Origin of the sequence: Azospira sp. (assembly GCF_030247495.1) — a bacterium.
Lineage (GTDB): Bacteria > Pseudomonadota > Gammaproteobacteria > Burkholderiales > Rhodocyclaceae > Azospira > Azospira oryzae.
On record NZ_JAOTRW010000003.1, the window covers coordinates 281861 to 393486 of the forward strand.

101 protein-coding genes, 4 tRNA genes and 1 pseudogene (2 of these 106 running past the window's edge) are annotated in these 111626 nt (G+C 66.6%); 44 read left to right on the forward strand and 62 right to left on the reverse strand.

Annotation, left to right across the window (positions count from 1 at the left end; all coding sequences use genetic code 11):
- Together OEL49_RS04740 and OEL49_RS04745 are read right to left on the reverse strand one after the other, a co-directional pair.
- Positions 1 to 159 carry the beginning of an ABC transporter ATP-binding protein/permease gene (locus tag OEL49_RS04740; RefSeq protein WP_014237116.1) on the reverse strand. It extends 1545 nt beyond the left edge of the window, so only the first 159 of its 1704 coding nucleotides appear in the window; its start codon is at positions 157 to 159; the stop codon falls past the left edge of the window.
- Positions 160 to 218: 59 nt separating this feature from the next.
- On the reverse strand, positions 219 to 593 hold the full coding sequence (locus tag OEL49_RS04745; RefSeq protein ID WP_287874102.1) for a hypothetical protein: 375 nt from the start codon (positions 591 to 593) through the stop codon (positions 219 to 221).
- A 270-nt stretch (positions 594 to 863) separates the two neighbouring features.
- Here OEL49_RS04745 and OEL49_RS04750 point away from each other — a divergent pair, with 270 nt between their 5' ends.
- The gene (locus OEL49_RS04750) at positions 864 to 1034 is read left to right on the forward strand and encodes a hypothetical protein (protein WP_014237118.1); all 171 of its coding nucleotides are present in this window, start codon (positions 864 to 866) and stop codon (positions 1032 to 1034) included.
- Here OEL49_RS04750 and OEL49_RS04755 read toward each other — a convergent pair.
- The 12 genes from OEL49_RS04755 to OEL49_RS04810 all read right to left on the reverse strand — a co-directional run bounded on the left by OEL49_RS04755 (position 1031) and on the right by OEL49_RS04810 (position 9335).
- Positions 1031 to 1228: a hypothetical protein gene (locus tag OEL49_RS04755; protein WP_014237119.1), complete on the reverse strand. Its 198-nt coding sequence runs from the start codon at positions 1226 to 1228 to the stop codon at positions 1031 to 1033. The genes OEL49_RS04750 and OEL49_RS04755 overlap by 4 nt on opposite strands.
- A gap of 137 nt (positions 1229 to 1365) precedes the next feature.
- Positions 1366 to 1746 (reverse strand): YajD family HNH nuclease, encoded by a 381-nt coding sequence (locus OEL49_RS04760; protein WP_014237120.1) that lies wholly within the window; start codon positions 1744 to 1746, stop codon positions 1366 to 1368.
- A gap of 16 nt (positions 1747 to 1762) precedes the next feature.
- On the reverse strand, positions 1763 to 2131 hold the full coding sequence (locus OEL49_RS04765) for an HdeA/HdeB family chaperone (protein WP_014237121.1): 369 nt from the start codon (positions 2129 to 2131) through the stop codon (positions 1763 to 1765).
- 194 nt (positions 2132 to 2325) lie between these two features.
- Complete coding sequence (locus OEL49_RS04770) at positions 2326 to 3129, reverse strand: methyltransferase domain-containing protein (protein ID WP_014237122.1); 804 nt, start codon at positions 3127 to 3129, stop codon at positions 2326 to 2328.
- Positions 3130 to 3432: 303 nt separating this feature from the next.
- Complete coding sequence (locus tag OEL49_RS04775) at positions 3433 to 3702, reverse strand: hypothetical protein (protein WP_043798045.1); 270 nt, start codon at positions 3700 to 3702, stop codon at positions 3433 to 3435.
- Positions 3703 to 3803: 101 nt separating this feature from the next.
- Entirely contained in the window at positions 3804 to 4331 is a 528-nt protein-coding gene (locus OEL49_RS04780) for an HNH endonuclease (RefSeq protein WP_287874103.1), read from the reverse strand.
- A gap of 7 nt (positions 4332 to 4338) precedes the next feature.
- Positions 4339 to 4485 (reverse strand): hypothetical protein, encoded by a 147-nt coding sequence (locus tag OEL49_RS04785; protein WP_162097134.1) that lies wholly within the window; start codon positions 4483 to 4485, stop codon positions 4339 to 4341.
- A gap of 371 nt (positions 4486 to 4856) precedes the next feature.
- The gene (locus tag OEL49_RS04790; protein ID WP_014237124.1) at positions 4857 to 5570 is read right to left on the reverse strand and encodes an ABC transporter ATP-binding protein; all 714 of its coding nucleotides are present in this window, start codon (positions 5568 to 5570) and stop codon (positions 4857 to 4859) included.
- Positions 5570 to 6352: an ABC transporter ATP-binding protein gene (locus OEL49_RS04795; protein WP_287874104.1), complete on the reverse strand. Its 783-nt coding sequence runs from the start codon at positions 6350 to 6352 to the stop codon at positions 5570 to 5572. Before OEL49_RS04795 ends, OEL49_RS04790 begins: the two co-directional genes overlap by 1 nt.
- Positions 6349 to 7212 (reverse strand): branched-chain amino acid ABC transporter permease, encoded by an 864-nt coding sequence (locus OEL49_RS04800; RefSeq protein ID WP_287874105.1) that lies wholly within the window; start codon positions 7210 to 7212, stop codon positions 6349 to 6351. The genes OEL49_RS04795 and OEL49_RS04800 overlap by 4 nt, the downstream gene beginning before the upstream one ends.
- Positions 7212 to 8093 carry a branched-chain amino acid ABC transporter permease gene (locus OEL49_RS04805; RefSeq protein WP_014237127.1) on the reverse strand — a complete coding sequence of 294 codons (882 nt, stop codon included), beginning with the start codon at positions 8091 to 8093 and terminating at the stop codon, positions 7212 to 7214. Before OEL49_RS04805 ends, OEL49_RS04800 begins: the two co-directional genes overlap by 1 nt.
- A gap of 87 nt (positions 8094 to 8180) precedes the next feature.
- Positions 8181 to 9335 carry an ABC transporter substrate-binding protein gene (locus tag OEL49_RS04810; protein WP_014237128.1) on the reverse strand — a complete coding sequence of 385 codons (1155 nt, stop codon included), beginning with the start codon at positions 9333 to 9335 and terminating at the stop codon, positions 8181 to 8183.
- A 504-nt stretch (positions 9336 to 9839) separates the two neighbouring features.
- Here OEL49_RS04810 and OEL49_RS04815 point away from each other — a divergent pair.
- Entirely contained in the window at positions 9840 to 10247 is a 408-nt protein-coding gene (locus tag OEL49_RS04815; RefSeq protein WP_014237129.1) for an FKBP-type peptidyl-prolyl cis-trans isomerase, read from the forward strand.
- A 91-nt stretch (positions 10248 to 10338) separates the two neighbouring features.
- Here OEL49_RS04815 and arfB read toward each other — a convergent pair whose 3' ends face one another.
- From arfB to OEL49_RS04855, 8 genes are all read right to left on the reverse strand, one after another.
- On the reverse strand, positions 10339 to 10737 hold the full coding sequence (gene arfB / locus OEL49_RS04820; protein WP_014237130.1) for an alternative ribosome rescue aminoacyl-tRNA hydrolase ArfB: 399 nt from the start codon (positions 10735 to 10737) through the stop codon (positions 10339 to 10341).
- A gap of 135 nt (positions 10738 to 10872) precedes the next feature.
- Positions 10873 to 11682, reverse strand: coding sequence for a MetQ/NlpA family ABC transporter substrate-binding protein (locus OEL49_RS04825; RefSeq protein ID WP_014237131.1), 810 nt, complete (start codon positions 11680 to 11682; stop codon positions 10873 to 10875).
- A gap of 46 nt (positions 11683 to 11728) precedes the next feature.
- The gene (locus OEL49_RS04830; protein ID WP_014237132.1) at positions 11729 to 12304 is read right to left on the reverse strand and encodes a cupin domain-containing protein; all 576 of its coding nucleotides are present in this window, start codon (positions 12302 to 12304) and stop codon (positions 11729 to 11731) included.
- 256 nt (positions 12305 to 12560) lie between these two features.
- Entirely contained in the window at positions 12561 to 13364 is an 804-nt protein-coding gene (locus OEL49_RS04835) for a MetQ/NlpA family ABC transporter substrate-binding protein (protein ID WP_014237133.1), read from the reverse strand.
- A 250-nt stretch (positions 13365 to 13614) separates the two neighbouring features.
- Positions 13615 to 14313, reverse strand: coding sequence for a methionine ABC transporter permease (locus OEL49_RS04840; RefSeq protein WP_014237134.1), 699 nt, complete (start codon positions 14311 to 14313; stop codon positions 13615 to 13617).
- Entirely contained in the window at positions 14306 to 15142 is an 837-nt protein-coding gene (locus OEL49_RS04845; RefSeq protein WP_287874106.1) for a methionine ABC transporter ATP-binding protein, read from the reverse strand. Before OEL49_RS04845 ends, OEL49_RS04840 begins: the two co-directional genes overlap by 8 nt.
- Positions 15143 to 15436: 294 nt before the next feature.
- The gene (locus OEL49_RS04850; RefSeq protein WP_287874107.1) at positions 15437 to 17026 is read right to left on the reverse strand and encodes a fatty acid--CoA ligase; all 1590 of its coding nucleotides are present in this window, start codon (positions 17024 to 17026) and stop codon (positions 15437 to 15439) included.
- A 130-nt stretch (positions 17027 to 17156) separates the two neighbouring features.
- Positions 17157 to 18098: a LysR family transcriptional regulator gene (locus OEL49_RS04855; RefSeq protein ID WP_014237137.1), complete on the reverse strand. Its 942-nt coding sequence runs from the start codon at positions 18096 to 18098 to the stop codon at positions 17157 to 17159.
- A gap of 164 nt (positions 18099 to 18262) precedes the next feature.
- Between OEL49_RS04855 and OEL49_RS04860 the strand changes: the two genes are divergently transcribed.
- From OEL49_RS04860 to OEL49_RS04870, 3 genes are all read left to right on the forward strand, one after another.
- On the forward strand, positions 18263 to 18862 hold the full coding sequence (locus tag OEL49_RS04860; protein WP_014237138.1) for an FMN-dependent NADH-azoreductase: 600 nt from the start codon (positions 18263 to 18265) through the stop codon (positions 18860 to 18862).
- A gap of 134 nt (positions 18863 to 18996) precedes the next feature.
- Positions 18997 to 19914 carry a pirin family protein gene (locus OEL49_RS04865; protein WP_014237139.1) on the forward strand — a complete coding sequence of 306 codons (918 nt, stop codon included), beginning with the start codon at positions 18997 to 18999 and terminating at the stop codon, positions 19912 to 19914.
- Between the two features lie 153 nt (positions 19915 to 20067).
- Positions 20068 to 20574, forward strand: a complete 507-nt coding sequence (locus tag OEL49_RS04870) for a DUF2242 domain-containing protein (protein WP_287874108.1) — start codon at positions 20068 to 20070, stop codon at positions 20572 to 20574.
- A gap of 147 nt (positions 20575 to 20721) precedes the next feature.
- Here the strand turns inward: OEL49_RS04870 and OEL49_RS04875 are convergent, their stop codons facing one another.
- The gene (locus OEL49_RS04875) at positions 20722 to 21117 is read right to left on the reverse strand and encodes a phasin family protein (protein ID WP_014237141.1); all 396 of its coding nucleotides are present in this window, start codon (positions 21115 to 21117) and stop codon (positions 20722 to 20724) included.
- Positions 21118 to 21800: 683 nt separating this feature from the next.
- On the opposite strand from OEL49_RS04875, the gene dinB reads away from it, so the two are divergent.
- The 6 genes from dinB (at position 21801) to OEL49_RS04905 (ending at position 29568) form a co-directional block, all read left to right on the forward strand.
- Complete coding sequence (gene dinB / locus OEL49_RS04880; protein WP_287874109.1) at positions 21801 to 22964, forward strand: DNA polymerase IV; 1164 nt, start codon at positions 21801 to 21803, stop codon at positions 22962 to 22964.
- Positions 22965 to 23185: 221 nt separating this feature from the next.
- A complete protein-coding gene (locus OEL49_RS04885) occupies positions 23186 to 24916 on the forward strand; it encodes a nitrite reductase (RefSeq protein ID WP_287874110.1) in 1731 nt (576 codons plus the stop codon).
- A 96-nt stretch (positions 24917 to 25012) separates the two neighbouring features.
- The gene (locus OEL49_RS04890) at positions 25013 to 26494 is read left to right on the forward strand and encodes a type IV pili methyl-accepting chemotaxis transducer N-terminal domain-containing protein (RefSeq protein WP_287874111.1); all 1482 of its coding nucleotides are present in this window, start codon (positions 25013 to 25015) and stop codon (positions 26492 to 26494) included.
- Positions 26495 to 26647: 153 nt separating this feature from the next.
- Positions 26648 to 26956 (forward strand): c-type cytochrome, encoded by a 309-nt coding sequence (locus OEL49_RS04895; RefSeq protein WP_130458235.1) that lies wholly within the window; start codon positions 26648 to 26650, stop codon positions 26954 to 26956.
- A 135-nt stretch (positions 26957 to 27091) separates the two neighbouring features.
- Positions 27092 to 28927: a sensor histidine kinase gene (locus OEL49_RS04900; protein ID WP_287874112.1), complete on the forward strand. Its 1836-nt coding sequence runs from the start codon at positions 27092 to 27094 to the stop codon at positions 28925 to 28927.
- Positions 28924 to 29568, forward strand: a complete 645-nt coding sequence (locus tag OEL49_RS04905) for a response regulator transcription factor (RefSeq protein ID WP_287874113.1) — start codon at positions 28924 to 28926, stop codon at positions 29566 to 29568. The genes OEL49_RS04900 and OEL49_RS04905 overlap by 4 nt, the downstream gene beginning before the upstream one ends.
- Before the next feature lie 6 nt (positions 29569 to 29574).
- Here OEL49_RS04905 and OEL49_RS04910 read toward each other — a convergent pair whose 3' ends face one another.
- On the reverse strand, positions 29575 to 31143 hold the full coding sequence (locus tag OEL49_RS04910; protein WP_287874114.1) for a PLP-dependent aminotransferase family protein: 1569 nt from the start codon (positions 31141 to 31143) through the stop codon (positions 29575 to 29577).
- A 116-nt stretch (positions 31144 to 31259) separates the two neighbouring features.
- Between OEL49_RS04910 and OEL49_RS04915 the strand changes: the two genes are divergently transcribed.
- Positions 31260 to 31700, forward strand: coding sequence for a carboxymuconolactone decarboxylase family protein (locus tag OEL49_RS04915; protein WP_287874115.1), 441 nt, complete (start codon positions 31260 to 31262; stop codon positions 31698 to 31700).
- A 236-nt stretch (positions 31701 to 31936) separates the two neighbouring features.
- On the opposite strand, the gene OEL49_RS04920 is transcribed toward OEL49_RS04915, so the two are convergent.
- Positions 31937 to 34849 carry a DNA methyltransferase gene (locus OEL49_RS04920; protein WP_287874116.1) on the reverse strand — a complete coding sequence of 971 codons (2913 nt, stop codon included), beginning with the start codon at positions 34847 to 34849 and terminating at the stop codon, positions 31937 to 31939.
- 290 nt (positions 34850 to 35139) lie between these two features.
- Positions 35140 to 36543, reverse strand: a complete 1404-nt coding sequence (locus OEL49_RS04925; protein WP_287874117.1) for an NAD(P)H-dependent oxidoreductase — start codon at positions 36541 to 36543, stop codon at positions 35140 to 35142.
- A gap of 199 nt (positions 36544 to 36742) precedes the next feature.
- Here OEL49_RS04925 and OEL49_RS04930 point away from each other — a divergent pair, with 199 nt between their 5' ends.
- The 3 genes from OEL49_RS04930 to OEL49_RS04940 all read left to right on the forward strand — a co-directional run bounded on the left by OEL49_RS04930 (position 36743) and on the right by OEL49_RS04940 (position 40761).
- Positions 36743 to 38833, forward strand: coding sequence for a c-type cytochrome (locus OEL49_RS04930; RefSeq protein ID WP_287874118.1), 2091 nt, complete (start codon positions 36743 to 36745; stop codon positions 38831 to 38833).
- Positions 38834 to 39036: 203 nt separating this feature from the next.
- Complete coding sequence (locus OEL49_RS04935; protein ID WP_287874119.1) at positions 39037 to 39771, forward strand: c-type cytochrome; 735 nt, start codon at positions 39037 to 39039, stop codon at positions 39769 to 39771.
- Between the two features lie 36 nt (positions 39772 to 39807).
- The gene (locus OEL49_RS04940; protein WP_287874120.1) at positions 39808 to 40761 is read left to right on the forward strand and encodes a c-type cytochrome; all 954 of its coding nucleotides are present in this window, start codon (positions 39808 to 39810) and stop codon (positions 40759 to 40761) included.
- A 102-nt stretch (positions 40762 to 40863) separates the two neighbouring features.
- On the opposite strand, the gene OEL49_RS04945 is transcribed toward OEL49_RS04940, so the two are convergent.
- A complete protein-coding gene (locus OEL49_RS04945) occupies positions 40864 to 41619 on the reverse strand; it encodes an SDR family NAD(P)-dependent oxidoreductase (protein WP_287874121.1) in 756 nt (251 codons plus the stop codon).
- A gap of 133 nt (positions 41620 to 41752) precedes the next feature.
- On the opposite strand from OEL49_RS04945, the gene OEL49_RS04950 reads away from it, so the two are divergent.
- Positions 41753 to 42670, forward strand: a complete 918-nt coding sequence (locus OEL49_RS04950; protein WP_287874122.1) for a LysR family transcriptional regulator — start codon at positions 41753 to 41755, stop codon at positions 42668 to 42670.
- Between the two features lie 12 nt (positions 42671 to 42682).
- Here OEL49_RS04950 and OEL49_RS04955 read toward each other — a convergent pair whose 3' ends face one another.
- The 3 genes from OEL49_RS04955 to OEL49_RS04965 form a co-directional block, all read right to left on the reverse strand.
- Positions 42683 to 43405, reverse strand: coding sequence for an MgtC/SapB family protein (locus OEL49_RS04955; RefSeq protein WP_287874123.1), 723 nt, complete (start codon positions 43403 to 43405; stop codon positions 42683 to 42685).
- Between the two features lie 564 nt (positions 43406 to 43969).
- Positions 43970 to 44959, reverse strand: a complete 990-nt coding sequence (locus OEL49_RS04960; protein ID WP_287874124.1) for a TraB/GumN family protein — start codon at positions 44957 to 44959, stop codon at positions 43970 to 43972.
- A gap of 133 nt (positions 44960 to 45092) precedes the next feature.
- Positions 45093 to 45947, reverse strand: a complete 855-nt coding sequence (locus OEL49_RS04965; protein ID WP_287874125.1) for an alpha/beta hydrolase — start codon at positions 45945 to 45947, stop codon at positions 45093 to 45095.
- Positions 45948 to 46209: 262 nt separating this feature from the next.
- Between OEL49_RS04965 and OEL49_RS04970 the strand changes: the two genes are divergently transcribed.
- Positions 46210 to 46896: a class I SAM-dependent methyltransferase gene (locus OEL49_RS04970; RefSeq protein ID WP_287874126.1), complete on the forward strand. Its 687-nt coding sequence runs from the start codon at positions 46210 to 46212 to the stop codon at positions 46894 to 46896.
- Positions 46897 to 47021: 125 nt separating this feature from the next.
- On the opposite strand, the gene OEL49_RS04975 is transcribed toward OEL49_RS04970, so the two are convergent.
- The 5 genes from OEL49_RS04975 to OEL49_RS04995 all read right to left on the reverse strand — a co-directional run bounded on the left by OEL49_RS04975 (position 47022) and on the right by OEL49_RS04995 (position 50229).
- The gene (locus tag OEL49_RS04975) at positions 47022 to 48215 is read right to left on the reverse strand and encodes a metallophosphoesterase (protein WP_287874127.1); all 1194 of its coding nucleotides are present in this window, start codon (positions 48213 to 48215) and stop codon (positions 47022 to 47024) included.
- A gap of 84 nt (positions 48216 to 48299) precedes the next feature.
- A complete protein-coding gene (locus OEL49_RS04980) occupies positions 48300 to 48686 on the reverse strand; it encodes a hypothetical protein (RefSeq protein ID WP_287874128.1) in 387 nt (128 codons plus the stop codon).
- A 13-nt stretch (positions 48687 to 48699) separates the two neighbouring features.
- Complete coding sequence (locus OEL49_RS04985; RefSeq protein ID WP_287874129.1) at positions 48700 to 49293, reverse strand: RNA polymerase sigma factor; 594 nt, start codon at positions 49291 to 49293, stop codon at positions 48700 to 48702.
- Between the two features lie 293 nt (positions 49294 to 49586).
- Positions 49587 to 49991 carry a hypothetical protein gene (locus OEL49_RS04990; RefSeq protein WP_130458256.1) on the reverse strand — a complete coding sequence of 135 codons (405 nt, stop codon included), beginning with the start codon at positions 49989 to 49991 and terminating at the stop codon, positions 49587 to 49589.
- A 4-nt stretch (positions 49992 to 49995) separates the two neighbouring features.
- Positions 49996 to 50229, reverse strand: a complete 234-nt coding sequence (locus tag OEL49_RS04995; RefSeq protein ID WP_130458257.1) for a hypothetical protein — start codon at positions 50227 to 50229, stop codon at positions 49996 to 49998.
- 146 nt (positions 50230 to 50375) lie between these two features.
- Here OEL49_RS04995 and OEL49_RS05000 point away from each other — a divergent pair, with 146 nt between their 5' ends.
- The 5 genes from OEL49_RS05000 (at position 50376) to OEL49_RS05020 (ending at position 56872) form a co-directional block, all read left to right on the forward strand.
- Positions 50376 to 50642 carry a hypothetical protein gene (locus OEL49_RS05000; protein ID WP_197739064.1) on the forward strand — a complete coding sequence of 89 codons (267 nt, stop codon included), beginning with the start codon at positions 50376 to 50378 and terminating at the stop codon, positions 50640 to 50642.
- Positions 50643 to 51291: 649 nt separating this feature from the next.
- On the forward strand, positions 51292 to 53361 hold the full coding sequence (locus tag OEL49_RS05005; protein ID WP_414635383.1) for a DEAD/DEAH box helicase family protein: 2070 nt from the start codon (positions 51292 to 51294) through the stop codon (positions 53359 to 53361).
- A gap of 61 nt (positions 53362 to 53422) precedes the next feature.
- On the forward strand, positions 53423 to 54031 hold the full coding sequence (locus OEL49_RS05010) for a nucleotidyltransferase domain-containing protein (protein WP_207222136.1): 609 nt from the start codon (positions 53423 to 53425) through the stop codon (positions 54029 to 54031).
- Positions 53985 to 54437 carry a DNA-binding protein gene (locus tag OEL49_RS05015; RefSeq protein WP_130458260.1) on the forward strand — a complete coding sequence of 151 codons (453 nt, stop codon included), beginning with the start codon at positions 53985 to 53987 and terminating at the stop codon, positions 54435 to 54437. The genes OEL49_RS05010 and OEL49_RS05015 overlap by 47 nt, the downstream gene beginning before the upstream one ends.
- A gap of 5 nt (positions 54438 to 54442) precedes the next feature.
- Positions 54443 to 56872, forward strand: a complete 2430-nt coding sequence (locus OEL49_RS05020; protein ID WP_287874131.1) for an N-6 DNA methylase — start codon at positions 54443 to 54445, stop codon at positions 56870 to 56872.
- A gap of 155 nt (positions 56873 to 57027) precedes the next feature.
- On the opposite strand, the gene OEL49_RS05025 is transcribed toward OEL49_RS05020, so the two are convergent.
- From OEL49_RS05025 to OEL49_RS05045, 5 genes are all read right to left on the reverse strand, one after another.
- Positions 57028 to 58932 carry a family 2A encapsulin nanocompartment cargo protein cysteine desulfurase gene (locus OEL49_RS05025; protein ID WP_287874132.1) on the reverse strand — a complete coding sequence of 635 codons (1905 nt, stop codon included), beginning with the start codon at positions 58930 to 58932 and terminating at the stop codon, positions 57028 to 57030.
- Entirely contained in the window at positions 58907 to 59842 is a 936-nt protein-coding gene (locus OEL49_RS05030; protein ID WP_014237176.1) for a family 2A encapsulin nanocompartment shell protein, read from the reverse strand. The genes OEL49_RS05025 and OEL49_RS05030 overlap by 26 nt, the downstream gene beginning before the upstream one ends.
- Before the next feature lie 52 nt (positions 59843 to 59894).
- Positions 59895 to 60893 carry a serine O-acetyltransferase EpsC gene (epsC, locus tag OEL49_RS05035; RefSeq protein ID WP_287874133.1) on the reverse strand — a complete coding sequence of 333 codons (999 nt, stop codon included), beginning with the start codon at positions 60891 to 60893 and terminating at the stop codon, positions 59895 to 59897.
- A 2-nt stretch (positions 60894 to 60895) separates the two neighbouring features.
- Positions 60896 to 61438, reverse strand: a complete 543-nt coding sequence (locus tag OEL49_RS05040) for a rhodanese-like domain-containing protein (RefSeq protein ID WP_287874134.1) — start codon at positions 61436 to 61438, stop codon at positions 60896 to 60898.
- A 292-nt stretch (positions 61439 to 61730) separates the two neighbouring features.
- Positions 61731 to 62684, reverse strand: coding sequence for a LysR family transcriptional regulator (locus OEL49_RS05045; RefSeq protein WP_287874135.1), 954 nt, complete (start codon positions 62682 to 62684; stop codon positions 61731 to 61733).
- A gap of 139 nt (positions 62685 to 62823) precedes the next feature.
- Between OEL49_RS05045 and OEL49_RS05050 the strand changes: the two genes are divergently transcribed.
- Positions 62824 to 63972 carry an iron-containing alcohol dehydrogenase gene (locus tag OEL49_RS05050; RefSeq protein ID WP_287874136.1) on the forward strand — a complete coding sequence of 383 codons (1149 nt, stop codon included), beginning with the start codon at positions 62824 to 62826 and terminating at the stop codon, positions 63970 to 63972.
- A 160-nt stretch (positions 63973 to 64132) separates the two neighbouring features.
- Here OEL49_RS05050 and OEL49_RS05055 read toward each other — a convergent pair whose 3' ends face one another.
- The 7 genes from OEL49_RS05055 to OEL49_RS05085 form a co-directional block, all read right to left on the reverse strand.
- Positions 64133 to 64993: a CoA-transferase subunit beta gene (locus tag OEL49_RS05055; protein WP_207222142.1), complete on the reverse strand. Its 861-nt coding sequence runs from the start codon at positions 64991 to 64993 to the stop codon at positions 64133 to 64135.
- 97 nt (positions 64994 to 65090) lie between these two features.
- Entirely contained in the window at positions 65091 to 66098 is a 1008-nt protein-coding gene (locus tag OEL49_RS05060; RefSeq protein ID WP_152089431.1) for a CoA transferase subunit A, read from the reverse strand.
- Entirely contained in the window at positions 66088 to 67218 is a 1131-nt protein-coding gene (locus OEL49_RS05065) for an SCO family protein (RefSeq protein ID WP_287874137.1), read from the reverse strand. The genes OEL49_RS05060 and OEL49_RS05065 overlap by 11 nt, the downstream gene beginning before the upstream one ends.
- An 11-nt stretch (positions 67219 to 67229) precedes the next feature.
- Complete coding sequence (locus tag OEL49_RS05070; protein WP_287874138.1) at positions 67230 to 68084, reverse strand: ABC transporter permease; 855 nt, start codon at positions 68082 to 68084, stop codon at positions 67230 to 67232.
- 35 nt (positions 68085 to 68119) lie between these two features.
- The gene (locus OEL49_RS05075) at positions 68120 to 68929 is read right to left on the reverse strand and encodes an ABC transporter ATP-binding protein (RefSeq protein WP_014237185.1); all 810 of its coding nucleotides are present in this window, start codon (positions 68927 to 68929) and stop codon (positions 68120 to 68122) included.
- Positions 68926 to 69972 (reverse strand): ABC transporter substrate-binding protein, encoded by a 1047-nt coding sequence (locus OEL49_RS05080; RefSeq protein ID WP_014237186.1) that lies wholly within the window; start codon positions 69970 to 69972, stop codon positions 68926 to 68928. Before OEL49_RS05080 ends, OEL49_RS05075 begins: the two co-directional genes overlap by 4 nt.
- 135 nt (positions 69973 to 70107) lie before the next feature.
- Positions 70108 to 71055: an EAL domain-containing protein gene (locus OEL49_RS05085; RefSeq protein WP_014237187.1), complete on the reverse strand. Its 948-nt coding sequence runs from the start codon at positions 71053 to 71055 to the stop codon at positions 70108 to 70110.
- Between the two features lie 326 nt (positions 71056 to 71381).
- Here OEL49_RS05085 and OEL49_RS05090 point away from each other — a divergent pair, with 326 nt between their 5' ends.
- On the forward strand, positions 71382 to 72485 hold the full coding sequence (locus OEL49_RS05090) for a methyl-accepting chemotaxis protein (protein ID WP_287874139.1): 1104 nt from the start codon (positions 71382 to 71384) through the stop codon (positions 72483 to 72485).
- A gap of 17 nt (positions 72486 to 72502) precedes the next feature.
- On the opposite strand, the gene OEL49_RS05095 is transcribed toward OEL49_RS05090, so the two are convergent.
- From OEL49_RS05095 to OEL49_RS05105, 3 genes are all read right to left on the reverse strand, one after another.
- The gene (locus tag OEL49_RS05095) at positions 72503 to 75487 is read right to left on the reverse strand and encodes an ATP-binding protein (protein ID WP_287874140.1); all 2985 of its coding nucleotides are present in this window, start codon (positions 75485 to 75487) and stop codon (positions 72503 to 72505) included.
- 198 nt (positions 75488 to 75685) lie between these two features.
- Positions 75686 to 76777 (reverse strand): alanine dehydrogenase, encoded by a 1092-nt coding sequence (gene ald, locus OEL49_RS05100; protein ID WP_014237190.1) that lies wholly within the window; start codon positions 76775 to 76777, stop codon positions 75686 to 75688.
- A 67-nt stretch (positions 76778 to 76844) separates the two neighbouring features.
- A complete protein-coding gene (locus OEL49_RS05105) occupies positions 76845 to 77633 on the reverse strand; it encodes a ferredoxin--NADP reductase (RefSeq protein WP_287874141.1) in 789 nt (262 codons plus the stop codon).
- Between the two features lie 143 nt (positions 77634 to 77776).
- Here OEL49_RS05105 and OEL49_RS05110 point away from each other — a divergent pair, with 143 nt between their 5' ends.
- A complete protein-coding gene (locus OEL49_RS05110; RefSeq protein WP_287874142.1) occupies positions 77777 to 80998 on the forward strand; it encodes a DUF748 domain-containing protein in 3222 nt (1073 codons plus the stop codon).
- Between the two features lie 82 nt (positions 80999 to 81080).
- Here OEL49_RS05110 and OEL49_RS05115 read toward each other — a convergent pair whose 3' ends face one another.
- The 6 genes from OEL49_RS05115 to OEL49_RS05140 form a co-directional block, all read right to left on the reverse strand.
- Positions 81081 to 81365: an HU family DNA-binding protein gene (locus OEL49_RS05115; RefSeq protein ID WP_014237193.1), complete on the reverse strand. Its 285-nt coding sequence runs from the start codon at positions 81363 to 81365 to the stop codon at positions 81081 to 81083.
- 299 nt (positions 81366 to 81664) lie between these two features.
- Positions 81665 to 83914: a TonB-dependent receptor plug domain-containing protein gene (locus OEL49_RS05120; RefSeq protein WP_205230734.1), complete on the reverse strand. Its 2250-nt coding sequence runs from the start codon at positions 83912 to 83914 to the stop codon at positions 81665 to 81667.
- Between the two features lie 352 nt (positions 83915 to 84266).
- Positions 84267 to 84343, reverse strand: a tRNA-Arg gene (locus OEL49_RS05125).
- Between the two features lie 150 nt (positions 84344 to 84493).
- A tRNA-Arg gene (locus tag OEL49_RS05130) sits at positions 84494 to 84570 on the reverse strand.
- Positions 84571 to 84675: 105 nt separating this feature from the next.
- Positions 84676 to 84769 (reverse strand) — tRNA-Ser (locus OEL49_RS05135).
- Positions 84770 to 84851: 82 nt separating this feature from the next.
- The gene (locus tag OEL49_RS05140; RefSeq protein WP_014237195.1) at positions 84852 to 86075 is read right to left on the reverse strand and encodes an aspartate kinase; all 1224 of its coding nucleotides are present in this window, start codon (positions 86073 to 86075) and stop codon (positions 84852 to 84854) included.
- A 273-nt stretch (positions 86076 to 86348) separates the two neighbouring features.
- On the opposite strand from OEL49_RS05140, the gene OEL49_RS05145 reads away from it, so the two are divergent.
- Complete coding sequence (locus OEL49_RS05145; RefSeq protein WP_014237196.1) at positions 86349 to 86654, forward strand: helix-turn-helix domain-containing protein; 306 nt, start codon at positions 86349 to 86351, stop codon at positions 86652 to 86654.
- 77 nt (positions 86655 to 86731) lie between these two features.
- Here OEL49_RS05145 and OEL49_RS05150 read toward each other — a convergent pair whose 3' ends face one another.
- On the reverse strand, positions 86732 to 87583 hold the full coding sequence (locus OEL49_RS05150; RefSeq protein ID WP_014237197.1) for a radical SAM protein: 852 nt from the start codon (positions 87581 to 87583) through the stop codon (positions 86732 to 86734).
- A gap of 132 nt (positions 87584 to 87715) precedes the next feature.
- On the opposite strand from OEL49_RS05150, the gene queD reads away from it, so the two are divergent.
- The 7 genes from queD to OEL49_RS05185 all read left to right on the forward strand — a co-directional run bounded on the left by queD (position 87716) and on the right by OEL49_RS05185 (position 94057).
- A complete protein-coding gene (gene queD / locus OEL49_RS05155) occupies positions 87716 to 88162 on the forward strand; it encodes a 6-carboxytetrahydropterin synthase QueD (RefSeq protein WP_014237198.1) in 447 nt (148 codons plus the stop codon).
- A 35-nt stretch (positions 88163 to 88197) separates the two neighbouring features.
- Complete coding sequence (locus OEL49_RS05160; RefSeq protein WP_014237199.1) at positions 88198 to 88866, forward strand: alpha/beta hydrolase; 669 nt, start codon at positions 88198 to 88200, stop codon at positions 88864 to 88866.
- Between the two features lie 103 nt (positions 88867 to 88969).
- Positions 88970 to 89731 carry a DUF3348 domain-containing protein gene (locus tag OEL49_RS05165; protein ID WP_043798068.1) on the forward strand — a complete coding sequence of 254 codons (762 nt, stop codon included), beginning with the start codon at positions 88970 to 88972 and terminating at the stop codon, positions 89729 to 89731.
- The gene (locus OEL49_RS05170) at positions 89728 to 91818 is read left to right on the forward strand and encodes a membrane protein (protein WP_014237201.1); all 2091 of its coding nucleotides are present in this window, start codon (positions 89728 to 89730) and stop codon (positions 91816 to 91818) included. The genes OEL49_RS05165 and OEL49_RS05170 overlap by 4 nt, the downstream gene beginning before the upstream one ends.
- Complete coding sequence (locus OEL49_RS05175) at positions 91818 to 92462, forward strand: OmpA family protein (protein ID WP_014237202.1); 645 nt, start codon at positions 91818 to 91820, stop codon at positions 92460 to 92462. Before OEL49_RS05170 ends, OEL49_RS05175 begins: the two co-directional genes overlap by 1 nt.
- A complete protein-coding gene (locus OEL49_RS05180; protein ID WP_050804295.1) occupies positions 92455 to 93312 on the forward strand; it encodes a DUF2894 domain-containing protein in 858 nt (285 codons plus the stop codon). Before OEL49_RS05175 ends, OEL49_RS05180 begins: the two co-directional genes overlap by 8 nt.
- 238 nt (positions 93313 to 93550) lie before the next feature.
- Positions 93551 to 94057, forward strand: a complete 507-nt coding sequence (locus tag OEL49_RS05185; protein ID WP_152089417.1) for a DUF4189 domain-containing protein — start codon at positions 93551 to 93553, stop codon at positions 94055 to 94057.
- A 254-nt stretch (positions 94058 to 94311) separates the two neighbouring features.
- Here OEL49_RS05185 and OEL49_RS05190 read toward each other — a convergent pair.
- A tRNA-Ser gene (locus tag OEL49_RS05190) sits at positions 94312 to 94399 on the reverse strand.
- 213 nt (positions 94400 to 94612) lie between these two features.
- Here OEL49_RS05190 and OEL49_RS05195 point away from each other — a divergent pair.
- Entirely contained in the window at positions 94613 to 95305 is a 693-nt protein-coding gene (locus tag OEL49_RS05195; RefSeq protein WP_014237205.1) for a Bax inhibitor-1/YccA family protein, read from the forward strand.
- A 109-nt stretch (positions 95306 to 95414) separates the two neighbouring features.
- On the opposite strand, the gene OEL49_RS05200 is transcribed toward OEL49_RS05195, so the two are convergent.
- From OEL49_RS05200 to OEL49_RS05210, 3 genes are all read right to left on the reverse strand, one after another.
- Positions 95415 to 95738 carry an integration host factor subunit beta gene (locus OEL49_RS05200; RefSeq protein WP_014237206.1) on the reverse strand — a complete coding sequence of 108 codons (324 nt, stop codon included), beginning with the start codon at positions 95736 to 95738 and terminating at the stop codon, positions 95415 to 95417.
- A 61-nt stretch (positions 95739 to 95799) separates the two neighbouring features.
- Positions 95800 to 96702, reverse strand: a complete 903-nt coding sequence (locus OEL49_RS05205) for a recombination-associated protein RdgC (RefSeq protein WP_014237207.1) — start codon at positions 96700 to 96702, stop codon at positions 95800 to 95802.
- 220 nt (positions 96703 to 96922) lie between these two features.
- On the reverse strand, positions 96923 to 99802 hold the full coding sequence (locus OEL49_RS05210; protein ID WP_014237208.1) for a bifunctional diguanylate cyclase/phosphodiesterase: 2880 nt from the start codon (positions 99800 to 99802) through the stop codon (positions 96923 to 96925).
- A gap of 201 nt (positions 99803 to 100003) precedes the next feature.
- Between OEL49_RS05210 and OEL49_RS05215 the strand changes: the two genes are divergently transcribed.
- The 7 genes from OEL49_RS05215 (at position 100004) to OEL49_RS05245 (ending at position 106999) form a co-directional block, all read left to right on the forward strand.
- A complete protein-coding gene (locus tag OEL49_RS05215; protein ID WP_130458284.1) occupies positions 100004 to 101956 on the forward strand; it encodes an ATP-dependent DNA helicase in 1953 nt (650 codons plus the stop codon).
- Between the two features lie 4 nt (positions 101957 to 101960).
- Positions 101961 to 103313, forward strand: coding sequence for a hypothetical protein (locus OEL49_RS05220; protein ID WP_287874143.1), 1353 nt, complete (start codon positions 101961 to 101963; stop codon positions 103311 to 103313).
- Positions 103313 to 103834 (forward strand): molybdopterin-guanine dinucleotide biosynthesis protein B, encoded by a 522-nt coding sequence (gene mobB / locus OEL49_RS05225; protein ID WP_287874144.1) that lies wholly within the window; start codon positions 103313 to 103315, stop codon positions 103832 to 103834. Before OEL49_RS05220 ends, mobB begins: the two co-directional genes overlap by 1 nt.
- Positions 103835 to 103864: 30 nt before the next feature.
- Entirely contained in the window at positions 103865 to 105091 is a 1227-nt protein-coding gene (gene glp, locus OEL49_RS05230; protein ID WP_014237212.1) for a gephyrin-like molybdotransferase Glp, read from the forward strand.
- Between the two features lie 9 nt (positions 105092 to 105100).
- Positions 105101 to 105352 carry a molybdopterin converting factor subunit 1 gene (moaD, locus tag OEL49_RS05235; RefSeq protein ID WP_014237213.1) on the forward strand — a complete coding sequence of 84 codons (252 nt, stop codon included), beginning with the start codon at positions 105101 to 105103 and terminating at the stop codon, positions 105350 to 105352.
- Between the two features lie 27 nt (positions 105353 to 105379).
- Positions 105380 to 105841, forward strand: coding sequence for a molybdopterin synthase catalytic subunit MoaE (gene moaE, locus OEL49_RS05240; RefSeq protein WP_014237214.1), 462 nt, complete (start codon positions 105380 to 105382; stop codon positions 105839 to 105841).
- Between the two features lie 267 nt (positions 105842 to 106108).
- Positions 106109 to 106999, forward strand: coding sequence for a hypothetical protein (locus OEL49_RS05245; protein ID WP_287874145.1), 891 nt, complete (start codon positions 106109 to 106111; stop codon positions 106997 to 106999).
- Between the two features lie 202 nt (positions 107000 to 107201).
- On the opposite strand, the gene OEL49_RS05250 is transcribed toward OEL49_RS05245, so the two are convergent.
- Positions 107202 to 108842 (reverse strand): methyl-accepting chemotaxis protein, encoded by a 1641-nt coding sequence (locus OEL49_RS05250; protein WP_287874146.1) that lies wholly within the window; start codon positions 108840 to 108842, stop codon positions 107202 to 107204.
- A 581-nt stretch (positions 108843 to 109423) separates the two neighbouring features.
- Here OEL49_RS05250 and OEL49_RS05255 point away from each other — a divergent pair.
- The 3 genes and pseudogenes from OEL49_RS05255 to OEL49_RS05260 all read left to right on the forward strand — a co-directional run.
- The gene (locus OEL49_RS05255) at positions 109424 to 110611 is read left to right on the forward strand and encodes a PAS domain-containing protein (RefSeq protein ID WP_287874147.1); all 1188 of its coding nucleotides are present in this window, start codon (positions 109424 to 109426) and stop codon (positions 110609 to 110611) included.
- Positions 110612 to 110806: 195 nt separating this feature from the next.
- Positions 110807 to 110926: pseudogene (locus OEL49_RS17390) on the forward strand (hypothetical protein); the annotation flags it as partial.
- 58 nt (positions 110927 to 110984) lie between these two features.
- Positions 110985 to 111626: the 5' portion of a sensor histidine kinase gene (locus tag OEL49_RS05260; protein WP_287874148.1), read on the forward strand. 162 nt of this gene lie beyond the right edge of the window; only the first 642 of its 804 coding nucleotides appear in the window; the start codon lies at positions 110985 to 110987; its stop codon lies beyond the right edge, outside the window.

The window sequence follows — 111626 nt, forward strand, 5'->3', positions numbered from 1 at the left end:
GGTCTGCTCGTTGAAGAGCACGGCGAAGCGGGTCTGACCCAGGAGCAGCAGCACCAGCAGCACCAGCAGTCCCCAGGCCTTCCATTTCTCCTCGCTGCGCCAGTAGGGCGCGGCAATGCCGGTGAAGCGTTGCCACAGGTGTCGGTCGACGGATTTCATGGTTGTTCTTGTCGTTGCGGGCGAAGCGCCCGGGGGCTGGCCCCGGGCAGGGGGGCGGCTCAGGGCGCCGGTTCGCTGTCGAGCAGGCGCTCACATTCGGCCATGAGGGTCTGGGCCATGTCGGAATGATAGTTCGGATCGAGGGACTCGAGCATTTCATGGGCCGTGTACAGGCCCGCCTCCCGGGACAGGGAGGCGGCGATGTCCCGGGCCAGGCGGTCGCTGAGGCCGGCCAGATGGCGGCGCTCAGCCAGGGCCATGGTCTGCTTGGAGCGGGCCAGCCAGTCGGCGGCCAGGGGGGCGCCCTGGGCCTCGGTGAGCCACTGGCCGTGTTCGTAATAGAGGGACAGGCGTTCGGCCGCCAGGGCGAAGATGAGGGCGGCCCGCAGGCCGCGTTCCGAGGTGAAGGTCTGCGGGGTGTTCTCCCAGGCCATGGGCGGGGCTCCGTGTTGAGTGCAGGGCGGAACATAGCACTCCCGGGCCCGGCGGCCCAGCGCCCTGTGGAGAAGGCCGTCCCTATTGGCTTCCGTGGCAGCTGCCAGGCCCGGCGGACGGCCCTTGCAGCGGCCTCGTCCCGGGCGCGGGGAAGCCGAATATCCGACTACTGTACATTTATACAGTAGTCGGATATTCTTGCATCCAAGGACGGCATTTCGAACCGTACCGAACCTTGCAATCCATCCGACATCGAGGAGCCAGTCGCCATGAACCGCCTTCAGAAATGGTTTGAACACATCGCCGGCGTCACCCAGGAAGAACGGGAGCGCCGGGCTTTCGCCCAGGCCCTGTTCGGCAGCAAGCCGGTGGATACGCTGGCCTTGCAGACGCCCGCCTGCTGGCGGCGCAAGGCCCGCCACAGCGGCATCCGCCGCTAGGCCCGGGGGCCGCTCTTGGCCAGGAAGTACTGGCACTCCAGGCCCGAAGCGTCCTGCACTTCAAGAATGGGCGGGCGCCGGCTCTTGAAGTCCAGGGCCCGGCAGCCGTAGGGAAAGCTCACGTCGTGGGTGATGTAGTAGTGGGCGCAGCGGGTGCACAGGGGCGCCTGGGGGCGTGCCGGTCGGGAATCCATGCAACGGGTGTCTGGCTGGTGAAGGAAGAGGGCCGGTCCCAGAGGCCGGCGCGATCAGGAAAGTCCTGGGGAAAAGCGGGGCGGCCGGGCCGGTGCGGACCTGGGCCCCGGCTGTCACTGTTGATGCCGCAGCGGGCCTAGTCCGAACCTTCGCCCTTGCCCAGGAGGGCCTTCAGGTTGGCGAAGGGGGAATGGCTGGCGCCGCCGCCAAAGCCGTTGGTGGCCCGGTTGCCCTGGTCGAACTCGATCTGCTTCTGGTGTTCGTTGTCGTGGCAGTAGAGGCACAGCAACTCCCAGTTGCTGCCGTCCACGGGATTATTGTCGTGGTTGTGGTCCCGGTGGTGCACCGTCAGCTCCCGCAGGTTGCTGTGGGTGAACTCCCGGCCGCAGCGGCCGCAGATCCACGGATAAATCTTCAGGGCCCGTTCCCGGTAGCCCTTTTCCCGTTCGTCCCGGGCCTGGCGGGCTGCCAGTACCACCTGGTCCAGGCGTTGGTGGTCGATGCTCTTCTTGCTCATGGACAGGCTCCGCCGATTATTTGGTGAGGATCGCGTTGCGGCCGGAGAACTGGTCGGAAAGGCGCAGGATGGCGTCGCCGAAATCCCCCGTGGGCTTTTCGCTGCAATAGCGATTGACGTAGTTCTCGATGGTGCCGCTGGAAATGGCGGAAACCTGCTGGCTCTGCCGGGCGTAGTTGTGGCCGGTGAGGACGCCGCGCATCCAGGCCAGGTAGAGGGCCCGCTGCTCCGCCTCGTCCCGGGAGCGGACCCAGGCCTGGCAGCTCATGTCGTCGAAACCGAGCACCTTCAGCGGCGCCGCTGCCGCCGGCGCCACCGGGGCGGCGAGACAGGCGAGGGACAGCAGGACAAGGGCCAGACGGGCGGGGTGTTTCCGGGGCGGCATGCCAGACTCCAGGTGAAGGTCGCAGCCGCCATTCTAGGGCTTTCCCCCCGGCGGCCACCATGCCCCGACCATAACCGCTGATGCGGCCCCTGGGCAAATCCCTGACGTGGCGGCCGCGACGCAGCGTGGCGCCGGTGGCCGACGTCTATGCCGTCACCGGCATCGACGCCCGCCAGGGCAGGGGCGCCCGGCGGCTAGAGGCGCTCGGCGATGAGGCTGGTGTAGCCGATGTGGCCGAAGAACTGATGGGCCTCCGCCCGGCGCCGGGCTTCGGCCTTGAGGGCCTCCGCCAGGGGGCGGCCGATGCGGCCTTCTTCCGCCAAGGCATCGGCGCCCCGGTCCACCACCGTGTAGAGATAGCTGGGAGCGCTGCTCTCGGTGTAGCCGTGGCTGTGGAAGGCATCCACCCGGAAGCCGGCTTGACGCGCCAGCAGGGGCGTGCGGCGGGCGATCCAGCTGTCGTCGATGAAATGCTCGCGGAAGGCGTGGGCGCAGATTTCCAGGGGGTCCAGGTCGCCGGTGCCGAAGGTGGTGGAGGCGTAATCGCCGTCGAACACCGCCAGGCGGCCGCCGGGACGCAGCACCCGGTGGGCCTCCTGCAGCGCGTCCAGGGGCTGGGAGAGGTGGCACAGGGTGGTGTGGAAGATGACCACGTCGAAGTGGCCGTCGGCAAAGGGCAGGCCGTGGGCGCCGCCTTCGCGGAAGGAAAGGTGGGGCAGGTGGGCGCCCAGTTCCCGGGCCTTGGCGAGGAAGATGGGGGAAGGGTCCAGGCCCACCACTTCCACCACCCCGGGCCAGGCGGCCAGACGGCGGGCGACGGCGCCGGTGCCGCAGCCCACTTCCAGGACCCGGGCGTCGGCAGGGAAGGGAATCTCCGCCAGATAGGTTTCCAGCATGCGTCTCTGCTGGGGTTCGGCGGCACGGATTTCCAGCACCTCGGCGATGCGGGCGGTAACCTCGGCGGCAGCCTCGGTGATGGTGTTGTAGATGTCGGGCATGGTCGGCTCACGGTGATCGTTGTGCCGGCCACTGTAGGGCCCGCCCGGCCCCGGGCGGAAATAGCCGTTTTGTCTTTTCTTATGCGCCGCGCCGGGCATGCCCACGAATGCAGCCATTCCGGTGCATCGGGAGGCATCTACCCAGTGGACTTCCAGCCTTGCCACTCAGTGACTCGAGGGCAGCCCGCGGGCTCTTAGCCGGGTCATCGGTTGCCGTGGTGTGCCCAATGAAAAATGGCCGGTTCTGCTTGCAGACCGGCCATTGCTTTACGGCGGCTTCCGATCCAGAGCGGTAATTGCCTGCTAGAGATAGCCGACAACTTTTGCAATGGCGAGGAGTGCGATCACTGCAACAGCTACAAGAAACCCTAGAGGTGAAGCAAACCGAGGGACGACCACGGCCATGAACTCTCGATTTTCGGGACTCAAAGCATCCCCGAATATGTCCTGTTCTTGCTGTATCAATTCCTTCTGAGATTGAATCGAAACGTACCGCCACATGGTTACGAGCACCCAAACGGCGATCACCGCAATGGCGATCAGGAGCAACAGGTCCGTGTCGATGCTAGCCATGCGACGCCCAAGGTAGAGCTAACCGGCGCTGCGTGGCTTTATCGCGCAGCGTCCAGCGACCAAAAGGAGCGAGGTTGAGCGCCGGGCGAGAAGCTGGTGATTCAAAGCGCATAAGTCACCTTGTTCTCTTTGACGATGACCTTGCCTGTTGATTGCAATTGCTGAAGCAATGAAGCCAACTCTGTTTTGGACACACCTTTGGGGTAAAGCGAGGCAATAGTGCTTGTAAGCGTCTTGAGGGTGCGCGGCTTGGAATTGCCGCGCTGTTTCAGATTGGCGACAACAAAAGCCAGCTTGTCATCTTTGGTTTTGACGACGGCTGCTACCTTGGGTGGAGTTTTAGGTTTTGCTTGAGGCGTGACGGCAGGCGGAGCCTTCGATGGAGTAGCAGTTTTGACAGAACCCGTACCGTTCGGGCACTTGAACTGCCCTTTTTGATTGAGAACAACCTGAAATTTCTCTTTGAGTGACATGCTGCCGAGCAGTGCGTTGACTGACTTGCAGCATGCGACGCAGTTTTCGTCGTTGTTGCTCCCACCGTTGGAACTGGCGAACAAGTGCTCAACGCTTGCCTCAGCCTTCGGCAACGGTTGCTTGCAGAAGAAGCACAGCCCTCCTTGGACAAACATCAAGCGGTCAAGTGGTTTTGTAGGCATAAGCTTCTAACGTGAAGTAGACGGCAAAACTGCCGTATAAGCCAGAAAACGCGGCAGCCTGGGGCGCTCCCCAATAGAGGCTTCCGCTAGATTGGCGGCAATATTTGTGGGGATCGATGGCGGTCATGCGCGGCATGCGTGACTGGTTCAATGTGGCGCTGATTTTGCCAGTCGGCCAGCCAAATGTCATGTCTCCAGTTTTTTGCGCACGGTTGCATCGGGACTATTCCCACCACATTCGTTCCTGGCGGAAAGCCGGTGCAACCCGAGCTTCGATAACCCCGGAGGAACAAGATGTCGGCCTGCTATGCCGGCAGGTGGCAATTTTGTATCGCCCCTGGGCGGCCGCTTTGATGGGAAGGCTATGGGGCCCGTCACTGTACAGATAGGGCCGCTGAAATGCAGAAGGGACGCCATTCCTGGCCCGGTGTGCCGGGAGAATGGCGTCCCTTCTTGTTTGTGGGGCAGTGGCCTGTCGGCCACTCCCGCTCGGGCGTGTCAGCCGCCCAGGTAGGCTTCTTCCACCTTGGGGTTGGCCAGCAGGTTGGCGCCGGAATCGGCCAGCACGATCTTGCCGGTCTCGATGACGTAGCCGTGCTTGGCGATCTTCAGGGCCTGGCGCACGTTCTGCTCCACCAGCAGGATGGTGAGGCCGCGGCGGTTGATCTCCACCAGGATGCGGAAGATTTCCTGCACCACGATGGGAGCCAGACCCATGGAGGGCTCATCCAGCAGCAGGAGCTTGGGCTTGGCCATGAGGGCCCGGCCGATGGCCAGCATCTGCTGCTCGCCGCCGGAGAGGTTGCCGGCGAACTGCTGGGAGCGTTCCTTGAGGCGGGGGAAGAGCTGGTACACCTCTTCCATGGAGGCGGGGATGCCCTCCTTGTCCTGCCGGGTGTAGGCGCCCAGCTGCAGGTTTTCTTCCACCGTCAGGGTGGTGAGGATGGCCCGGCCTTCGGCTACCTGCACCAGGCCCCGCTCGACGATCTGGTGGGCGGGCAGGCGGGAGATGTCTTCGCCCTGGAACTCGATCTTGCCCCGGGTGGGCTTGATGAGGCCGGAGAGGGCCAGCAGGGTGGTGCTCTTGCCGGCGCCGTTGGCCCCCACCAGGGCGGTGATCTCGCCCTCGTTGAGGTGGAAGTCCAGGCCCTTGACGGCCTCGATGTGGCCGTAGGCCACGGCCAGGTCGTGTACGCGCAGAAGTACGCTCATTACTCGTCCTCCTTGCCCAGGTAGGCCTCGATCACATCCGGGTTGTTGCGCACTTCGTCCGGCGTGCCTTCGGCGATGATGCGGCCGAAGTTGAGCACGGCGATGCGGTCGCACAGGCCCATGACGAAGCGCATGTCGTGCTCGATCATGAAGACGCCGTAGCCCCGGTTGCGGATGTTGTTGATCTCTTCCATGAGAATGGTCTTTTCCGACGGGTTCATGCCGGCCACCGGCTCGTCCAGCAGCAGCAGCTTGGGTTCCGTCGCCAGGGCCCGGGCGAATTCCAGCTTGCGCTGGTCGCCGTAGGAAAGGTTGTCGGCCAGCATGTCGGCCTTGTGATCCAGACCCACCCAGGAGAGCAGCTCCAGGGCCCGTTCCCGGGCCTTCTTCTCGGCCGCGCGGCAGGCCGGGCTGTTGAGGAAAATGCCGAAACCGCCGTAGTTGAGGTGGTCGTGCATGCCCACCATGACGTTTTCCAGCAGGTCCATTTCCTTGAAGATGCGGATGTTCTGGAAGGTGCGGGCGATGCCCTGGTGGGTGATGCGGTGGGGCTCCAGGCCGATCAGGGACTGGCCCTGGAAGTCGATCTGGCCGGCGCTGGGGGTGAGCAGGCCGGTGATGAGGTTGAACACCGTGGTCTTGCCGGCGCCGTTGGGGCCGATGAGGCCGTAGATGCTGCCGGCGGGCACTTCGAAGCTGACGTCCTGCAGCACGTGCAGGCCGCCGAAATGCTTGCCGACGTTACGGATGGAGAGCAGATTGGGTTGCTGGGGGGCGTTCATGCCTGACCTCCCTTGAGACGCTTGAAGAAGGCACGGATGCGGCGGGATTCCCACAGGCCCTTGGGCAGGAACAGTACCACCAGCACCAGCACGGCGCCGTTCACCAGGGAACGGAAATCCTGCAGGGAGCGCAGCAGTTCCGGCAGCAGGGTCAGGATGGAGGAGCCGAGCATGGGGCCGATGAGGCTGGAGGTGCCGCCCAGCACCGCCATGGTGAGGATGTCCACGGCGTTCTCGAAGCCGTATTCCCGGGGGCTGATGAAGAAGGTGAAGTGGGCGTTGAGGGCTCCGGCTACACCGGCGATGAAGGCACCGAGGGAGAAGGCCAGCAGCTTGTAGCGGTCCACGTTGATGCCCATCAGGCGGGCGGCCACCTCGTCTTCCTTGATGGCCTCGAAAGCGCGTCCCACCTTGGAGCGGCGCAGCCGGGCCAGGCCATAGACGGTGACGGCCAGGATCAGGGCGATGTGCCAGCCTTCGGTGGCCAGGGGAATGCCGTTGAGGCCTTCGGGGCCGCCGGTGATCTCCAGGTTGAGCACGGTGATGCGCACCACCTCGCCGAAGGCCAGGGTGGCCATGGCCAGGTAGACGCCGGAGAGCCGCAGCACCGGGGCGCCGATGATCAGGGCCACCAGGGTCGGGGCAATGCCGCCGGTCAGCAGCACGCTGCCGAAGGACCACTCCAGATGCAGGGTGAGCAGGGCCGAGACGTAGGCGCCGACGCCCATGAAGGCGGCGTTGGCCAGGGACAGGAGGCCGCAGGAAAGGGTCAGCCAGATGGAGAGGGCCAACAGGGCGTGGACGCCCACCGAGAACACCAGGGTGCTGTAGGTGGACCAGAAGTCATTGAACCATTCCATCACGCTTTCCTTTCCAGCTTGCGCCCGAACAGCCCGGAAGGCCGCACCAGCAGGATCAGGAAGAGCAGGCCGAAGGCCACCGCGTCGCCCATCTGGCTCGACAGGTAGGCCTTGCTGATGACCTCGGCGAAGCCCAGGAAGAGGCCGCCGATGAGGGCGCCGCGGATGTCGCCCATGCCGCCGAGGATGATCACGGCGATGCCCTTGTGCAGCATGGGCTGGCCCATGAAGGGGGTGATGGCGTTGAAGTTGAGGCCGATCAGCACCCCGGCGATGCCGCCCAGGGCGGCGGCAACGAAGGAGGTGATGTGGAACAGGCCTTCCACGTTGATGCCCAGCAGGTAGGCCGCCTTGGGGGATTCGGCGATGGCCCGCAGGGCGCGGCCCAGCTGGGTGCGCTTCAAGATGGTGAACAGCACGGCCATGAGCAGGAAGGCGATGGCGACGATGGCGATTTCCAGGGCCCGCACATGGACGTCGCCGACCATGAATTCGCCGGCCGGCATGACGTCCTCGGGGAAGCGCAGCACCTCGGCGCCGAACAGGCCCTGGGCAGCGCTGGTGAGCATGATGCCGACACCGATGGTGGCGATCATGGGAATCAGGTGGGGGGCGTTGCGGGCGCGCAGGGGCTTCAGCACCAGCACGTCCACCAGCAGGCCGATGGTGCCGCTGACCACCATGGCGCCGAGCATGGCCACCCACAGGGGGGCGTTGAGGTGGCTGACCATGGCCAGGGCGGCGTAGCTGCCGACCATGAACACCGCTCCGTGGGAGAGGTTGATCACCGCCAGCACGCCGAACACCAGGGTGAAACCCAGGGCGAACAGCGCGTAGACGCTGCCGAGCGTCAGGGCGTTGAGGAGTTGTTGTTCAAGCATGGGGAAATTCCAGTTGCAAATGCAATGCGGGGCAGACTTTCATCGGCCCCGCATTGGTGGGTAAGACAGGCTTACGCGGACAGTCGCTTACTTGCCGTCGAAGGCGGTGAACTTGCCACCCTTGACCACGTAGATGAAGGGCTTCTGATCCGCATCCCAGCCGCCCGGCTTGCCGGACTTGGTGACGGCGGGACGGAACTTGAAGGGGCCGGTGGCGCCGTTGATGGTGGCCTTGGGCAGGGCGTTCTTCAGGGCTTCCCGGTCGGCGGCGATGTCGCCGGAGAGCTTCACTTCCTGCAGGGCGGCGGCGGCCACGTGCAGGGCGTCGAAGGCCTGGGCGGCGAACTGGTTGGGCTCGGCGTTGTACTTCTTCACGTAGGCAGCGACGAAGGCCTTGTTGGCGGGCGCCGGGTTGGTGTTGGACCAGGGGCTGCCGACGAAGGTGCCTTCACCAGCCAGCTTGGAGATCTCGAACAGCTTGGGGGAATTGAAGCCGTTGCCGCCGATGAAGGGCACCTTGATGCCCAGGCCCCGGGCCTGCAGCATGATGTTGGCGGCTTCTTCGGCCAGACAGGAACAGATCACCGCATCCGGGTTGGAGGCCTTGATCTTGGTCAGCTGGGCCTTGAAGTCCACGTCGCCCTTGACGTAGGTCTCGGTGGTGGTGACGGGCAGCTTCTGGTCTTCCAGCACCTTCTTGAAGACGTCGTAGCCGCTCTTGGTGAAGGCGTCGTCGTTACCGTAGATGACGGCGACCTGCTTCAGCTTGTAGTGCTTGGTGGCGGTGGCCACGGTCACCGGCAGCACGTCCGATTCCATGACGGAGTTGCGGAAGACGTAGGGGCCGATGTCGGTGATGCCGTTGGCGGTGACGGAGGTACCGAAGACCACGGTCTTGGCGCCGTTGGCCACGGGGCCGGCGGCGAACATGGAGTTGGACAGGGTGGGGCCGAAGACCATCAGCACCTTGTCCTGGAAAATCAGCTTCTTGAAGACGTTGATGCCTTCTTCCTTCTTGCCCTGCTCGTCCTCGACGACCAGCTGGATCTTGTTGCCGTTCACACCGCCCTTGGCGTTGATTTCATCGGCAGCCAGCTGGAAGCCGTTGCGGATGGCGACGCCGTACTGGGCGGCACCGCCGGTGAGGGCGGCGGCCACGCCGATCTTGATGTCGGCGGCCTGGGCCAGGCCGGCGGCGGCGAGGGCGCCAACCAGAACGAGGGATTTGGGCAGGAAGCGCATAGTTTCTCCAGTGAATTCTGTTTTTGATTCGTACCAATGCGTCGGGCCGGGCCGGCGGGCCCGGGCGGAACGCCTGTCGATATCGGCGCCGGTGCGGCAATGCCCGCCTTTTGGGCGCGGCGCTTGCCTGGCCGGCACAGGTTTCTCGTAACCTGCGCCCAGGCCCGGGCTGGGAAGCTTGTGGTTCCAGCCTGTCCTGGTTTGACCGGGTTCCCCGTTGGGTGGGCGGCGGCGGGACGAATCCCGGGCAGCCCATGCGAAATGGGGAGGAAACCGTCAATTATACCGGCTCCGGGCCCTCCGGCGTCAGTACGTGGAAACCCGCAGGGGCGAACGGTGCCGGAATCCGCAAGTGCCCGGCTCATGGCCGAGTGCTCCGGACTGGCGCCGCATGGCGGCTGGCGGCCTATAATCGGGCGCTGCATACCGCTTCCGGCCCCGCCTGAATGCTGCTCGGCCGGCCCGGTATGCATTCGGCCTTTCGCTCAAACTGATGGAGAAATCATGCAACTGTGGCAAAAACTCATGCTGACCGCCGTGGCGGCCCTGGCTGCCGCCGGCGTCCAGGCGGGCGCCCCGGAAAAGACCCCTTCCGGCCTGGTCTATGAATCCCTCAAGGACGGCAGCGGCGAAAAGGCTGCCCCCGAACTGACGGTGCAGGTGCACTACCGGGGCACCCTGGCCAACGGCAGCGAGTTCGACAGCTCCTACAAGCGGGGCCAGCCCGCCACCTTCCCCCTCAACCGGGTCATTCCCTGCTGGACCGAGGGCGTCTCCAAGATGCGCGAAGGCGGCAAGGCCCGCCTCACCTGCCCGCCGGAAATCGCCTATGGCTCCCGCGGCGCCGGCAGCGCCGTGCCGCCCAACGCCACCCTGACCTTCGAGGTGGAACTGCTCAAGGTGATCCGCTAATCCTTGGCGGATGCGGGACCCGGGCGCCACACAGCGCGCCCCGGCCCGGGGCGTCCGCCCCGCGCGGACTTTCCCTGTTTTCCCCTTTTCCCTACTCGCTGACCCGGCCCCGTTGCAGTTTCACCAGGCCCCGCTTGACCTTGCTGTCCACCCGCTTGCGCTGGGAGCTGCGGCTGGGTTTGGTGGGACGGCGCTGGGCGGGGACGAAGGCCGCGGCGGCGATCATTTCCCGCAGCCGCACCAGGGCGTCTTCCCGGTTGCGTTCCAGGCTGCGGTGCTTCTGGGCCTTGATGACGATGACGCCGTCGCTGCTGAGGCGCTGGTCGCGCCGGGCCAGCAGCCTGGCCTTGATCTCTTCGGGCAGGGACGAGGCGCCCACGTCGAAGCGCAGGTGCACCGCGTTGGAGACCTTGTTCACATTCTGGCCGCCGGCGCCCTGGGCGCGGATGGCGACGATTTCCACTTCGCTTTCGTTGAGGGTGATGCTCACAGCTGAATCCTTGGGGCGGGGGGCAGGTCGGCATTTTCCCCCATTCTGCGCCAATCCGCCGCCAGCCCGTTGCCGGGCCGCCATGAAAAAGGGCCACCCCGGGGTGGCCCTTTGCTTTGGCGCGGGGCGCCGGCCTCACTGCAGGTAGGCGGGGCGGGCGTAGCCCTGGAAGTGCTTGTCCAGCACGGCCTTGTATTCGGGGGACTTGAAGGCGGCGACGATGTCCTGGGTCCAGGGCTTGTGCTGGTCTTCCGCCTTCACCGCCACCACGTTGAGATAGTGGTCGGGGGTATTTTCCAGGGCGATGGCTTCGCTCAGCTTGAGGCCGGAGGCGATGGCAAAGTTGCCGTTGATGACGACGAAGGCGGCATCGTCCAGGGTGCGGGGCAGCTGGGCGGCCTCGATGGGGGTCAGCTTCAGCTTGTGGGGGTTCTCCGCCACGTCCTTCTCGGTGGCCTTGAGGGGATCGGTGCCCGGCTTCACCTTGAGCAGGCCGTTCTGTTCCAGGAACACCAGGGCCCGGGCCAGGTTGGAAGGATCGTTGGGCAGGGTGATGCGGTCGCCGTCCTTCAGTTCCTTGAGGCTGGCGCGCTTCTTGGAATAGAGGCCGAGGGGGGCGATCGGGGCCTTGATCACGTCCACCAGGTTGAGGCCCTTGTCGGCGGCGAATTTCTTCAGGTAGATGACGTGCTGGAACAGGTTGGCGTCCAGGGAGCCCTGGGCCAGGGCCAGGTTGGGCTGCACGTAGTCGTTGAATTCCACCAGCTTCACGCTGTAGCCCTTCTTTTCCAGGATGGGCTTGATGCCCAGCTTCAGCTGGTCGAAGTTGGGGCCGGCGGTGGCGCCGAGGGTCAGGTTTTTCTTCTCCTGGGCCAGGGCGCCCGGGGCGGCGGCGGCCAGGCCCAGGGAGAGGGCGGCGGCCAGCAGGGTGTGGATGATTTTCATGGCAATGGCTCCGGTGGGGATGGTTGGGGTTGTTTTCTACGTTGGCTCAGTGGCTGTCGGTGCCGGCCTGCAGCAGGCCCAGCAGGGCGGGGTCGGCCTGGCGCCCGGTGTAGTCGGCGACCCACTGCTTCTCCCGGGAAAAGAGGCGCAGGGCCTTGAGCCCAGGGTCAGGGCCGAGGGCGAACCAGTGTTCGGTGCCGGCGGGGACTTCCAGGTAATCGCCGGGGCCCGCTTCCAGCAGCACCTGGCTGCCATCCGCCCGGACCACGCCGAAGTAGCCGGTGCCGGCCAGGATGTAGCGCACCTCGTGGTCCGTATGGGTATGGACCTGGGCGAACTGCTGGCGCAGGCGGGGCAGCTCGGGCAGGTCGGCGTGGAAGGCCACCAGGTCCCGGCCGGCGCCGACGGGGGCCTGCACGGCCTGGCCCAGGCTGGCATCGAGGTATTGCAGCAGCTGGGCCTGTTGCGCCGGGTCCAGTTCGGGCCGGGCCAGCAGGGCGGCGGTTTGCGGGTCCCGGGGCAGGGGCAGGTGGCGCAGGGTCAGGCCCAGGCTGCGGGCGAGGGCGTTGACGGTGGCCGGGTCGGCTTCGTACTTGCCATCGGGGGTGAACAGGCGTGCCATGCCGGGGCTCCAGTGGTTGCGGGCGGGGGCCGATCGCGGCGATCGGGCCCCACGCCGGAAGTGAGGATGGGAGCCACTTTAGGGAATCGCCGGCACCGGCGGAAATACCGATTGGTGGGGTCGATATGCGGCGGCGGAATATGGGGCAGGGGACGCGCCCGACCAGAGGGGCGGCGGATGGCGACGGCCAAGAAAAAGGCCGCCCGGAGGCGGCCTGTGGCGGGGCAGTTAGGCCGGCTTGGGGCCGGCTGTCCGCTTACTGCCAGTAGTTGGGGCGGGCGTAGCCCTGGAAGTGCTTGTCCAGCACGGCCTTGAATTCGGCGGACTTGAAGGCGGCGACGATGTCCTGGGCCCAGGCCTTGTTCTGGTCTTCGGTCTTCACCGCCACCACGTTGAGGTAGTGGTCCGGGGTCTTTTCCAGGGAGATGGCTTCGCTCAGCTTGAGGCCGGAGGCGATGGCGAAGTTGCCGGGCACCACCACCAGACCGGCGTCGTCCAGGGTGCGGGGCAGCTGGGCGGCTTCGATGGGGGTCAGCTGCAGCTTGCGCGGGTTCTCCGCCACGTCCTTCTCGGTGGCCTTGAGGGCGTCGATGCCGGCCTTGACCTTGATCAGGCCGTTCTGCTCCAGGAAGTGCAGGGCCCGGGCCAGGTTGGAGGGATCGTTGGGCAGGGTGACGCGGTCGCCGTCCTTGACGTCCTTGAGGCTCTTGGCCTTCTTGGAGTAGAGGCCCATGGGGGCCACCGGCACCTTGACCACGTCGGTCAGGTTGAGGCCCTTGTCGGCGGAAAACTTCTTCAGGTAGATGACGTGCTGGAAGACGTTGGCGTCCAGGGAACCCTGGGCCAGGGCCAGGTTGGGCTGCACGTAGTCGTTGAATTCCACCAGCTTCACGCTGTAGCCCTTCTTTTCCAGGATGGGCTTGATGCCCAGCTTGACCTGGTCGAAGTTGGGGCCGGCGGTGGCGCCGATGGTCAGGTTCTTCTTCTCCTGCGCGAAGGCGGGAGCCGCCGCCAAGCCCAGGGCCAGACCGGCAACGAGGAGGGAACGGATCAGTTTCATGTGTTTGGACTCCGTAGTTGGGGGTGAATCAAAAGGCGTTGCCACAGAGGACACAGAGATCACAGAGGGTGTTCGTCCTCCGCTTTGCAGCCTGGACTGAACTTGAAAGGGCGGCTGATCTGGCAGCCAATAGAGACGGACTTCTCAGCCGTTCCATCGTGGAAAATGGCGTCCCTATTGCCTCCCAAGCCTATCGCCTTTTGCCTTTTCTCTGTGCTCTCTGTGTCCTCTGTGGCTTAGGTTTTAAGGTCTAGCGCTTATCCACTCGCCGCGCCAGCCATTGGCCGAAGAACTGGATGCCCTGTACCAGCACCACCAGCAGGACGATGGTGATCAGCATCACGTCGGTCTGGAAGCGGTAGTAGCCGTAGCGGATGGCCAGGTCGCCGATGCCGCCGCCGCCCACCACGCCGGCCACGGCGGAGTAGGAGAGGAAGCTGACGGCGGTGATGGTGACCGCCAGGATCAGGCCGGAACGGGCTTCCACCAGCAGCACCTGGGTGACGATCTGCAGGGGCGAGGCGCCCATGGCCTCGGCCGCCTCGATGACGCCCCGGGGCACGTCGCGCAGGGTCTGCTCGATGATGCGGGCGAAATAGAAAATGGCGGCCAGGGATAAAGGCACGCTGGCGGCCAGGGGGCCGATGGAGGTGCCGACGATGTGCCGGGTGAAGGGCGACACCGCCACCAGCAGGATGATGAAGGGGAAGGAGCGGAAGACGTTGATGAAGCCGTTGGCCACCAGGTTGAAGCGGCGGTAACGGCCCAGCACCTGGCCGGGGGAGGTGAGGAAGACCAGGATGCCGAGGGCGCCGCCGACGATGACGGCGGCGGTGAGGCAGATCAGCATCATCAGGCCGGTCTCGCCGGCGGCCTTGCCGATTTCCGGCAGCAGTTCGATGAAGGTGTCGAGGATGGTGGGCACGGGGGCCAGGGTTTCATCAGCCATGGGCGGCCTCGCTCAGCAGGTGTTGGGGGGTGGGCTCGGCGGCGGCTTCCTCGGCGTCGCCTTCGGCATCGCCGTATTCGCGCAGCCACTGGGCCAGCTGGGAATCGGGCGGGATGCGGCCGTTGGCGATGGTCAGGCGCTCCACGATTTGCCCCGCTTCCATGACGGAAACCCGGTGGCAGAGGCGGCGGATGACGCCCATCTCGTGGCTCACCAGCAGGATGGTGACGCCCAGGCGGCGGTTCACGTCGGCCAGCACTTCCAGCAGGGACTGGGTGGTGCGGGGGTCCAGGGCCGAGGTGGGCTCGTCCGCCAGCAGCACGTGGGGCTCCGGGGCCAGGGCCCGGGCGATGGCGACGCGCTGCTTCTGGCCGCCGGAAAGCTGGGCCGGATAGACCCCGGCCTTCTCGGAAAGGCCGACGAATTCCAGGCAGGTCTTCACCCGCTCGTTGATGCGGGCCTCGTCGGCCCCGGCGATGCGCAGGGGGAAGGCCACGTTGTCGGCCACGGTGCGGTTATGCAGCAGGTTGAAGTGCTGGAAGATCATGCCGATGCGCTGGCGGGCGGTGCGCAGGTCGGCGGGGGAGAGGGTCATCAGGTCCTGGCCGTGCACCACCACCTGGCCGGCGTCGGGGCGCTCCAGCAGGTTGGCCAGGCGCAGCAGGGTGGACTTGCCGGCGCCAGAGAAGCCGATGATGCCGTGGATTTCTCCCGGGGCCACGTCCAGGTCGGTGGGGTGCACGCCCACCTGCTGGCCGTCCGGGGTGCGGAAGCTTTTGCTGACTCCCCGCAGCGCCAGGGCGGGGGAATCGGTGTTTTGAGTTGTCATTATGGGAAAACGCTGTTCTGGATGGTTCGGGTCGTCGTCGGGCACCTTGGGACAGTCAGGCTCGCCGAAAGTGCCGCGGGCGCCGGCTGGCGGGGACTTGCGCCGGGCCGGGGGCCGGGCGGGAAGCGCGGCGCCAGGGAGGGGAAAACCGCAAAGGCGGAACTTTAGCCCTCGAACCGGGGGCTGACAAGCCGCTGAATGCTATGGATTTCCCGTAGCTGCCGTGTTTTTTCCCCTTTTCCGGTGCCGGGTTCCGGGGGGAAAGGCGCCTTGCCCATCCCCGCCGGTCCCCACTTACCCCGCCTGACGCAGCAGGTGTTTCTGGATCTTGCCGCTGGTGGTCTTGGGCAGGGCCTCGATGAAGTGGTAGCGCCGGGGCCGCTTGTAGTGGGCCAGCCGGTCCCCCTCCAGGAGGAAGTGGTCCAGGGCCTCCTGGGTCAGGGTGGCGCCGGGCTTGGCCACCACGTGGGCGGCCACCACCTGGCCCCAGGTGTCGTCCGGCTCGCCCACCACCGCCACTTCCAGCACGCCGGGGTGTTCCACCAGGGCGTCTTCCACCTCCCGGGGATAGACGTTCTCGGCGCCGGAATTGATCATGTGGTCGATGCGGTCGCGGATCCACAGATAGCCTTCCTTATCCAGGCTGCCCAGGTCGCCGGTGTGGTACCAGCCGAAGGCCAGGGCGCGGGCGTTGGCCTCCGGGCGGTTGAGGTAGCCGCCCATCATGCAGGGGCCCCGCACCAGGATTTCGCCCACCTCGTCCGGCGCCGCCAGGTCGGCAGGGTCCGAAGGACTGCCGTCGGCCTTGACCCGGGCCACCAGCAGATCGTGGTTGAGGGAGGGCAGGCCGGCGGAACCGGCGTGGGAAAGCTGTTCGTGGGGATAGAGCACGGACATGCAGGGCCCCATTTCCGTGGTGCCGTAGATCTGCACCAGGCCGGCGCCCACCTTCTTGTCCCATTCCCGGATCAGGTGGGGCGCCATGGAGGCGCCGCCGTATTCCACCAGGCGCAGGCTGGAAAGGTCCCGGCTGGCCACGTCCGGGTGATGCAGGAGCAGGGTGACCATGGTGGGGGCGGCGAAGAAATGGGTCACCTTCTCCACCTCGGTCAGGCGCCAGGCCTCGCCGGCGTCGAAGCGGCGCAGCAGCACCTGGGTGGCCCCCAGCTGCAGGCGGGGCAGGAAGCTGGTGTGCAGCTCGGCGGTGTGGTTCAGGGGCGCCACCGCCAGGCCCACGTCCTCCCGGGAGAGGGTCATGGCCTGGTGCATCATGGCGTTGTGGGCCAGCTTGCTGCGGTGGGTGTGCAGCACGCCCTTGGGCCGGCCGGTGGTGCCGCTGGTGTACATGAGGATGCAGTTGTCGTTTTCCTCCACGATCACCGGCGGCAGGGTGGCGGGCTGGTGTCGCACCAGCTGGTCCAGCCTGGCGGTGGCGAAGGCGGGGGCTGCGTCAGAGTCGGCGTAGATCCAGTGGGCCGTGGGTACGCCATGCTCTCGCGCCTTTTCCACCACCTCGCTGCCTTCCTTCTCGAACAGCAGCACCTTGGCCTGGCCGTCTGCCAGGATGAAGGCCAGCTCCTGGGCCGCCAGGCGGTAGTTGATGGGATTGAAGACGGCCCCGACCCGGGCGGCGGCCAGCAGGGAAAAGACGAAGGCCGGGGTGTTGTAGAGGAAGGCGGCGACCACGTCGCCCTTCTGCACGCCCAGGGCGAGGAGGGCGTGGGCGTGGCGGTTCACCTCGGCGTTGAGCTGGGCGTAGGTCCACACCCGGCGCTGGGCCGGCGTGTCGTGATCGCCACCCTTCCAGGCAATGAGGGCGGGCTTGTCGGGGAAGTAGCGGGCGGGCCAGGATAGGGTGTCGCCCAGGGTCAGGCCGCGGCTCATGGGCGGACTCCGGCGGGGCGGTGGGACTTGGTGTGCATGGCGATGGGGCCCGCAAGGGGCGCGGCGGCATTGAACAGGCTGCCACTGTAGGTCCCGGCCCGCAGGGCTGTGAAATACCGCTTGTGTCTTTCTATATTCCGCCGCGGCCCGGGATCGGGTTATCCGGCACGTCCAGGGTCAGTCGCAGCATGTCGATGAAGGCGGCGGTGCGGGTGGGCAGCAGGCGGCGTCCCGGAGTGACGCACCAGACGGTGACGCAGGGCAGCTCCCATGCGGGCAGCAGGCGCTGCAGCTGGCCGCTTTCCACATAGGGGCGGGCGAAGCGGTGGGCCAGGCCGACGATGCCCATGCCGTGGGCCGCCAGGGTGCGCTGCATGCCCACCGAGTTGGCCGTCAGGGGGCCCGTGGGCAGGCCCTCCCAGCGCTCGTTGCCGCAGGAGAGGCGCCAGGGCTGGGCCTCGCCGTTGCTGGTGATGAGGCGCAGGCAGATGTGCTGCATCAGCTCGGCCGGGGCCCGGGGGGCGCCGTGGCGCTCGACGTAGGCCGGGCTGGCGTAGAGGCCGGAATGGAACCGGGTCAGGGGCCGGGCCACCAGGCTGGTGTCGTCCGGCAGCTGGCTGGCGACCCGCACCGCCAGGTCGAAGCGTTCCGCCAGCAGGTCCACCCGGCGCGGCGACAGGTCCAGTTCCAGGCGCACCGCCGGGTAGTGGGCGGCGAAGTCGATGAGGGCCGGGGCCAAGTCCAGCTCGCCGAAGTCCGGCGGCATGGAGACCCGCAGCACGCCCTGGGGCGTGGCCTGGCGGTGCAGGGCCAGGGCGGCGGTGGCTTCGGTTTCCTCCAGCAGGCGGCGGGCGTGGTCCAGGATGCCTTCGCCGAATTCGGTGATGGCCAGGCGCCGGGTGCTGCGGGTCAGCAGCCGTTCCCCCAGGGTGGCCTCCAAGGCGGTGATGCGGCGGGAGAGGGTGGACTTGGGCAGGCCTACCCGCTCGGCGGCCTTGGAAAAACTGCCCGCTTCCATGATGCGGGCGAACAGCACCAGGTCGTTGGCGTCCAGCTTGAGGTCGGGGGTCATGGCGGGCTCCGGGCGTAAAGGGTCTGTTGTTGCATTGGTGGAACAATGATATCCATTTGAAGGGCTTCCGGTGCGTTATTGCGGGTAATAAAGTGCACTCAACGGTTCGCCGGAGCAGCATCCGCCAGCCCGGCCCCGCACCCCAACCCCACGGAGAAGCCATCATGAAAATCCTGCAGATCAACGCCAGCGCCCGTTCCGCCGGTGCCAATTCCACCCGCGTCGCCGATTCCATCACCGCCCGCCTGCAGGCCGCCCATCCCGGCACCCTGGTGGAAGTGCGGGACCTGGCCGCCAATCCCCATCCGGTGCTGGACGAGCCGGCCCTCTCCGCCCTGTTCACCCCCGCCGAGCAGCGCAGCCCCGAGCAGGCCGCCCGGGTGGCCCTGGACGACGCCCTCATCGCCCAGGTGCAGTCCGCCGACGCCATCGTGCTGGGTGTGCCCATGTACAACTTCGGCGTGCCGGTGCAGCTGAAGGCCTGGATCGATGCCATCGCCCGTGCCGGCGTCACCTTCCGCTACACCGAGAACGGTCCCCAGGGCCTGATCACCGGCAAGAAGGTGTACGTGGCCCTGGCCCGGGGCGGCCTCTACCGCAACACCCCGGCCGATTCCCAGGTGCCCTACCTGAAGAGCGTGCTGGCCTTCCTCGGCATGACCGACGTGGAATTCATCTACGCCGAGGGCCTGGCCATGGGGCCGGATGCCGCCGCCAAGGGCTTCGCCGAAGCCCAGGCCCAGATCGACGCCATCGCCGCCTGAGCCTGACGCTGCCGGTCCGGTCCCCTGCCTGCGGGCAACGGGCCTGGGCCGGCGCTGTCCACCGTTTAACCTGGGAGGCCCGTCCTCCCCGCCGCCGTCCCGCCCGGGATGCGGCTTCATCAGGAGTCCATGCCATGACCACTCTCCACCGCACTGCGCCGCCGGCCGCACCGGCTGCCGCCAACGCTGCCAATGCCGCCTCCCGGGCCGTGGAACGCCTGGTGCGGGGCATGGCCACTTCCGACGGGGCCGGCGTGCGCCTGACCCGGGTGCTGACCCAGAACCTGCAGCGCCGCCTCGATCCCTTCCTTATGCTCGACGCCTTCCGCAACGAAAACGCGGAGGACTACATCGGCGGCTTTCCCGACCATCCCCACCGGGGCTTCGAGACCGTCACCTACATGATCGCCGGCCGCATGCGCCACCACGACAGCGTCGGCAACGAGGGCCTGCTGGGCCCCGGCGGCGCCCAGTGGATGACCGCCGGCAGCGGCCTCATCCACTCCGAACTGCCGGAGCAGGAGGAGGGCCTGATGGAAGGCTTCCAGTTGTGGCTCAACCTGCCGGCCAGGAACAAGATGGTGGCGCCCTACTACCGGGACATTCCGCCCGCCGCCATTCCCGAATACACCACCGCCGCGGGCGTGCGGGTGCGCATCATCGCCGGCGCCAGCCAGGGCGTGGCCGGGGCCGTGCAGCGCCCGGACACGGAGCCCCTCTACCTGGACATCCACCTGCCTGCCGGCAGCGCCCTGTTCCACGAGATTCCCGCCGGCCACAACGCCTTCACCTACACCTACCGGGGCAGCGTGGAGGTGGGCGGCAATGTGGTGCCCGACCGGCACATGGCCATCCTGGCCAATGACGGCGCCCCCGGCGTGCACCTGGCGGCGGCGGAGGATTCCCGCCTGCTGCTGGTGGCGGGCCGGCCCCTGGGCGAGCCCATCGCCCAGTACGGCCCCTTCGTCATGAACACGGCGGAGGAAATCCAGCAGGCCATGCGCGACTACAGCGCCGGCCATTTCGCCGCCGCCCCGGTGCGGGCCCTGTAGCTTTTCTCCTTCTCCCCTGGCAACGCCGCCGGCCTTGCGCCGGCGGCGTTTTTCTTTGGCGCCGCCATCGCCGGCGGGGCAGGCAAAAGGCATCAAAGCGGCGCAAAATTAGGGGGTGCGGGGCCGCCCGGCCCTGGCGGAAGGGAGAACGACATGAAACGATGCGCCCTCTTGCTGCTGCCCCTGCTGCTGGCCGCCTGCGGCGGTCCCGGCAGCTATGCGGAACGGGAGGATTTCCAGTCCGACCCGCGCCATCGCCGGGATTTCCCCACGGCGGCGGCGCCCCTGTGCGATGCGGCCCGGCGGGTCCTGCTGGGGGACGGTTACGTGGTGCTGCCCGGGCGCGACGCCCTGACCTTCAGCGGTGCCAAGGAATTCCGGGTGGACGACAAGGGTCACGCCCAGCTGCGCCTGCACCTGGCCTGCAGCGAGGCACGGGGCGGCGCCACCCTGTTCGTCACCGCCACGGAAGAGCATTTCGACGTCAAGACCACCCGCCAGAGCACCAGCGTCGGTGTGCCCCTGGTGGCCCCCATTTCCTTCAGCAGCAGCACCGAGGGCGACAACCAGGTCAAGACCCGGGGCGAGACCGTGGCCGCCCGGGATTTCTACGAGCGCTTCTACCGGGCGGTACGGCGGGAACTGGGCGGCCGCGAGTAAGGACGGGCAGGGCAGGGGCGGAGGCCGCAGCGGGTGTCGCGGCCCGGGGCGGGGGCGCCAAAACAAAAGGCCGAATCTCCAGGAGATCCGGCCGTCCTCATGGTCGAGCAAGCGCCGGGCGAGGCCGGCGGGTCCCCCTATTTTTTATTATTTGATCGGCTTGCCCAGGCGGGTGACGGCGGCCACGGCGTGTTCCACCGTGGCGGCGACCTGCTGGCCCATGTCGGTGACCTGCTGCTGCACCCGGGCCTTGTGTTCCTGCTGGCTCATGGTGACGATCTGCTGGGCGTTCTGCAGGTAGGCCAGGGTCTGGCCCAGGACCGGCTGGGTGGCCTTGGTCTGCAGTTCCAGTACTTCCTGGGCCGACTTGGCGCCCATGACGCAGCGGGTGTGCTCGATGCCGTGTTCCAGCAGGGCGCGGGCGGTGTTGAGGTTGAGGTTGGCGAGACGCTCGATGCTGGCGAAGCTGCCGTGGGCCAGGTCCAGGGTGTTTTCCATATTGGTCTTGGTGACGGCCAGCAGATGGTTGTGCAGATTGATCATGTTAGTACCCCTAGCGTTGTCTTATAAGTATCGGTGTCGATGTATCGAGCGGCGCCATCATAGCCACGGCAACCCTGCCTGGGACCCGGGTCGAGTCCCGGGAATGACCCTGGGGTCTCGCCTAGGTGAGAAGCCGGCGGGGATGTGTTAGCCCGGTGCCGCCCGTGCCTGCGGACGGTCCCGGCGCCGGCCGTCGCCCTCTGCGGCAGAGGGCGGGCGGGCCTGGCGGCGGAACCCTTTACCCCCGATGACAAAAGGGGCAAATGCATCTTACGCCCACTCTGGAAGCCAATGAATACGCCACTCTCCAGAGGTCATATGCCAAGAGTCCTACCGTAAGTGGCTTTCCGGGGAGGGGGTCTGTTAATGCTCATGGAATAAGCGCTGCCCGGCAGGTCCGATGAAATCAGGCATCTCCTTGGCGCTATTGGTGTGCTGCGGCATGGGAAAGGGGGCGGAGGCCAGGTGACAGATGAAAGGCGACGTGGGACGGGCGGCGCGCCGGCAGGCCGGGGCAGCCTCTTAACGCCCCGGCCGATGTGCTGTATATTTATACAGCCATGAAGGATGAGCCCTGCCCACTCCCTGACGATTCCCGTGCCCCGGTCCCGCCCGCCGACCTGCCCGCTGCCGCGGCCGGAACAGCGGCCGGATCAGCGGTTGGAACAGCGGTTGGAACAGCGATGCCTGCCGCGGTGCTGCCCGAACGGCGCATCGCCCACCTGGACATGGATGCCTTCTTCGCTTCGGTGGAACTGCTGCACTACCCGGAGCTGCGGGGTCGGCCGGTGGTGGTGGGCGGCCGTGCCGTGGACCGGCCCCGGCGCCAGGCCGACGGCAGCCTGCACTTCGCCCGCCTGCGGGACTACGTGGGGCGCGGCGTCATCACCACCTCCACCTACGAGGCCCGGGCCCTGGGCGTCTTTTCCGGCATGGGGCTGATGAAGGCGGCCCAGCTGGCGCCCGACGCCATCCTGCTGCCGGCCAACTTCGACGCCTACCGGGACTATTCGCGCCGCTTCAAGGCCGCCGTGGCGGCCATCGCGCCCTGTATCGAGGACCGGGGCATCGACGAGATCTACATCGACCTCAGCCACATCGAGGAGGCCACGCTGCCCCTGGCCCGGCGCCTGAAGGCGGCGGTGCTGGCCGCCACCGGCCTTACCTGCTCCATCGGCATCACGCCCAACAAGCTGCTGTCCAAGATCTGCTCCGACCTGGACAAGCCGGACGGCATCACCGTGCTCGGCATGAAGGAGGTGCCGGCGCGCATCTGGCCCCTGGCGGCGAAGAAGATCAACGGCATCGGCCCCAAGGCCAACGAACGCCTGGGCCAGCTGGGCATCCACAGCATCGGCGACCTGGCGGCGGCGCCGCCGGAAATGCTGGTGCAGCACTTCGGCCGCAGCACCGGCGCCTGGCTGCACCGGGCTGCTCACGGCATCGACGAACGGCCCCTGAGCACCTCCCGGGAGCCCAAGTCCATCAGCCGGGAAAGCACCTTCTCCCGGGACCTGCACGCCCGCCACGACCGGGCCGAGCTGTCGGAAATCTTCACCGGCATGTGCCTGCGGGTGGCCGACGACCTGGCGCGCCAGGGCTACGTGGCCCGCACCATCGGCATCAAGCTGCGCTATGCGGACTTCCAGTCGGTGACCCGGGACCTCACCCTGGCCGTGCCCACCGCCGACGGGGCGGCGATCCGCAAGGCCGCCGGCGAATGCCTGAAGCGGGTGCCCCTGCAGCAGCGCCTCCGCCTGCTCGGAGTGCGGGCCAGTTCCCTGCTGCCGGCGGCGGCAGCGGCGGCCCTGCCATCACCCCTGGTCCAGGCCGAACTGCCCCTCTAGGGCCGGGGCGGCGTCCCCGTTTTTCGGGGGGCGGCGATGGCCTTTTTTCGCGCCGCCGGGACCATGCCGGCGGGACAACCTTGACGCGCGTCAAGCCTGCATGGGGCGCGGAACCCAGCTGCCACCGTGACGCCCGATTCTATTGACCCTGATCAAAGTACGTTTTCTGCCGCTGAAGAAATTGGGGCCTCCTCACTCAATTTTTTCAGGAACAGGGAGCCATGAAAACGAAGCGTTTCAACCTACTCAGGCTGGCGGCCATTCCGGCCCTGGCCTTTGCCGTGCAGTTCGCCTTTGCCGGCACGCCGGAATCCCACGGCGACGCCACCATGCGGGACTACCAGGCCGGCGGCGGCTCGCCCCTGGCCAGCGTGCCCATGCACCAGGACATCAATCCCCTGGCACCGAAAATGACCGAGGCCGAGTTCGAGAAGGCCAAACGCATCTTCTTCGAGCGCTGCGCCGGCTGTCACGGCGTGCTGCGCAAGGGCGCCACCGGCAAGGCCCTGACCCCGGACCTGACCATCGCCAAGGGCCTGGAATACCTCAAGGTCTTCATCAAGTACGGCTCTGCCGGCGGCATGCCCAACTGGGGCACTTCCGGCGTGCTCAGCGACGACGAGGTGGACCTCATGGCCCGCTACATCCAGCAGACGCCCCCGGCCCCGCCCGAGTACGGCCTGAAGGAAATGGAAGCCAGCTGGAAGGTGATCGTGCCGGTGGAAAAGCGGCCGAAGAAAAAGCTCAACAACCTCAACCTGGACAACCTCTTCTCCGTCACCCTGCGCGACGCGGGCGAGATCGCCCTGATCGACGGCGACAGCAAGAAGATCGTCAGCATCCTCAACACCGGCTACGCGGTGCATATCTCCCGCATGTCCGCCTCCGGCCGCTACCTGTTCGTCATCGGCCGCGACGCCAAGATCAACCTGATCGACCTGTGGATGGAAAAGCCGGACACCGTGGCCGAGATCAAGGTGGGCATGGAAGCCCGCTCGGTGGAAAGCTCCAAGGCCAAGGGCTTCGAGGACAAGTACGCCATCGCCGGCACCTACTGGCCGCCCCAGTTCGTCATCATGGACGGTGACACCCTCAAGCCGCGCAAGATCGTTTCCACCCGGGGCATGAGCGTGGGCACCCAGGACTACCATCCGGAACCCCGGGTGGCGGCCATCGTCTCCTCCCACTTCAATCCGGAGTTCTTCGTGAACGTGAAGGAAACCGGGATGGTCTACTCGGTGGATTACCGCGATCTCAGCAACCTGAAGATCAAGATGATCGAGGCGGCCCCCTTCCTCCATGACGGCGGTTTCGAATCCACCCACCGCTACTTCATGGATGCGGCCAACGCCTCCAACAAGATCGCCGTGATCGACACCAAGGACGGCAAGCTGGCCAAGCTGGTGGACGTGGGCAAGACGCCGCACCCGGGCCGGGGCGCCAACTTCGTCGATCCCAAGTTCGGTCCCGTGTGGGCCACCGGCCACCTGGGCGACGATTCCATCTCCCTTATCGGCACCGACCCGGTGAAGCACGGCGACAATGCCTGGAAGGTGGTGCGTACCCTGAAGGGCCTGGGCGGCGGTTCCCTGTTCCTCAAGACCCATCCCAAGTCCAAGAACCTGTGGGTGGACACCACCCTCAACCCGGAAGCCAACATCAGCCAGTCCGTGGCGGTGTGGGACGTGAATAACCTGGACAAGGGTTACGAGCTGCTGCCCATCGGCGACTGGTCCGGCATCAAGGAAGGTCCCAAGCGCATCGTCCAGCCCGAGTACAACAAGGCCGGCGACGAAGTGTGGTTCTCCGTGTGGAACGGCAAGGACCAGGAATCGGCCATCGTCGTGGTGGACGACAAGACCCGCAAGCTGAAGGCCGTGATCAAGGACCCCAAGCTGGTGACGCCGACGGGCAAGTTCAACGTTTACAACACCCAGCACGATGTGTACTAATGGGGTCTAGCCTCTCCTGAAGCGGCATCCCAGCAAGACGAGAGAAGGTGATCCTTCTCTCGTCTTTTCATTGGTCACCCCTAGCCGGAATCGCCCATGTTCAGTCCCAAGGAAAGCCGACGCTGCAGCCGGGAGCTGTTGTCGGACATCCCCCTCTTCAACGGCCTGGCCGACAGCGTGACGGACCAGCTGCTGGCCGCCAGCCGGGTCGTCTCCATTCCCGCCCACACCCAGATCTTTTCCGTGCAGAGCCCGGTCAAGGAAGCCTTCGTCCTGGTGCGCGGCACCCTGCGCCGCAGCACCCGCCTGGCCGGCGAGGTGGAGAAGACCCTGGAACTGATCCAGAGCCCCCAGCTCCTGGCCCCCGGCGAAGTGTTCGGCGCCGAGCGCTACACCTCCCAGTGCGAGAGCCTGGGCAGCAGCCTGATCCTGGTCATCGACGCCTGGCGCCTGCGCGCCATCGTGCAGCAGGACCTGCCCCTCAGCGACCGTCTCATCCAGCTCCTGGCCCTGCGCCTGCGCAGCACGGAATGCGACGTCACCAGTTACCACTACGGCCTCTCCGCCACCCAGCGGGTCCTCGACTACCTGCTGGCCCAGGGCGGCGAAGCCCTCAAGTCCGCCGGCGAAACGCCGGTGACCCTGCGCCCGAGCAAGAAAATGATCGCCGCCCGCCTGGGCATCACCCCCGAGTCCTTCTCCCGCTGCCTGCGGGAGCTGATCGACCTGGGCCTGATCGTGGTGGACGGGCGCGTCCTCTACATCCAGAACGCCGCCCTGCGGGATTACGAAAACGGCAACCCGGAGCGGCGCATGAGCTTTTCCCGGCGCGAACGGGCAGAGATCATCCGCCCCCGCAAGAAGCTTTCCGCCGGCGCCCTGGTCAATCTCTGCGGCCGCCTGCGCGTCCTCTCCCAGCGTCTGGCCACCTCCTGGGCCATGATCGCCACCGGCCTGCCGCCGGCCAAGTACCAGGTGCGCCTGCGGGCCCTGGTGGGGGATTTCGAGCGGGTGGACAAGCGCCTCGACGGCCTGGCGCTGGCGCCCCAGGTGGGCGAGCGGCTGCAGGCGGTGCAGGCCATCTGGCCCGCCTACCGGGAAGCCCTGCTGGGCAGCGCCACCCCGGCCGAGGCCGCCGCCGTGCTGGGGCTCAGCGAAAAGATGCTGGAGGCCACCGACGCCATGACCAAGGCCGCCGAACTGTGCGGCGAGACGCCGGACGCCCACTACGTGAACACGGCCGGGCGCAACCGCATGATCTCCCAGCGGGTGTGCAAGCTCTTCCTCTTCTGGGACTGGCCCGGCTGCGAAGACCTGGGGGAGCCGGCCCTGACCGAATCGGTGCGGGAATTCGCGCGCAACCTGGCCGAGCTGCAGCAGAACAGCCACGGCGTGGCCGAGCTGGCGCTGCAGCTGAAGGAGGTGGACGCCCAGTGGCAGGTCTTCATCGCCTCCCTGCTGCCCGACCTGTCCCGGGCCCGGCGCACCCACCACGCCCGGGTCGTGTTCACCGAAGGCGAGCGCCTGCTGCGCCTGATGGACACCACGGTGAAGCTTTACGAGCGGCTGGGCAAATGAGGCCCGCCCGCCGCTCTTGACCGGGATCAAGCCTGTCATTCGCCAACTGACTGGTAACAAAGGATTATTTCCGGGCCGCCGGCCGCAGCGCGAAAAATTTGCCCGGGCCGGCACAGTGCCGCTTTCCAACCACTACACCGAAGGAAGCGTGCCATGAAATCCGCCCACCTCTCCCTGCTGGCCCTCGGCGGCCTGCTCCTGCTGGGCAACGCCCAGGCCGACGAAGCCCTGGCCAAGGCCAAGAACTGCATGTCCTGCCACCAGGTGGCGGTGAAGGTGCTGGGCCCGGCCTACAAGGACGTGGCCGCCAAGTACAAGGGCGACGCCGGCGCCGTCGACAAGCTGGCCGCCAAGATCAAGGCCGGCGGCAAGGGCGTCTGGGGCGAAGTGCCCATGCCCCCCAACAACGTCACCCCCGACGAAGCCAAGAAGCTGGCGACCTGGGTCCTCTCCCTGAAGTAAGCCCTCGGCCTTGTCCGGCGGACCTCGGCGCCCTGCCGTCGCCCGGTCCGCCGTCCCGCCTGCCTGTCCGGCAGGCCGGGCCTCCGCCCGGCCCTGGACGCCCCTTCGGCGCCTGCCCCGGCTACAATCCGGGCCATGCCTGCCTGCCGCCGTACCCCCTTCTCCGCTTTTCTTCCCGCCTCCCTCGCGCCGGCCCTGGGCCGCTGCGGCGCGCTCCTGCTGCTGGGCCTGTGGGCCGCGGCCGCCGGCGCTGCGGACATCCGCCTCGGGGTGCTGGCCTGGCTCGGCTCGGAAGAGGCCGAGGTGCAATGGAAGCCCCTGGTGCAGGAACTGGAGCGGCGCCTGCCGGGCCACCGCATCCAGCTGCGCCAGTACGACCTGGATGAACTGTCCCAAGCCCTACAGGGCGGGGAGGTGGAATTCGTCGTCACCAACCCGGGCCACTACGTCACCCTGGAGGCGGAGCACGGCATCAGCCGCATCGCCACCCAGGTTTCCGCCCCCTCCCAGGACCCGGCCCATGTGGTCGGCTCCGCCGTGGTGGTGCTGGAACGGCGGCGCGACCTGCGCCGCCTGGAAGACCTGCGCGGCGCCACCCTGGCGGCGGTGGCGGAGGATGCCTTCGGCGGCTACCAGCTGATCTGGGCCGAACTGCTCCGCCACGGCCTGGACCCGGAGCAGGGCCAGCCCCGGCCCCTGTTCACCGGCTTCCCCATGCCCCGGGTGGTGGAGGCGGTGCTGCGCGGCGAGGCCGACGCCGGCGTGCTGCGGGCCTGCCTGCTGGAGCGCCTGGAGCGGGAAGGGACAGTGCCGCCCGGCCGCCTGCGGGTGCTATCGCCCCGGGCCGACGTGGGCCATTGCGGCGTCACCTCCGCCCTCTACCCGGGCTGGGCCTTCGCCGCCGCCCGGGGCACCGACCCGGCCCTGTCCCGGGCCGTGCTGCTGGCCCTGCTCTCCCTGCCGGCGGACGAGGGCGGCCAGACCTGGAGCGTGCCCGCCGACTACCATCCGGTGCACGAGCTGTTCCGCGAACTGAAAATCGGCCCCTACGCCTTCCTGCGGGAGACCGGCTGGGATGCCCTGTGGCGCCGCTACTGGCCCTGGGCGGCGGGGCTGGTGCTGCTCCTGCTGGGCGGCGGCCTGTACACCCTGCGGGTGGAGCATCTGGTGCAGCGGCGCACCCGGGAACTGAGCTCGGCCCTGGCCGAGCGGCACCGGCTGGAGGCCACCCTGCGCTCCGGCCAGGAGCAGATGGACCATCTCTCCCGCCTCTCCATCCTGGGGGAGCTGGCCGGCACCCTGGCCCACGAACTGAACCAGCCCCTGGCCGCCATCGGCAACTACGCCCGCAGCCTGCTGCGCCGCCAGCAGGCCGGCAACCTGACGCCCGAGGCCCTGCAGCAGGCGGCGGCGGAGATCGCCAGCGAGTCGGAGCGGGCTGCCGGCATCCTGGGCGGCATCCGGGCCTTCGCCCGCAAGCGCAGCCGGGTGCGGCAGCCCTGCGACCTGGCCCTGCTGGTGCGGGAGAGCGCCGACCTGCTGCGGGGCATCCAGGCGAAGGCCCCGGCCATCGCCCTGGAAGACGCCCTGCCGCCCGGCGGACGCCAGGTGCTGGCGGACCCGCTGCAGCTGCAGCAGGTGCTGCTCAACCTCTTCAAGAACGCCTGGGACGCCCAGGAGGCCGTCGGCAGCGATGCCCCCATCGCCGTCAGCCTCAGCGCCGGGGAAGGGCGCTGCTGCGTCGCCGTGCGGGACCACGGCGGCGGCCTCAGCCCCGAACTGCAGCAGCGCCTGTTCGAACCCTTCTTCACCACCAAGCCCGACGGCCTGGGCCTGGGGCTCTCCATCTGCAAGACCATCATCGAGGCCCACGGCGGCGAACTGGCGGCCGCCGCGCCCGCCGATGGCCCCGGCCTGGTCCTGCACTTTTCCCTGCCCCTGGCCGCTGCCGGCGAAAGCACGCCCCCATGAACACCACTGCCACGCCCCCGGTCATCCACGTGGTGGATGACGAAGCCCCCTTCCGCCGCTCCCTCCTGTTCCTGCTCGAGTCCGTGGGCTGGCAGGCGGTGGGCCACGAATCGGCGGAAGCCTTCCTCGCCGCCGCCCCCGCCTTTCCCGCCGGCGGCGGCTGCCTGGTGCTGGACATCCGCATGCCCCGGGTCAGCGGCCTGGAACTGCAGCGGCGCCTCAAGGCCGGCGATCCGGCCGCCAATCCCTTCCCCATCATTTTCATGACCGGCCACGGCGACGTGGAACTGGCGGTGCAGGCCATGAAGGAGGGGGCCGTGGATTTCCTGCAGAAGCCCTTCAAGGACCAGCAGTTCCTCGACACCGTGGAGCGGGCCGTGCAGCTGAGCCTGGAACGCCACGCCGCCAGCCGCCGCCACCAGGAGGCCCGGGAATGCCTGGAGCGGCTCTCGGCCCGGGAGCGGGAAGTGGCGCGGCTGCTGGCCCTGGGCCAGGCCAACAAGGAAGTGGCGCGGGCACTGGGCATCAGCGAAAACACGGTGCATGTGCACCGCCAGCACGTCATGGAAAAGACCGGCACCGGCAGCGCCGCCGAACTGGCCCGGCTCATCCTGCGGGCCGACCCGGCCGGGCTGGACTGAGAGTCGTCAGACGCTGGCGGTTGTCTGGCCCCTGTTGCCGGCCGCTGCCGCGTTGATGGATTCCAGCACCGGCGCCATGGTGGCCACGCCGCGCCGGATCGCCGCCTCGTTGCAGGCGGAGAAGCCCATCACCAGCCCCGGCGGCGCCGGCTGGCCCATGCCGTAGAAGGAGATGGGGCGGGCTTCCACGCCCCAGGCGCCGAGGGCCGCGGCCACCGCCCGGTCGTCGCTGCCCCGGGGCAGGAGCGCGGTGGCGTCGAGGCCGGTGGTGATGGGCAGCACCGTCAGCAGGCCGTCGAGCTGGGTGGCGCACTCGTGCTGGAAGCAGGCGGCCCGCTCGCCGTAGAGGCGGCGCATCTGGCGCAGGTGGCGGGCGAAGTGGCCTTCGCCGATGAAGGCGGCCAGCACCGCCTGGGGCAGGATCGGGGCGTGGCGCACGGTGAGGGAAATGGCCGAGGCGAAGGGTTCCGCCAGCCATTCGGGCACCACCGCGTAGGCCAGGCGCAGGGCGGGAAAGAGCAGCTTGCTGAAGGTGCCCAGGTAGATCACCCGGTCATGGCGATCCAGGCTTTTCAGGGCCGGCAGGGGCGCCCCGTCGAAGCGGTACTCGCCGTCGTAGTCGTCCTCGATGATGATCCGCCGGCCCGCCTCGGCCCAGGCCAGCAGGGCCAGGCGCCGCTCCAGGGGCAGGGTGCCGCCCAGGGGCGACTGGTGGGCGGCGGTGACGTAGGCCAGCCGGGCATCCGCCGCCATCGGCAGGGCATCGGTGCACAGGCCCAGCCGGTCCACCGGCGCGCCCTGCACCCGGGCGCCGCCCAGCTCGAACAGGCGGGCCGCCCCGGGATAGCCCGGGTCTTCCACCAGGGCCGCATCGCCCGGGTCCAGCAGCAGGCGGGCGCACAGGTCCAGGGCCTGCTGGGCGCTGGACAGGATCATCACCTGGCCTGCATGGCAGTCGATCCGCTGGGAATAGCGCAGGTGCTCGGCGATGGCCCGGCGCAGGGGCAGGTGGCCGGCCCCGTCGCCGTAGCCCATGTCGTCGGGCCGCAGGCCGCGCCCCTGCTGGTGCGTGAGGCGCTGCCAGAGGGCGTGGGGAAAGGCCCCCAGGTCCGGCTGGTTGGGGCTGAAGGGCCGCCCCAGGACCATGCCCTCCCGGGAGAGGAAAGGGCTGTTCGCCAGCAGTTGTCCCTGGCGCGACAGCCGGGGGTGGTTGGCGGCGGCATCGTCCGTTCCTGCCGTGTCGGCGGCGGCAGCGCGGGCAACGCCCGGGGCGGCGCTGGTCCGGGGCTGCGCTGTGCCGGCCGCGGCGATGGGCAGGGCCGCAGCCACCGTGGTGCCGCTGCCGGTGGCGCCGCTGAGATAGCCTTCGGCGATCAGCTGGTCGTAGACGGCCACCACGGTGCCCCGGGAGATGGCCTGCTGGCGGGCGAAGTCCCGGGTGGAAGGCAGGCGGCACCCCGGCGCCAGGCGCCCGGCCAGGATCGCGGCCCGCAGCTCCCCGCACAGCCAGCGTTGCAGGGTCATGCCCTCGGCCCGGGGAGCCAGGGCCAGCTCCAGTTCTGCGGCACGTTTCATGGAAAGTGGACCAATCGAATGGTCGATAAATGGACGTATGCATCGTACCACCGGCCCATTAGGATGGCCCCATCCTGCAGCGCGGGATTCCCCCAACTCTCCCAAGGATGGAAACCATGGAACAACGCTTCGATATCGGCAAACTGATCCCCGACGGCTACAAGGCCATGTTCGGCGTGCACACCTATGTCCAGGGCGCCGGCCTGGACCTGGGCCTGCTCGAACTGGTGCGCCTGCGCGTCTCCCAGATCAACGGCTGCGCCTTCTGCGTCGCCATGCACGTGCCCCTGGCCCGCAAGTACGGCCTCAGCGAAAACCAGATCAACCTCACCGCCACCTGGAAGGAAGCCCCAGTCTTCGACCCCCGCCAGCGCGCCGCCCTGGCCTGGGCCGAAGCCGTCACCGCCCTCAGCGGCCAGGAAGTGCCGGAAGCCATCTACGAAGAGGTCAAAGCCCACTTCAGCCCGGTGGAAATGGCCAACCTGACCCTGTGCGTAGTCGAAATCAACGGCTGGAACCGCCTCATGGTCGCTTCGCGGACACCGCCGTTGCTGTAGGTCGGACTGGGAAAACAAAAAAAGCCAACCCTGGGGTTGGCTTTTTTGTTGGGGCTGATTGTTGCGGGGTGTTGGGTGATTTTAAAGCTGCTATCGACCCAAAGCGGAAGTCCGACCCGCTGCGGCATCAAGACTCATTGTCGGCCATTACAGTCACTCGACCCGTCGCCTTGTCGAGGTCATTCACCGTCGATAGTAGGTGCATAAGGCTCCAGAGGCCCTCCCTAAACGCGAGATTAGACTCCGAAATAGTCACTACTGACGAGCCTTTTAGGCACTGGATAGGCGGGCGGCACGCCGGGGCCACAGACCTCTTTCCCTTCCTCGATTGCCGCCGCGACCTTTTCATTGAGTTCACGAAGTTGGTGCAATATATCCAGTCTTCTATCGAACCCATATGCGGCAAGAACCGCTATGTCGAGTGCTGCATGAGCATCCTTAAGCACGTTCTTGCCTGGCAACTCTAGGGTCCGATAGAGTGCTCGCAGCCCTCCTGGGATGCCCTCGAGCGCCTTTTTTCGAACTGCACGAAGGGTGCAGGCTGCCTCTGCAACGGCTTCTACTTTTGACCGGGATGGGTGTTGTGGCCACGGGAACGTATCGAAGACGGAAGTTGAAGAATATCGAGGATCTTTCTTCATATTGGATCGCTTTGCCAGGAACCATTCGATATGGACTACCGACTGTAGAACCCCAAAGCTGTAATCGTCCTCGAAAGCGAACACTTGGAGAGCATCGCCGGGACGACATTTGCTTGACAGAAAGAAGAAGATTGGTCGCGTTGTCACTCTCGAACAAGCAATAAACCGGCTAAGCGGCTTCAGTGCAGCGACCATGTCCGCCCGGCTCCATGAGAGCTGCCACCAGCGGTCGAGAAATGCTTTGTGGTGGGGGCGCATCTTTCCGGTTTTTGTCTTGCCCTTCTCAGCCGCTTGCTGACGGGCTGGTAGGACCTTTTCCTCCACGTGCGCAATAGAAACTGGGAAAGCTTGAGCACCTAGTATGTCGCGCTGTCCGAAATCGAGAATAAAGCGTTTCGCCGAAACGATTCCGCCGAGAACCTCTTTTCCGACAAAGTAAGGGAATAGCAACTCATCTGCTTTCGGCTCTTTAGCGAGCAGCGCCTTGCGCTGACCCGCGGACAGCACGAAATCCTTGTGGCCTGGTGTGACACCTTGGAAAGATCGTTGTGGTGAGAGATTACAGCTCAACTGGTGAATACTCTTCAAGTCCGTACGATCGGAAAGCGCTGAGTTGATTGAGGGAACCTCGCGCAGATCAAGCTCGTAGCGCTTCGATTCCAACCCCGTGCCACGTGGTCGTTTCGCTTTCTTTCCGGTGGTGGGCTTGACTTGAAACCACAAGCGCTTTTTCTTCGGTACCAGAGTGGGGTCCTGAGTCTTTACCCAGTTAGCGATCGACACATTAACGTTCGCTTCGCCGGACCAAGGCTGGTTATCCACCGCGTCGATAATAGTTCCATCGACCACTACGTGATCCAATCCTCCAACGCGTGATTGGTTGCTTCTCACATTCTGTGTTCCGACCAGACCGGCTCTGCCGGCCAACGGATCCTTCTCTGTACAAACGGCCAATTCGTCATGTGCTCGTCGGAACCAGTACACACAGAAGTCCGCCATGCCCGGTACATCAGGATAGGTTCGGCGAACCGCGGCAATGTAGTCGATATCGAGTTCTTGCGTGATCCGCTTGGCGCCCAAGAACGGAGGATTTCCAACGATTACATCGGCTTTGAACCACTTCGCCTTCGTGCCATCTGCATTAATCAGTGCATCTCCAGCTCTGAAATTTTTATCAAGATTGTCTAGTGGTAGCGCGGGCTCATTGATATGAAGCTCATCAATACTCAACTTGTGCGCTAGCATCATGGTGACCTTCGCTATGTCGACGGCGAAGGGGTTGATATCGATACCGAAGAAATTTCGGGCGCTCACGAATCCGAATGGGCGCTGGTAGGGATCGACGCTTTTGTACTCGCCAGCCATCCGCTCATAGATTCTAGCCTCGAGTCGCTTTAGCTCACGGTAGGCGGTGTAAAGAAAGTTTCCACTGCCACAAGCCGGATCAAGAACTGTGAAGTTCTCGATTCGTGCGAGTAGCTTCTTTAGAGCTCCGAGCGTCTTGGCCGATTCGATGCGCTCACTCCATGGGGCAACGATGGTCGGGCCGATCACCTTCATGATGTCGACCGGACTCGTGAAGTGGGCGCCACTTGCATGTCGAGCTTCTTTCCCGAGCGAGTGCTCGAAGATGGTACCGAAGATCTCAGGCCGCACCGCGGACCAATTGAACCTTGCGGCATCCTTGAGTAGCTCAAGCTCCTCTGCGTTTAGCTCAATGCGAGCTGGGCTGGCAAAAAGTCCTCCATTAAAATACGCGACGCCCTTGTAGCGACCGCCAGTTACTCCGCCCTTCGTGTTCATCGCCTCAAAGAGCCCGCCGAGAATGTCGTACGAGTCTTCTGGCCTCTTACAATCTTCGAGCAGGCGGGTCACAAAGTACTTTTCGAGGAGGTCAATGTCCTCTGCGAAGAGCGCCATCAACATCTGCAGGATGAACCGCTGGGCAAGCGGCTGATCAATGCCTCGTTTCAGCAGCGAGTTAAAGCAGGAGGCGAGCTTATCTGCGGCTTGACGAGTGACTGATTCCTGGTGGTTTCCAAAGATGGGGGCAACATCGCCAGGGAACATGAAGTTCAGCGGACCAAACTTGGCCGGCAGTTCGGTGAGTTTCACCTTGTCCACCGGAGTGTCTAGCTGAGTCTCGAAGTCGTAAACCCAGAACTCATCGAAGTTGCAAAGTACGGCGTAGCGCGGTCGATTCGGTACAAGTCGAGTCCAGTAGTCAAACGCTTGGCGGTAGTGCTTACTCAGGTCGACGCCTCGCTTCTTCATTTCAATGACGACAACCGGCTTCCATACGAGATCGGCGAAAGAGGTACCGCCCGTCGTGTTCTTCACGCGCTCTTCGCACTGTGCCCCAGCCTCCTTTAAGCCCGGCCAACCGAATGCGCGAAAAAGGCGGTCAAGGAATATCTGCGCTTCTCCCTTTTCGTCACCCTTAATGTGGGCGGCTACCCAAGTAGTGAAGTCTTCGAGGCGTGCTGGCTTTTCTGCTGTCGATATCATGTTATTTATTCTCGGTGGTGCCGATTGTTAGCGAGCTTTTTTCGACTTCAAAAAGCTTAGCCAATGTCAATGGTACGGTATGTTTGAATATCCAGGCGGCAATCAGGACCTGACCTCTAGGCCCCGTTTCGATTGGGCGGCAGGTGCAGGTCAGATTGTCACCCCTCACTTGGTGGCAGCTTTCCGTTAGCAGTGGCTGAGTTTCAGCTAATCAGAGTAGTGGGGCTGACAGTCAGGAATTAGCCGAGAGTCGCCCTAGGCTCATTCGAACTCCTCTGCTGCCTGCCAGTTCAGCCTCCATTCTCCAGCGCTTTCTCCTCCCGCTTCAACTCATGGGGCCTGGCTCCCAGGTCGTTCCACGGGGTGCCGTGGCTGCGGGCCTGGGTGAACCAGCGGAGTTTGGCGGCCAGGCGGAACAGCCAGGCGGGGAGGAGGGGGCGGGCCATGGAGGCGCTGGCTTCGGAGGGGATGCCGCGGCCGGCGGCCAGGGCCGGGGCGGCTTGGTGGAGGGCGGCGATCTGCTTGCGGAACATGAAGCCCATGCTGGCCAGGGGTTTGCCGTGCAGCACTTCGCCGGCGCCCATGGCCAGGCCGCCGGCCCAGCCGAGTCCGGCGTTGTGGGCGAAGCGGCGCAGCTGGGCCATGGCGGAGCGGTTGTGGGCCGCTTCCGGGTAGCCGCTGTTGAGCAGGCCGGCGATCCGCTGCAGGCGGCCGGGCTGGGCGGCGATCTGTTCCAGGGCCTTGAGGACCAGGCCCGGCAGGCCGTCCACGTAGAGGGGGGCGGACACCACCAGCAGCTCGGCTTCGCCCAGGGCGGCCAGGGCGGCGTCGGCGCGGCGGCCGGGCTTGATGAAGTCGATGACGTGTACCAGGGTGGCGGCGACGCCCTGCCGTTCCAGGTTTTCCGCCAGGCTCCGGGCCAGGGATTCGGAGGTGCTTTCGCCCTTGGGCCGGGCGCTGCCCACCAGCAGAGCGGCGCGTTGCACCGGCGCCGGCGGCAGGGCCGGGTCCGGCGCGCAGGCCCGGGCCAGGGCGTCCGCCGGCGGGTGGTGGGGGAAGGGTTCGCCGTCGCTGCCGGCCAGGGCCTGGGCGAAGCGGGCGGCCAGGGCTTCCTCCCAGGGGGCGGTGGCGGGGGCCAGCACCAGGGTGTGGAAACGGGGGGCCATGAGGTTGATGGCGTTGCCGCCGGCGAAGGCGGCGAACAGTTCCCGGGCCGCCGCATCGGGCGCGGCTTCCAGGCCGACGAAGAGCATGGCCGGGTAGCGCTCGTAGCGGGGCTGGTGGCGGGTGACGCCGACGGATTCGTGGAAGAAGGGGTGGATCACGCCCAGCAGCCGGTCCAGGGCGCCCTTGAGGGAGGGCCGGTAGCCGCCGTGGAAGAGGGGCGTCACCATCACCGCCAGGTCGGCCTGCTGGAAGGCCTTGGCGATGGCGTTGGCGTCGTCCTGGGTGCGGCACAGGCCGGGGGTCTTGGTCCAGCATTCGAAGTCGCCCAGGCAGGGGGCCAGGCGCACCTCTTCCAGGCGGAAGCAGCTGATCAGGGCGCCGCTGTCGGTGGCCAGGGCGGCCAGCCGGTCGGCCACGCGGCGGTCGGGGCCGTCGTCGTCGGGGGTGGCGTCGAGGATGAGGATGCGGCGGTCGGCGGCGGGTGTGGTGGGCGGCTGCATGGGCGAGTGGAATAATGGAGTTGGCATGATGTTGCCATGATCCCGGGGCCGGGGAAATGGCGATGTGCAGCAGGGAGGGCAGGTCGGGGCGCCCAGGACAAGCGGTTTAGGCAGCCGCCGGCAATAGTCACTTTCGGTTATGGCCCTAACCGGATATCCGAATAGGCGCGGTGGGGCGCCCTCCCTAGACTTGACCCCAAACAAACCAAGTACAGGGAGTACAGCCATGACCCATGTCCCATCCGTGCCTGCAGGGGCGCCGGCCGGCGCCTTGACGCGCCTGTGGCGCAGCGCCGCCGCCACCTTCCTCCTCTCCGCCCTGGCCGCCGCCGGCCTGGGCCGGGCCGAAGCCGCCGATGCCGGCCAGATCGCCCGGGGCGAATACCTGGCCCGCCTGGGCGACTGCGTTGCCTGCCATACCGCCGAAGGCGGCAAGTCCATGGCCGGCGGCCGGGAACTGGCCACGCCCTTCGGCGTGCTCTTCTCCACCAACATCACGCCGGACAAGGAAACGGGCATCGGCAACTACACCTTCGCCCAGTTCGACCGTGCCATGCGCAAGGGCGTGGCGGCGGACGGCCACAATCTCTACCCGGCCATGCCCTATCCCTCCTACGCCAAGATGACCGGCGAGGACATGCAGGCCCTCTATGCCTACCTGATGCAGGGCCTGGCGCCGGTGAAGCAGGCCAACAAGCCCACCGCCATGCGCTGGCCCTTCAACCAGCGCTGGGGCCTTTCCCTGTGGAACTGGGCCTTCCTCGACGCCACGCCCTTCCAGCCCGACGCCGGCAAGGACGCCACCTGGAACCGGGGCGCCTACCTGGTCCAGGGCCTGGGCCACTGCGGCGCCTGCCACACGCCCCGGGGCATCGCCTTCCAGGAGAAGGCCATGAGCGACGCCGGCAGCAAGGGCAAGCACTTCCTCGCCGGGGAGACCGTGGAATCCTGGCGCGCCCTGAGCCTGCGCGGCCTGTGGACGGTGGAGGACACCGCCCTGTTCCTCAAGACCGGGCAGAACCGCTTCGCCACCGCCTCCGGCAACATGGCCGAGGTCATCCACCACAGCACCCAGCACGTGAAGGACGAGGACCTGGTGGCCATCGCCACCTATCTCAAGTCCCTGCCCCCGGGCGAGCATGAACTGCCGGCCCCCAGCGTGCCCCGCAGCGAGGTGGCGGGCAAGGTGCCGGGCAATCTCTTCAGCTCCCGCGGCGGCCTGGCCTACGTGCAGTTCTGCGGCGACTGCCACCGCCAGGACGGCAACGGCGTCAGCAAGATATTCCCGCCCCTGGCCGGCAACCCGGCGGTGACGGCGAAGGACCCGGCCACCCTGCTGCACATCACCCTCACCGGCTGGAAGACCGCCTCTACGGCGGCCCATCCCCGGGTGTTCACCATGCCCGGCTTTGCCCGCCTCAACGACCAGGAACTGGCCGAGCTGATCACCTTCGTCCGCAGCAGCTGGGGCAACGGCGGCGAAGCCGTGACCGCCTCCCAGGTGAAGAAGATGCGGGCCGAAGTGGTGAAGCAGGACCCCAAGGCCATCGACAACAGCAAGTTCGAGACGCCGCGCCTGGCCGACATGCTGGCCAAGCCCAACGCCGAACAGCTGGTGCGCGGCATGCGTCTGCACCTGGAAACCAAGGACCTGCTGCCCAACCATGTGGGTGACCAGCTCAACTGCACCAGCTGCCACCTCAATGCCGGTACCGTGGCCGACGGCTCGCCCTTCGTCGGCGTCTCCGCCTTCTTCCCCAGCTACGCGCCCCGGGCCGGCCGCATCATCACCCTGGAGGACCGCATCAATGGCTGCTTCAAGCGCTCCATGAACGGCAAGCCCCTGCCCGTGGAGTCGGCGGACATGAAGGCCATGGTCGCCTACTTCGACTGGATGAAGGGCGCCACCAAGCCTGAAGACAAGGTGCCCGGCCGCGGCATCGGCAAGATCGACCGTTCCCTGAAGCCCAACAGCGACAACGGCAAGAAGATCTACGCCGAGCAGTGCGCCGTGTGCCACGGCGAGAACGGCGAAGGCCTCAAGTCCGCCGACGGCAAGATGGTCTATCCGCCGCTGTGGGGCGACGAGTCCTTCAACATCGGCGCCGGCATGGCCCGCACCTATACCGCCGCCGCCTTCGTCAAACGCAACATGCCCATCGGCTTCCACGGCAAGTTCCCCCTGGGCCAGGGCGGCCTCTCCGACCAGGAGGCCCTGGACGTGGCCGAGTACTTCAGCCACCAGCCCCGCCCGGACTTCCCCGAGAAGGTGAAGGACTGGCCCAATGGCAAGAAGCCGGAGGACGCCCGCTACTGAGGCCCCCCCCCTTCATCCAGCTTTCCGACCCGCCTTGAGCCTGAGGCTGCCGCCCCCTCCCGGGGCGGCTTTTTTCCTGGGGCCGGATCGGGATTGACGTAACCGAGGAGAAACCCGACCCCCAGCCATCTGCATATGCATTCAGAATAGAGAGCGCCCGACCGCTCCGTCACTCATTCCCGAACTTCGAGAGGAGATACCCCATGAGAAAACTGATTACCCCGCTGCTCTCCGGCCTCCTGTTGCTGCCGGCGCTGCTGCCCCTGTCGGCCCAGGCTGTCGACGGCAGCGACATCATGCAGAAGGGCGGCGCCAATCCGGCGGCCATGCCCTGCATCACCTGTCACGGCACCGACGGCAAGGGCATGACCGCCGCCGGCTTTCCGCGCCTCGCGGGCCTGCCCGAGGCCTACATCGCCAAGCAGCTGGCCGACTTCAAGGCCGGGCGCCGGGAGAATGCGGTGATGCAGCCCATCGCCCAGTCCCTTGCTCCTGAGGAAGTGGCCGCCGTGGCCAAGGCCTACGCCGAGCTGCCCAAGGTCAATATCAAGCCCGGCCCGGTGGAGCGGCCCCAGCCCGGCAGCGGCGCCTGGATCGCCCTGCGCGGCGCCTGGGAGCGCAACATCCCCGAATGCACCCTGTGCCACGGCCCCGCCGGCGTCGGCGTGGGCGACACCTTCCCGCCCCTGGCAGGCCAGTCCGCTCTCTACATCGAGAACCAGCTGAAGGCCTGGCGCGGCACCAAGGCCGTGGCCGCGACCCGCAAAACCAAGGCGGTGGCCGCCGTGCCGCCCAGCCGCCGCAACGACCCCAACGGGCTCATGGCCCACATCGCCGTGGATCTGAGCGAAGCCGAGATCAAGGCCGTGGCCGACTATTTCGCCGGCCTGGGGGAATCCAAGGAAGCCTTCGACGAAAGCCAGCATCGCCTGCGCTGAGACGAACGTTCCCCCTACATCGAAAGGATTCCCGCCATGAAAAACGCCAAGATTCTTGCCGCCCTGCTGGGCAGCATCTGCCTGTTCGCCGGTATCGCCCAGGCAGCCGACACCGCCAACACTCCCCGTAATTCCCGCCTGGACGACCAGACCCAGCTGCCCAAAGCCCCGGCCAAGCCTGTGAGCCAGCAGTACTTCCAGCCCCCGGCCGACACCGACATTCCCAACAACGCCTTCGGCGAGCTGGTGCGCCGGGGCCAGGACCTGTTCATGAACACCAAGGCCCTGGCGCCCGAGTACGTGGGCAACGAGATGAACTGCGTGAACTGCCACATCGACCGGGGCCGCAAGGCCAACTCGGCGCCCCTGTGGGCGGCCTATCCCATGTATCCGGCCTACCGCAAGAAAAACAACAAGGTGAATACCTATGTGGAGCGCATGCAGGGCTGCTTCCAGTTCAGTATGAACGGCAAGCCGCCGGCGGCCGACAGCGAAATCCTCACCGCCCTCACCACCTACGCCTACTGGCTGTCCACCGGCGCCCCAACGGGCAAGGCCCTGCCGGGACGGGGCTTCGACGAGCCGCCGCCGCCCAAGGGCGGCTACGACATCGCCCGGGGCAAGGCGGTCTATGAGAAGCAGTGCCAGCTGTGCCACGGCGAAAACGGCGAGGGCAAAAAGGTGGGCGTCACCTCCGTCTTCCCCGCCCTGTGGGGCAAGGACTCCTACAACTGGGGCGCCGGCATGCATCGCATCAACACCGCCGCCGGCTTCATCCAGCACAACATGCCCCTGGGCCGGGGCGAGACCCTCTCGGACCAGGAGGCCTGGGACGTGGCCGCCTACATCAACTCCCACGAGCGGCCCCAGGACCCGCGCCTGATCAACGGCAGCATCGACGAGACCCGCAAGCGCTACCACGCCGACGACGGCGTCAATCTCTACGGCGTGGTGGTGAACGGCAAGAAGCTGGGGCAGGGCGTGCAGTAGGCCCGGCTGTTTCCCTTATTCCCAACCCCCGGAAAGGGGCCATGACAGCCCCCTTTCCTTTTCGCAGCCGTACCGCTCCAGGGACGGCTGCTTTTTTTTTGCTCAGAGGAACATGCCGCCGGAAGCCTCGATGCGCTGGGCAGTGATCCAGCCCGTCTCTTCCGACAGCAGGGCGGCCACGGCATGGCCGATGTCGTCCGGCTGGCCGACCCGGCCCAGGGCGGTCTGGGCGGCGATGAAGGCGTTGAGCTGGGCATTGTCGCGCACGGCGCCGCCGCCGAAGTCGGTCTCGATGGCGCCGGGGGCCAGCACATTGACGGCGATGCCCCGGGGCCCGAGTTCCTTGGCCAGGTAGCGGGTCAACACCTCGATGCCGCCCTTCATGCTGGCGTAGGCGGCGTAGCCGGGCAGGGCGAAGCGGGCCAGGCCGGTGGAGACGTTGAGGATGCGCCCGCCGTCGTTGAGCAGGGGCAGCAGGGCCTGGGTGAGGAAGAAGGGCCCTTTCAGGTGGGTGTTCATGAGCAGGTCGAACTGGGCCTCCGTGGTCTCGGCGAAAGCGGCGTTGATGCCCATGCCGGCGTTGTTCACCAGGAAGTCGAAACGCTCCCGCTGCCAGGTCCCGGCCAGGGCCTGGCACACCCCCTCGGCGAAGGCGGGGAAGCCGGCGGCTTCATCCATCGCCAGGGGCAGGGCCACGGCGCGGCGGCCCAGGGCCTCGATCTGGGCCACGACGGCAGCGGCCTCGTCGGCCCGGCTGCGGTAGGTGAGGATGATGTCCACGCCGCGGGCGGCGAGCTTGAGGGCGGCGTTGCGGCCCAGGCCCCGGCTGCCGCCGGTGATGAGTGCGATCTTGGTCATGTCTGGCTCCTTGAAGGTGGGGGAGGGCCGGCCCTGGGGCCGACCGTGGAAGCCAGTCTATTGATCGAAAAGTGTCGGATAAATACGCGGTATTTGTTTAGACTGTTCGTCATTCATAGACAATGAGGGCGCCATGGACCAGCTCGACGCCATGCAAATCTTCCTGCGGGTGGCCGAACTGGCCAGCTTCACCCAGGCCGCCGACAGCCTGGGCCTGCCCAAGGCCAGCATTTCCGCTGCCGTGCAACGGCTGGAGAGCCAGCTCGGCGCCCGCCTCCTGCACCGCACCACCCGCCGGGTGCAGCTGACCCAGGACGGCCAGGCCTACTACGAGCGCAGCCGGGACCTGCTGGCGGACATGGAGGAACTGCAGACCATGTTCCGCCGCGACGAAGCCCAGCTCAGCGGCCGCCTGCGGGTGGACATGCCGGCCGGGACGGCGCGCCACGCGGTCATGCCCCGGCTGCCGGAGTTTCTCGAACGGCACCCGGGGCTGGAGGTGGAAGTGAGCAGCACCGACCGCCGCGTGGACCTGGTGCGGGAAGGCTTCGACTGCGTGCTGCGGGTGGGCGCCCTGGGGGATTCCTCCTTGGTGGCCCGGCCCCTGGGCCAGCTGCGCCAGCTCAACCTGGCCAGCCCGGCCTACCTGGAACGGCACGGCACGCCCCATTCCCTGGAAGACCTGGCCGCCCACCGGCTGATCCATTACGTCCCCATCCTGGGGGGCAAATCCCCCGGCTTCGAATACGAGGACGGGGCTGGGGAGTTGCGCCGCATCCCCATGGCCGGGGCGGTGACGGTGAACAATTCGGATGCCTACACCGCCGCCTGCCTGGCCGGCCTGGGCCTGATCCAGGTGCCGCTGGCCGGCATGCAGGCCCTGCTGCAGGCTGGTCTGCTAGTGCCGGTGCTGCCCGAATTCAACGCCCCGCCCATGCCGGTGCACCTGCTCTACGCCAACCGCCGCCACCTGCCGCGCCGGGTGCGGGTCTTCATGGACTGGCTGGTGGAGGTGGTGGCGGATTACGGCCGGGCCGAAATGCCGGCCTAGGCTGCGCCGGCTTCATTCCGTGGTGCTGGGACTCCAGAAGGCCTGGGAGATGAACGGCTGTTCTGCCAGTTGCCGGGTGAGCCGTTCCAGGTGCTCGCCGTCCACCGCATTGGCGGCGAGGACCGCCTCGATTTCCACCGCATCTTCGCCGAAGGCGTGCACCTTCAGGTCCCGGGTGGGCAAGTCGGCAGCCTCCAGGGCGTTTTCCAGCAGATGCAGGGCCTGTTTCTGGTGGCTTTGCCGGGCGATCACATAGACGGTATTGGTCACTTCCACGGCCAGGGTGTCCATGGGCTGACGGTTGATGCGGTCCACCACCGGCCGCAGCAGGGTGTTGGAGGCCAGGACAAAGGTGGCGCCGAGCAGGGCTTCCAGCAGCATGTCGGCGCCGGCGCAGGCGCCCACGGCGGCCGAGCCCCACAGGGTGGCAGCGGTGTTGAGTCCGCGCACATTGCCTTCCTCCCGCATGATGACGCCGGCACCGAGAAAGCCGATGCCCGAGACCACGTAGGAAATGACGCCGATGGCGCCGGCATGGCCGTTAAGGCGGTTGGCCAGATCCACGAAAATGGCCGCGCCCACGGCCACCAGCACATTGGTGCGCAGGCCGGCGGTACGTTGCCGGTACTGCCGTTCCAGGCCGATCAGGCTGCCCAGGATAAAGGCCGTGGTCAGGCTCAGGGTCGAGTCGGCCAGGGAGACCAGGTTGATGTTGTCGATGGCTTGCAGGGTCATGGCGTGCTCCAAAAATGGTGCCCCACGGCAACCCGCGAACGAGGACGGGACCGCCTGCCGCACCCATGGCCGCAGCCTTGTCCTGCCATGGGCCGGCAAGGGCAAGGGGGCGCACGGGCCGGAACCCGTCTGCACGGGCGCGGCTGGCGATAAGGTACGAAAAGGGAGGGGGCAAGCCTGGGAACCGTCAATCAGGCTTGGGTTGCCGCATCCCGCCGGGGCGGGATAAGGGCAGGGGAGGCTGCGCGTTATCCGGCCGAGGCTGCTCCGGTCACGGGGACCGGCGCTGTACTGTCACTCGAACATGGGCCCACAGGGGCGCTCCGCGAAAAAAGAAAACCGGCGGATTCTGGAACGTAACTGTATGAAAGTAAAGTGACAGAAATGTGTTCCGGCCGCGGCGCCCGGCATGCATCAGGGACTGCCGGATGGGCGGGGCTGGCGGGCTCGGCATCGGGCCTGGCTCCACCATGCCGTGGTCGGGGGTGATGGCGTTCCGGTGGCAGAAAAAGGGCCGCCCGATGGGCGGCCTAGGGTAGTGCCATGGTCCTGGCCGCACCGCCTTCAGGGCCGGGCGAAGTCGATCCGTTCCACCGTGTAGCCCTTCTTCTGCATCAGGGCGGGCAGGCCGGTGGGGCCGAACAGGTGCAGGCTGCCGACGCCGGCGAAGACCCGGCTGCCCTGGCGGTGCAGCTGGTCGATGCGTTTGGCCATGTCCGGGTTGCGCTCGTTGAGCAGGCGCTGCATGGCCTTGCGTTCCACCGGCGTTTCCATGCACTCGCACCAGGCGGGATAGTCCGCCATGGTGGTGTAATCCCCTTCCTCCCAGGCCTTGGCCAGGCGCCTGAGGGCGCCCAGGGCCTTCTCCGACTCCAGGGAATTGAGGCTGGCCTCGACGAAGGCCTGGGTTTCCCGGGGCGTCTTCATGTGCAGGGCTTTCATCTGCAGTTCCGGCTCCTCCAGGGAAACCACCGGGCGCTTGGTGCCGTGGCCGAAGCCGGCCAGCATCACGTCCAGGGCGTAGGCCGGGTCCAGCCCTTCCTTCTTCGCCAGCATCACTGTCAGGGTCACCACCTGCAGTTCCGGCGACAGGGCGGCGATGGCGGCGTAGGGCAGGCAGGAGGCCTCTGCCTGGCGACGGATCCGCTTCTGCAACCCGGCCGGCAGTTTTGGCCCCTTGCGGAACAGCATCAGCTGCTGGATGCGGGCGGCGATGGCCGGGTCGAGCACGTCCATCTCCAGGGCCACCGTGTCCGTCTCCGCCATGGCCCGGCGCATCAGGGGGCCCGGGTAGAGCCATTCCTGCTTGCCCACGTGGACCGTGCCGTAGAGGTAAGAAGCACGCCCGTCCTTCTCGATGCGCCAGAGAAAGCCGTGGTCCCGGGCGTTCTTCAGGTATTCCCGGGTCTCCTCCGCCGAGGGCGGCGCGTGCTGGGTGGCGGGGCAGTCCGGCGGCGTCTGGGCCAGGCCCTGAAAGGAGAAAAAAAGGGCGACGGCGGCAAACAGAAGGGTCCGGCAGCGGGCGCGGGGCGACAGGCGTGAGGTATGAGACATGGCGGAAAACATGGCGGGCGTGGCGGTGTTGGCAGATTGCGGCAAAGGGGAATCGGCATTGTCCCCCGACCGGGGGCATTGGCAAGTGCGGTCGGGGCGGCAGGGCGGCTGAGGGCGGCGATGGTGGCCGCTCTCAGGGCAGGGGCTTGCCGTTGCTCCTGGGGCCGAGGGGGAATTCCGGCGTCTGGCGCGGATCGGGCCAGCCCTGGCCGTGGCTGGCCTCGGGCACCAGCTTCAGATTTTCCTGCCGCGGCCCCAGCAGGGCCGCCGGCCAGCGGCGGGCCAGTTCCGCCGGCATCACCGTGTCCCGCCCGCCGATCCAGTGGATCTGGGAGATGGCGGCAAGCCGCTGCGCCTGGTCGGCCGGGTTGAGGGAGGTATCGAGGGGCGTCAGCCGGTGGAAGGTGGTCCATGCCCGGTGGTCCAGATTGCCGGCGATGGTCACCAGGCGGGCCACGTCGCTGCGGCGGGCCGCCAGCAGGGCGGCCACGGCGCCGCCGCCCGAGTAGCCCACCAGCACCAGGGTGCGGGCCTCCTGGCGTGCCTTCAGCTGGTCCAGGGCCCGGTCCATGGCGTCGATCACCTCCGGCGCGAAGCGGCCGTCGGTCCAGTAGCGCTGCGCACAGGGGGCCGCGCCGGGCTCGGCGTACTGGCAGGGCCGGGCCAGGTAGGCCGCCTTGCCTTCCCGCTGGGCCAGGGCCAGTTGCAGCAGCAGGGGCGAGACCGGGGTGGGGTCGGCCGAGGGCTGGCTGGGATTGAGCCAGGCCAGGCCGTCGCCCTCGATATATACCGCCAGGGTGTCCCCCTGGCGGGGCGTCACGGGTTCGTAGGTGCGCAGGGTGAAGGGCGCTGCCGTGAGTGTGCCTTTCTGCCATTGCCTGGCGGCCGCCAGGTTGTCGGCATGGTCCTGCCGTTCGCGGGGTGAGGGCAGGGCGGTGCAGGCGCCCAGGGCCAGGCTGAGGAGGACGAGCACGAATCGGTATTTCACGGACATGGGTATCGGCGCGGAGTGGTCAGGCGAAAGCCCGATGATGGCATGAAAATGTCATTAATGCAGGGCATTGAGAGTGGATGCGGTTAGATGGGCGGTACCTATGATGGAAAATCGGATAGACGGCGAACACCGCCAGGGCTTCAACAACCGCAGCGCCTCCGTCAATCTGCGCTGGGCCTTCTAAGGCCGGCGCAGGGGATTGGCGCTTTTGCTTTCACCGTCAAAAGGCTGAGGGGCGGTATGGGATAATTCGCCCATGCAACCCACACCCCATGCTGCCTTTCAGACTCCCGACGCGGTAGACAAGTACGCCGAAGGGCCCCGGCGCAACGTTCCCGGTTATCTCAGCCTGCTGCCGATGACCCGCCTCCTCATTGAGGAGCGGGTGGCCGGGCAGGGGCGGATTCTTGTGGTGGGTGCCGGCGGCGGGCTGGAACTGGAAGACTATGCCCGAGCCCATCCCGGCTGGCAGTTCGACGGGATCGATCCCAGTGGGCCCATGCTGGAACTGGCGGCCCAACGGCTCAGCCCGTTTTCTTCCCGGATCGCACTACACCAGGGCTATGTTCAGGATGCGCCGCAAGGCCCCTTCGATGCCGCCACCTGCCTGCTGACCTGCCACTTCGTACCCCGAGAGCAGCGCCTGCCGATGTTGCGGGAGATTCGCTGCCGCTTGAAGCCCGGGGCCCCGTTTGTCGTTGCCCATCTCAGTGCCGAGGCCGAGCAGAACAGGCGGGATATCTGGATGTCCCGCTATGCTGCCTTTCTGACCGCATCTGGCAGCAGCCCGGAACAGGCCCAGGCCACCCGGGAAAAGGTGGAGCGGGAGCTGACCATTCTCAGTCCCGAGGAGGACGAAGGCGTCCTGCGCGAGGCCGGTTTCCACGATGTGCAGCTGTTTTACGTCGGCTTTGCCTTCCGCGGCTGGGTGGCCTATGCCTGAAGGCCAACACCGCCAGGGCCACCACAACCACAACGCCGCCGTCAATCTGCGCTGGGCCTTATAGGTATTTCGGTTCGGGGACGCCTGTTGGTGGGGGGCGAGCCCAAAAAGAAAGGTTCGGAACCTTAAGCCCTCACCAGCCGCAGCACGGTAATCTCCGAAGGCGCGCCGAGGCGCTTGGGCGGGCCCCAGTAGCCGGTGCCGCGACTGGTGTAGACCGTCAGCCGGCCCAGCCGGTGCAGGCCGGCGGTGAAGGGCTGTTGCAGGGGCACGAAGAAATTCCAGGGCCAGAACTGGCCGCCGTGGGTGTGGCCGGAAAGCTGCAGGTCGAAGCCGGCGGCAGCGGCAGCCGGCGCCGAGCGGGGCTGGTGGGCCAGCAGGATGCGGGTTAGCCCCGCCGGGCTGCCGGCCAGGGCCGCCGCCGGGTCGCTGGCCTGGGCCGTATCGAAGGCGCCGGCCGAATAATCCGTCACCCCTGCCAGCACCAGGCGGGAGCCATGGTGGGCGATGACGGTGTGGCCGTTGTGCAAGCCCTTGAGGCCGATGCGCTCGAACTCCGCCATCCAGGCCCCAGCGCCCGAATAGTATTCGTGGTTGCCGGTGACGAAATAGCTGCCGTGGCGGCTGCGCAGCTGGCCCAGGGGTGCGGTGTGTTCCCGTAGATGCTCCACGCTGCCATCCACCACGTCGCCGGTGATGGCCACCAGATCCGCCTCCAGCCCATTGACCCGGTCCACGATGGCCTGCACGTAGTCCTGCTTGATGGTGGGCCCCACGTGGATGTCGCTGAGCTGGACGATGGTGAAGCCATCCAGTTCCGGCGGCAGGTCGGCCAGGGGCACCTCCACCCGGACGATGCGGGCCACCCGCCGTGCATTGGCGTAGCCGAACAGGGTGAACAGGCCGGCGGCAGCCACCACCGCCAGGGCCGTGGGCTGCGCCAGGGAAGGCGCGCCGGCCAGCAGCAGGCCCACATCCCGCAGCAGGGTCAGCACCAGCACTGAAGAGAAGAGGCCCATGGCCAGACTGCCCAGCCAGCTGAGCCGGTCCGCCAGGGTTGGGTTGTCGGTGACGAAGCGGCCCAGCAGGCCCAGGGGCACCAGGCAGGCGGAAAGGGCCAGCCCGGCAATGGCCAGGGCCAGGGCGGCGGGATGCAGATCCAGCGACGGCAGCAGGCGCCAGCCGATGTAGGCATGGAGGCCGCCCATGAGCGGCAGCACGCGCCACAGGGCCCGGCGCAGGCGGCCGGGGAGGGCGGGCTGGGCCGCAGCAGCGGGCGGTGTGGCCGGGCGGGGGGAGGTCAGGGAGGCAGGGCGCATGGGGTTTTTCCAGGGAGGCCGGCGTGTGGCCGGCGGCCCCGGGCGGCACGAGGCGCGCCCAGGGCCTGGGGAGGTTTCAGGCCATCAAGCCTGGTCGGCCGGTTTATCCGCGGCCTTGGCCTGGGGTTCGGCGCCTTCCGCCTGGGGCGTGCAGCAGTGACTCCAGCGGCTGTGGAAGCGGCCCTTGAGTTGTGCCCGCTCTTCTTCCGTCAGGCTTTCCCAGTGGGCCCGGCGTTCGCGCCAGTGGTGGAAGCCGCCGCCGCGCATGCCGCCAAAGAGGATGCGGCTCAGCACCAGCACGCCCAGGGCCTGCCAGTAGCCGATGGGGGAAACGCCGGCAAAGAGGTCCGGCAGCAGGCAGTTCCACAACTGCATCACCACCCAGGTAAGGGCGCCGATGCCGACCACGACCATCAGGCCGATCTTGAGGCAGCGCGAGGCGCAGCCGGATTTTCCAGTTCTGCATTTCATATTGGTTTCCTGTTCAGGATTGGGGTTCGTAAAGGGGCCGCAGCCGATGGCGCAGGTGCAGCACCGCCTGCCGCTTCCAGCCGAGCAAGGTGTTCATGGGCACGCCGCTCTCCGCCGCCATCTCCTTGAAGCTGCGGCCGTCGATCTCGTGGGCGATGAAGGTTTCCCGTGGCCCCGGCGCCAGTTCCTCCAGGGCCGTGGCGATGGCATCGAGCCACAGGCGGCGCAGATAGGCCGCCTCCGGCCCGCCGTCATCCGCCGGCAGGGCGGCTTCCAGCCAATGCTCCTCGTCGCCGTCTTCCAGCACGGCCACGGGCAGGGGTTCCTCCCGGCGCTTGCGAAAACGGTCCACGATGCGATGGCGGGCCACCCGGAACAGCCAGGCCCCCACCTGCTCGATGGGCTCCGGCAGGCGCCAGGCCTCCACCAGCTCGAAGAACACGTCCTGCAGAATATCCTCCGCCTCGCCCGGGTCGGGCACGCGCCGGCGAATGAAACTGCCCAGCCGCCCGCTCTCCCGGGCAATGGCTTCAGTCAGGCGTTGGTTCTGCTCGGCCATCAGGCGGGTCTCGTCGCGGGGCAGGGAAAGGGGGAACGATGTGTCCATGCCTGGGTAGACGGATGAAGGGCATGGATATTGTGGGTGGGTGAAAAAATAGTTGGTGGTAACGGGCAGCGGCTGCCGGGCTTGGCCCGGGGGAACTGCCGGAGGCGTCGCCCCATTATCGGCCAGAGTGTCGCCGGTTTGTCGGCGGCCCAGCCGCAAGCCTCAAGGCTACGCCAGTTCCGGCCATGGCAAAAACAAAGCCGCCCGGTTTTCCTGGCGGCTTTCTTGAGCGGCGACGACTATGGTCAGGAGGGCAGGGCCAGGGGATGCAATCCCGGCCCGCTTCCATGCCTTCAGGCGGCAGGATCGGCGGGCACTGCCGGCGGCTTGGCCGCCAGGGGTTGGAAATGGCTGCAATGGCGCAGTCGGTGCATGCTTTGCAGGCTCAGATGCACGGCGCAACTGGCCTCGTCGGCAAAGGTCAGGCTGGGCACGTGGTGGCGACAGTCGGCGCATTTCACTTCCTTGTCACCGGCCAGGGGGACGCCGTTGAGTACGGCCAGGGCTACCTCCCGCATCCGTTGCAGCGTCGCCATGGTATCCAGCGAAGCCACCTGGATCAGCCGCGCCCTTTCCCGCAGGGAAAGGCTGCAACCTTGGACGAAGCCGCCATCGCCCATGGCGTGCAGGCGGGATTGGGCTTGCAGGATCAGCCGGTTCAACTCCGCTTCGTGGGGTGTGATGGTGCGCTTATCCATTGCCTCAGTCCTCCGCTGCCCCGCTCGGATTAGCCGTGTCGTGGCTTTCATCCAGGCACAGGTGATTGAGCTTGGCCAGATTGATGAAGCGGTGCTTGCCGAAACAGATGGAGGGAATATGGTCCCGGTCGCACAGGCCCCGCAGCACACCTTCCTCAATGCCCACCACTTCCGCGAATTTCTTCCAGTGCATGATCGGCACCAGCGCCGGCTGGTTGATTCTTTCTGCGACTGTCATAATCACTTTGCTCCACAATGAAGCACACATAACCACAGTAAGAGTTATATGTGCGAATAAGCAAAATATTTACTAGTTAATATATGACAGAGAGTTACGTGGGTCAAGAGGAAACTTCGGCGATCAGGGCCAGGGTGGCGGCTGTGGTGACAGCCAAGACCGAGCCTCACCGCAAGTTCAAGCACATGGAAGAGCTGACGGGCGTCAAGGCCGCGTCATGGAAGGCGGTGTGCGAAGGACGGCAGCGGGCGAATGAAGAGCACTTTGAGGCGATTGGAGTGGCTTGGCCCGAGTACTCGCTTTGGCTGCTGACGGGGAAGTCTCAGCCTGAGGCTGGGCAGACTAGTCCTGAACTGGAGCAGCTTAAAACCCTTCAGCAGAATCTGGCGAAGGGTTATTTGGACCAAAGCTAAAGTCCCGTGGTAGTAGCCGATATGGCTCCAGTCCATTGCCACCTCGGCAAAAACGTCCGTTGTTGAGACTCTGTCTATAGACTTGCAAGCCTACCGTGCCAGTTCGTACTAATTCTGTTTGCAGAGGGTGCGATGCGACTAAAGAACAACACAGGGAGTACCTAGAATGGCTGCCAAGGAAGCCAAGGCCCGTATCAAGATCAATAAACTGTTAGAGGAGTCTGGTTGGCGCTTCTTCGATGATCTAGCGGGTAAGGCCAACATCGTTCTTGAACCAAAAGTCAAACTGACCAAGGATGCTGTAGATGCCCTTGGTGACAATTTCGAGCAATCAAGCAATGGATTCATTGACTTCCTCTTGCTCGACGATGCAGGTTTTCCTCTCCTTGTTCTTGAAGCCAAGTCGGAAGACAAGAATCCCCTGGTTGGCAAAGAACAAGCGCGCAAATACGCCAAGTCACAAAACTGCCGCTTCGTCATTCTCTCCAACGGCAACCTCCATTATTTCTGGGATCTGGAGCAGGGTAACCCCCACATCATTACCCGTTTCCCCTCACCTGATTCGATCAAGGGCTATCACCGCTTCCAGCCCAATCCGCAGCGCTTGATCACCGAGCCGGTTAGCAAGGACTACATCGCGCTGACGCAGATGCCAGGCTATGCCACCGAGGCGGGCTGGAACAATGCCGGTGAGCGCGATGCCTTCATCCAGAAGAATCGTCTGCGTTTCCTACGCGACTATCAGAAGCGCGCCGTGCAGGCGATTCAGGATGCCGTTGCCGAAGGTCACAGCCGCTTTTTGTTCGAGATGGCCACCGGCACTGGCAAGACGTTGACCGCCGCCGCCGTCATCAAGCTCTTCCTGCGTACCGGCAACGCACGCCGCGTGCTCTTCCTCGTTGACCGGCTGGAACTTGAAGACCAGGCCAACAAGGCGTTCGTCGCCTATCTGAAAAACGATTACACCTCGGTGATCTACAAAGAGCGCCGTGATGAATGGCGCAAGGCCGAGATTGTCGTCACTACCGTGCAATCCCTGCTTTTCAACGACAAATACCGCCGACTGTTCTCGCCCACTGATTTTGACCTGGTGATTTCTGACGAAGCGCATCGCTCCATCGGGGGCAACGCACGTGCCGTGTTCGAGTATTTCGTCGGTTACAAGCTGGGCCTGACTGCGACGCCGCGGGACTACCTGAAGAAATTCGACGCGTCCAAGCCCAGTACCCGCGACCCGCGGGAAGCCGAACGCCGGCTGCTTCTCGACACTTACCGTACTTTTGGCTGCGAGTCCGGTCAGCCGACTTTCCGATATTCCCTGCTCGACGGCGTGCGCGAAGGTTTCTTGATCAACCCCGTGGTTGTCGATGCGCGGACCGACATCACCACGCAATTGCTATCGGATAAAGGTTATGCCGTCGCCAATGGAGGCGAGGGCGGAGAAGAGGGCAGCGAAGACAGCTTTTTCCAGAAGGACTTCGAGAAGAAATTTTTCTCCGAAGCCACCAACCGCATTTTCTGCCAGACCTTTCTCAATAATGGCTTGCGTGATCCGATCAGCCATGAGTTCGGCAAGTCCATCGTTTTCGCGGTCAGCCAGAACCACGCGGCCAAGCTGACCCAACTCCTCAATGAGCTGGCCGATGTCATCTGGCCGGGCAAGTACCAATCCGACTTTGCGGTGCAGGTCACCTCGCTGATCCCCGATGCCCAGCAATACACCATCAACTTCACCAATAACAACCTGCTCGGTTCGGCCAACTTTCTTGAGGCCTACAAAACCAGCAAGGCCCGGGTTTGCGTCACTGTCGGCATGATGACCACCGGCTATGATTGCCCGGATATTCTCAATCTCGCCCTGATGCGACCGGTGTTCTCCCCGTCCGACTTCGTCCAGATCAAGGGCCGCGGCACGCGTAAGCATGGCTTCCTCGAACAGCTGTTCGACAAGCAGCTCAAGGCGCAGATCGGCAGGCAGGAAAAAAGCCAGTTCAAGTTCTTCGACTTCTTTGCCAACTGCGAGTACTTCGAGGAGAAGTTTGATTACGACCAGGTGCTCAAGCTGCCGAGGCTGGGCACCGGTGAAGGCAGTGGAGAGGATGGCGGTACGACCATTGGCCCGAATGGCGAATACATCCACGGCGGTCCCGACAATATCCATCAGGTCCGGGAGGAAGCCGTTGGCCCCCAGGGCATGAAGATCGACCGCATGTTCTTCGAAGGCTTTGAAAACGTGGTCAAGGCTGATCCGATCCTGCAGCGCCAGGTAGATAACGAACAGTGGGACCAGGCCATCGACTACGTCACCACCCACCTGCTCGACAAGCCAGCCGAGTACTACACCCTCGACAAGCTGCGTCGCGCTGCCGGCGTGGATCGGCGGCTGACCCTGCGGGAGATTCTGGAAAAGATCTTCGGCCTCATCCCCTATTTCAAGGGCAAGGATGAACTGCTCGAGGACGAATTCCAGAAGTTCCTGCTCGACCAGCCCCCCGAAGCCCTGAGCCAACATGCCGAGGCCGTTGTTGCCATGAAGTACTTCTTCAAGGCCTACGCTACTGACGGGCACTTGCGGGACATTCTCGAAAAGAAGCGGCTAACCGACCTCAACGTCAACCCAGCCTTCAGCATGGCCGACTTCAAGGCCGTGCCCCAGGAATGGCGTGAGCGCATTCCCGAGTACGTGAAGGATTACGTTTCCCTCAACCAGTTCATGTGAATCGCCAAAACGAAGTAATATCGACTACAATCGAAGCTCTATTGGCTACATTGGCATTCCCGTGCTGCTTGATCTTCTATTTGGCACCTACCGGCAGCGGGCGCTGGCCCAGTTGCTCCTGCATCCCGAGAGCAGCTACCACGTCCGCGAACTGGCCCGCCTGACCGGCACCACACCGGGCACCCTGCACAAGGAATTGGCGCGGCTGGCCGAAGTGGGCCTGTTGCAACGGGAAAAACAAGGCAATCAGGTGCGCTACCAGGCCAACCGGGAGTGCCCGGTTTTCGCCGAGCTGGCGGGCCTGTTCCGCAAGACCAGCGGCCTGGTCGGCGTGCTGGCCGAGGCCCTGAGGCAGCTCCAGCCCCCGCCGCAACTGGCCATGGTCTTCGGTTCCCTAGCCCGGGGCGATGAAAACGCCCGCAGCGACGTCGATCTGCTGCTCATCGCCGACTGCAGTTTTGGCGACGCCATCAAAGCCTTGCACCCCGCCCAGTCCATCCTGCAACGGGAGATCAACCCGGTGCTCTATACCGCCGCCGAGTTTGCCCAGCGCGTCGCAGCCAAGGATGGCTTCGTCTGGAACATTCTCGCCAACCCCAAACTCTTCGTGATCGGCACCGTCCATGACCTTGGAAAATTTGCTGGCGATTCATCGCCTGCAGGCGTTTGAAGCGACGCCGGACGGCGTCCTGCGCCTGCTGGCATCGGCCGAGCGCAACCTGGCCGATGCCCGCCTGAGCAAACTCAGCAACGACAACCGCTTCGACGCCGCCTACAAGACCATCATGCAATGCGCCATGGTCGGCCTGTGGGCCAATGGCTATCGCACCGCCACCAGCCAGCCCGGCCACCATCAGACCGCCCTGCAAGCCCTGCCCAAGACCCTGGGCACGGCTGCAGATACGGTCATCGTTCTCGATGCCCTGCGCAAGCAGCGCAACCTCAACGACTACGAAGGCGACCCCGTCACCGATGCCGCCGTCCGGGAATGCCTGGCCCAGGCCGAAGCGCTGCTCACCCACACCCGGCAATGGCTGCAACGCCATCGCGCCGACCTGCTTAGCGAAAACGAATAAACCCCATGCTCGACAGCAACACCAAACGCCGTATCGATTCCTGCCGCGACATTCTCGTCGGCAAAGTGCCAGACCCCAAATCCCAGGTTGAACAGATCACCATCGCGCTGATCTACAAGTTCATGGACGACATGGACGCCGAGGCCGAAGAACTGGGCGGCAAGCGCAGCTTCTTTGCCGGCGAATACGCCAAATACGGCTGGGCCCGACTGATGGCCCCCAATATGGGCGGTTTCGACGTGCTGGCCCTTTATTCCGAAGCCATCGGCAAGATGAACGAGAACCCCGGCATCCCGGCCCTGTTCCGTGACATCTTCAAGAACGCCTATCTCCCCTACCGGGACCCGGAAACCCTGCGCGCCTTCCTCAAGGAAATCGACGGTTTCACCTACGACCATTCCGAACGTCTGGGCGACGCCTTCGAATACCTGCTCTCCGTGCTTGGCAGCCAGGGCGATGCCGGCCAGTTCCGCACCCCGCGCCACATCATCGACTTCATGGTCGAGATCATCGACCCCAAGAAAAACGAAAGCGTCCTCGACCCCGCCTGCGGCACCGCCGGTTTCCTCATTTCGGCGTGGAAGCACATCCTCAAGCAGAACACCAAAACCCGTGCCGGCGACCTGCTCACGCCGGAAGAGCGGGCCACCCTGGTAGCCAACATCCACGGCTACGACATCTCCCCCGACATGGTGCGCCTGTCCCTGGTCAATCTGTACCTGCACGGCTTCACCGACCCCCACATCGTCGAATACGACACCCTGACCAGCGAAGAACGCTGGAACGAGACGGCCGACATCATCCTGGCCAACCCGCCCTTCATGTCGCCCAAGGGCGGCATCAAGCCCCACAAGCGTTTCTCGGTACAGGCCACCCGCTCGGAAGTGCTGTTCGTGGACTACATCGCCGAGCACCTCAGCCCCCAGGGCCGGGCCGCCATCGTCGTGCCCGAGGGCATCATTTTCCAGAGCGGCACCGCTTACAAGAAGCTGCGCGAAATGCTGGTCAAGACCTCCCTGGTGGCCGTGGTGTCCCTGCCGGCGGGGGTCTTCAACCCCTATTCGGGGGTCAAGACTTCGATATTGATCCTCGACAAGCGCCTGGCGAAAAACTGCGATTCAGTGCTGTTCGTCAAGGTGGAGAACGATGGTTTCAACCTCGGGGCGCAGCGGCGGGCAGTGACTGGGAGCGACTTGCCGGAAGCTGCGCGTGTGCTGCGCGAGTGGATGGGCGGACTATTCGATGAGGAATCGCCAGTGGTGGTGCGGGTCGAGCGGGGACGGATTGGTGAAAGCGCCGACTGGAACCTGAGCGGTGATCGATATGTTGAAACTACCTCCCTCCGTCACCATGCCTATCCTCTTACCTCTATAGGAGAGGTCCTTGATCGCGTTTCTGAGTCCATAGATCCGATGATGGAAACTGGAACGGTTGCATACGTTGGTTTGGAAAATATCGAAACAAACTCAGGGCGACTCGTTGGAGATGTTCAGGCTGACTATTCAGAAATTAGAAGCCTGAAAGCAAAATTTTCTGCTGGCGATGTCTTATATGGAAAACTACGCCCGAACCTCAACAAGGTTTATTTTGCCCAGATGAATGGAATTTGCTCGACGGATATTTTTGTATTCCGTGCAAAGAGCAGTATTGATCCGCGGTTTGTCAGCATTGTTATGCGTTCTCCGCAGTTCAACGACGAGGTACTCAAAGGAATAGGTGGAGCACAACTTCCAAGAGTTGGATTCGAACATCTGAAAAACCTGATGATTCCGCTCCCACCTCTCGCCATCCAGCAAGAAATCGTCGCGGAAATCGAGGGCTACCAGAAGATCATCGACGGCGCCCGGCAGGTAGTGGAGAACTACCGGCCCCGAATCAATGTGCAGCCGGATTGGCCATGTTATGAATTGGGGACTATCGCCAACTTAATCAATGGGCGGGCATATAAGCAGGAGGAGTTACTCAAATCAGGCCCAACGCCTGTGCTACGAGTAGGTAATTTCTTCTCAAATCGTAGTTGGTATTACTCTGATCTTGAATTGACACCCGAAAAATACTGTGAAGCAGGTGATCTCCTGTATGCCTGGTCTGCATCCTTTGGGCCCAGAATTTGGGATGGCCCTAGAGCTATTTTTCACTATCACATCTGGAAAATTATGGTTTCTGATCGTGTAGAGAAAAAGTGGCTATTTCATCTACTCGAAATGGACTCCAAAAACATAAAAGCTGAAGGAAGTGGTATTGCTATGTTGCATGCAACAAAAGGGGGGATGGAGAAAAGGCTATTTCCTGTTCCCGACCTCGAAACCCAACGGGCCATCGTTGCCGAAATCGAAGCCGAGCAAGCCCTGGTCGATGCCAACAAGCAACTGATCGAGCGCTTCGAGGCCAAGATCAAGGCCACTATCAACCGGGTCTGGGGCAGCAGCGCGTAGCCACTGATAAGGCGCTGGGTGGGCCTGTGCGCGACTGAGTGCGCCGCACTCGGTCATTGGCCCATGCTGCCCTCGAGGGGTTTTGCCGGTTCCCCCATGAAAACGCCGCCCCGGCAAGCCGGGGCGGCGTTTTTGTTTTCAGCGGCGCTTGAGCCTCACCCAAACACCGTCGTACTCCTCCCTCCCTTCAACCGCTTCAACGTTGCCACCAGGTGATCCACTTCCTGGCAGGTGTTGTAGAAGGCTAGCGACGGACGCACCGTGGCTTCCAGGCCGAAGCGGCGCAGGATGGGCTGGGCGCAGTGGTGGCCGGAGCGCACGGCGATGCCTTCCTGGTTGAGGGCCTTGCCCACTTCCTCGGTCTTGAAGCCTTCCAGCACGAAGGAGGCGACGCTGGCCTTGTCCCTTGCCGTGCCGATGATGCGCAGGCCGGGCACGGTTTTGAGGCCGTGGGTGGCGTATTCCAGCAGGGCGTGCTCGTAGCGGGCGATGTTTTCCAGGCCGATGCGTTCCACGTAGTCCAGGGCGGCGCCCAGGCCCACGGCGTCGGCGATGTTGCCGGTGCCGGCTTCGAACTTGTTGGGCGCCGGTTGGTATAGCGTCCGCTCGAAGGTGACGTCGGCAATCATGTTGCCGCCGCCTTGCCAGGGCTGGGTGGCCTCCAGGATGGCGCCCTTGCCATAGACCACGCCGATGCCCGTGGGGGCAAAGACCTTGTGGCCGGAGAAAACGAACCAGTCCGCATCCAGGGCCTGCACATTGACCCGCAGGTGGGAGACGGATTGGGCCCCGTCCACCAGCACCTTGGCGCCGGCCCGGTGGGCCAGGTCCACGATTTCCTTGACCGGGGTGATGGTGCCCAGGGCGTTGGAAACCTGGGTGATGGCCACCAGCTTGGTCTTCTCGTTGAGCAGCTTCTGGTACTCGTCGAGGCGGATCTGGCCGTCGTCGTCCACCGGAATAACGCGGATCTTGGCGCCCTTCTCGGCGGCCAGCTGTTGCCAGGGGACGATGTTGGCGTGGTGCTCGAGAATCGAGACCACGATTTCATCGCCGGCGCCGATGTTCTGGCGCCCCCAGCTCTGGGCCACCAGGTTGATGGCTTCGGTGGCGCCGCGCACGAAGATGATTTCGTTGGCGGAGCCGGCGCCGATGAAGCGCGCCACCTTGTTCCGCGCCGACTCGTAGGCATCCGTGGCCCGGGCCGCCAGTTCGTGGGCGGCGCGGTGGATGTTGGAGTTTTCGTGGGCGTAGAACCAGGCCAGCCGGTCGATCACCGCCTGGGGCTTGTGGGTGGTGGCGGCGTTGTCGAACCAGACCAGGGGCTTGCCGTTCACCCGTTCCGCCAGGATCGGGAAGTCGCGGCGGATGGCGTTGACGTCCAGGGGCGGGTGGGCCAGGGGCTGCACCGGGGGCTCGGCCTGGGCCGCATCTGCCCCCACCGGGTCGAGGAAGTAGAAGGAGGAACTGCGGCTGGGCACGGCGGCGGGAATGCTGCCTTTGCTTTCCCGGGGCGTCTTGTTGTCAGCCAGCAGGGCCTTCAGTTCTTCCGCGCCGGGCAGGCCGAAGGACTGGGCCGTGACGCGGTCGTCCCGCGGCACCACGATCTCGTTCTCCTTGGGCAGGTGGGCAGGGTAAGCGCTGCCTTCGCCCAGGAAGTAATAGGGCGTGGCGGGCGCGAACACCGGCGCTGCGGACGAGGCGGACTGGGGCAGGGCGGGGGCATAGGCCTGGGGCACGCCCAGGACGGCGCTCCCAGGCTTGCCTGCCCCGGGAATGGCTTCCACAGCCGAGTCTGGCGCACCGTTCTGGCTGCTTGCCGCCGGCGCCAGGGATGGCGCCCGCTGACCCAGGGCGATCACCGGCTCGTGGGACTGGGATGCCACGTTGCCCACCGGGGCGGGGTTTTGAGTGTTGGCAACCCCAGGGCCCGGATCGCCCGGCAGGGCGGCGAAGAACTCGCTCGCCAGCCGGGCCAGGGTGGCCTCGTTGGGCAGCCCCGCCGGCAGCAGCCCGGCCAGGCCTTCCGGCGGGTTACTTGTAGGTGTCGGGGTAGTCATGGTACTTGCCGATCTCCACGTCATCGAGCACGGCCAGGGCATCTTCGGTCAGCACGGCCAGGGAGCAATAGAGCGAAATCAGGTAGGAGGCGATGGCGTTGCGGTTGATGCCCATGAAGCGCACCGACAGCCCCGGGCTCTGTTCGCCGGCCAGGCCGGGCTGGAACAGGCCGACCACGCCCTGGCGCTTTTCGCCGGTGCGCAGCAGGATGATCTTGGTCTTGCCGTCCTCGATGGGCACCTTGTCGGAGGGGATCAGGGGGATGCCGCGCCAGGTGAGGAACTGGGAGCCGAAGAGGGAAACGGTGGGGGGCGGCACGCCGCGGCGGGTGCATTCGCGGCCGAAGGCGGCGATGGCCAGGGGGTGGGTGAGGAAGAAGGCGGGTTCCTTCCACACCTTGGTCAGCAGGTCGTCCAGGTCGTCCGGGGTGGGGGCGCCGGTGAGGGTGGAGATGCGCTGGGCGTCGTCCACATTGGCCAGCAGGCCGTAGTCCGGGTTGTTGATGAGTTCGGATTCCTGACGTTCCTTGATGGTCTCGATGGTCAGGCGCAGCTGTTCCTTGATCTGGTCGTGGGGGCTGCTGTAGAGGTCGGAAACCCGGGTGTGCACGTCGAGGATGGTGGTGACGGCGTTGAGGAAATATTCCCGGGGCTGGGCGTCGTAATCGACGAAGGTCTGGGGCAGTTCGGATTCATCCCGCTGGGAGCAGGCGACGCGCACGTCCCGGGGGTTGATGACCTTGTTGAGGCGGTAGATGCCGGCTTCCACAGGCAGCCACTGCAGCAGGTGCACCAGCCAGCGCGGGGTGATGGTGGATAGCTGAGGGACGGTCTTGGTGGCATTCGCCAGTTGCCGCGCGGCGTTGTCGCCGAGGGCCTGGGCGCCTTCCGGATGGACGACTTCGGTCATGGATTACTCTCCTTGCTTGAGTTGTGATGGAGCGGTGGTTTGAAAAAAGGAATCAGGCTGCGGCGGCCTTGAGCGGCGTCGGCGGCCGGGGGGAATGTTGCGAATGCTGGGAGTCGGCCTGGGTCACGTGGCTGCCCGGGGGCACGCTGTGGGTGAGCCAGACGTTGCCGCCGATGCTGCTGCCCTTGCCGATGGTGATGCGGCCCAGGATGGTGGCGCCGGCGTAGATCACCACGTCGTCCTCGACGATGGGGTGGCGCGGCTGGCCCTTTTCCAGGTTGCCCGCCTCGTCCGTGGCGAAGCGCTTGGCGCCCAGGGTCACGGCCTGATACAGGCGCACCCGCTGGCCGATGACGGCGGTTTCGCCGATGACCACCCCGGTGCCGTGGTCGATGAAGAAGCCGGCGCCGATGGCAGCCCCCGGGTGGATGTCGATGCCCGTCTCGGCATGGGCCAGCTCGGCCACGATGCGGGCCAGCAGGGGTACGCCCAGGCGATAGAGCTGGTGGGCCAGGCGGTGGTGGATCATGGCCACCACGCCCGGGTAGCAGAGCAGCACCTCATCGACGCTGCGGGCCGCCGGGTCGCCGCTGTAGGCCGCTTCCACATCGGTGTCGAGCAGGGCGCGGACCTGGGGCAGGGCTTCGGCGAAGCTGCGCACGATATGCACGGCCCGCTCTTCCACGGCGCCGTCGGCGGCCGGCTGGTGGCGGGCGGCGTAGCACAGCTCCAGCCGTACCTGGCCGAGCAGGGCTTCCAGGGCCGCGTCCAGGGTGTAGCCGATGTAGTAGTCCTCGGTTTCCTGGTGCAGCTGGGCCGGGCCCAGGCGCATGGGGAAGAGGGCGCCCTGCAGCTGGGTGACGATCTCCTGCAGCACCTCCCGGGAGGGCAGCTCCCGGCCGCCCACGTCCTTGTGGCGCTGCTGGCGTTCGCGCCAGCGCTCCCGCTCGGCCCGCAGTTCGGCGACGATGCGGCCCAGGTCCCACTTGGCGCCCGGGCGCTGGCCCTGGGGGCCCTGGGACTGGCCGCAGCCGTAGGTGGGGGCGGCCATGTTCAGTCCTGCACCCAGGGCAGAGCGGCGTGGCGCCAACCGCCCAGGGCACCGCGCTGCTGCTGCTCGTCCAGGTCGCCCTCGAAGCCTTCGAGGATGTTGTAGACCTGGGTGAAGCCTGCCTTGGCGGCGGCCTCGGCGGCCAGGGCCGAGCGCTTGCCGCTGCGACAGAGCAGCAGCACCGGCTGGTCCTTTTTCACCTTGGCTTCCAGCTCCTTGACGAAGCGGGGGTTGCGGTTGAGCGCCGTGCCGGTGGCCCAGGCCACGTGCAGGGTTTCGGGCACATGGCCGACGAACTTGCGCTCTTCGGCGGTGCGCACATCCACCAGGGCCGCGGCGCCGCTGGAGAACAGCTCCCAGGCTTCCTTGGGCGTGACGCCGCCGGCGTAAGGCGTACCCTGGGCCTGGGCGGTGGCCCGGGCCCGTTCGAGAATGGGGTGGCTGGTGGTGGCGCTGGGGGCGGGGGCGGATGACGCCTGGGCGCCGGCGTGACGGGATGGGGCGGCACCGTTGGCGAAGGCGGTGCTGAGGGCTTGAACTGGCATGGCGCTTTTCCTCCTGGGTGGATGTCCGGCAGACGGCGGGGCGTCGTTGCGGGCGATGGAGGCAAGCCTAGTGGGGGAGTGTTTATTATGAAAAATACTATTTTGAAATGCCTATATTGCAAATTTGAATATATGCAATTGTGCTGACCGGCGGGGCGGGTGGCGGCCCCGGGGATGTGTCGCTGATGACAGGTAAAGCTCGGCGGGCGCCCGTTCAAGGGCGCAGAAAGGACGCAGAAAGAGCTGCAGAAAGGGCCGCTCCAGCCCGGTGAGGTGGCTGGGCTGATTTCGCCTACTGTGCTGCCGCCGCCGCCCGGGCCAGTTCCTCCCGGCTCAGTACGAACTCCCGGCTGTTGGCCAGCCGTTCCACCGCCAGGTCGATGAAGCGCCGCACCCGGGCCGGCTGGGCCCGGCGGCTGCCGTAGTAGATGAACATCTGGTAGCTGTCGGTCATGTGTTCCGGCAGCAGGGGCACCAGGCGTCCGCTGCGGATCAGGGCGGCGCCGGTGGGCACGGCGATCTGGGCGATGATCTCGCCGGCCAGCACGGCGTGCAGTTCCAGTTGTTCGTCGTTGGTGCAGAAGGCCGGGCGCACCGGGTGGTCCTGCTCTCCATCGCCCACCTTGACCCGCCAGGGGATGATGCGGCCGTCTTCGGAGTGGCGGAAGACGCTGCAGCGGTGGGCCTCCAGATCGTTGAGGCTGCGCGGCACACCGTGCCGCTGCAGGTAGCTGGGGGCGGCGCAGATCACCATCTGCATGGGGAAGAGGGGGCGGGCGATGAGGCCTTCCTCCGGTGCCGCGCCCAGGCGAAAGCCCACGTCCACCCGTTCCTCCACCCAGTTGCTGCGCCGGTCGTCGAGCTGGATGTCCGGCTGCACCTCCGGGTAGAGGCGGCAGTATTCCTCGATCACCGGGCCGATGACCGATACGGAAACCGAGCGGGGGCCGACGATGCGCAGGGGCCCGGCCAGGTCTTCCCGGGTCTGCCGGGCACCGCTCAGAGCCTGTTGCAGGCCGAGCAGGGAGGGCCGGGCCGCCTCGAAGAAGCGCTGCCCTTCTTCCGTCAGGGACATGCTGCGGGTGGTGCGGTGAAAGAGCCGCACCCCCAGGTGCTGCTCCAGCTGGCCCAGGGCCTTGCTGGCGGCCTGGGGGGATATCTGCTGGGCCGCCGCGGCCTTGCTCAGGCTGCCCAGTTCCACGGTGTGGATGAAGGTGGCGATGGAGCGCAGTTCGTTGATGGCCATGGGGCTTCCCCGGGTTATTTACATCGAATGGTTGTAAATAATACAAACCATTTGGCGGTAGTTGGATGTTTGTTGCCCCGTTACAGTTCGTCCATCGCGTTTTTCGATGCGTCCCCATTCCCTTCAGGAGGATTCTCAAATGGACAACTTCACTTTCTTCAATCCCACCCAAGTCGAATTCGGCAAGGACAAGGAACAGGCCATCGGTCGCCATCTGGCCGAGCACGGCATCAAGAAGGTGCTGCTCTGCTACGGCAGCGAGCGCATCAAGCGGGACGGCCTCTTCGCCGTGGTCAGCAAGAGCCTGGCGGAGCAGGGCATCGCCTTCGTCGAATGCGGCGGCATCGTCAGCAACCCGGTGATTTCCAAGGTGCGGGAGGCCATCGCCCTGGCCCGCGACCATCAGGTGGGGGCCATCCTCAGCGTCGGCGGCGGTTCCGTGCTGGACAGCTCCAAGGCCATTGCCGCCGGCGTGCCCTACGCCGGCGACGTGTGGGATCTCTTCATCGGCAAGGGCCGCATCGAATCCGCCCTGCCGGTGTTCGACATCCTCACCCTGGCCGCCACCGGCAGCGAGATGAACAACGGCGCCGTGGTCACCAACGAGGCAACCCAGGAAAAGTTCGCCATCACCTCCGTGCATACCTATCCCAAGGTCTCCATCGTCAATCCGGCCCTGATGAAGACCGTCTCCCGGGATTACCTGGTGTATTCGGCGGCGGACGTCATCGCCCACGCCATCGAGGGCTATTTCACCGCCAAGGACGAGCCCCGCTTCCAGTCCCGCCTGGTGGAAGCCATCATCAACACGGTGATCGAAACCACCGAAACCCTGCTGGTCGACCCGGAAAACTACGAAGCCCGGGCCGAGTTCGCCTGGGCCGCCACCCAGGCCCTCAACGGCCTGCTCTACGCGGGGATCTCCGGCTACAGCTACCCCAACCACATGATCGAGCACTCCCTCTCGGCCCTCTTCAACGTGCCCCACGGCGCCGGCCTCTCCGTGGTCATGCCGGCCTGGATGAAGTGGTACCACAGCCGCAACCCGGTCCAGTTCCAGCGTTTCGCCAAGTACGTGTTCGGCGTGGAAACCGCCGAGCAGGGCATTGCCGCCCTGGAGAAGTGGTTCGACAAGATCGGCACCCCCACCCGCCTTTCCCAGCTGGGCATCAGCGAGGCCGACCTGCCCAAGACTATCGACAACGTGCTGGGCAACGCGGTCCATTTCGGCGTGGCCGAGACCTATCCCCGGGAAGTGGTTGCCACCATTCTCAAGAGCGCTCTGTAAGCCTGGGCAGCCTGCCGGGCCTGGTTAGGGATTGCTGAGCCGGGGCCCTGAGTCCTGGCGCGGCAGTAATGAAAAGGCGCTGATTTCCGCGTGGAATCAGCGCCTTTTTTTGTTTCCAGCCCCTTGCCTGCCGGGGGGACTTTGGTTTTCCGCGATGGGCCTACTTCTCCCGCCGCAGCATCCCCGTCACATCCACCCGCCGCAGGGCTTCCACTTCGGCCACGGTGGGCGGGGCGATCATGCGGGCGTGGCGGAAGACTTTCAGGTCCCAGCCGGTCTGGGCCCGCACTTCGTCCACGCTGGAGAAGGGGTAGTAGGCGTCGAGCCAGAATTCCTTGGTTTCCGGATGGGGCCGCAGGATGCCCAGGGTGGTGACGATGGCGGAGGGGCCGCCGCCGACGAAACCGTAGCGGGCCCGGGCGTCGCCGCCTTCGAGATAGCCGGGGGAGGAGATGTAATCCACCTTGTCGACGAAGCGCTTGGCCTCGTGGGTGACCATGATCACCGTTCGCTTGGCGCCGCTGGCGATGTCGTTGGCGCCGCCGGCGCCGGTGAGGCGGGTCTTGGGCGGGGTGTAGGTGTCGCCCAGGCCGTTTCCCTTGCTGCGGTCCCAGATGCCGGTCGTATTGACGTTGCCGAACTTGTCCACCTGGGCGGCGCCGATCAGGCCCACGTCCACCCGGCCGGAGGCGACGAGGAAGCCCAGGGCGTCGAGGCCGCCGGTGAAGCTGGTGGCGTTGGCGGAGAGCCGGTTGCATTCGATGCCCCAGGGCAGGCCGCCGATGGGGGTGGCGCCGTAGATGCCGCCTTCGGTCATGGAGCGGATGTTGGGGCCGTGGTGTTCCTGGGCGAAGTAGCCGGCCAGTAGCGACAGGCCGACACCGAAGATGGCCAGTTCGCCGTCCTTGATTTCCCGGCCGGCGGCGATGGCCATCATCTCCTGGCGGGAGTAGCGCAGGGGCCCCTTGCGTTCGGCGGTCTCCGGGGCGGAGTCGGTGCGGGTGGCGGTTGCGGTGCTCATCAGGCGGCCCTCTCAGTCAGGGGAGTGGTATGCAAAGGGAAGTGGCGTCGTGGGCTGGCCGCCCTCGCGTGGCTCGCAGCTACGCAGGCTCGGTGGCTCATGCGGCCCTCTTCAGAATGTGGTTTTCAGCTTGCAGCTGTTCCACCTTGGCCCGGTCCAGGATCCACTGGCGGTAGGGGTCCAGGAGGAAGCGGGTGGGGCTGTCTTCCAGTTTGGAGATGACGTCCTGGCCGATGAGGTTGAGGTAGGCATCCACGGTCTGGTAGGAAAAGATGTAGCGGTCGATGTAGCGGAAGGTGCCTTCTTCCGTAGCCAGCCATTCGTTCATCAGCTTCATGTGGGCTTCGTCCACGTCATGCACGCCGGGGGAGGCGGCGGGCCAGGCGGAGAAGGGCCACCACACCACGGCGTCCACGATCAGGCCGGGGATGCGTACCAGGTTGGGGTACTGGCGCATGCAGTCCGTGTCCACGATGTGGTCGGCCACCAGCACCAGGCGCTTGGCGGCCCGGGAGAGTTCGAAGCGGCTCCACTCGGAGCCGATCATGATGGCGTTGCCCTCCGGGTCGGCCAGGGTGACGTGGATCACCGCCAAGTCTGGCTTCAGGGGCGAGTAGGCGCCCAGGGTGCGGCCGGAGAAGGGGTCGGCGATCTCGGGAATCTTGCCCGTGGCCGGGTATTCCTCGGGGGCGAAGGCGCTGCGCTGCTGGATGTCGGAGCCGATACAGGTGGTGGCGGGGACGAAGGGCCAGTTGAGGGCGCCGCCGAGAAAGCGCAGGGCCATGGCCAGGTTGGAGTAGTCCTCCAGGGCCAGCTTGCCTTCTTCGACGACGCGGCGCAGGCCGTTGGCAAAGCCGAAGCCCTCCAGGCCGGAGAAGCCCACCTCGGCCTTGTCCACCGTGCCGGCGGCGGCCAGCAGGTTGAGCTGCTGGGTGTTGCAGTGGAACAGGGCGTGCAGGTTGCGCCGGCCCTGGCGCACCAGTTCGCGGCCGAAGGCGATGGCGTCGGCGCCCACCGGCAGGCCGGCGCCGCTGGCGTACTGGATGCCGTCGCCGGCGTAGCGCTGGGCGGCTTCGGCCAGGGGCAGGAGTTTGTTAATGGACATGGCGGGGATTCCCTTGCGTGAGGTGCTGATCGGTGGCGACCTGAATGGTTTTGTCGCTGTGCTTGGGCTCGGCGGCAAGCAGGCCCAGGTCGGCGGCGAGGGCGCCGACTGGCTGGCCGTAGGGCGAGAGGCCGCGCAGGACGCCGGCCTTGTCGAAGAGGAAGACGCCGGCGGTGTGGTCCAGGGTGTAGCCCATGCTCTCGGAGGGCTGGCGTTCGGCCACCAGCTGCAGTTCCCGGATCAGGTCGGCGGTGGCGCTGTCGCCGCCCCACAGGCCGAGGAAGGGGCGGCCGCCCTGGGGAGCGAAGGCGGCCACGTATTCCTTGAGCAGGGCGGCGTGGTCCCGCTCCGGGTCCAGGGTGATGAAGAGCACCTGCACCTGGCGGCGCTGGGCGGCGGGCAGGGCTTCCACCGCGGCCTTCAGTTCGGCCAGGGTGGTGGGGCAGACATCGGGGCACTGGCTGTAGCCCACCGCCAGGGCCACGGCCCGGCCGCGGAAATCGGCCAGGCGGCGCACCTTGCCGGCGGTGTCGGCGAGGCGGAATTCGGGGCGGCGGGGCAGGCCGGCAGCAGGCGCATCGGCCTGCAGCCGGGGCGCGTTGGCCGCCTGGGCGGCCCTGGCGCCGGCGAAGGGGTATTGCTCGTATTCGGCCTTGACCACGTACTGGCCGAGGCGGCTGAAATCGGCGGCGGCCAGGGTGCCGGTATGGCGGTAGAGGAATTCGCCCCGGCCGTCGAAGAAGGCGAAGGAAGGGGTGGCGAAAGCGCCGAGCTGCCGTGCGAAGTCGCCCGCCGAGCCGCGCCGGCCGGCGAGATCGAGGATGGGTTCGCTGCGGGCCAGGTCCACCTTGACGCTGCGGTAATGCCGGCTGAAGCGGGCCGTCACGCCTGGGTCCTGGAAGACCGTGCGTTCCATCTCCCGACAGCCGGGGCAGTCGGGCAGGGTGAAGGCGACGGCCAGCTTCCTGCCCTCGGCCCGGGCGGCCCGGGCCTCGGCCTGCAGGTCCGTGGCTTCCCGGGTGAAGAGTGGGGAGAAGCGGGCTTCCCCGGCGCCCGCCGCAGCGGAGGCCAGGGCAGCGAGGAGGGCCAGCAGGCCCAGGATGCGTGACGGTGACGGCATGGCGGATTTTCTCAGCGCACCCAGAAGAGGGCCTTGTGGCGCAGCTTGTCCAGGCCGGTCATGGCCAGCCAGGTGACGAGGCCGGTGTAGAGGATGCCGGCCACCATGCGCGGGTAGTCGGCGAAGTCGGCGTAGTACTGCACGAAGCGGCCCAGGCCGGCGTTGGCGCCGAACAGCTCGGCCACGGTCAGCAGGATGAAGGAGAAGCCCAGGCCCACGGCGGCGCCGGAGAAGATGTGGGGCAGGCTGGCGGGGAACACCACCTTCACCAGGGTTTCCAGGCGGGAGAAGCCCAGCACCCGGGCGTTGTCCCGGTGCCGGCCTTCCACCGCCAGGGCGCCGGCGGCGGAGTTCTGGAAGACGGGCCAGAAGGCGCCGATGAAGACGACGAAGGTGGCGGAGAGGTGGAAGGTGGGAAGCACGGCGATGGCGTAGGGGATGTACACCGTGGGCGGGATGGGCGCCGCCACCTTGGCGAAGGGGAACAGGCCGCGGCCGACCCCCGGCACGATGCCGGCCACCAGGCCGAGGGCGATCCCGGTGGCGACGGCCAGCAGGTAGCCCGGCGCCAGGATGAAGAAGGAGGAAACGGTGCCCTTCCACAGTTCCGGCAGGGATTCCCACAGGGCCTCGGCGACGATGCGGGGGCCGGGCAGCAGGGGGTTGGCGCTCTGGTCGATGAAGTAGGTGGAACCCTGCCAGGCCAGGAACAGCACGGCCCACAGGGCCACGGCTTCCCAGGCGGGGAGGCGGGAGAGGAGGGCCGGGAAAAGGCCGGAGTGGGGGGCAGAGCGGCCCTGCCGGGGCGTCTTGTCCACCAGGGGCGAGGCCAGGGCCTCGCCTTCCAGGGCTAGGGATTCGGACATGGATTTCTCCTTCACATCAGTTCAGTACGTTGGCCTTACGCCGCCGCCAGGCCGGACAGCACGTCCGCGTCCAGGCGTTCGGCGATGTCCTCGCGCAGGGCGTGGAAGGCCGGGGAGGCGAAGAGGCGGGCCCGGTTGCGGGGACGCTCGAAGGGCACCTCGATCTGGGCCAGGACCCGGCCGGGGGAAGCCCCCAGCACCGCCACCCGGTCTCCCAGGTAGAGGGCCTCGTCCACGTCGTGGGTGACGAAGACGATGGTGCGGCGCGGGCTGGTGCTCTGCCACACTTCCAGCAGCAGGTCCTGCAGCTTGCCCCGGTTGATCGGGTCGAGGGCGCCGAAGGGTTCGTCCATCAGCAGCACCGGCGCTTCCAGGGCCAGGGCCCGGGCGATGGCGGCCCGCTGCTGCATGCCGCCGGAAAGCTGGAAGGGGTACTTGCCGGCGGCGTCCGCCAGGCCCACCCGGCCCAGATAGTCCCGGGCCTTCTCCCGGCGTTCGGCGCGGGAGAGCTTGGGGTGGGCCTTGGCCACGGCCAGGGCCACGTTGTCTTCCACCTTCAGCCAGGGGAATAGGGAGTAGTTCTGGAAGACCACGGCCCGGTCGATGCCGGGGCCGGTGATGGTGGCGCCCTGCCAGGCCAGACGCCCGTCGGTGGGGGCTTCCAGGCCGGCGATGAGGCGCAGCAGGGTGGATTTGCCGGAGCCGGAAGGCCCCAGCAGGGTGAGGAACTGCCCCTCGGGCACTTCCAGGGCGACCCGGCGGAGGATGGTGTCTCCCTCGCCGTAGGCGAAGGAGACGTTATCCACCGCCAGACCGGTGGCGCTGGTCTGGGCGGCGTTGCTCACAGGGTGTCCCTTTCCTTGAATTCCTTGAGGCGGGCCTGGTAGAAGGCGTCCTTGGGATTTTCCCTGGCCAGGGATTCCAGGGCCTTCTGGTAGATGGAGAGTTCGAAGATGGGGGCCAGGGGGCGCTTGCCCTCGATGAACTCGGAACCGATCATGGACAGCCAGAACTTCTCCACGCCCTTCACGTTGGGGTCGCTGCGCTGTTCCAGGTTGGGGGAGTAGTAGCCCTTCTCCAGGATGGCCCGATCCAGCTTGATGTACTTGGCGATGGCGTCGATGGTCTCCTTGCGGTGCTCGGCGGCGTACTTCTCGGCCTGCAGCACGGCGCGCAGGAAGCGTTCCAGGGTGGCGGCGTCCTTCAGCTTGTTGCCGGAGACGATGACGCGGCAGCAGGGGTGGCCGGGGGAGAGGTCGCCGGAGCGCACCACCACCTTGAGGCCCTGCTGTTCGGCGCGCAGGTCATGGGGACCCCACACCAGGCCTGCATCCACCTGGCCGGACTTGACTGCCTCGATGACGGCGGGCGGGTTCTTCAGTTCGAAGATCTGCAGGTCGCTTTTCCAGTTGATCTTGGCGTCCTTGAGGGCGCCGCGCAGCACGGCGTCGCCGGAGGCCAGGCGCACCGTGGCGACCTTCTTGCCCTTGAGGTCGGCGAGGCTGCGGATGGTGCCGGCCAGCTCGGGCTTGACCACCAGGGCCGCGTCCTGGCCCATGATGCCGCCGATGATCTTGATGTCCGAGCCCTTGGAGTAGAACAGCAGGGGCGCGGTGGTGCCGAAGGTGCCCACGTCCAGCTTGCCGGCGATGACGGCGTTGATGCCGTCGGCGGAGTTCTGGAATTCCACCAGTTCCACCTCCAGGCCTTCCTTCTTGAAGAAGCCCTGTTCCTGGGCGACGAAGTACTTGGCATGGCCGGTGACGGGCAGGTGGCCCACCTTGAGGGTCTCGGCCTGGGCGCCGGCTGCAGCGGCAGCCACCGCCAGGGCCGCCAGCAGACGCTGGGGCAGGCGCTTGAGGAAGCGGGAGGTACGGGTATTTTTCATGGAAGCTCCTGGCTCGATTCGTGAATGGACGGTGCCACTATAGGAAAGCTGGCTAATAACCGAAAAATAATGAATTAAGATTTAAATAGTTCGTTTGGCTATATATTGGACAAGCCGACACTCGAGGGGCGGCGTTCAGGCGGCCTGCCGCTGATGTTCCGGCAACGGGTCGAAGCCCGCGTGGGGGCCGGGAGCTGCAGGGGGGCTGCCAGCGGCGGCCGGGAAGGGCGTGGCGATGCCGGTGTCGAGCAGGGCATGGCGGGCGGGCAGGCATTCCCGGGCCGGGCGGGCCAGGTAGTAGCCCTGCAGCTGGTCGGCGCCGGCGTCGATGGCGATGGCCAGCTGGTCCGCCGTCTCGATGCCCTCGAAGACCACCCGGGCCTCCAGGTCGTGCACGATTTCCACCAGGCGGGGCAGCACGCGCCGGGCCTTGGGATTGGTGCCGGCCTCGACGATGAGGCTGCGGTCCAGCTTGACCACGTCCGGCTCCAGTTGCCACAGGCGGTCGAAGTTGGAATGGTGGCGGCCGAAGTCGTCGATGGCGATGCGGTAGCCCCGGGAACGGTAATTGGCCACCGCCTCCTTGATGCGACCGGAGTCGTCGATGGCGCTTTCCAGGATTTCCAGCACCACCCGCTCCGGGGTCAGGCCCAGGCGTTTGAGGATGGCTTCGAAGACCAGGCCGTGGTCGCCGGAAATGGCCAGCAGGTGCCGCGGATGGATGTTCAGGTAGAGGTCGCCGCCGCTGCTTTTGGTCTGCAGCAGGTAGTTGAGGGCGTGCACGGTGCGGGCCAGGCGGTCGAGGAAAACGATTTCCTCCCCGTCCGTGGGCAAAACGAAGACGGCTTCGGGGGCGAGGGGGCTGCCGTCGGCAGCGGTGGCGCGGAGCAGGGCTTCGTGGCCGGAAACCTGGCCGCTGCGGGCGTCGGTGATGGGCTGGAAGGCGCTGTCCAGGGTGAGGCCGGCAAAGCGGCCGGTGACCCGGTTGTGGGCGAGGCTGAGGGAGTCGCCGGGGCTCAGGTGGGGGCCGTACTGGCTGCGGTTACGGTCGTTCAGGTAATGGACGAGATCGGTCAGGGGCATGGTGTTCTCCGGAATCTGGTGATGTGCTTGATGAACTGCGCCATGGGCGGAAGCTGGGTCTGGCGGATGGTGTCGGGCACATTCGACAAGGAGGGCAGGCGTTCCGGCGGGTCATGGTGTTCTCCTGGGTTGGGAGCGGATGGCCGAACTTTAGGTCATCTGCTTAAGCGTTAAAAAGACTTAATAGTCTTTTGTTTATTCTGTATGGGAATAATAAATAGGCGGAGCCGTTTTTAGCCTGGATCAAATGCACGGGGGTATAGCTGAGTAAAATGCTCAACTATTAAATCCCGACAAATTTTGTCGGATATTCTCAGGAGAGCATCATGTTGTGGGGCAAAAAGCAGCGGCGGCTGGCGCAACTGGAGCAGGAAGTGCGGCAGTGGGCGGCGCGGGACGAGCAGGCACGGGCAGAAATCCAACGCCTCCAGGCCGAGGCCGGGCAGTGGCGGCAGCAGGCGGAAAACCTGGAGCAGGAACGCCAGAGCCTGGGCCGGGTGTTCGGCAGCCTGGATGCCTTCGGCGCCTCCCTGACCGGGGTCAGCCAGTCCTTCGTCGGCCTCGCCGGCCACCTCAACCAGGACAAGCTCTCCGCCGCCGAGGCCGCGGGCCAGGCCCTGCATAACCGGGAATCCTTCGCCCGCATCGCCAGCAACCTCACTTCCCTGGTAGAGCACCTGGGCCACTCCTCCCGGCGGGTGGAAGACCTGGCCCGGCGGGCCGGGGAGATCGGCGGCATCGTTCAGCTGATCAAGGAGATCGCCGACCAGACCAATTTGCTGGCCCTCAACGCTGCCATCGAGGCGGCCCGGGCCGGCGAGGCAGGCCGGGGCTTCGCCGTGGTGGCCGACGAGGTGCGCAAGCTGGCGGAGCGCACCACCCGGGCCACGGTGGATATCGGCACTCTGGTCACCACCATCCAGACGGAAACCGGCGCCGCCCACGACGCCATGCAGGCCGGTGCCGGCAATGCGGCCCGCTTCGCCGCCGACAGCGAGGCGGCCATGCGCAGCATGGAAGCCCTGCAGGGTCTCTCCGCCGCCATGGAGGCCAGCGTGGACGGGGCCGCCCTGCTGGCCAATGTGGAACTGGCCAACCTGGAGGAACTGAGCCTCAAGCTGGAGGTGTACAAGGTCTTCCTCGGCATCTCCGGCCTGCGCCCGGAACAGGTGCCGGACGAGACCGAGTGCCGTCTGGGACGCTGGTATTACGATGCGGAGGTGAAGGCCCGCTTTGCCCGCCTGCCCGGCTACAGCGCCCTGGAATCGCCCCACCGGGCGGTGCACCAGCGGGCCCGCCAGGCCCTGGAGCTGCACTACGCCGGCCGCACCGAGGAATCCCTGCAGGCCCTGGCCGCCATGGAAGAGGCCAACCAGACCGTGATGGCGGGCATGGGCCCCATGCTGGGCCACGCCCTCTCCGGCCGCTGAGCTGCCGTGCCGGCGCCTTAGCCGGGGGTCGCTGGAGTCGACGGGGCTGGCGGGGCCGGTTCGTTTTCCGGCAGGGGCAGGGTGAAGCAGAAGCTGGCGCCGTGGCCGGCTTCGCCCCGGGCCTCGATGCTGCCGCCGTGGCGATGCACCACCCGCTGCACCGTGGCCAGGCCGATGCCGATGCCGGGGAATTCATCCTGCCGGTGCAGCCGCTGGAAAGGCTGGAACAGCTTGCCCACCTGGGCCATGTCGAAGCCGGCGCCGTTGTCCGCGATACAGAACTGGATCTGCTTTTCCTGGCGCCGGGCATGCACCCGGATCAGGGGCGCCGCAGTGCGGGCTGTGTATTTCCAGGCATTGCCCAGCAGGTTGCGCAGCACCACCTCGATCATGCGGATGTCGCCCCGGGCGACCAGGCCGTCTTCCACCTGCCAGTCCACCCGGTGCCCGGGCTCGCTGCGCGCCAGTTCCTCCAGGATGCGCCGGGCCAGGGCGGAGAGGTCGATGTCGTCCCGCCGCAGTTCTTCCCGGCTGCTGCGGGAGAGGGTCAGCAGGCCCTCGATCAGGGCGCCCATCTGCTGGCCCGAGGCGATGATGTGGTCGAGGAATTCCCGGGCCTCCGCCGGCAGGGCGGTGCCGTGGTCCTCGATGATGGCCCGGCTGAAGCCGGTGATGGCCCGCAGGGGCGCCCGCAGGTCGTGGGAAACGGCGTGGGCAAAGCTGTCCAGTTCCCGGTTGGCGGCCCGCAGCTCGGCGGTGCGCTCTTCCACCCGCCGCTCCAGGTCGGCGTTGAGACGGTGGATTTCCCCTTCCGCCTCCTTGCGCCGCTGGATGTCCTCCACGGCGGCGATGAAGTACTCCGGGCTGCCGTCCGCCGCCCGCACCAGGGAGACGGTGAGGTTGATCCACACCAGGTGGCCGTCCCGGTGACGGTAGCGCTTTTCCATGGCGTAGCTGTCGATCTCGCCGGCCAGCAGCCGATGCATCTGCTCCAGGTCGCTGTAGAGGTCGTCCGGGTGGGTGATTTCCTGGAAGGTGCGGCCCAGCAGTTCTTCCCGGGCGTAGCCGATAATGTCGCAGAGGCGCTGGTTCACCAGCAGCCAGCGCCCGTCCGGCGCCACATGGGCCATGCCCACGGCGGCCTGGGAAAAGGTGGCGCGGAAGCGCTTTTCGCTCTGCCGCAGCAGGTCCGCCGCCTGCAGCCGTTCGGCGAGGAGGCTGCCCACCCGGGCCAGCAGTTCCTCCACCGAGAAGGGCTTGTTGAGGAAGTCCTGCACGCTGTCCTGCAACAGGCGGATGCGCAGGTCCTCGTCGGCCTTGGCGGTCAGGATCACCACCGGCACCCCGGCCAGGGCCGGCTCCTGGCGCAGGGCCTGGACCATGCGGTCGCCGCTGAGGCGGGGCATCATGACGTCGCTGACGATCAGGTCCGGTGTCTGGCGACAGGCCATTTCCAGGCCTTCCTGACCGTCCCGGGCGGAGGCGACGCGGTAGTGCCGGCCCAGGGCCTCGCAGATGAAGGCGTTCATGTCCGGGTTGTCTTCCACCACCAGTACCAGGGGCAGGGCCGCATCTGCCCGGCCCTGGCGGTGTTCCGGTAGTGCCGGGGGCGGCTGCAGTTCTTCCAGGGCCTGGCGGCTGAGGTCGCCGGGAAGGGCTTCGCCCTGGGCCTGCAACTGGGTGCCGGGAGGCGCCAGCAGGGGCAGTTCCAGGATGAACAGGGCGCCGCCGGAGGGGGCGGCATCGATACGGACGCTGCCGCCATGGAGCTGGGCCAGTTCCCGCACGATGGCCAGGCCCAGGCCGGTGCCGCCGTGGTGGCGGCTGCTGCCGCCCTCCACCTGGCGGAAGGGCTCGAATACCTGCTCCCGCATGGCTTCGGGAATGCCCGGGCCGTTGTCCTCCACCTCGATCCGGGCCTGCCCGCCGGCCGCCGTCAGGCGCAGCTGGATGGCGCCGCCGTCGCCGGCGAACTTGAAGGCGTTGGAAAGAAGGTTGAGCAGGATGCGCTGGTACTTTTCCGCATCCACCTGGGCCGTCAGGTCCGGCGGCGTGGTCACGGCGTAGCGGATGCGACGGCCTTCGGCCAGGGAATCGAAGTGGGAGGCGATGACCCGGGTCAGGTGCGCCAGGTCGCCCTCCGTGTAGTGCATGACCATGCGCCCGGCTTCCAGCTTGGCCACGTCCAGCAGGTCGCTGACGTGCCGGTAGAGCATGCGGGCGTTGCTTTCCACCACCTCCAGGTCCCGCCGCAGGGCGGGCGCCAGGTCCGGGTCGGTCAGGTGCTTGCCGACGGGGCCCAGGATCAGGGTCAGGGGGGTGCGCAGTTCGTGGCTGATGTTGGCGAAGAACTGGGTCTTCAGTTCATCCAGTTCCCGGGTCTTCTCGTAGAGCCGGGCCAGCTCGGCGTTGGCCTGGTGCAGGCGCAGGTTGTTTTCGGCGATGGTCTTGGAGCGGGCGTAGATGGCCGCCTCCATCTTTTCCGCCTGCTGCCGGAGGGAGTCGGTGATGCGGCTCTGCTCCAGCTTCTGTTCCCGCAGCATGACGAACTCGGTGACGTCCTCGGCCTTGTGGATGATGTAGCGCAGCCGTCCCTCGGCATCGAGCACCGGGGTGTTGATGGGCGTCCAGTAACGCACCTCGAAGCCGCCGCCCTGTTCCGGCGGGCGCCGGATATCGTATTTCTGCACCGGCATCAGGTCGGGCTGCCCCGTCTGCAGCACCCGTTCCAGGGAGGCCCGCAGGTTGTGCACGCCGTCGGCGGCAGGATCGTCCGGGTTGTCCGGGAAGATGTCGAACATGTCCCGCCCCAGCATGTCCTCCCGCCGGGTCAAGGTGGCCTCGGTATAGGCGCTGCTGACGGCGATGACCCGCAGTTCCGGGTCCAGGGCCAGGCAGGGGGTGGGGATGCATTCGAAGAGGGCCTGGAAATCAGGGGGGGCAAAGGAGTGCTCCCGGGGCGTCCGGGATGTGGCGCTGCCTGCCTCGGTTGGACTGCTCATGCCGCTACCTCCAGGGGCCCGGTATGCGGGGCCGGGGGCGCCGCCGCACGCTACAGCTCGGGGAGTGATCCGCCGGTTCGGATGGCTTGCATCGCACCGGAGTTGATGGGTTTGACTTTCTCCTTTTCGAGGGGGCGGATCAAGGGCTAGTTCCCCGGGGCTATGACCAGGGTCATAGCCCCTTGGTGAGGGCCGGGCTCAACCCGGATTGCCCTGCAGGGCGGCGGCCACCGCCCCGTGCACGATGCGGCCGGCGTTGACGTTGAGGCCGGCGGCCAGGTGGGGGTCGTCCGCCGTGGCCTGCCGCCAGCCCTTGTCGGCCAGGGCCAGGACGAAGGGCCGGGTGGCGTTGTTGAGGGCCTGGGCCGAGGTGCGGGGCACGGCGCCGGGCATGTTGGCGACGCCGTAGTGGATGACCCCGTCCACGACGTAGGTGGGGTCCGCATGGGTGGTGGGGCGGGAAGTCTCGACGCAGCCGCCCTGGTCGATGGCCACGTCCACGATGACGCTGCCGGCCTTCATCTTGCCGACCAGGTCTCGGTCCACCAGACGCGGCGCGGCGGCGCCGGGCACCAGCACGGCGCCCACCAGGAGGTCGGCGCGGACGGCGTAGGCTTCGATGGTCTCCCGGGTGGCGGCGACGGTGCGCACCCGGCCCGGGTACTCCCGGTCCAGGGCCTCCAGCTTGGACAGGGACAGGTCCAGCACCGTCACTTCGGCCCCCAGGCCCACGGCGACCCGGGTGGCGTGGCTGCCGACGACGCCGGCACCGAGCACCACCACGTGGGCCGCCGGTACCCCGGGCACGCCGCCGAGCAGCACGCCGCGGCCGCCCTGGGCCTTTTCCAGCCAGTGGGCGCCGACCTGTACCGCCATGCGCCCGGCCACCGCCGACATGGGCGCCAGCAGGGGCAGGCCGCCGACGGCGTCGGTGACCGTCTCGTAGGCCAGGGCGGTGCAGCCGGAATCCACCAGGGCCTGGGCCTGGCGCGGGTCCGGGGCCAGGTGCAGGTAGGTGAAGAGGGTCAGTTCCGGGCGCAGGTAGGGGAATTCGGCCGGCTGGGGCTCCTTCACCTTGACCACCAGATCGGCACGCCAGGCAGAAGCCGCATCGGGCACGATGGTGGCACCGGCGGCGGCATAGGCGCCGTCGTCGTAGCCGACACCCTGGCCGGCCCCCTGTTCCACCAGCACCTGATGGCCCCGGGCGGTGAGTTCGCGGACGGTGGCCGGCACCAGGCCGACCCGGTATTCGTGGACCTTGATTTCCTTGGGTACGCCGACCTGCATGGAAGTCTCCTTGGGCAAAGGGCTGCCGTTCAGTGTGCCATAGCCGCCGTGACGACGGCATGACCGCCTAGAAGGAATTTTCCAGGGCCACCTGACCCGGCTGGCCCCGCTTGGAGAGGCGGCAGTCCTTGGCCTCCAGGGCCAGGCGGGTGTCTTCCACCATGGCCGGATTGCCGCACACCATGAGGCGGCTGTGGGCCGGGTCGATCTCCAGGCCGAGGGCCGCTTCCAGGCTGCCGTCGGCCAGCAGGGCCGGGATGCGCCGGCTCAGGGGGCCGGGCGGGGCAGCCCCATCCCGGGTCACCACCGGCTGGTAGCGCAGGCGGCCGGCCAGGTCTCCCACCAGGGGGTGGCCGGGCAGGGCGGCGAGCCAGTCCCGGTAGGTCAGTTCGGCGCCGTCGCGCACGCTGTGCACCAGGGCGATGTGCTGGTACTGCTGCCACACCGCCGGGTCGTTGAGGATGGAGAGGAAGGGCGCCAGGCCGGTGCCGGTGGCCAGCAGCCACAGGTCCCGGCCGCCCTGGAAGCGGTCCGTGGTGAGGTGGCCCCAGGCCTGGCGGTCCACCGCCACCCGGTCGCCGACCCCGAGGCGGGCCAGGCGGGAGGTGAATTCGCCGTCGGGCACGGCGATGGAATAGAACTCCAGATGCTCGTCGTAGGCGGCGGAAACCATGGAGTAGGGGCGCCAGGCCAGGGAGCTGTCGGGGGCTGTGGTGAGGGGCAGGCCGAGGCGTACGAACTGGCCGGGGACGAAACGGAAGGACGGCTGGCGGGTCAGACGGAAGGAGAAGAGCTTGTCCGTCCAGCGTTTGAACCAGGTGATGCGTTCCACCGAATACTTGTCGCCGGCGTCCATGGACGGCCTCCCTTGAGTAGGTTTATTTCCTAGTAAATTAGTCGGGAATTTGGCCGGGCAGTTCCCGGACGTGACCAAGGTCGTACCGGATTTCCCATTCGTCGTAATAAACTGGCGTCACACCATAAGAAAAGAGCATTGCCATGACTGCCTCCGCACCCCGACAGAACAACGATCTCTCCACCCGGCTCCAGGTCGGCCTGCAACACCTGCAACCCCGCCTGCAAGCCTTCGCCCGCCACCGGCGGGTGCGCCAGGGCGCCTGGGGCCTGGGCATCTTCCTGGTGCTGTTCGGCCTCCTTGGCTATTTCTGGCTGCCGGGCTTTGCCAAGGCCAAGCTGGAATCCCTGCTGGCCGAGGAATTCGAGCGGCCGGTGCGCATCGAGCGCATCCAGGTTTCCCCCTACACCCTGTCGGCCACCATCAGCGGCTTTGCCGTGGGGCAGCGGGGCGCCGATGCCAGCGTGCCGGCGGAACAGCGCCTGCTGGGCTTCGACAGCCTGCATGTGAATGTCTCCTCCATGAGCCTGGCCCGGGGCATCCCGGTGGTGAGCGAAGTCAAGCTGGTGGGGCCCTATGTGCACCTGGTGCGGGAGGAGGGCAACCGCTACAACATCTCGGACCTGATCGAGAAATGGACGGAAAAGCCCTCCGAAGGGCCGCCGCCGAAATTCTCCGTGGCCAACATCGCCGTCGAGGGCGGCCGCATCGACTTCGACGACCGGCCGGTGAAGGTCAGCCACCACATCACCGACCTGGCCCTGGGCATTCCTTTCCTGGCCAACACGCCGGGCACCGTGGAATCCTTCGTCGAACCCCATTTCGCCGCCAAACTCAACGGCGCACCCCTGTCCCTCGGCGGCAAGCTGCGTCCCTTCGCCCCGGGCAAGGATGCGGTGGTGGATGTGGAAATCCGGGACTTCGACCTGGCCGGGGTGGATGCCTACATTCCCGCCAACATTCCCCTGACCGTCACGGCCGCCAAGTTGGAAGGCGATCTGGCGGTGACCTTCAGCCAGGCCGAGGGCCAGGCCCCCAGCGTCGGCCTCAGCGGCGACCTGGGCATCAAGGGTGTCGCCGCCAAGGGCAACAAGGTGGGGCTGCAGGTGGGAGCCATCCAGCTGGGCATCCAGCGGGCTACCCTGGATGACGCCAAGGGCGTGGACCTGAAGCTGGCAGTGCGGGATCTGGCCTTCTCCCGGGACGGCGAGAAGCAGCCCTTCCTCGGTTTTTCCGCCCTGACGCTGGATGGGGTGTCGGTCAATCTGGTCAGCCGTCAGGCCAAGGTGGCCGGCATCACCCTGGAAAATCCCCAGGCCGGGGTACGTCGCCTCAAGGGCGGCGAGGTGGATCTGCTGCAGTCCCTGGCCGCCCTGGCACCCACGCCGGCGGCCCCGACCAAGGCAGCACCTGCCAAGGCCCCGGCCAAGGTGGGTGGTACGGCAGGGGCAGCCAAGGTGCCGGCGCCCTGGGGCTGGCAGGTGGCTCAGCTGCGGGTCGGTGGCGGCAAGCTGCGCTACACGGACGACAATCTGGAGAAGGTGCCGCCCCTCAGCGTGGACGGCCTGGACCTCCATGTGGCCGGCCTTTCCTCCGCCGCCGGCAGTCGCAGCCAGATCGGCATCGAGGCCCGCATCAACGAACAGGGACGCTTCAAGGTGGAGGGGGCGGCCGCCCTCGCGCCCCTGGCCGCCGATCTGCAGCTGGATCTGGAACAGGTCAATCTGGTGGCCCTGCAGGGCCTGGCGGCGGAGCAGCTGAATGCCCTGCTGACCAAGGGCGACCTGACGGTGAAGGGCAAGCTTAAGGTGGCGGCTGGGGCCGCTGGAGCCGCTCCCGGCGTGGCCTTCGACGGCGACGTCAATCTCACCGACTTCAACGTGCTGGACAAGCTCAATGCCACCGACCTGTTGCGCTGGCGCAGCCTGCGCCTGACCGGGGTCGAGGCCGGCAGCGTGCCGCCCCGCTTTGCCGTGGGCGAGATCGCCATCACCAGCTTCTACGCCCGGGCCATCCTGTCGCCCGAAGGCCGCCTCAACCTGCAGGACATCGTGCGCCAGGACGAAGGCGCCAAGCCCGCCGCCGCTGCGCCTGCCGCTTCTGCCGCCGCAGTGCCGGCGACGCCGGCTGCAGCTCCTGCCCCCGTCGCAGCCCCGGCCAAGCCCGCCGGGCCGGCACCCCAGATCCGCATCGGCAAGGTGGTGCTGGCCGGTGGCAACATCAACTTCACCGACCGTTTCATCAAGCCCAACTACAGCGCCAACCTGACCGACCTGTCGGGCCGTATCGGCACCCTGGCGGCGGGCAAGCCGGCGGAGCTGCTGATCCGGGGCAAGGTGGACCGTACCGCACCCCTGGATATCTCCGGCAAGATCGATCCCCTGGGCTCGCCCATCGCCCTGGATGTGCAGGCCAAGGCCCGGGGCATCGAGATGTCCTCCTTCACGCCCTATTCGGGCCGTTACCTGGGCTACACCATCGAGAAGGGCAAGCTCTCGGTGGATGTGCAGTACAAGGTGGAGAAGGGCGAGCTGCAGGCCCAGAACAAGATCTTCATCGACCAGCTGACTTTCGGCGACAAGGTGGAGAGCCCCAACGCCCTGGGCATTCCCATCGGCCTGGTGGTGGCGCTGCTGAAAAACTCCCGGGGCGAGATCGACCTCAACCTGCCGGTGCAGGGCTCCCTCAACGATCCCCAGTTCTCCATCGGCGGCATCGTCGGCAAGATGATCCTCAACCTGCTGACCAAGGCGGTGACTTCGCCCTTCACCCTGCTGTCCTCCCTCTTCGGCGGCGGCGAGGAACTCTCCTACGTGGCTTTCGATGCCGGCCATGCACGCATCACCCCGGAGGTGGAAAAGCGCCTGGAGACCATTGCCAAGGCCCTGCGCGAACGTCCGGCCCTGGAATTGGAAATCACCGGCACGGCCGATCCGGCGGCGGAGCAGGAAGGCCTCAAGCGCGCCATCCTGGAACGCAAGGTGCGGGCCCAGAAGCTGGCCGAGCAGGCCAAGGGCGGCAAGGCCTCCGGCAGCATCGCCGCGGTCGCGGTGAGCGCCGAGGAATATCCGCGCTACCTGGAAAAGGCCTACAAGGAGGAATCCTTCAAGAAGCCGCGCAATTTCATCGGCCTCACCAAGAGCCTGCCGGTGGCGGAGATGGAAGCCCTGATGATCGCCAACATCCCCGCCGAAGAAGAGGAGATGCGCCAGCTGGCCCAGCGTCGCGGCACGGCAGTGCAGACCTGGCTGGTGGAGAAGGGCGGTATTGCGGCCGAGCGCCTGTTCCTGCTGTCGCCCAAGGTGGGCGGCGAAGCGCCCAAGGGCGCACCGCTGGGTGGGCGCGTGGATTTCAGCTTGCAGTAGGCACGGGGCGGGGCCGTTGATTGCGGCCCCTGAAAACAAAAAGGCCGCCCAAGGGCGGCCTTTTTTTTCCGGAGAAGAAGGATTACTTCTTCTTGGGAGCGACGGCAGCCTTGAAGGCGGCGCCGGCGGAGAACTTGGGGCTGGTGGAAGCCGGGATCTGGATGGTGGCACCGGTCTTGGGGTTCTTGCCGGTGCGGGCAGCGCGCTTGACGGCCTTGAAGGAACCGAAACCGACCAGGGTCACGCTGTCGCCGGTGGCGACGGCCTTGGTGATGGCTTCGATGGCTGCGTCCAGGGCACGGCCGGCAGCAGCTTTGCTCAGGTCGGCACCAGCCGCCATAGCGTCAATCAGATCGCTCTTGTTCATTCAGAAATCTCCTTGGTTTCGAAGGTGACGCGGGATTCCGCGCTCGGCAGGGATTCTGGCATAACGGGACGAAGCTGCCTAGCCTGATTTGCTGGAAATTCAGCAGGGATGGGGCTTTCCCCCGGATTGGGATGACTGCGGGATGGACTTTTCCTGCCCCGATCTGGTGCAAAAAAACGGGGGCGGAGGCACCGTGCCGGCGGCGGGAAGCGGACCCCGGCCCTTGCCGGCAGTCCGGAGGCTTTCCGCTTGACCAATACGATCAATGACTTAGGTCGATCGCCGGGCTGCGGGCCGCGTCAGAACTTGATCTCCAGCCGGGCCGAGAAGATGCGGTAGGTGCGGGTGCTGCTCTGCACCGACTGCTCCGTGCTGCCGCTCAGGTAGGTGGCGCCGGTGTCGTAATCCGCCTGCAGCAGGTTGGCGGCGGAAAAGCGGATGCGGGTGTCCGGTTGCACCTGCCACAGGGCATAGACGTCGTAAACCCGCTTCAGCTGCTGGGTGTAGGTCTGGGTGTTGCTCTGCTGCACGGTGTAGGCGGGGGTCCAGTTGAGGTTGCCGCCGATGGTGAGGGGCAGGCTGCGCAGGCGGTAGTCGGCCCCCAGGTTGGCACTGTAGGTGGGTTGCTGGTCGAGCCGGTTGTTGGGGCCGGCGATGCCCTCCACCTCGGACCAGAAGCGGCTGAGGTTGGCCCGGATGTCCACGGGCGGGGCCTCGGCCAGCAGTTCCGGCAGGCGGAACTTGGCTTCCAACTCGATGCCCCGGGTGGTGGCGCTGCCGATGTTCTGGGGCGTGGTGACCCAGCGCTGCACCGGCGACCAGCTGACGCTCTGCAGGGAGGTGACGTTGCGGATGAGGTTGTCGATGTTGCGCTGGAACAGGCTGGCGCTGAGGATGCCGCCTTCCGCCAGGTAATGTTCGAAGGCCAGGTCCAGGCCCCAAGCCAGTTCCGGCTTGAGGTTGGGGTTGCCGGCGCTGTCCGCCTTGTCCACCGTGTTGGCGCCGCTGGTGGGATAGGTGCTGGAGAGGCTGGGCCGGGGCACCAGCTGGTTCAGGGTCGGCGCCTTGTAGCTGCGGGTCAGGCCCAGGCGGATCTGGTCCTTGCTCTCCTCGGTGAAACGCCAGACGCTGTGGAAGAGGGGGCTGGCCACACTGCTGTCGTTGCTGGCGGAGCCGGCGGCCCACTCGCTGCGGGTGCGGATGGTTTCCCAGCGCAGGCCGCCGTAGAGGGACCACAGGGGCGAGACTTCCCACTCGTCCTGGCCGAAGGCCGCCAGGCGGCTGGTGCTGGCCTGCAGGTCACTGCCGAACTGGGCCAGTTGCAGGGCGCCGTCCTGCACGGTGGTGGCGCTCTCCTTGCGCTGGCCCCGTTCCAGTTCCCAGCCGAAGGCCAGGTTGTGCTCCCGGTTGAGGGGATGGGAGAGCTTGCCGGCGGTGCTGAAGCTGCTGTCGCGGATGCTGGTGCTGTTCCAGTGGGTGTGGGCCACGGCACCACCGGCATCGTATTCGCGCCGGTCGGTGGTGCTGTCGCTGTTGGCCAGGCCGCCGTTGAAGCGGATGTCGAGCTTGCTGCCGCCGTCCAGGCGATGCTTCCAGTTGCCCATGAGGCGCAGCATGGTGCTCTCGTTCTCGGTGCGCCAGCTGGCATTGGCATAGGGGGCCGCGCCGACGCTCTGGGTGAGTTGGGTGTTACCGGTGGTGGCGCTCTGGTTCTGGGCCAGGAAGGGATTGAGGCTCAGGCTGTCGCCGCCGTCCAGCTTCCAGTTGAGGCGGGAGGAGAGGTGCAGTCCGTCGGCCACGGTATGGCTGCGGCTTTCCTCCAGGCGCTGCAGGATGGGGATGCCGGTGGCCAGGTTGCGGGCGCTGGTGGTGGTGGCCACTTCGCTGTCCTGGTCCCGGTGCATCAGGTTGGCATTGAGGTTGTAGCCGAAGTTGCCGATGGCGTCGCTGCGCTGCAAGGAGACAAAGGGTTGCAGGCGGCCGTTCTCCAGGTTGAGGTTGGGACGGAAGTCGTTCTGCTTGCGGGCGAAGTCCTCCCGCAGGACGATGTTGATGGTGCCGGCGATGGCCCGGGCGCTGTGCTCCGCCACCGGGGCCCGCATCACCTCGATGCGCTCCACCTGTTCGGGCGGGATGCTGTCCAGGGAAAAGCCCCGGGGCGCCGGCTCGCCGTTGAGCAGGATCATGGTGTAGCCGTTGCCCAGACCCCGCATGCGGATGTCACCGCCCCGGCCCGGGGTGCCGGACATGGTGACGCCCGGCAGACGCTTCAGGACGTCGCCCACGGACGAGTCGCCGTAGCGGTCCAGTTCCTCCCGGCCGAAAACCATCTTGGCGGCCGTGGCGAAACGGCGTTGCTCGGTGTCGTCGAGGCGGGTGGAGGAAACCACGATTTCCCCCAGGGTGCGGCCATCCTTCTGGCTGCTGGCGGGTTTGGTTGTGGGGGCCTCTGCTTCCGCAGCTGCGGCGGCCAGAGGCAGGGCGGCGAGCAGGAGCGGCAGGAGGGGGCGCAGGCGGGGCAAGGGCAGGGCGTTAGGTGACAGCACCATGGCGGCAGGACTCTCGATGGGGAAAGTGAAGGCCGATGTATCGGCCGAGTCTTGTTATGGGCTGGGGGGCTGGGATGGCGGCAATCCTGGCTACCTGGCGGGCGAAGTATACGGAGCCTGGCGCCGTCCTGCAGGAGCACTTTGTAAGGAAATATTTCGCCTGACGACGGTGGTGCGGGAGGGCCTGTGATCGCCGCAGTCGGCGGCTTGGCTGCGGCAGCGAAGCCCGCTTCGCCGGGCAGGGCGGTGATTGCATCGCCGGTGGTGCAGAAGTGGCGCCGGGGGCGCCCGGAAAAGCAAAAGGGCCCAGACGCGCTGACGTCTGAACCCTTGGCTTTCCTGCTTATCTGAATGGCGCGCCCGGAGCGATTCGAACGCCCGACCCCTTGGTTCGTAGCCAAGTACTCTATCCAGCTGAGCTACGGGCGCGCAACAGAAGGTGCGCATTATACGGATTCGGAACAAAAACGCCAGGGGTTCCGGACGATTTTTTTCAGCTTCGGCGGGAAGGGGGGGAGAAGGGAAAAACGGGGCCTGAAAAAGCAAAAGGCCAATCCTAAGATTGGCCTGAATGCTTGATGGCGCGCCCGGAGCGATTCGAACGCCCGACCCCTTGGTTCGTAGCCAAGTACTCTATCCAGCTGAGCTACGGGCGCGCTGTCTTGCAACTTTTTACTACTTTCTTTGCTGCTTTCCGCAAAGAAGCGAGATTGTATAAAAACACGCTTCGTTTGCCAAGCCTTTTTTACTGCAGGAAAGGCTGGCGGAGACGGAGGGATTCGAACCCTCGATACGAGTTTTAGCCCGTATGCTCCCTTAGCAGGGGAGTGCCTTCGACCTCTCGGCCACGTCTCCGGAAGGCCGGCATATTAACGGGTTAGCCGGCCCGGGTCAAACTACTTTGCAGCCGGGGCTGCAATTAACTGCGCGGCGCCGTTTACGCCTGGTCCAGACCGAAGGTCTTATGCAGGATGCGCACGGCCAGTTCCAGATACTTCTCGTCGATGACGACGGAAATCTTGATCTCGGAGGTGGAGATCATCTGGATGTTGATGCCTTCCTCGGCCAGGGTGCGGAACATCTGGCTGGCCACGCCCGGGTGGGAGCGCATGCCGACGCCGACGGCGGAAACCTTGCAGGTCTTATTGTCGCCGACGATCTCGCGGGCGCCGACGTGCTGCTTGACCTGCTCCAGCACGGCCATGGCCTTGGTGTATTCGCTGCGATTGACGGTGAAGGAGAAGTCGGTGGTGCCGTCCACGCCGACGTTCTGGATGATCATGTCGACGTCGATGTTGGCGTCGGCGATGGGGCCGAGGATCTGGTAGGCGATGCCGGGACGGTCAGGCACGCCCAGCACGGTCAGCTTGGCTTCGTCGCGATTGAAGGCGATGCCGGAAATGATCGGTTGTTCCATGTTCTTGTCATCCTCAACAGTGATCAGCGTACCTTCCCCTTCATCCTGGAAGCTGGAGAGGACGCGCAGTTTTACCTTGTACTTGCCGGCGAACTCGACGGAGCGGATCTGCAGCACCTTGGAGCCGAGGCTGGCCATTTCCAGCATTTCCTCGAAGGTGATGGTGTCCAGCTTGCGGGCTTCCGGCACGACGCGGGGGTCGGTGGTGTACACGCCGTCCACGTCGGTATAGATCTGGCATTCGTCGGCCTTGAGGGCGGCGGCCAGGGCGACGGCGGAAGTATCGGAGCCGCCGCGGCCCAGGGTGGTGATGTTGCCGTTCTCATCGGCGCCCTGGAAACCGGCGACCACGACCACGTTGCCTTCGGCCAGGTCCTTGCGCATGCGCTCGTCGTCGATCTGCAGGATGCGGGCCTTGGTGAAGGTGCTGTCGGTCAGCACGCGCACCTGGGAGCCGGTGTAGCTCTTGGCCTTGAGGCCTTCTTCCTGGATGGCCATGGCCAGCAGGCCGATGGTCACCTGTTCGCCGGTGGAGGCGATCACATCCAGTTCCCGGGGGGAGGGGGTGGCGGAGATTTCCTTGGCCAGGCCGATCAGGCGATTGGTTTCGCCGGACATGGCCGAGGGCACCACCACCACATCGTGGCCCATTGCCTTCCAGCGGGCCACGCGCTTGGCCACATTCTTGATGCGCTCCGTCGAGCCCACCGACGTGCCGCCGTACTTCTGAACTATCAGCGCCATTCGTTATCCAATTGAGCGGAGTAAGAAAACCCGTGATTCTATCTGAACCGCGTGCCTAACAGTAGGGTGTTCGGTTAGGCCAACTAAGTGAAATCCCTTAGTGATTTTTTGATTCATGCCACTTGCAAATATATGTGAATGGCCTATACTTACGTACTATGACTTTGGTGATATGTTTTGGGTGTCCCAGAACATGGCCTTCGGCAAGCGGTTTGGCGCCGAAACGGCTCTGCCAGAGCAGATTGACACCCCAATATTCGAGAGGAACACACCATGAGCAATGTCAAACTGGTTGAAAAGATCGACCCCCGCGAAATCCGCCGCAAGCTGGGCCTGAACCAGCAGCAATTCTGGTCCAAGATCGGCGTCACCCAGAGCGGCGGTTCCCGCTACGAGAGCGGCCGCAACATGCCCAAGCCCGTGCGCGAACTGCTGCGCCTGGTGCACGTGGAGCAGGTGGATATCCAGCGCATCAAGCGCGAGGACATCGAAGTGGTCGAGTACCTGAAGGCTTTCGAACCCGAAACCCTGAAGAACCTGAAGAAGGCCGCCAAGGCCAAGCAGAAGAAGGCCGCCTGATTCATATCGGTACCCTGCTGTAAAAAAAAGCCCCTGCTTGCAGGGGCTTTTTCTTTTGGGGTCTGCCGTGCCGTTTTTCAGGGGCTGACCGTGACCGGCAGGCCCAGGGCGCGGATACGCACGGCCACCGCCTCCAGTTCCGCCGGGCTGAGGCGCTCGAGACGCTTGGCCCCGGGTTGCAGGGACGGGCGGGCCAGGCCGTAGAGATGGACGCCGCGTACCCGTTCCCCGGCCTGGGCCAGCAGCTCCAGGTAGGCCGTCAGTTCGGCCTCCGCTGGTGCGGCGCCGTCGCGGCGGAAGAGGCAGGTCTGGACCCAGGTGGGGGCCAGTTCGCCGCAGCGGCGCAGATTGGCCAGGACCTTGCCCGGATCGCCCCGGGTACCGTTGACCTCCTCCATGCCCGGCGCCGTGGCCCGGTCCACCTTGAACCAGACCTCGCCGCCGGCTTCGCCCAGGCGGCCGATGCCGGCCTGGACCTCGGGCCGGTGCAGCAGGCTGCCGTTGGTGATCAGGCGCAGGGCGATGCGGCCCTGCAGCTGGTGCCGTTCGACCTGGCGCCGCACTGCTTCCACCGCCGCCGGGAATTCGGGGGCGCTGGTGGGTTCGCCGTTGCCGGAAAAGGCGATGTCCATGAGCCGGCGCGCTTCCGGCGGCACGGCCCGCAGCATGAAATCGCCCTGCAGGAGGTCCATCAGCATGGCGTCCAGTTCCCGTTCCAGCTGGGCCAGGTCGATGGGCGGCGGGCCGCCCCGGGTGAGATTCGGCACCTGGCAATAGACGCAGGCCCAGTTGCAGGCGTTGTTGGGATTGAGGTTGATGCCGACGGAAACGCCGCCCGCCCGGCGCGATACCACCGGATAGACGTAGGTCAGACCGGCGCTGTCGCGGCGATGGTCGGTGACGCTGAGGGGCTGGGCAGGGGATTCCATGGGCGGTCGGACAGTGGCTGAAGAATGGCCGGAGCGGGGCTGGGGCCGGGCCGGAGAGGCGCCCGGCAGCGGCGGCGGGGCGGGCTGGTGGCCAATGATATAATCAGTGGCTTACAAAAACACCTCCCCAGCATGCTAATCACCCGCCGCCTGGAATTCGATGCCGGCCATCGCATTCCCGATCACCGCAGCCAGTGCCGCCATCTGCACGGGCACCGCTACGTCCTGGAAATCACCCTGGCCGGCGACATCATCAGCAAGGACGGCGATCCGGCCAACGGCATGGTGATGGACTTCTCCGACGTCAAGGCCCTGGCCAAGGCCCATGTGGTGGATGTGTGGGACCACGCCTTCCTGGTCTATGCCGGGGACAAGGCGGTGGTGGAATTCCTGCAGACCCTGCCGGACCACAAGACCGTGGTGCTGGACTGCATTCCCACGGCGGAAAACCTGTCGGAAACGGCTTTCCGCATTCTTGATGCGGTCTATCAGGACAGCTACGGCAACCATCTGCGCCTGCAGCAGGTGCGCCTCTACGAAACGCCCAACTGCTGGGCCGACGCGGTGCGCCGGGACTGACCCGGCGTCCCCGTTTTCTTTCCCGCCGTGTGCCCGTGAACGACGCCCCGATCCAGATCGATACCGGTTCCGCGCCGACCTTCGCCCTCATCTGGCTGCACGGCCTGGGTGCCGACGGCAGCGATTTCGTGCCCGTCATCCCCGAACTGGGGCTGCCGCCCGAGCTGCCCGGCCGCTTCATCTTTCCCCACGCGCCCTACATGCCCGTCACCTGCAACGGCGGTTACGAGATGCGGGCCTGGTACGACATCCTGTCCCTGGCCCCGGGCAGCCGGGAGGTGGATGAGGCCAGCCTCCAGCGCTCCCGGGAAACGGTGCGGCAGCTGATCGACGAACAGGTGGCGGCGGGCATTCCCAGCCGGCGCATTTTCCTTGCCGGCTTTTCCCAGGGCGGCGCCGTGGCCTACACCACGGCCCTGACCCAGGCCGAGCCCCTGGGCGGACTGATCGCCCTGTCCACCTACCTGCCGGCGCCGGAACTGGTGCGCCGGGAGCTGAGCCCGGCCAACCGGGAACTGCCGGTGTTCGCCGCCCACGGCAGCGACGACGGCGTGGTGGCGCCGGCCCTGGGCCTGCAGGCCCGGGACTGGCTGGAACAATGGGGTCTGGCGCCGGAATGGCGCCTCTATCCCATGGAACATTCCGTCTGCCTAGAAGAGGTGGCGGACATCGGCGCCTGGCTTGCCCGGCGCCTGGCGGCCTAGGGGCGCCGCCGGCAACTTGGTGGATCGAGGAAGGGCCGGGCCCCCGGCGGGCACCGCTTCCGGCAATCCGTTGGTACAACCCATCGCCGTAGTGAAGACGTATTTGTCGCGTACCAATTTCAACAGTTCACGGCTCGTGCGCCTGCTCGCCGATTTCAACGCCGGGGAGCGGGGCGATGCCAGGGCGGAGAGCCGTGGCAAGCCGTCCTTCGCCGAACGGCTGGGGCAGTGGCTGGACCTCAACCACGCCATCGCCCTTTCCGGCGCCCTCCATCCTTCCCTGCGCCAGGGACCGGGGGGGATGGCGGCGGGGGCGGCGGACCAGGTGGATGCCCTGGTGGCCCGGGCCCAGGCGGCCCTGCGCGATGCCATCACCCAGGAGGGCGGCGGCAAGGCCCGCATCAAGCTGCCCGTGCCGGAAGCCGGCGCCACCCTGGAAAGCGGCGGCAAGTACCTGCCTTACCGGCGTTACTACCTGGCCCAGCAGCGGGAGATGGAGGCGGCCCTGGTGCAGCTGCGGGCCCAGGTGCGGGAGGCGCTGAAGGGCGGCTCCCCATCCCTGCGCCAGCTGGCGGGCCTGGACGGGGTCCTGGAAAAGGCCCTGGCGGAACGGGAGCGCAACCTGTTCCTCAACGTGCCCCTGTTGCTGGAAAAACGCTTCGAACAATTGCGCGACGCCTACGCCTCGGCCCTGGAGGCTTCCTCCCAGGCCGACGGGGTGGCGCGCTGGATGCAGCCGGGAGGCTGGCTGGCGGTGTTCTGCAAGGATCTGCAGAGCGTGCTGCTGGCGGAACTGGATCTTCGCCTGCAACCGGTCCTGGGACTGGTGGAGGCTTTTGGCAATGAGGTAAGCAAGTCGCAATGAACCGAAATTTCTGCTTGGCCGCCTTTGCGGTGGGACTGATCGCCGTCTTCTGGGTGGGTGTGGGCTATATGGCCTCCCATCCCCTGGCATTCAGCATGACCCTGATCATTGGCGTGGTGTACTGCGCCGGCGCCCTGGAACTGCTGCGCTTCCACCAGGCCACGGAGAGCCTGGCCCGGGCCCTGGAGCGCATTCCGGAAAACCTGGAACACCTGGCGGACTGGCTGGTGCAGGTCCATCCCTCCCTGCAGAGCGCCGTGCGCCTGCGCATCGAGGGTGAGCGGCCCGGCCTGCCCGGCCCCACGGTGACGCCCTATCTGGTGGGCCTCCTGGTCATGCTCGGCATGCTCGGCACTTTCCTCGGCATGGTGGTGACCCTCAACGGCGCCGTCCTGGCCCTGGAGAGCACTACCGACCTGCAGACCATCCGCGCCTCCCTGGCGGCGCCGGTGAAGGGCCTGGGCCTGGCCTTCGGCACCTCCGTCGCCGGCGTTGCCGCCTCCGCCATGCTGGGCCTCATCTCCTCCCTGTGCCGGCGCCAGCGCCTGCTCACCGCCCAGGGGCTGGACAGTCGCATCGCCACCAGCCTGCGCGGTTTTTCCCTGGTGCATCAGCGCCAGGAAACCTTCAAGGCCCTGCAGGCCCAGTCCCAGTCCCTGCCCGAGGTGGCCGACAAGCTGCAGGCCATGATGGCCCAGATGGAGCGCCACAGTCTGGAACTGCACCAGCGTCTGGCCGCCAGCCAGGAAGCCTTCCACCGGGACGTGCGGGAGGTCTATGGCAATCTGGCCCAGTCCGTCGATGCCTCCCTCAAGGCCAGCCTCAGCGACAGCGCCCGGGCCGCCGGCGCCGCCATCCAGCCGGTGGTGGAAGCCACCATGGCCGGCATCGCCCGGGAAACCACTTCCCTGCACGAGCGGGTGGCCGCCGGCGTCACCTCCCAGGTGGCCGCCCTGGCAGCTGCCTTCGAACAGGGAACGGCGACCCTGCTGTCCGGCGTCCATGCGGACAACGCCAGCCTGCAGGCCGATCTGGCGGCCCGGGAAGCCCAGCGCCAGGCGGCGCTGCAGCAGTCCCTGGAAGGCATGGCCGCCAGCCTGCAGCAGGAATGGCGCCAGGCGGGCGAACGCAGCCTGGAACAGCAGCAGCAGATCTGCCGGACCCTGGAGGCCAGCGCCCAAAGCCTCAACGCCAATGCGGAAGAGCACGCCCGCCGCACCATCGACGAAGTGGCCCGGCTGATGCAGGCCGCGGCGGAGACGCCCCGGGTGGTGACCCAGGTGATCGGCGAACTGCGCAGCCTGCAGGTCGACCTGGCGGCCCAGGATGCCCAGCGGCAGCAGGCCATGGCCCAGTCCCTGCAGACCATGGCCGTCTCCCTCCAGGGCGAGTGGCAGCAAGCCGGGGCCCGGACCCTGGCCCAGCAGCAGCAGATCTGCGCCACCCTGGAGCAGACCGCCCGGCAGATTGGCGAAAACGCCCAGGCCCACGCCAGCGACACCATCAACGAAATCGCCCGGCTCATGCAGACCGCCGCCGAGGCGCCCCGGGTGGCCGCCGAGGTCATCGGCGAACTGCGCCAGCAGCTCTCCGGCAGCATGGTGCGGGACAACGAACTGCTGGAAGAGCGCCGCCGTCTCATGGAAACCCTCAACGGCCTGCTCGACGCCATCAACCATGCCTCGGTGGAACAGCGCAGCGCCATCGACGCCCTGGTTTCCTCCTCCGCCGCCATGCTGGAGCGGGTCGGCGCCGAATTCACCGACAAGGTGGGGGGCGAGTCGGCCCGGATGATCGACGTGGCCTCCCAGATGACCACCAGCGCCGTGGAAGTGGCCAGCCTCGGCGAGGCCTTCGGCCATGCCGTGCAGTGCTTCGCCGAATCCAACGACAAGCTGGTAGCCAACCTGCAGCGCCTCGAAGGCTCCCTCGACAAGAGCATGGCCCGCAGCGACGAGCAGCTGGCCTACTACGTGGCCCAGGCCCGGGAAATCATCGACCTCAGCATCATGTCCCAGAAGCGTATCGTCGATGACCTGCAGGGCCTCTCCGCCCGGCCGGCCGCCGTCGCCGGCGAGGTGGGCTGATGGAGGAGGTGGACGCCAGCGTCGAACAGACGGCCCCCGTGTGGGCCGTTTTCGGCGATCTCATGGCCGGTCTGCTGGGCGCCTTCGTGCTGATCCTGGTGGGGGTGCTGGGCGTCCAGCTGGAGCTGGTCAGCACCCTGGAGGCCGAGGTGAAAAAGCGCCAGGTCGAGGAACAGCGGCGCATGGCCCTGGAAAAGGCCCTGGCCATTCCCCTGGCCTCGGGCCGGGTGACCCTCAACAACGGGCGTATCGGCATCAGCGGCAGCGTGCTGTTCTCCCTCAACTCCGACCAGCTGCAGCCCGAGGGGCGGCAGGTGCTGAAAAGCCTGGCCGCGCCCCTGGCCGCCTACCTGGGGGCGAGGGAAGAGATGCTCATGGTCAGCGGCTTCACCGACGACATGCCGGTCAAGGGCAGCAACCGCCAGTTCGACGACAACTGGGAGCTGTCGGCCCAGCGCGCCCTGACCGTGACCCGGGCCCTGATCGACGAAGGCGTGCCCTCGTCCGCCGTTTTCGCCGCCGCCTTCGGTTCCGAGCAGCCGGTGGCGCCCAATGTGGACGCCAAGAACCGGGCCCGCAACCGGCGTGTCGAAATGGCGCCGGTGCCCAGGACCACCAATGGCGGCAGCAAGCCCCATGACTGAGGCTGAGCCGGGCGCGCCGGCCGGCACCGTGCCGTTGCCGCCCACGGCCGGCGACGCGGCCCTGGAAGACCTGCGGCAGCAGGGCGCCGCCGGCTTCGACCCGGTCGGCCTGCGCTACCTGGAAGCCCTGGCCCGCCGCAGCCGGACGTACCGGGGGGGCGTTGCCGAAGGGCTGGCCTCCCGGCTGCAGGCAGCCATGGACGCCTACGGCCGGCGTCTTGCCGCCGCCCGCCAGTCCGCCGCCGAGGCCCTGGCTCAGGCCGCGGCGCGGCATCCTCAGGCAGCCGACGAGTTGCAGGCCCTGTTCGCTGCCGGCGACCTCGCCGGCCTTACCCGCCGCATTGGGGCCCTGGATGCCTGCGCCGGGCCGGGCCCCCTGGCCGGCCTGCTGGCGTACATGGCCGGCCTGGGCGATGGGGCAGGGCAGGGGGGGGCGGCGGAACCGCCGCCTGCGGCACCCGAGGGGGCGCCGGCAACTCCTGTCGCCGCACCGGCCGTGGCGACCGGCACCGGCGAGGCCCCTTCAGGCACGGTCTCCCCGGCCCGGGAACTCAAGTCCCTGCGCTATTTCCGCAGCACCTGGTCCCGCCTCAGCGCCGAGCAGCAGCTGGCCCAGGCCCTGGCCCAGGCGCCGGAAAACGCCGGCCCCCTCAATTCCCACCTGCTGGTGCTGCGGGCCCTGCAACTGATGCAGGAGGTGTCACCGGACTATCTGCAGCGCTTCATGTCCTATGCGGACACCCTGCTCTGGCTGGAGCAGGTGGACGACCTCAGCGGCGCCGTGAAACGGCGCAACGAGACGGCCGCCCCCACCGGCAGGAAGGGCCCCCGTTCCGGCAGCAGCGACTAGCCCGGACCCGCCGGGCCGTCGCCCTGTGGCCGGGAGCGGATACGCGGCGACGGTTTTTTCGCTAGGACTGGCGCGTACCGCACTGGACCTTCTGCCCCGGCGCAGGCGCGTACGGGGCGGCCGCTGGTTCCGAGTTGGGGGAAACGGGTAAGCTGGCAGGGGTAAGCTGGCAGCGGTGCGGATTTCTCATGGGAGATGGGCAGTGACAGGCAGCGTGGCGGGCCGGCTGGTGCCGGCGATGATGATTCTCCTGGCCTCCCCCGGGGCCCTGGCCGGCGCCTCGGCCTATGCGGCCGGCAGCGGCGAGGCCAGCGGCTGGGCCACCCGCGACAGCCAACTGGAAGCCAATCTGGCGGCCCTGGAGTTGTGCAACCGCCAGGCCCCCCGTCGGGATTGCGTGCTGGATACCACCAAGGCCGTGGTGCGGGCGGAGAACCAGGTGCAGGCTGCCTTCTCCCGCAGCAGCGCCGGCCTGCCGGACGCCCGCAGGCGGGCCCTGGCCAACTGCGGCGCCGCCAACTGCCAGGTGACGCTGGCCGTGACCCAGGCCGGTTTCTATGTCCTGGCCCGCTCCGAGCCGGATCACGCCGGCGACCGGCGTTCCTTCCTCACCTTCGGTTTTGCCGACCTCAACGAGGCCCAGCGCCAGGCGGTTCGCCATTGCGAAGAGGCGGCGGAGCGGCGCTGCAGCGTCGTCTGGAGCGGCGCCATCGCCGGCCTGCAGGCGGTCCGTTCCGCGCCCTGAGTCTGGTCGTTCCCGCCTTCAAGGTGTGCGGGGTGGCAGGGAGAATTTGGGGCGGATTTGGGGCGGATTTGGGGCAGATTCGGGGCAGATTCGGGGCAGATTCGGGGCAGATTCGGGGCAGATTCGGGGCAGATTCGGGGCCGGCTTGGTAGGCAGAGCGTCTGGCGGGATACCGCGGCTTGATTGATGCAATGACGTCGTCCGAGCCTTTTTTGTGCGGGCTGCTGGATCGTGACGGCAGTGGGAGGAAAAAGTGGCGGAGGCTGTGAGATTCGAACTCACGGATGGTTGCCCATCGGCAGTTTTCAAGACTGCTGGTTTAAACCACTCACCCAAGCCTCCGCAGTCGCCGGGAGCCTGCAGGACAGCGGGCCGGAGGGCGATGTGGGGCGCCATCATAGCACAGGCCGGCGGCCCTTTTGGCGGCGCCGGCGTGACCGCCCGGAATGCCTTTCTGTAACGGTGTGTAAGGGGGGCCCCCAGGTTTGCAACTTTGCCGGGGCCCGGTTAGTCTTAGCCGTTAACAAAAACCAACTCGTTCTTTTGGAGGACTCCATGCTTCCCCAGTATCAAATGACCGGTGCCGGCACCCAGGCCGGCCTTGCCACCCAGAACAAGGTGCTGCGCAACACTTACCTGTTGCTGGCCCTCTCCATGATCCCCACCGTCATCGGGGCCATGGTCGGCGTGCAGATGGGCTTCTCCTTCTTCGCCGGCAGCCCGATGATTTCCTTCCTGCTGTTCCTCGGCATCGCCTTCGGCTTCATGTGGGGCATCGAGCGCACCAAGAACAGCGGCATGGGCGTGGTCCTGCTGCTGGGCTTCACCTTCTTCATGGGCCTGATGCTGTCCCGCATCCTGCAGGTGGCCCTGGGCTTCTCCAACGGCGGTTCCCTGATCGCCATGGCGGCCGGAGGCACCGGTGCCATCTTCTTCACCCTGGCCACCGTGGCCACCGTGACGAAGAAGGACTTTTCCTTCATGGGCAAGTTCCTCTTCATCGGCATGGTGGTGATCCTGCTGGCGGCCGTGGCCAACATCTTCTTCCAGATCCCGGCCCTGGCCCTGACCATCTCCGCTGCCGCGGTGATGATTTTCTCCGCCTACATCCTCTACGACATCAGCCGCATCGTCACCGGCGGTGAGACCAACTACATCGTCGCCACCCTGTCGGTGTACCTGGACATCTACAACGTCTTCGTCAGCCTGCTGAACCTGCTGATGGCCTTCACCGGCGAGCGCGACTGAACGTTGCGCCAGCAGCATGCAAAAGGGGCGGCCCGTGGGCCGCCCCTTTTTTTATGGTCTGTCTCGAGTGTTATGGGTGTGTGGATCGGTGTGGCGGGTGCTGCGGGGTTCAGGCGGCCTGGCGCAGGCGCTGATCCCGGGCGGCCGCTTCGGCGGCTTCCTGGACCCGTTCCCGCAGTTCCTTGCCGGCCTTGAAGTGGGGCACGTGCTTGGCCGGGACTTCCACCTGTTCACCGGTCTTGGGATTGCGGCCCTGGCGGGCCGGGCGGTAGTTGAGGGAGAAACTGCCGAAACCGCGGATTTCCACCCGGTCGCCCCGGGTCAGCGCTTCGGCAATGGCGTCGAGCATCAGATTGACGGCAAAGTCCACATCCCGGGTGGTCAGATGGGGAAGCTTGCCCGTCAGATCGGCAACGAGTTCGGATTTGGTCATAGGGGGCGATTCTAACCCGACAGGCCCCCTCCTTTTCAAGGGGGCCGTTGAATTCAATGACTTATTGCAGGGGCTGCTCGCCGCCCAGGGCCTCCACGATGGCCGGCAGCAGGCGGGAGAATTCGCCGCTCATCAGGGCCAGGTCGGCCTCGAACTGCTCGGCGGCGTTCTCGGCCTGCTTTTCCGCCTCTTCCTTGACCACGTCGAGGAAGGCGACCCGCTTCACTTCCAGCTTCTCGGTGAGGATCAGGGAAATGCGGTCGTTCCAGGTCAGGGCCAGGCGGGTGGGCAGCTTGCCGGCGGCGATGTGCTGGCGCACGTCGTCCCCTTCCAGGGTGTGGCGCACGTAGCGCACGGCGGCCTTTTCCTCCACCGGGGATTTCAGTTCGCAGTCCCGGTCGATGGTGAAGGCGCCGGGGGCGTCGCCGCCGGCCAGCCAGTCGGTCATGGCCGCCACCGGGGACATGGCGGTGTTGAGGCGGGTGAGGGGGAATTCGTCGAGGGACTTGCCCAGCATCTCCAGCACTTCCTCGGCCTTGGAGGCGTTGCTGGCGTCCACCACCAGCCAGCCGCCGGCGGTGTCGATCCAGACGCTGGTACGGCGGCGGCGGGTGAAGGCCCGGGGCATCAGTTCGTCGCGCACCCGTTCGCGCAGCTCCTTGAGCTGCTTGCGGCCCACCGGATAGCCCTGCTGCACGGCCAGTTCCTCGGCCCGTTCCTGGGCGGTCTGGTTGACCACGGAGGAGGGCAGGAGCTTGTGTTCAACGGCCAGGGAGAGCAGCAGATAGGGACCCTGGGCGTGGGCCAGGGCGGGCTCGTCGGTGGGGGGTAGCCAGCCCTTGGTTTGCGGGTCCATGGGACCGCAGGGGTTGAAACGGTTGCGGCCCAGCTGGGTTTCCAGGGCTTCGGGGCTGGGTTTCCAGCCTGCGGGCAGACGGTAGATTTGCAGGTTCTTGAACCACATGGGCAATGGGATGGGTCTGAAAATGGACCCGCCATTCTACGCGCAATCCGCCCACAAACGCCCCGGCTTGGGGCTTTGATTTCGTCCATGGCGGGACGTCGCGGAAAGCGGCGCGCCACCAACGACCTGCCTGAAACCAAGCAGGGACGGGCGTTTCCGGCATGGGGTGGCGCCCAGGTCCGTCCTGCCTGCCTCCCGGGCAGGTGCCGCTGCGGCGTCCTCAGCCGTTCGGGGGCGTGGCGCTGCCGTGGCGGCCCAGGAGGGCGGTGATCTCGTCCGCCGGCATCGGCCGGGCCCGGAGGAAACCCTGCATCTGGGCGCAGCCCCGCTCGGCGAGGAAGGACCATTGCTGTTCCGTCTCCACCCCTTCGGCCAGGGTTTCCAGGCCCAGGTCCCGGGCCATGCCGATGATGGCGGTGGTGATGGCGGCGTCCTCCGCATCCTGGGGCAGGTCGCGGATGAAGGAGCGGTCGATCTTCAGCTTGTCCAGGGAGAAGCGCTTCAGGTAGGCCAGGCTGGAATAGCCGGTGCCAAAGTCGTCCAGGGCCAGGCGGATGCCCATGGCCTTGAGCTGGGCCAGGGTCTGGGTGTGGCGCTCGCCGTCTTCCATGAGCATGGATTCGGTCAGCTCCAGTTCCAGCCAGCAGGGCGACAGGCCGCTGGCGGCCAGGGCTTCCTGCACCAGGGCGGCCAGGTTGGCCTGGCGGAACTGTACGGCGGAAATGTTCACCGCCACCACCAGGGGCGGCAGGCCCGCGTCCTGCCAGGCCTGGGCCTGGCGGCAGGCTTCCCGCAGCACCCACTGGCCGATGGGCAGGATCAGGCCAGTCTCCTCCGCCACCGGGATGAAGCGGTCCGGCGGGATCAGGCCCTGCTCCGGCTGCCGCCAGCGCAGCAGGGCCTCGCAGCCCACCAGGGTGCCGCTGTGCAGGTCGTACTGGGGCTGGTAGTGCAGGGCCAGCTCCTGGCGCGCCAGGGCCTGGCGCAGGTTGTTTTCCAGCAGCAGCCGCTGGGACACCCGGGCGTTCATGGCCGCGGTGAAGTACTGGTAATTGTTGCGCCCGCTTTCCTTGGCCACGTACATGGCGGCGTCGGCGTTCTTCAGCAGGGTGTCGCCATCCTCGCCGTCCTCGGGGAAGACGGCGATGCCGATGCTGGGCGTCACCGCCAGCTCGTAGTCGTCGATGGCCAGGGGCGTGGCCAGGGTGAGCAGCAGCTTTTCCGCCACGCTGGCGGCCTGGGCCGGGCTTTCCAGCTGGGGCAGCAGCAGCACGAATTCGTCGCCGCCCAGGCGGCTCACCGTGTCGCTGGCCCGCACCGCCGTCAGCAGCCGCTCGCCCACCTGGCACAGCACCTGGTCGCCGACGGTGTGGCCGAGGGAGTCGTTGATGTTCTTGAAGCGGTCCAGGTCGAGGAAGAGCAGGGCCAGGCAGCTGCCGGCCCGCCGCGCGGCGGCGATGGCCTGGCCCAGACGGTCCTGCAGCAGCACCCGGTTGGGCAGGTTGGTGAGGGCGTCGTACTCCGCCAGGTGGCGCACCTGGGCCTCGGCCGCCTTGCGTTCGGTGATGTCGGAGAAGGCGGCGATGTAGTGGCTGGCCTGGCCGCCCTCGTCCCGCACGCTGCTGATGTTGAGCCACTCCGGGTAGAGGGAGCCGTCCTTGCGCCGGTTCCAGATCTCGCCGGACCAGGCGCCGGTGTCCCGCAGCTGGTGCCACATCTGCCGGTAGAAGTCGGCGTCGTGGCGGCCGGAGGAGAAGATGGCCGGGTTCTGCCCCACCACCTCTTCCGGCCGGTAGCCGGTGATGCGGGTGAAGGCCTGGTTCACGGTGATGATGCGGTTGTCGCCGTCGGTGATGACCATGCCCTCGTTGCCGCTCTCGAACACCTGGGCCGCCAGCTTCAGATCCCGGGCATTCTCCAGCAATTGGGCATTGCGGCTGTCCAGGTCCTCCCGGTACTGGCGGAAGAGGCGGGCCAGCCAGCCGGAGAAGAAGAAGGAGAAGAGCAGGGTGGTGCCGGCGGCGACGGCCAGTACCAGGGCCGTGGTGCTGATGTGCTGGCGCACCCCCGATTCCAGGGAACTGCGGCGGCGCGCCAGGTCTTCCTGCAGGTCGTCCAGGTAGACCCCGGCGATCAGCACCCAGCCCCAGGATTCCACCGGCCGCACCACGGAGAGCTTGGGCGACAGTTTGCCGGTGGCCGGATTGATCCAGTCGTAGCGGATGGGGCCGCCGCCCTGCCGCGCCAGGTCGAGAATGCGGGCGATGGTGCGCTGTTCGTCGCTGCCCCCCAGGCTCTCCAGGCGGCGCCCTTCGATGCCCGGGTTGGCGGGGGTGATGAGGATGTTGCCGTTCTCGTGCAGCACCGCCAGGTAGCCGTCGTGGGCGAAGCGCACCGAACGCAGGCGCTCCAGGGCCTCCCGCTGCAGGTCCACCTCCATCTGGTACAGGTAGTCGCCGGCACCGATGAGCCAGCCGAAGGGCTCGAAGTGGCGCACGTAGGCGATCTTGTCGGCCATTTCCTTCTCGTTGCCGGGGGCGTACCAGCGGTAGCGGGAATAGCCGTCGCCCCGGGTGCCCGCCTCGATCAGGCCGCGCATGATGTAGTGGCCGCTGTCGTCCCGGTTGTCGAGCAGGGAGCTGCCTTCCCGGCCCGGGGCCGTGGGCAGCAGGACGCAGTTGCCGGCCAGGTCGTCGATGAAGAAATAGCCCCGGCCGTCGAAGAAACGCAAGGGGCGCAGGGCCTCCACCACCAGGCGGCGGATTTCCTTTTCCGGGCGCCTGCCCTTTTCCTGGGCATAGATGGCCTCGGCCAGGCGCAGGGCCTGGTCCACCTGGACCTTGAGGCTGGTCTTGAGCACCGATTCGGTACGGGAGCGGACGAACTCCAGGTAGTTGCGCTTGGAATCCACCTCGGCCTCCAGCAGGGATTGCTGCTGTGCCAGGGTTTCCGCCTCCAGGGCCGCCAGGCTGGCCTCGAAATCCCGTTCGTGCTGCAGGGTGAAGTGGATGCCCAGGCCCAGGGTGAATACCAGGACCAGGGTCAGCATGCCGATGAGCTGCAGGCGGGGGAGGGATTTTTCGTTGATGACCAGAGACACGGGGAACGGCGGCGGAATTTCGAGCGCGAATATTACTATAGTTATATGCAGCAGTCGTGGGGAAACCCGGACGGCGCCGGCCTCCGGCGCTCCGCCCTGCAGCCCGGGGAGCAAGGCCGGCACCGGGTGCGGCCTTGCGGCCGGCGCAGGCGGCGGGCCGGCTTTCTGGTAGCATTGGCACCCTGTTTCGGTCCCGCCTCCATGCTCGCCTCTCCCCATCTCGTCGCTGATACCGCCGCCGTTTTCGAGCCGGGCGGCCCCCTGTCCGCCAACATCCCCGGCTACCGCACCCGCAGCCAGCAGGTGGAGATGGCCGAGAAGATCGCCGCCGCCATCGCCGACAACCGCATGCTGGTGGCCGAGGCCGGCACCGGCACCGGCAAGACCTACGCCTACCTGGTGCCGGCCCTGCTTTCCGGCGGCAAGGTGATCGTCTCCACCGGCACCAAGACCCTGCAGGACCAGCTCTTCAACAAGGACATCCCCACCGTCCGCGCCGCTCTCAAGGCCCCGGTCAAGGTGGCCCTGCTCAAGGGCCGGGCCAACTACGTCTGCCCCTACCACCTGGACCGCTCCCTGCTCGACGGCCGCTTCCAGAACCGGGAGGACGTGGCCTACATCCAGAAGATCGCCCGCTTCGCCAAGGAAACCCGCAGCGGCGACAAGGCCGAGTGCCTGGACGTGCCGGAAAACGCCACAGCCTGGATCATGGCCACCTCCACCCGGGAGAACTGCCTGGGCCAGGAGTGCCCCCACCACAAGGAATGCTTCGTCCTGCAGGCGCGCAAGGAAGCCCTCTCGGCGGATGTGGTGGTGGTGAACCACCACCTTTTCTTCGCCGACGTCATGCTCAAGGACGAAGGCATGGCCGAACTGCTGCCGGCCTGCAACGCGGTGATCTTCGACGAGGCGCACCAGCTGCCGGAAACCGCCAGCCTCTTCTTCGGCGACAGCTTCTCCACCTCCCAGGTCCTGGACCTGGCCCGGGACGCCCGCAGCGAGGGCCTGGCCAGCGCCCGGGACTGCCTCGACCTGCAGGAGGCCACCCGCATCGTGGACAAGGCCGCCAAGGACCTGCGCCTCACCGTCGCCGTGGAGCCGGCCCGCTACGCCTGGGGCCAGCTCGAGGGCAACGCCCAGTTCCTCGACGGCCTTGCCAACCTGGAAAAGGAACTGGAGCTGCTCAACGCCATCCTGGAAAACCAGGCCGAGCGCAGCGAGGGCCTGGAGAACTGCTGGCGGCGCAATGGCGAACTGCTGCAGCGCCTCGTCCAATGGCGCCAGGAGCAGCCCGGGGTGGTGCGCTGGGGCGAGGCCTTCAACCATTCCCTGCAGCTCAACGCCACCCCCCTGGATGTGGCCCGCCTCTTCCGCAAGCAGCTGGACGGCCATCCCCGGGCCTGGATCTTCACCTCCGCCACCCTGGCGGTGCAGGCCGACTTCTCCCACTACTGCAACGAGCTGGGCCTGTGGGACGCCGAATCGGCCCGCTGGGAAAGCCCCTTCGACTACGGCCAGCAGGCCGTGCTCTACGCCCCCCGGGACATTCCCGATCCCAACCTGCCCGGCTTCACCGAAGCCGTGGTGGAGGCCGCCTGGCCCGCCCTCAAGGCCTGCGGCGGCGGCGCCTTCTTCCTGTGCACCTCGCTCAGGGCCATGCGCCGCACCCACGAACTGCTGGCCGCCAAGCTGGAGGACGAGGGCCTGGAAATGCCCCTGCTGCTCCAGGGCGAAGGCAGCAAGACCGAGCTGCTGGAACGCTTCCGCCGCCTCGGCAACGCCGTCCTGGTGGGCAGCCAGAGCTTCTGGGAGGGCGTGGACGTGCGCGGCGAGGCCCTTTCCCTGGTGGTCATCGACAAGCTGCCCTTCGCCCCGCCGGACGACCCGGTGCTCAAAGCCCGGGTGGAACAGATGGAAAAGGAAGGCCGCAGCGCCTTCATGGAATACCAGCTGCCCCGGGCCGTGATCAACGTCAAGCAGGGCGCCGGCCGCCTCATCCGCGACGAGACGGACCGGGGCGTGCTGATGATCTGCGACCCCCGGCTCATCACCAAACCCTACGGCAAGCGCGTCTGGCGCAGCCTGCCGCCCATGAAGCGGACCCGGGATTTGATCGAAGTCCTGGATTTCTATGCCGCCCTCCAGCCCAATTGACCCCATGACGGCCGCCATCCTGCCTCCCGTTCCCCGCCTCGACGAGCTTTCCCCGGATTGCCGGGAGGCCGCCGCCCACCTCAACCGGGACTGCGCCTGCCTGGCCCTGGACCACGCCGCCCTGGAGGCCCAGCTGGAAGGGGAGGGGGGCAACGGCGATTTCTACCGGGCGCTGCGGGAGAGCCGGCCCCACCTCTTTTCCGACACCATGGTCTTCGTCGGCGAGGCCCACCTGGAAGCCATGGCCGAGCTGGCGGCGGCGGTGGACGAGGTGGCGCACCTGCCGGCCTACCAGGCAGCGGTGCTGGCCTGGGCACCCCAGAGCGCCCGCTTCACCCCGCCCAATGCCGGCGTCTTCCTCGGCTACGACTTCCACCTCACCGTGGACGGCCCCCGCCTCATCGAAATCAACACCAACGCCGGCGGCGGTCTGCTCAACGCCAAGCTGGCCCGGGCCCAGCGCGCCTGCTGCGCTACCGTCAGCCACTTCCTGCCGGAGGCCGGCGGGGTGGAAGCCGCCTTCCTCGCCATGTTCCGCGAGGAATGGCGCCTGGCCCGGGGCGAGGCGCCCCTGCGCCGCATCGCCATCGTCGATACGGCGCCGGCGGAGCAGTACCTGGCCCCCGAATTCGAACTGTTCCGCCGTCTCTTCGAAGCCGCCGGCATCGCCGCCGTGGTGGCCGACCCCGGTGAATTCACCTACCGGGACGGCGTGCTGTGGCACGGCGGCCAGCCGGTGGACCTGGTCTATAACCGCCTCACCGACTTCGCCCTGGAAGAGCCGGCCAGCGCGCCGTTGCAAGAGGCCTACCTGGCCGGTGCCGCGGTGATCACGCCCCATCCCCGGGCCCACGCCCTCTTTGCCGACAAGCGCAATCTGGTGCTGCTCTCCGACCCGCAGCGGCTGGCCGAGTTGGGCGTGCCCGAGCCTTGCCGCCGCATCTTCGCTGCCACCATTCCCCCCACCCGCCTGGTGCGGGCGGCGGAGGGGGAACAGTGGTGGAGCCAGCGCAAGCAGTGGTTCTTCAAGCCCGCCGCCGGTTTTGGCAGCCGCGCCGCCTACCGGGGCGACAAGCTGACCAAGCGGGTGTTCGAGGAAATCCTTGCCGCCGGCCAGGACGACGGCACCGCCTACGTGGCCCAGGCCCTGGTGCCCCCCTCGGAGCGCCGCGTCTTCTCCGGCCCCGCCGCCGGCGACAGCCACGCCCACCTGAAACTGGACATCCGCGCCTACGCCTACCAGGGCCAGGTACAGCTGGCCGCGGCCCGCCTCTACCAGGGCCAGACCACCAATTTCCGCACTGCCGGCGGCGGTTTTGCCGCCGTCTTCGCCGTGCCCTGCCGGGAGGAAAAGTGATGGTGGAGGCAGTGCGTCCCCCTCGGGTTTTCGGCTTCACCGGCACCAGCGGCTCCGGCAAGACCACCCTGGTGGAGCAGGTCATTCCCCGGCTCATCGCCCGGGGCTGGAAAGTCTCCCTGATCAAGCACGCCCACCACGGTTTCGACCTGGACACCCCGGGCAAGGATTCCTACCGCCACCGGCAGGCCGGCTGCGGCGAAGTGATGGTCACCTGCGGCAGCCGCTGGGCCCTCATGCACGAACTGCGGGACGAAGCGGAGCCGACCCTGGCCCAACACCTGGCCCGCTTCGCCCCCTGCGACCTGGTGCTGGTGGAAGGCTTCAAGCAGGAGGCGATACCGAAAATCGAGGTGTATCGGGCCGCCAACGGCAAGGCGCCCCTGTATCCTGAAAATCCCCACATCGTCGCCGTGGCCACCGACAGCCCGGTGCACACCGCATTGCCGGTGCTCGACGTGAACGATGCGGAAGCGGTGGCCGCTTTCGTCATGGACTATTTCAAGCACCCACAGCGATGATGCAAAGCCAAGACTCCAAGGATGACGCCCATGCTCAGTTTTGAAGACGCCCTGGCCCAGTTGCTGGCCGCTGCCAAGCCCGTCAGCGAAGTGCGCTGGCTGCCCACCCAGGCCGCCGCCGGCCGGGTGCTGGCCCAGGACCTGACCTCCACGGTCAATGTGCCGCCCCTGGATAACTCCGCCATGGACGGCTACGCCGTGCGCGCCGCCGACATTCCCGTGCCCGGCACCGTGCTGCCGGTCTCCCAACGCATTCCCGCCGGTTCCGTCGGCACCACCCTGGAACCGGGCACCGCCGCCCGCATCTTCACCGGCGCCCCGGTGCCTCCCGGCGCCGACGCCGTCATCATGCAGGAACGCTGCGAGCATGCCGGCGAAGGCCGGGTCAGTTTCCAGCACGTACCCAAGGCTGGGGAGAACATCCGCCGGGCCGGGGAAGATGTGGCCAAGGACGCCCGCATCCTCGCCGCCGGCACCCGCCTGGGGCCGGCCCAACTGGCCTTCGCCGCCTCCGTCGGCCTGGCCGAAGTGCCCGTGTATCGCCGCCTGCGGGTGGCCACCTTCTTCACCGGCGACGAGCTGGTGATGCCGGGCCAGCCCCTGCCGGCAGGGGCCATCTACAACTCCAACCGCTACGCCATCGTCGCCCTGCTGGAACGCCTGGGTTGCGAAGTGAAAGACCTGGGCCAGGTGCCCGACAGCCTGGAAGCCACCCGGGCTGCCCTGCGCGAAGCCGCCGACGCCGCCGATCTGGTGGTGACCTGCGGCGGCGTCTCCGTGGGTGAGGAAGATCACGTCAAGCCCGCGGTGGAAGCCGAAGGCAGCCTCAACCTGTGGAGCATCGCCATCAAGCCGGGCAAGCCCCTGGCCTTCGGCGAAGTGCGCCGCAGCGAAGGCGAAAGCGCGGGGCAGGGCAGCGCCGCCTTCATCGGCCTGCCGGGCAACCCGGTCTCCGCCTTCGTCACCTTCCTCATGCTGGTGCGGCCCTTCATCCTGCGCAGCCAGGGCGCTACCGAGGTGGCCCCCCGGGCCTACTCCCTCCCGGCTGCCGGCGAGTGGAAAAAGGCCGACAAACGCCGCGAATTCCTCCGTGCCAGCCTCACCGCCGAAGGCTCCGTGGCCCTCTACCGCCATCAGGGCGCCGGGGTCATGGCCTCCCTGGTGGAAGCCACGGGCCTCATCGACAATCCTCCGGGTCAGGTGATCCAGGCCGGCGACACCGTGCGCTTCCTCTCCTTCTCCGAACTCCTGGGCTAAGGTTCCATCATGATCAAGGTGCTCTATTTCGCCGGCCTGCGGGAAGCCCTGGGCACGGCCGCCGAGGAAGTCTCGCCGCCCCTCGACCTGCTCGACGTGGGCGCCCTGCGGGCCCACCTGGCGGCCCGGGGCGGCGACTGGGAAAAACTGCTGACCACCAAGAACCTGCGCTTCGCGGTGAACCAGGATATGGCCCGGGCCGACACCCCGGTGCACGACGGCGACGAAGTGGCCTTCTTTCCGCCGGTCACCGGCGGCTGATGCGGCTGATTCCCTGAAGGAGCGAACATGAGCGTCCGCGTGCAGCAAGAGGATTTCGACCTGTCTGCCGAAGTGGCGGCCCTGCGCGCCGGCCAGCCCGGCGTCGGTGCCGTGGCCGCCTTCGTCGGCCTGGTGCGGGACATGAACGAGGGCAGCGGCGTTTCCGAGATGGCCCTGGAGCACTATCCGGGCATGACGGAGAAGGCCCTGGAGGCCATCGTCGCCGAGGCCAGGGCGCGCTGGGACATCCTCGGCGCCCGCATCATCCACCGGGTCGGCACCCTGCAGCCCTGCGACCAGATCGTGCTGGTGGCGGTGAGCAGCGCCCACCGGGGCGAGGCCTTCGCCGCCTGCGAGTTCATCATGGACTACCTGAAGACCCGGGCCCCGTTCTGGAAGCGGGAAGTGACCCCCGCCGGCGCCCGCTGGGTGGACGCCCGGGAAACGGACGACTCCGCCGCCGCCCGCTGGGAGAAGGGCGGAAAGTAGTCACCTGTGAGGTGGGCTGGAAGGCAGGAACGACGCCACTCTCCACTATGCCAGGCCTGGGGCGCCCGTCCCTTCTGCCTCTCCAGGGAGAGCGAAATCTGTAGCCGTTTTTTTCATGGCTCCCAGCCCGGATTTGGTTGTTGCCTGGCGTGGCATCGCCGGGGTCCGGCAAGTCCGTTTGTTCCGGGGTTGTGCAAATGTCATGAGTTGATATGATGCGCGGGTCCAATTTTCTGCCGCCGCTTTCGCTGCCGCGGCCATTCCGCCATGAACCGTTTTTCTTTTGCCGCTTCCTGCATCGCCTTTGCCGTTACCTTCAGCCAGCCGGCCGCCGCGGGCCTCTTCGGTCCTGCCAGCGAGCCCCTGCACAGCGATGCCCTGATGCAGAAGCTGCGCTCCGCACCGGTGGTGCTCAACGTCCGGGGCAACCTGCTTCATATCCGTTCCAAGGGGGGCGAGGTCGGCGGTTTTCTGCTCGGCATGATAGCTGGCAGCGCCTTGGCCTCGGGGACGTCCTCCGGTCCGAGCACCAGTGCTCAGCAGTTGCAGCGGCAGCTGGACGCCAATGTCCAGATCGCCACCACTTTCAGCCAGAACGTGAATAGTGCGATTGTCAGCGCCGCCGAGGCCCAGACCGCCAAGCCCCAGGCTCAGGTGGCGAAGGAGGGGCCGGTCCTGGCTGTCAGCCAAGAACTCCTGGCCAGTTTGTCCCAGGTGTCGCAGTTGAATATCGCCACCGCCGGCGCTGAGCGCAGTGCTTCTGCCGCCGACCTGCAACTGACGGTTTCCCAGCCCCAGTGGCAACTCGACTATTCCATGCTGTCGAGCGACTACACCCTGCGCTACAACGTCAGCGTGCAGCTCTACCAGAAGGAAAGCGACACGATCTACTTCAAGGAGTCCTGCCAGGGCGAATACGGGGAGAAGATGCCCCAGGAAGAATGGGAACGGGATGAGTTCGGCGCCCTGCAGAATGCTTCCCGGGAGATCGCCAAGCGTTGTGCGGCCGAGTTGCAGGGCAAGCTGGGATTGGCAACCGGGGCGGTTGCAATGGCGGAGGAACCCACCGGTACGGTGCCAGCTGTGGTGTCGTCGGCCCCCACCGAGGCCGGGGCACCTGCCGTTGCTGGAGAGCCTGCTGCAGATACTGGCCAATAACGCTCGGGCGGCTCATGGCCGTCACAGGGATTGATCAAGCCGCCGTCAGGCGGCTTTTTCATGGGGGATTGCCGGCCTCCGGCCGACGCCGGATGACCATGGCGGGTACGGGGTGCGGTGGTGCTTCAGTCATTGGGAGCCTTTGGCCTGCCCCATGAAAAAGGCCGCCCGCAGGCGGCCTTGGCGTGGTCGGCGGTGTCGCCTAGTGGGTCTTGAAGCGGCTCACCGAGCCGTGCAGTTCCAGGGACAGTTCCTGCAGGTGGCGCGCCGCCTCGGCCGTGTGGGCGATGGCGTTGGCGCTGTCCTCGGACATGCGGGCGATGCGCTCGATGCTCTGGGCCATGTCGCTGGAAGTGGTGCTCTGTTCCTTGATGGAATTGGTGATGTCGTTCACCACCTGGGTCACCCGCTGGGCGCCGTCCCGGATGTTGTTGATGGATTCGCCGGCCTCGTTGGCCAGTTCCACCCCCTTGTCCACCTGATTCACGCCCAGTTCCATGCTGGCCACGGCGTTGCGGGTGCCCGCCTGGATCTTGCTGATGGTGTCGGCGATTTCCTGGGTGGACAGGCTGGTGCGTTCGGCCAGCTTGCGCACTTCGTCGGCCACCACGGCAAAGCCCCGGCCCTGTTCCCCGGCCCGGGCGGCCTCGATGGCGGCGTTCAAGGCCAGCAGGTTGGTCTGGTCGGCGATTTCCTTGATGGTGTTGACGATGGAGGTGATCTGGTCGGACTGGCGGCCCAGTTCTTCGATGATGGAGGAGGAGGCCTGTACCGCTTCGGCGATCTGGCGCATTTCCTGGGCAGCGTTGTGGATGACCACGGTGCCCTGCTGGGAATAGTCGCCGGACTGGGTGCTGATGGCGTGGGCTTCCCGGGCGTTTTCCGCCACCTGGTCGATGCTCACGGTCATCTCCTGCATGGCGGCGGCCATGGAGGCGGCGGATTCGCTCTGCTCCCGGGCCGAACCGGTGACTTCCTCGGAGGCCCGCATCAGCTGGGCGGCGGCGGTGGACAGCTGTTCGGCGCCGCCGACGATGCTGCCGATCATGCTGCGCAGGGTTTCCTGCATTTCCTTCATGCTGGCGATGAGGCTGGTGGAATCGCCGGCCTCGGTGCGGATGTCCACCGTCAGGTCGCCGGCGGCGATGCGCTTGGTGATGACCGTGGCCTCGTGGGGTTCGCCGCCCAGGATGCGCAGCAGGCTGCGCCGCACCAGGAACAGGGAGACGCTGATGAGGCCGCCGATGGCCAGGCCCCAGATGAGGAACTTGATGGCTTCCTGCTTGAAGATGGCGTTCACATCGTCGGTGTAGATGCCGCTGCCGATGACCCAGCCCCAGGGCTCATAGCCCTTGACGTAGGAGATCTTCGGCACCGGGTCCTCGAAGCCGGGCTTGGGCCACAGGTAGTCGACGAAGCCGGCGCCCTGTTTCTTCACCGTCTCGTTGAATTCGCGGAAGAGGTACTTGCCGGCCTTGTCCTTCAGCTGGTCCAGCTTCTTGCCGTCCATTTCCGGCTTGATGGGGTGCATCACCATCAGGTCGTTGAGGTCGTTGATCCAGAAATACTCGATCTTGTCGTAGCGCAGGTCCTTGATGGCGGCGATGGCGGCCTGCTGGGCTTCTTCCTTGCTCAGCTTGCCCGCCTGGACCTGCTTGTCGTAGTGGGCCACCAGACCGTGGGCCACTTCCACCAGGTTGCGCACCTTTTCCTGGCGATCCCGCATGAGCAGGGATTTTTCCGTGGCCAGCACCACGGCGAACAGCACCACCAGGCTCAGGACCGTGATGCCGGTGAGCCAGAGGAACTTGGTACGAATGGAAACGGGTTTTCCGGTAGTCATGGTGTCTTCCTCCACAGGCGCCCGGACGGCATGCCTGCTCGTTGTTTTTTTAAGGCAGAGCAAATCTGCTGCGGAGATTCTAGCCGAAACTGGGCTCGTCCCGACAAACGCCGCTGTCCGGAAACGACGATTAGGCGCCTGTCCTACGCCGATGTTCTAAAAACAGGATGCCGTGGGAATAGGGGCGCGAAAGCTGGGGATGTAGTGAAAAGCGCCATATACAATAACGATTTTCGCTACACACAAATGAATCGGCTCCTGATAGGTGGGCCAGGTCCGGCGCCCTAAAATGGTGAGTTTGGTCGGTAGGTCCAGGGCCGATGCTGCCTCGACGTTCTGCCTCAATCCGGTCCGGATGGGTTGCAGCGTACGGATGGAAGCTCCTGTGGTCCCCAGCAAGGCGTGGGGGAGGGGAACAGGACGTAGCGCAATACATCGTTTGTTCACAACAAGAATACACCGGCCTTTTTCTGGGCTCAGTTCCATTGCCGCCGAATCTCAGCCTATCTCCGGGAGGAGCGGTCGGGGCGGGCGGCAAGGGGGGCGCCATTAGCGACTAGGACATGCTGGAGGAAGGAATCATGGGAGGAATCTGGCCGGACTTCCTGACTGCGCTGATTCTGGTCGGCATCGGGTGGTCCTGCAGCCTGCTGCTGCTCGACCGGGAAACCATTCCCCGCCTGCTGTCCTCCCTCAACCTGGGGCGGCTGCTGCACCTCTCCCTCGAATCGTCGGACCTGGGCATCTGGTGCTACGAGCATCAGCAGGACCGCATCTTCCTAGATGGCCGCGCCAGCCTGCTGCTGGGCCTGCCGACCCGGGCGGCGCGTCTGGCCGAATTCCTCGAATGCGTGGTGCCGGAAGACCGGGAGCGCATCCGCCGCATCTGGCTGCATCCGCCGACGACGGCGGCGCCGGGGACGGTGGAATTCCGCGTTGGCGACTCGCACCGGGGCCTGCGTCATCTCTCCCTCTCCTCGGGTCTGCCCGGCCGTGGCGGCAAGCGCCGGCGCCGGAGCGGGGCCATGGCCATGGGCACCCTGCAGGATGTGACCGAGCGCAAGAAGGTGGAGATTGCCCTGCGCGAGAGCGAGGCCCGCTTCTCCACCATCTTCCGCACCTGCCCGGCGGGCATCGCCCTCTGCCGGGTGGCCGACGGCTTCCTGGTGGACGTGAATCCCGCCTTCCTCCATATCTACGGCCTGGAGCGGCAGGAGGTCATCGGCATGACATCCTTCGCCCTGCATCTGTGGGGCTCGCCCCAGCAGCGGGAGGTGGCCCTGGCCTCCATCCTCATCGACGGACGGGGCTACCAGAGCGAGCGCTCCATCCGCCGCCCGGACGGCCAGGTGCGCCACCTGCTGATCTCGGTGGACCTGGTCTTTCTCGACAGCGAGCGCTACCTGCAGTGGACCCTGCTGGACGTGACGGAGAACCGGCGCAGCCAGGCCCTGGCCAGCCGCAACGAGATTCTCACCAACGCCATCATGAATTCCCTCGACGTGGCCGTGGCGGTGCTGGACCGGGAGGGCAACATCCTGCGCACCAACCGCAAATGGTCCGAGTTCGCCCTCGGCAACGGCGCCGGCGAGGAGCTGGCGGCAGGGGTGGGGCTCAACTATTTCGAGGTCTGCCGCCGCTCCTTTCCCGAGGCTTCGGCGACGGAAGCCCTGGCCGGCATGCAGGCGGTGCTGGAGGAAAGGCTGCCGGTGGCCAGCATCGAGTATCCCTGCCATGGTCCTGCCGGCGAGCGCTGGTATCTGCTGTAGGCGACGCCCCTGGGTTCGGGCCTGCAGGGCCTGGTCACCATCCACATGGACATCACCGCCCGGCGCCAGGCGGAAGAGGGCCTGCGGCAGCGCCTCATGCTGCAGGACAAGCTGGCCCGGGTGGCGGCCTCGGTGCCCGGAGTCATCTATTCGATCAAGCTGCGGCCTGACGGCACTTTCTGCATTCCCTACGCCATGCAGGGCTCGGTGGACATCTTCGGCCTGCGGCCGGAGGACCTGACGGAGGACCTGGGGCCGGTCCTCAGCCGCATCCACGGCGCCGACCAGGAACGGGTGCTGGCGGTGGTGCTGGAGTCGGCCCGGACCATGGCCCCCTGGCACTGCGAGTTCCGCGTGCATCATCCCCAGGGGCGTGCGCTGGGTGGAGAGCAAGGCGGTGCCGCGGCTGGAGGACGACGGTTGCGTCATCTGGCACGGCTACATCCACGACGTCAGCGCCCGCAAGCAGGCCGACGCCGAACTGATGCGCTCCCGGGACCAGCTGCGGGCCCTCAACGAAGGCCTGCAGCGGGTGCGGGAGGAGGAGCGTTCCCGCATCCCCCTGGAAATCCACGACCAGCTGGGGCAGAGCCTGACCGTGCTGAAGCTGGAGATGGCCTGGCTGCGGGCCCGCCTGCTGGGCGGACAGGCGGAGGAAAAGGCCCGGCTGCAGGAGGTCGGCCGTCTCATCGACGACACCCTGCGCGCCGTGCGTACCATCTCCTGGGATTTGCGCCCCGGTGTCCTCGATACCCTGGGCCTGGGGGCCGGCGTCGAGTGGCTGGTGGACGACTTCCGCCGCCGCCTGGGCATCCGCTGCAATGTGGCGGTGCCCCGGGAGCGCCTGGAGCTGCCGGATGTCCTGGCCACCCACCTGTTCCGCATCTGCCAGGAACTGCTGACCAATGTGGCGCGCCATGCCCAGGCCAACCGGATCGACGTGAGCCTGGGCCTGACCGAGGGCCGGGTGCTGCTGGAGGTGCGGGACAACGGCAGGGGGATGCCGAAGCTGCCC

Bases quoted from the DNA above. Each gene is read 5' to 3' on its own strand.
- OEL49_RS04745 (WP_287874102.1), bottom strand. From the start codon at position 593: ATGGCCTGGGAGAACACCCCGCAGACCTTCACCTCGGAACGCGGCCTG.
- OEL49_RS04750 (WP_014237118.1), top strand. From the start codon at position 864: ATGAACCGCCTTCAGAAATGGTTTGAACACATCGCCGGCGTCACCCAG.
- OEL49_RS04755 (WP_014237119.1), bottom strand. From the start codon at position 1,228: ATGGATTCCCGACCGGCACGCCCCCAGGCGCCCCTGTGCACCCGCTGC.
- OEL49_RS04760 (WP_014237120.1), bottom strand. From the start codon at position 1,746: ATGAGCAAGAAGAGCATCGACCACCAACGCCTGGACCAGGTGGTACTG.
- OEL49_RS04765 (WP_014237121.1), bottom strand. From the start codon at position 2,131: ATGCCGCCCCGGAAACACCCCGCCCGTCTGGCCCTTGTCCTGCTGTCC.
- OEL49_RS04770 (WP_014237122.1), bottom strand. From the start codon at position 3,129: ATGCCCGACATCTACAACACCATCACCGAGGCTGCCGCCGAGGTTACC.
- OEL49_RS04775 (WP_043798045.1), bottom strand. From the start codon at position 3,702: ATGGCTAGCATCGACACGGACCTGTTGCTCCTGATCGCCATTGCGGTG.
- OEL49_RS04780 (WP_287874103.1), bottom strand. From the start codon at position 4,331: ATGTTTGTCCAAGGAGGGCTGTGCTTCTTCTGCAAGCAACCGTTGCCG.
- OEL49_RS04785 (WP_162097134.1), bottom strand. From the start codon at position 4,485: ATGACCGCCATCGATCCCCACAAATATTGCCGCCAATCTAGCGGAAGC.
- OEL49_RS04790 (WP_014237124.1), bottom strand. From the start codon at position 5,570: ATGAGCGTACTTCTGCGCGTACACGACCTGGCCGTGGCCTACGGCCAC.
- OEL49_RS04795 (WP_287874104.1), bottom strand. From the start codon at position 6,352: ATGAACGCCCCCCAGCAACCCAATCTGCTCTCCATCCGTAACGTCGGC.
- OEL49_RS04800 (WP_287874105.1), bottom strand. From the start codon at position 7,212: ATGGAATGGTTCAATGACTTCTGGTCCACCTACAGCACCCTGGTGTTC.
- OEL49_RS04805 (WP_014237127.1), bottom strand. From the start codon at position 8,093: ATGCTTGAACAACAACTCCTCAACGCCCTGACGCTCGGCAGCGTCTAC.
- OEL49_RS04810 (WP_014237128.1), bottom strand. From the start codon at position 9,335: ATGCGCTTCCTGCCCAAATCCCTCGTTCTGGTTGGCGCCCTCGCCGCC.
- OEL49_RS04815 (WP_014237129.1), top strand. From the start codon at position 9,840: ATGCAACTGTGGCAAAAACTCATGCTGACCGCCGTGGCGGCCCTGGCT.
- OEL49_RS04825 (WP_014237131.1), bottom strand. From the start codon at position 11,682: ATGAAAATCATCCACACCCTGCTGGCCGCCGCCCTCTCCCTGGGCCTG.
- OEL49_RS04830 (WP_014237132.1), bottom strand. From the start codon at position 12,304: ATGGCACGCCTGTTCACCCCCGATGGCAAGTACGAAGCCGACCCGGCC.
- OEL49_RS04835 (WP_014237133.1), bottom strand. From the start codon at position 13,364: ATGAAACTGATCCGTTCCCTCCTCGTTGCCGGTCTGGCCCTGGGCTTG.
- OEL49_RS04840 (WP_014237134.1), bottom strand. From the start codon at position 14,313: ATGGCTGATGAAACCCTGGCCCCCGTGCCCACCATCCTCGACACCTTC.
- OEL49_RS04845 (WP_287874106.1), bottom strand. From the start codon at position 15,142: ATGACAACTCAAAACACCGATTCCCCCGCCCTGGCGCTGCGGGGAGTC.
- OEL49_RS04850 (WP_287874107.1), bottom strand. From the start codon at position 17,026: ATGAGCCGCGGCCTGACCCTGGGCGACACCCTATCCTGGCCCGCCCGC.
- OEL49_RS04855 (WP_014237137.1), bottom strand. From the start codon at position 18,098: ATGACCCCCGACCTCAAGCTGGACGCCAACGACCTGGTGCTGTTCGCC.
- OEL49_RS04860 (WP_014237138.1), top strand. From the start codon at position 18,263: ATGAAAATCCTGCAGATCAACGCCAGCGCCCGTTCCGCCGGTGCCAAT.
- OEL49_RS04865 (WP_014237139.1), top strand. From the start codon at position 18,997: ATGACCACTCTCCACCGCACTGCGCCGCCGGCCGCACCGGCTGCCGCC.
- OEL49_RS04870 (WP_287874108.1), top strand. From the start codon at position 20,068: ATGAAACGATGCGCCCTCTTGCTGCTGCCCCTGCTGCTGGCCGCCTGC.
- OEL49_RS04875 (WP_014237141.1), bottom strand. From the start codon at position 21,117: ATGATCAATCTGCACAACCATCTGCTGGCCGTCACCAAGACCAATATG.
- dinB (WP_287874109.1), top strand. From the start codon at position 21,801: ATGCCTGCCGCGGTGCTGCCCGAACGGCGCATCGCCCACCTGGACATG.
- OEL49_RS04885 (WP_287874110.1), top strand. From the start codon at position 23,186: ATGAAAACGAAGCGTTTCAACCTACTCAGGCTGGCGGCCATTCCGGCC.
- OEL49_RS04890 (WP_287874111.1), top strand. From the start codon at position 25,013: ATGTTCAGTCCCAAGGAAAGCCGACGCTGCAGCCGGGAGCTGTTGTCG.
- OEL49_RS04895 (WP_130458235.1), top strand. From the start codon at position 26,648: ATGAAATCCGCCCACCTCTCCCTGCTGGCCCTCGGCGGCCTGCTCCTG.
- OEL49_RS04900 (WP_287874112.1), top strand. From the start codon at position 27,092: ATGCCTGCCTGCCGCCGTACCCCCTTCTCCGCTTTTCTTCCCGCCTCC.
- OEL49_RS04905 (WP_287874113.1), top strand. From the start codon at position 28,924: ATGAACACCACTGCCACGCCCCCGGTCATCCACGTGGTGGATGACGAA.
- OEL49_RS04910 (WP_287874114.1), bottom strand. From the start codon at position 31,143: ATGAAACGTGCCGCAGAACTGGAGCTGGCCCTGGCTCCCCGGGCCGAG.
- OEL49_RS04915 (WP_287874115.1), top strand. From the start codon at position 31,260: ATGGAACAACGCTTCGATATCGGCAAACTGATCCCCGACGGCTACAAG.
- OEL49_RS04920 (WP_287874116.1), bottom strand. From the start codon at position 34,849: ATGATATCGACAGCAGAAAAGCCAGCACGCCTCGAAGACTTCACTACT.
- OEL49_RS04925 (WP_287874117.1), bottom strand. From the start codon at position 36,543: ATGCCAACTCCATTATTCCACTCGCCCATGCAGCCGCCCACCACACCC.
- OEL49_RS04930 (WP_287874118.1), top strand. From the start codon at position 36,743: ATGACCCATGTCCCATCCGTGCCTGCAGGGGCGCCGGCCGGCGCCTTG.
- OEL49_RS04935 (WP_287874119.1), top strand. From the start codon at position 39,037: ATGAGAAAACTGATTACCCCGCTGCTCTCCGGCCTCCTGTTGCTGCCG.
- OEL49_RS04940 (WP_287874120.1), top strand. From the start codon at position 39,808: ATGAAAAACGCCAAGATTCTTGCCGCCCTGCTGGGCAGCATCTGCCTG.
- OEL49_RS04945 (WP_287874121.1), bottom strand. From the start codon at position 41,619: ATGACCAAGATCGCACTCATCACCGGCGGCAGCCGGGGCCTGGGCCGC.
- OEL49_RS04950 (WP_287874122.1), top strand. From the start codon at position 41,753: ATGGACCAGCTCGACGCCATGCAAATCTTCCTGCGGGTGGCCGAACTG.
- OEL49_RS04955 (WP_287874123.1), bottom strand. From the start codon at position 43,405: ATGACCCTGCAAGCCATCGACAACATCAACCTGGTCTCCCTGGCCGAC.
- OEL49_RS04960 (WP_287874124.1), bottom strand. From the start codon at position 44,959: ATGTCTCATACCTCACGCCTGTCGCCCCGCGCCCGCTGCCGGACCCTT.
- OEL49_RS04970 (WP_287874126.1), top strand. From the start codon at position 46,210: ATGCAACCCACACCCCATGCTGCCTTTCAGACTCCCGACGCGGTAGAC.
- OEL49_RS04975 (WP_287874127.1), bottom strand. From the start codon at position 48,215: ATGCGCCCTGCCTCCCTGACCTCCCCCCGCCCGGCCACACCGCCCGCT.
- OEL49_RS04980 (WP_287874128.1), bottom strand. From the start codon at position 48,686: ATGAAATGCAGAACTGGAAAATCCGGCTGCGCCTCGCGCTGCCTCAAG.
- OEL49_RS04985 (WP_287874129.1), bottom strand. From the start codon at position 49,293: ATGGACACATCGTTCCCCCTTTCCCTGCCCCGCGACGAGACCCGCCTG.
- OEL49_RS04990 (WP_130458256.1), bottom strand. From the start codon at position 49,991: ATGGATAAGCGCACCATCACACCCCACGAAGCGGAGTTGAACCGGCTG.
- OEL49_RS04995 (WP_130458257.1), bottom strand. From the start codon at position 50,229: ATGACAGTCGCAGAAAGAATCAACCAGCCGGCGCTGGTGCCGATCATG.
- OEL49_RS05005 (WP_414635383.1), top strand. From the start codon at position 51,292: ATGCCAGGCTATGCCACCGAGGCGGGCTGGAACAATGCCGGTGAGCGC.
- OEL49_RS05015 (WP_130458260.1), top strand. From the start codon at position 53,985: ATGACCTTGGAAAATTTGCTGGCGATTCATCGCCTGCAGGCGTTTGAA.
- OEL49_RS05020 (WP_287874131.1), top strand. From the start codon at position 54,443: ATGCTCGACAGCAACACCAAACGCCGTATCGATTCCTGCCGCGACATT.
- OEL49_RS05025 (WP_287874132.1), bottom strand. From the start codon at position 58,932: ATGACTACCCCGACACCTACAAGTAACCCGCCGGAAGGCCTGGCCGGG.
- OEL49_RS05030 (WP_014237176.1), bottom strand. From the start codon at position 59,842: ATGACCGAAGTCGTCCATCCGGAAGGCGCCCAGGCCCTCGGCGACAAC.
- epsC (WP_287874133.1), bottom strand. From the start codon at position 60,893: ATGGCCGCCCCCACCTACGGCTGCGGCCAGTCCCAGGGCCCCCAGGGC.
- OEL49_RS05040 (WP_287874134.1), bottom strand. From the start codon at position 61,438: ATGCCAGTTCAAGCCCTCAGCACCGCCTTCGCCAACGGTGCCGCCCCA.
- OEL49_RS05045 (WP_287874135.1), bottom strand. From the start codon at position 62,684: ATGGCCATCAACGAACTGCGCTCCATCGCCACCTTCATCCACACCGTG.
- OEL49_RS05050 (WP_287874136.1), top strand. From the start codon at position 62,824: ATGGACAACTTCACTTTCTTCAATCCCACCCAAGTCGAATTCGGCAAG.
- OEL49_RS05055 (WP_207222142.1), bottom strand. From the start codon at position 64,993: ATGAGCACCGCAACCGCCACCCGCACCGACTCCGCCCCGGAGACCGCC.
- OEL49_RS05060 (WP_152089431.1), bottom strand. From the start codon at position 66,098: ATGTCCATTAACAAACTCCTGCCCCTGGCCGAAGCCGCCCAGCGCTAC.
- OEL49_RS05065 (WP_287874137.1), bottom strand. From the start codon at position 67,218: ATGCCGTCACCGTCACGCATCCTGGGCCTGCTGGCCCTCCTCGCTGCC.
- OEL49_RS05070 (WP_287874138.1), bottom strand. From the start codon at position 68,084: ATGTCCGAATCCCTAGCCCTGGAAGGCGAGGCCCTGGCCTCGCCCCTG.
- OEL49_RS05080 (WP_014237186.1), bottom strand. From the start codon at position 69,972: ATGAAAAATACCCGTACCTCCCGCTTCCTCAAGCGCCTGCCCCAGCGT.
- OEL49_RS05085 (WP_014237187.1), bottom strand. From the start codon at position 71,055: ATGCCCCTGACCGATCTCGTCCATTACCTGAACGACCGTAACCGCAGC.
- OEL49_RS05090 (WP_287874139.1), top strand. From the start codon at position 71,382: ATGTTGTGGGGCAAAAAGCAGCGGCGGCTGGCGCAACTGGAGCAGGAA.
- OEL49_RS05095 (WP_287874140.1), bottom strand. From the start codon at position 75,487: ATGAGCAGTCCAACCGAGGCAGGCAGCGCCACATCCCGGACGCCCCGG.
- ald (WP_014237190.1), bottom strand. From the start codon at position 76,777: ATGCAGGTCGGCGTACCCAAGGAAATCAAGGTCCACGAATACCGGGTC.
- OEL49_RS05105 (WP_287874141.1), bottom strand. From the start codon at position 77,633: ATGGACGCCGGCGACAAGTATTCGGTGGAACGCATCACCTGGTTCAAA.
- OEL49_RS05110 (WP_287874142.1), top strand. From the start codon at position 77,777: ATGACTGCCTCCGCACCCCGACAGAACAACGATCTCTCCACCCGGCTC.
- OEL49_RS05115 (WP_014237193.1), bottom strand. From the start codon at position 81,365: ATGAACAAGAGCGATCTGATTGACGCTATGGCGGCTGGTGCCGACCTG.
- OEL49_RS05120 (WP_205230734.1), bottom strand. From the start codon at position 83,914: ATGGTGCTGTCACCTAACGCCCTGCCCTTGCCCCGCCTGCGCCCCCTC.
- OEL49_RS05140 (WP_014237195.1), bottom strand. From the start codon at position 86,075: ATGGCGCTGATAGTTCAGAAGTACGGCGGCACGTCGGTGGGCTCGACG.
- OEL49_RS05145 (WP_014237196.1), top strand. From the start codon at position 86,349: ATGAGCAATGTCAAACTGGTTGAAAAGATCGACCCCCGCGAAATCCGC.
- OEL49_RS05150 (WP_014237197.1), bottom strand. From the start codon at position 87,583: ATGGAATCCCCTGCCCAGCCCCTCAGCGTCACCGACCATCGCCGCGAC.
- queD (WP_014237198.1), top strand. From the start codon at position 87,716: ATGCTAATCACCCGCCGCCTGGAATTCGATGCCGGCCATCGCATTCCC.
- OEL49_RS05170 (WP_014237201.1), top strand. From the start codon at position 89,728: ATGAACCGAAATTTCTGCTTGGCCGCCTTTGCGGTGGGACTGATCGCC.
- OEL49_RS05175 (WP_014237202.1), top strand. From the start codon at position 91,818: ATGGAGGAGGTGGACGCCAGCGTCGAACAGACGGCCCCCGTGTGGGCC.
- OEL49_RS05180 (WP_050804295.1), top strand. From the start codon at position 92,455: ATGACTGAGGCTGAGCCGGGCGCGCCGGCCGGCACCGTGCCGTTGCCG.
- OEL49_RS05185 (WP_152089417.1), top strand. From the start codon at position 93,551: ATGATGATTCTCCTGGCCTCCCCCGGGGCCCTGGCCGGCGCCTCGGCC.
- OEL49_RS05195 (WP_014237205.1), top strand. From the start codon at position 94,613: ATGCTTCCCCAGTATCAAATGACCGGTGCCGGCACCCAGGCCGGCCTT.
- OEL49_RS05200 (WP_014237206.1), bottom strand. From the start codon at position 95,738: ATGACCAAATCCGAACTCGTTGCCGATCTGACGGGCAAGCTTCCCCAT.
- OEL49_RS05205 (WP_014237207.1), bottom strand. From the start codon at position 96,702: ATGTGGTTCAAGAACCTGCAAATCTACCGTCTGCCCGCAGGCTGGAAA.
- OEL49_RS05215 (WP_130458284.1), top strand. From the start codon at position 100,004: ATGCTCGCCTCTCCCCATCTCGTCGCTGATACCGCCGCCGTTTTCGAG.
- OEL49_RS05220 (WP_287874143.1), top strand. From the start codon at position 101,961: ATGACGGCCGCCATCCTGCCTCCCGTTCCCCGCCTCGACGAGCTTTCC.
- mobB (WP_287874144.1), top strand. From the start codon at position 103,313: ATGGTGGAGGCAGTGCGTCCCCCTCGGGTTTTCGGCTTCACCGGCACC.
- glp (WP_014237212.1), top strand. From the start codon at position 103,865: ATGCTCAGTTTTGAAGACGCCCTGGCCCAGTTGCTGGCCGCTGCCAAG.
- moaD (WP_014237213.1), top strand. From the start codon at position 105,101: ATGATCAAGGTGCTCTATTTCGCCGGCCTGCGGGAAGCCCTGGGCACG.
- moaE (WP_014237214.1), top strand. From the start codon at position 105,380: ATGAGCGTCCGCGTGCAGCAAGAGGATTTCGACCTGTCTGCCGAAGTG.
- OEL49_RS05245 (WP_287874145.1), top strand. From the start codon at position 106,109: ATGAACCGTTTTTCTTTTGCCGCTTCCTGCATCGCCTTTGCCGTTACC.
- OEL49_RS05250 (WP_287874146.1), bottom strand. From the start codon at position 108,842: ATGACTACCGGAAAACCCGTTTCCATTCGTACCAAGTTCCTCTGGCTC.
- OEL49_RS05255 (WP_287874147.1), top strand. From the start codon at position 109,424: ATGGGAGGAATCTGGCCGGACTTCCTGACTGCGCTGATTCTGGTCGGC.